Consider the following 110,999-nt stretch of genomic DNA (forward strand, 5'->3'; position numbering starts at 1 on the left):
CCCCAGACCGGCCGTGCTCGGCCGACGGGTTCGAGCCGTGCTCGGCAACGGCTTCGGCTGCTGCCCGCCCCGAAGCGACCGGCGTGGACGCGGCCCGGTCGGGCGTGGCCGACAGGTGTGCGCGCCGCTCGGCGCCGGCCCCGGCGGAGACCCACCCTCCGGTGACCGGCGCGGCCCCAGACCGGCCGTGCTCGGCCGACGGGTTCGAGCCGTGCTCGGCAACGGCTTCGGCTGCTGCCCGCCCCGAAGCGACCGGCGTGGACGCGGCCCAGTCGGGCGTGGCCGTGGCCGGCTCCGTACCGGCCCCGGGCTCGGCCGGTGCCCACTCGGCGGTGAACCGGGCGGTAGCGGAGCGCACGGACGCGGTCCGGTCAGGCTCTCCCGGCCAATGCGAGCCGGGCTCGGCGCCGGCCTCGGCCGCTGCATGCCCTGCCGCGACCGGCGCCGGAACGGCCCGGTCGTGCCCGGCCGGAACGGCCCATCGGGGAGCGGCAGCTGCCGGTGCGGCTCCGTCCGGCACGGCTCCGGCCGAGGCGGCTCCGGCCGAGGCGGCTCCGGCGGGGGCCCGGCCGGCGCCGTCCGGCGCGGACGCGGTCCGCACCGCACCCACCCGGTCGTGCCCGGCCGGAACGGCCCACCGGGGGCCGACCGCTGCCGGCGTGGCAGCGCCGGGACCGCTGCCGGCCGGGGCGGCAACGCCCGGGCCCGCTCCACCCGGAGTGGCGACAGCCCGGGGTGCTCCGGCCGGACCCGCTCCGGCCGGGGCGGCGACGCCCAGATCGGCGCCGCTCGGGGTGGCAACACCCCAGCCGGCTCCGGCCGATCCGGCTCCGATCAGGGTGGCTTCGCCCGGCGCGGCGACGCCCGGATCCGCGCCGCTCGGGGTGGCAACACCCCAGCCGGCTCCGGCCGATCCGGCTCCGGTCTGGGTGGCTTCGCCCGGCGTGGCAACGCCCGGATCCGCGCCGCCCGGGGTGGCAACACCCCAGCCGGCTCCGGCCGATCCGGCTCCGGTCAGGGTGGCTTCGCCCGGCGTGGCGACGCCCGGATCGGCGACGCCCGGGGTGGCGACAGCCTGGGGGAATCCGCCCGGACCCGCTCCGGTCAGGGTGGCTCCGGCCGGGGCCGCCTCGGTCCGGGAGTCCGCGGCCAGGGACTCCGCCGCCCGGGCCTGCTCCGTCGGAGTCGGAGTCGGAGTCGGCGTCGGAGTCGGAGTCGGAGTCTCGCCCGGCGGGGTCGCCGGTCGGGGGGTCGGGTGCGGGGGGATCTGGAAGGTGCCCGTGGTCGATGTCGTGCGCGTGGGGTACATCGTTGCCTCCGTCATGCGAACAGCCGGCGCCAGGTTTCCGGGCCCGGGTAACCGTCGGCCTCGGCGCCGCGCCAGCCCTGGGCGCGCTGGAACGCCTCGACGTTGCGGCGGTCGGCCTCGCCCCAGCGGGGGCCCGGTCCGGACAGGTAGTGCTTGCCGAAGCCCTTCTTCACCAGCTGGCGGCCAAGGGCGGTGACGGCCGGGTGGGTCGCGCCCGGCCGGAAGAAGGACGCCCCGGGGTAGGCGGGCTTGCCCGCCGGGCCCGGTGCGCCGCCCGTGGTCGGCGGGATGTCCTTGCCCTGGTGCAGGGCGAGCAGCCGCCAGGTGTGCGCGCCCGGGATGCCGTCGGCGTCCGCGCCCGTCCAGCCCTGGGCGCGCTGGAAGGCTTCGGTCGCCAGCCGGTCGGCGTCGGTCCACTTGGAGCCGGTGCCCTTCGGGTAGAACCGCAGCCCGCCCCGGTCGGACAGCATCCGGCCGAGCCGGGTGACGTGGGTGTTGTCCGCGCCCGGCCCGAACTTCGAGGCTCCGGGGTAGGTGGCCGAGACCCCGCCCGAGCCGCCCGGCGCGGGCGGCTCGCCCGTGACCGGGGGCTCGGGAACGACTCCGCCGGCCACCCCGTTGAACCGGTACGGGATGTACTTCACGGCGTTGTTCCAGTAGCCGTAGGGCGTGGCCAGCTTCCGCGTCGTGGGCCGTGTCTGCTCGTAGGCGACGTAGTGCGTGCGCGTCTCGTCCACCCACCCGCCGAAGAGCACGACGTGCGAGCCCTTGTTGGGGTCGGCCGGGTTGTGGAAGAGCAGCATGTCTCCCGGGAGCAGCTCGTCCTTCGTGATCCGGGTCGCGAACTTGTCGAGGCTCCCGGTCCACTCGTTCGTGCCGAGGTTCCACGCCATCGAGACGAAGCCGGAGCAGTCCTGCCGGTACCCGTCCGACCAGTACTGCTCCATGCTGTACGGGACCTGCGCGCCCAGCCACAGCTTCGCCCGGTTGATGATCGTCGCCCGGTCGGTCCGCCGCACCGCCGCGGGCGCTCCCGGCAGCCCGGCCGGCTTCGCCGCGGTGCCCTTGCCGCCCTTGCCGCCCTTCGGCCCGTGCAGCGGGGCCCGGCCGCCCTGCGGGGTGCCCGGGCCGGGATCGTCCAGCGCCACCCGGCCGCCGGTGCCCGGCGCGGCGGCCGCGGCCACGGACGCACCGCCTCCGCCGAGGACCACCCCCGCGGCGGTGGCCAGCACCAGTGCCCGGCGGGCTCCGCGCGCGGCGGGGTGTCCGCCGTCGCGCAGCGGTATGGCCCGGGCGCGCGCGAGCGTGCGGCGGCGCTGGGCGCAGCCTTGGCACGGGCAGTCGCCGGTGGGTTCGTACTCCTCGAAGGAGGGCAGCGGCATCGGCGGCATCGCCTCGGCCATCGGCGTCACTTCGTACACATGCGTCGGAGGCTGCATCGTCATGCGGTTCCGTCCACTCCCCTGCTCGTCGCCGGCCGGCCGGGACCGCATCTGGCGGGGCATCAGATCCGGCCTGACCCAGACATATCGTGCACGACAAACCCCCTAAACATGGGTTAATCGGACAGAACGCGCGCGGCTTGTCACGAGCACCCGCAACGGTGGGGTAGAGTTTTCCCTGTCACCAAGCGCCGCTAGCTCAGTTGGTTAGAGCAGCTGACTCTTAATCAGCGGGTCCGGGGTTCGAGTCCCTGGCGGCGCACAGACGCAAAGAAGCCCCTCACAGTGAGAACTGTGAGGGGCTTCTTCGTGTCCGGTGGAACTCCGCCGGAAAATCCGCGGGTCAGGCCGCCGTGCCGGGGCGGACTCCGGCGCCCGTCAGGTACGCCGACACGACCACGTTCGCCGAGTACTCCTTGGCCGCCTTGTCGTAGGTGCCGCCGCAGGTGACCAGCCGCAGTTCGGCCCGGCCGCGGACCCGGGGCCCGTACACCTTGGCGGGATCGAAGTCCGCGCGCTCGTGGACCCGTACGTCCTCGATCGTGAACTCCGCCACCGAGCCGTCGGCCCGCACCACGCGGATCTTTTCGCCCGCCTTGGCCGAGCTCAGGCCGTAGAACACCGCCGGCTTGGACCGCGTGTCCACGTGGCCGACCAGCAGTGCGGCACCGGCCGTACCGGGCTGGGCGCCGCCGCGCCACCAGCCGACCGTGCCCGGGTTCTCGTACGGGGGCGGCTCGATCGCCCCCTTCGCGTCGAGGTCCCGGACGATCACCGGGGCCTGGACGCCGAGGGACGGTACGTCGACCCGCGCGGGCACGGCCGGCTCCAGCGGGGTGTGCGCCGCGGGCATGCCCGGGGCGGCCGGTCCACCGGCCTGCCCGGGCAGGGGTATCGCCACTCCGGTGATCTCCCGGCCCCACAGCCACAGGCCGAGGACCAGCACCGACCAGGCCGCGAAGGTCAGCAGCCGGGAGCCGCCGGAGCTCCTCGGCTCGCCGTTCACCCGATCACCCGGTCACTCGCCGCTGCGGCGGCGGCGCAGGGCCAGCGCACGGCCGGCGACCGCGAGGGTGGCCGCGGCGGCGAGCACGGCGCCGATCACGGTGTGCGGCAGGCCCGGGCCGTCACCCTCGGTGCTCTTCTTCGCCGCCGCGGCGAGCTGCGCGGAGTCGGCGGCCTTGGCGGCCTCGGCCGCGCCCGCCGCCTTCGACTTCGCGGCGATCTCCTCGGACATGCCCCCGCCGCCCGCGTGGACCGGCCAGATGGGAGTGTGGTGGGGGTTGGGGCGGTGCTCGCGGCGGCGCTCGATCTCGATCGTGCCCCACTCGCGTTCGCCGCCGCGGCCGCCGCACTTGATCTTGATGTCGTGGCGGCCGGGCTCGACCCACGAGCGGATCATCGCGTCGCCCCACAGGGTGCGGCGGTCGTCGCGGCCGGTGGAGAGGCGGACCTCGGAGACGAAGACGACGGACGAGGCGACGGCCCAGTCCTCCTCACAGCCGCGGACGCGCAGTTTGACCTGCGCCCCCGGCTCCGCCGGATTGGGGTCGGCCGAGACGCTGCCGCGGCCCCGGTCGCGGTTCCAGTCCTCCTCCGCGAAGGCGAAGGGGGCGGTCACGGCGGACAGGGCCGTCAGGGCGACGGCCACCCCGGTGACACGGAGAGCGATTGAATCACTGCGCATGGTGAACCTCCTCAACAAGGAGATTCACGCGCGGCGCGCCGCTCCGCATCCGGAGCGGCGCCCTCTTGGCCCGTACGTGTCAGCCGTACGACCTAAACCAGATCGACCAGATCGGCGATGGAGTCGTACGTGTGGGTCGGCCGGTAGGGGAACTTCTCGGTGTCCTCGACCGACGTCAGGCCCGTCAGCACGAGGAAGGTCTGCATGCCCGCCTCCAGCCCGGCGAGGATGTCGGTGTCCATCCGGTCGCCGATCATCGCGCTGCTGTGGGAGTGCGCGCCGATGGCGTTCAGGCCGGTGCGCATCATCAGCGGGTTGGGCTTGCCGGCGAAGTACGGCTTCTTGCCGGTCGCCTTGGTGATCAGCGCGGCGACGGCGCCGGTGGCCGGCAGCGGTCCTTCGGCGGAGGGGCCGGTCTCGTCCGGGTTGGTGCAGATGAAGCGGGCGCCCGCGTTGATCAGGCGGACCGCCTTGGTCATGGCCTCGAAGCTGTACGTCCGGGTCTCGCCCAGGACCACGTAGTCCGGCTCGTGGTCCGTCAGGATGTAGCCGATGTCGTGCAGGGCGGTCGTCAGGCCGGCCTCGCCGATGACGTACGCGGTGCCGCCGGGGCGCTGGTCGTCGAGGAACTTCGCGGTGGCCAGGGCCGAGGTCCAGATGTTCTCCACCGGGACCGACAGACCCATGCGGCTCAGGCGGGCCTGGAGGTCGCGCGGGGTGTAGATGGAGTTGTTGGTCAGCACGAGGAAGGGCTTTCCGGACTCGCGCAGCCGGTTGATGAAGGCGTCGGCGCCGGGGATCGGGATGCCCTCGTGGACGAGGACCCCGTCCATGTCGGTGAGCCAGGATTCGATCGGCTTGCGCTCTGCCACTGGACTGTTCTCCGCTCTCGGTGGCGTCTGACGTCTGTGACGTCTGTGACCTCTGGTCTCTACCACCTTATCCGGGCCGGACCGCGGACGCGTGGGGCGTCCACAGCCCGGACCGCACGGCGGAACGGGCTCCCGCGAAGGCCCTTCGAGGGCCCCCGCCGAAGGTCCCGTACCGCCCGGAAGCGACCTCAGCCGAGCTTGACGTTGTCCACGGTCCAGTACCAGTTGTTGCTGCCGGTGTAGCGGAAGCGGACCTGGACGTCGGTGGCGCCGGCCGGGATCTGGAGCGCGATCGACTCGGAGCGGGCGACCGCGTCGGCGGTGTAGCTCTTGACGACCGACGCGGCGGCGCCGTTGTAGGAGACCAGGACCTGGGCGGTCTGGCCGGACTCCTGGCGGTAGTGCGTCTGGAAGGTCAGGTTGCGCGTGGTGCCGCCGGTGACCGCCCACTTGGGGGTGATGAGGGTGGAGTCGTAGGAGCCGGTGTGGCTCTTGTCGTCCCACTCGTCGGAGTCGGCGACGGCGAAGACGTCACGGGAGCGGACGTTCAGCTCGCGCCACTGGTCGCGCTGGGACTGGCTCCAGAACTCGTCGGTCGCGAAGGCCCATCCGGCCCACTCGGTGACACCGCCCGTGCCCATCTTGGAGTTGTCGACCGACCAGCCGGCCGGCGGGGTGTGCGTGAAGCCCTTGGTGCCGGCTGGGATGCCCGTCTCGTCCACGCGCGCCTGGAGGTTGGGGCGCAGGGCGTCGAAGGCGTCGCCGTCGTCCGGGGCGTCCACCGAGATGCCGTCGATCGCGGAGCCGGGGTTGACCCCGACCTGGGCGAGCGCGGTCGCCGCGACGTCGACGAGCTTCACGTCGCCCCGTACCGATCCGGCGGGGATGCCGGGGCCCTTGGCGATGACGAAGGTGCCGCGCTCCTGGATGGTGGAGCCGCCGTGACCGCCGGAGTTGGTGTGGCCGTGGTCGGTGGTGACCAGGACCTTCCAGTTCTCCTGGGCGTAGGTCGGGCGGTTCTGGACGGCCGTCAGGAGCTGGCCGACCAGGACGTCGACGCGGGCGACGGTGTCCAGGTACTGCTGGCTGGCGGCGCCGTAGGAGTGGCCTGCCGCGTCGATCTCGCCGAGGTAGACGAAGGCGGCGTCCGGGTTCTGGGTGCGCAGCTCGGTGGCGGCCGCGGCGGCGATCTTCGGGTCCTCGTTGCGGTAGCCGTCGCGGTCGCCCTTGAGGGAGAGGCGCTTGTCGACCTTGGCCGAGAAGATCGGGCCGTTCTGGTCGGTGGAGGTGATGGGCTCCCAGTCGGCGGCCGCGTAGGTGTTGAGCGCCGGGTTGGCGTTCTCGATGCGGGTCAGGAAGTCCGGGTAGGCCGTGTAGTTCTTGCCGGTGAAGGAGTTGTCCTTCACGCCGTGCTTGTCGGGCCAGACGCCGGTGGCGATGGTGGACCAGCCGGGGCCCGAGGAGGTGGCGCCCATCGGGTTCGCGTACAGGGTGCTCTTGGCGGTCAGGCCCTGGGCCATCAGGCCGTTCAGGTAAGGGGCGTTGGCGACCTTGACACGGTCGAGGACGGCGCCGTCGAGGCCGATGACGAGCACCTTGTTCACGGCGGCGGCAGCGGCGGCTTCGTCGGCGGGCGCGGCCGTCGCGGCGTGGGCGCCGAGGCCGGTGGCGAGCAGGACCGTGGCGGTGGCGGCCACGGCGAGGGTCCGTCCGGACAGGACAGTGGACACGTACTCCTCCGGGAGTAATCGTGGGGAAGGCGCAGGGGACGTACGGGTGGTGCGGGGTCGTACGGCGGTCGTGCGTCAGCGCGAGCGAGCGTACGGCGGGTCCGGACCGAAGGCGAGACTCGGTCCAGACCCGTTATCTGTGTGTCACTATTCCGGTCGCGGGTGACCGGGAGGCGACCAGTCAGCTTCCGGTGGCCGACTTCCACGCGTCGACGTAGCCGGTGAGGTTCTTGTCGATGTCGGCCCAGTCCGGCTCGAAGATCTCGACGCCGCTCATGAGCTTGGTGAGCTCGACGGCGTTGGCGTCGGTGGGCTTGACGTCCGAGCGGGCCGGGAAGCCGCCGCCGACGCCGCTGACCAGCTTCTGGGCGTCCTCGCTGAGCAGGTGGTCGAGGAGCTTCTTGCCGTTCTCGGTGTGCGGGGCCTTGTCGACGAGGCCGGCCGCGTACGGGAGCGAGAAGGTGGTGGGCTTGCCGCCGTCCTTGGCGGGGAACCAGATGGCGATGTTCGGCATGGACTTGGACTGTGCGAAGTTCATCTGAACGTCACCGTTGGCGACGAGCAGCTCGCCCTTGTCGGTCTTCGGCGCGAGCTTGCTGGTGGAGGAGGACGGGCCGACGTTGTTGGCCTGGAGCTTCTTCAGGTACGCGTTCGCCGGCTCCTTGCCACCGAAGTCGTGCATCGCCTTGATGAGCACGGCGGTGCCGTCGCCCGCGACGCCCGGGGTGGAGTACTGGAGCTTGCCCTTGAACTTGGGGTCGAGGAGCTCTTCCCAGGTCTTGGGGGCGGCCGCCAGCTCCTTCTTGTTGTAGATGAAGCCGAAGTAGTTGTTGACGACCGAGGTCCACTTGCCCTCGGAGGACTTGTTCGCTCCGCTGACCTTGTCGGCGCCCTGCGGGGTGTAGGCCTGGAGGAGGCCCTTGCCGTCGGCCTGCTGGATGAACGGCGGCAGCGTGATCAGGACGTCGGCCTGCGTGTTGGTCTTCTCGCGGACGGCGCGCTGCACCATCTCCCCCGAGCCGCCCTCGACGTACTTGACCTCGATGCCGGTCTTCTTCGTGAAGTCGGCGAAGACCTTGTCGTACCAGCCGTCGCCCTTGTCGCCCTTGAGGCCGTCGGCGCTGTAGACGGTGACGACCTTCTCGCCGCCGTCCTTGGAGTCGGTGGCGGAGGAGGAACCACCGCAGGCGGTGAGGCCGGCGGCGAGGACGAGGCTGCCGGTGACGGCGGCGGTCACGCGGAGGTTTCTGTTGCTGGGCATGGAACTTCCTTACGGGGAAAGGGAGTCAGCGGGAGAATCAGCGGGGTCCGGCAGTGGCCGTGCCGGGGGGTCAGCGGTACGTGGCCCTGGTGCGGACGCGGGAGACGGCCAGCAGGACCAGCAGGGTGGTGGCCATGAGGACCACGGCGACGGCGGATCCGCTGAAGAGCGAACCGCGGTCGGTGGCGGTGAAGATCCGGACCGGGAGGGGCATCCAGTCCGGCGGGTAGAGCATCATCGTGGCGCTCAGCTCGCCCATGGACAGGGCGAAGCAGAGCCCGGCCGCCGCGGTGAGCGACGGCAGCAGGAGGGGGAGCTTGACCCGCCACAGCACGTACGCGGGTCGGGCGCCCAGGGAGGCCGCCGCCTGCTCGTAGGCGGGGTCGAGACGCACGATCGCAGCCGAAACCGACTGGTAGGCGAACGCCGTGACAAGAATCGTGTGCGCCAGGATCACGATCGAGCTGGTGCCGTTGAGGAGCAGCGGCGGCTTGCTGAAGGCGACGAGCACGGCGAGGCCGACGACCACGGACGGCACGGCGACCGGCAGCATGAACAGCGCGTCCAGGGAGCTCTTCCCGCGTTTGCGCAGCCCGGCGGCGGCGAGCGCCGCCCAGGTGCCGACGGTGAGCGCGATCAGGCTGGCGGCCAGGGCGGTGAGCAGCGAGGTGGTCAGCGCCTCGAGGGATTCGCCCCGGACGGCCGCGGCGTAGTTCTCGGTGGTGGGGCCGGAGGGGAAGGCCCCGGACCAGTGCGTGGCGAAGGACGCGGCCACCACGACGAGCAGCGGCAGTGCGAAGAGGGGCAGGAAGAGGATGCCGAAGAGGCTCCAGGCGGCCCAGCGGCCGCTCTTGCTATGCACCAGCACGCTTGCTCACCACCCGGTAGAGGCCGAACAGGCCGACGGAGATCACGATGTTGACGACGGCGACCACGCAGGCGGCGGCGTAGTCGGATTCGAGGATCGCCTTGCCGTAGATGAGCATCGGGAGCGTGGTGACGTCCTTGGCCCCGGTGAACAGGACGATCCCGAACTCGTTGAGGCACATGACCAGGACGAGGCTGCCGCCGGCGGCGAGGGCCGGGAGCGCTTCGGGGAGGATCACCCGCCGGATGATGCGGCCGGGCTTCGCGCCGAGCGAGGAGGCCACCTCCAGCTGGGCGGTGTCCAGCTGGGAGAAAGCCGCGAGCAGCGGGCGCATCACGAAGGGCGTGAAGTAGGTGATCTCCGCGAGGAGGACGCCCCAGGGGGTGGTCAGGAAGTGGAAGGGGCCCTCGGTGGCGCCGAATCCTTCGGTCCACAGGCCGTTGGCCATGCCGACGGTGCCGTAGATGAAGAGGAGGGCGAGGGTGATGAGAAAGGAGGGGAAGGAGAGGAAGACGTCGATGAACTTGGCCACGGCGCGGGCCCCGGGGAACGGGACGAAGGCGATGACCAGCGCGAGCGCGAAGCCGAGGACGAGGCAGCCGACGGTGGCGCCGACGGCCAGCCAGACCGTGGTGCCGAGCGCTTCGCGGAAGGAGTGCGAGGCGAAGACGGAGGCGTAGGCGTCGAAGGTGCCGCCCCCGTTCTCGGGGGACAGCGACTGCTGGACGACCAGCGCGAGGGGGTAGAGGAAGACCGCCGCGAGGACGGCGACGGGAGGCACGGTCCACAGCCAGCCGGGAACGCTACGGGGCGCACGTGCGGGCCCCTCCGGGGTGGGACCGGAGGAAGGAGCACGCTCCGCCGAAGGGGAGCCCCCGGGGACCTGCCCGATGTCGTGCGGCCCGCTCCGCGAGGTTCCGCGCGCGGTGGTGCCGGCGGAGTCGGCGGACTCGACGGAGCCGGCGGCGCTCTGGGCCGGGATGGCCCCGGTGCGCGGCACGGCCTCAGGCATCGGACACCCCCGCGGCCAGCAGTACCGCGTCCCGCGGCTCGAAGTGCAGGGTGACGTGGTCGCCCAGCGCCGGGGTCTCGCGCAGTTCGGGCAGGTCCGCCTTGACCCGGTGGCCATCGATGTCCACATAGAGCCGGTGCGTCGAACCGCGCCACTGCACTTCGGTGATGGTCCCGCTCAGCGCGTTGGGGCCGGCGCCGAGGCCGAGCAGGTGCGGGCGGACGCACAGGGTGGCGCTCGCGCCGACGGCCGCGCGGCCGGAATCGAGGGCGAGGGGGTGCCCGGCGAAGAGCGCGCCGCCGTCGGCGACGGTGACGGGCAGCAGGTTGGCGTTGCCGACGAAGGAGGCGGTGAACTCGGTGCGCGGGGCCCGGTACAGCTCCTGCGGGGTGCCGCAGTCCTGGAGGCGTGCCTGGTCCATGACGGCGATCCGGTCGGCCAGGGTCAGCGCCTCGACCTGGTCGTGGGTGACGTAGAGGATGGACACGTCGGGGAGTTCGCGGTGCAGCCGGGCCAGTTCGGCGAGCATCCCGGAGCGCAGCTGCGCGTCGAGCGCGGACAGCGGCTCGTCCAGGAGGAGGACCCCGGGGCGGATGGCGAGGGCGCGGGCGATGGCCACGCGCTGCTGCTGTCCGCCCGAGAGCTCGCGGGGGTAGCGCTTGGCGTAGGCCGCCATCCCGGTCATCTCCAGGGCCTCGGCCACGCGGCCGGGGATCTCCGCCTTGGGCGCCTTCTGCGCCCGCAGGCCGAAGGCGACGTTGTCGGCGACGCGCATGTGCGGGAAGAGCGCGTACTGCTGGACGACCATGCCGATGCCGCGCTTGTGCGGCGGGAGCGCGGTGACGTCCCGGCCGCCGATCAGGATCCGGCCCGAGGCGGGCCGGACGAAGCCGGCCACCGCGCGCAGGGCCGTGGTCTTGCCCGAGCCCGAGGGGCCGAGCAGCGCCATGACCTCGCCGGGCTCGACGGTCAGGTCGAGGGAGTCCAGGACGGTGTTGCCGCCGTAGGCGACCGAGACGGAGTCGAAGCGGATGCCGCTCACGCGCCGGGCTCCCCGGACTCCTCGGACTCCTCGTGATCCTCGTGATCCTCGTGATCCTCGTGATCCTCGTGCGCGAGTCGCTCCAGCCGCGCGAGCAGCGCGGGCAGTTCGGCGATGGAGCCCAGGACGTGGGTGGCGCCGTGCTCGGTCAGGGCCGCGCGGTCATGGGCGCCGGTGAGGACGCCCGCCACGATCCCGGCGCCGGAGCGGACGCCGCTGAGCATGTCGTACGAGGTGTCGCCGGCGACCACGGTGTCGCGTACGTCGGCCACGGCGCCGGTGCGCAGGAAGGCGGCCAGCACCATGTCCGGGTAGGGCCGGCCGCGGCCGCCCGCGTCGGCGGGGCACAGGGTGAGGTCGGCCAGGTCCTGCCAGCCGAGGGCGTCGAGGATGGCGTCCTGGGTGACGCGGGCGAAGCCGGTGGTCAGGACCACGGTGCGGCCGTCGGCGCGGAGCTTTTCGACGGCCTCGCGGGCGCCGGGGACCGGAGCGATGAGGCCGCCGTCCACGAGTTCCCCGTAGGCCTGCTCGAAGGCGGTGTTGGCGCGCTGGGCGAGGTCCTCGGCGCCGAAGAGGTGGCGGAAGACGGAGATCTTCGACTCGCCCATGGTGTCGCGGACGTACTGGAGCTTGGTGGCGTGGTCGGCGCTGCCCGGCTCGACGCCGAGGCGCTCGGCGGCCCGCTCGAAGGCGCGCTCGACGAGGCCGCCGTCGGCGACGGTGGTGCCGGCCATGTCGAGGACGATCAGGCGGCGGGTGTGGAGGGGGGTGCTGGGGGTGTTGGTGTTGGTGTTGGTGTTGGTGTTGGTGTTGGTGTTGGTGTCGGTCATGGTGCTTACCAGCCCAGTTCGTTCGCGGTGGCTTCGGCTATGGCGGGCGAGCAGGTCATGCCCCGGCCGCCGGGTCCGGTCACCAGCCAGACGCCGTCGGCCACCTGCTGGCGGTGGACGACGCGGGTGGTGTCGGTGCACTGCGCGTACACGCCCGCCCAGCGGTGCCTGATCTGCGGCAGCGGGCGGCCCAGGAAGGACTCCACGACCTCGGTGAGGTGCGTGTACGGGTCTTCGAGGGTGTCGAACGCGAAGGGGTGCTCGTACTCGTGGGTGTCGCCGATGGTCAGTCCGCCGTCCTGCCGCTGGACCATCAGGAGCTGCATCTTGTGCGCGGCGGCGATCGGCGCCTGGGCCTGCTCGGCGTTGAGTTCGTCGAGGGCTTCGCTCTTATAGGCGGGGTAGTAGCGGAAGCTGTCGGCGTCGGCGACCGAGGTCGTCAGGGGCTCGCCGAGCGGGGCGGTCTGCATCATCTGCAGGCGGACGCGGCGCACGGGCAGCTCGGGGACCAGCTCGCGGACCAGGCCGGAGAGCCAGGCGCCGGTGGCCAGGATCACGGCGTCGCCCTGGTGGACGTCGCCGTGGTCGTCGCGGACGGCGCCGTTCCCGACGACCTCGCGCACTTCCCGTCCGGGGAGGAAGGTGTAACGGCCGGAGGCCCTGAGGGCTTCGCGCAGGTGGAGCTGGGCGGTGCGCGGCTCGACGGCCGCGTCCCGCTCGCACCACAGGGCGGCCTCGAACGCGCCGCGCAGGGCGGGGTTGATCGCCCTGGCCTCCTCGGCGGTGACCAGCTTGTAGCCGCGGGCGGCGGCGTCGGGGCGGGCCACGGCGGCCTCGGCGACGGCGTACTCGCGGGAGTTGCGTACCGGGGTCAGCGAGCCGATGGCGCGGAAGCCCAGGCCGGGCACCCGGTCACCGATCGCCTCCCAGAGCTCGCGGGCCCGCAGGGCGGTGTCGAGCTCCTCGCCCCCGGCCCGGCCGCTGACCCAAATCTGGCCGAAATTGCGCAAGGACGCGCCGCGGGCCTCCGCTTCTCGCTCGATCTGGACGACCTCGTGGCCGCGTTCCACTGCTTGCCAGGCGTGCATGGTGCCTACCACGCCGCCTCCGACGACTATGACTCTCACGTGCTCCAAGGTGACGGCGGCCCGTGACCCCGGAGGATCCCCCGGGCGACGCTCCGGTGAACAGCCTCCAACGCTTGGACTAGACCCGTTACCGTTCTGTTACTGAACTTCGCCCGTTTTCCTCTCATACGGGGGCTTCGGCCGGGACTATTCGGGCTGCAGGTGGGTCGTGAAGCTGAACCGGTCACCACGGTAGAGAGAACGCACCCGCTCCAGCGGCCTGCCGTCCTGATCCCGGGAGAAGCGGTGGATGAGCAGCATCGGGAGCGCGGGCGGGGTGCCGATCAGCAGGGCTTCGCGGGGGGTCGCGAGGACCGTTTCCAGCTTCTCGTCGGCGTCGCCGAAGGAGATGCCGAGGCTGTCGTGGAGATATCCATAGAAGGAGGAGTCCGGCTGGAAATCGATGTCGAGGCGGGGCGCGCGGGCGACCCGGACGTACGTGCTCTCCAGCCCGACCCGCTCTTCGTCGGCGAGCAGCACCCGCTCCAGGTGCCAGACCGGCTCCCCGGGCTCGGCGCCGATGCCGGGGGCCACGGGGGCCGGGCAGGGGAAACGTTCCAGGCCGATCAGGTGGCGGCCCGGGGTGCGTCCCTGGCGGCGCACGCCCTCGGTGTAACTCGCCAGCGACAGGGGCTGCTCGAGTTTCGGCCCGGCGGCGACGGTGCCGCGGCCCGAGCGGCGCAGCCGGCCCTCCAGCAGCAGCTCACGCAGGGCCTGGCGGACGGTCTCGCGGGAGACCTCGTACTGCTCGGCGAGATCACGCTCGGTGGGGAGGAGTCCCCCCTCGCCGAGCTCGTCGAGCAGCCCGGCGATGCGGGCCTTGACGGCGTAGTACTTGGGGATGCGGCCGTGCTCGGGGATGCCGGAGCGGACGGGCAGGCCGGGCTGGTGGTGGTGCGCGTAGGCGGTCGGTTCTTCCACCCTCGGACTCTACGTGGACCGCCCCTTCGCGGATCGCCCCTACGTGGACCGCCCCTTCGCGGATCGCCCCTTCGCGGACCGCCCCTTCGTGGACCGCGGGCCTTGTCGCACGTCGCGTCGCAACCGGCGGGCCCCGAGCAGGAGTCCGCCGCCGCCGGCCAGGGCGGCCGCGGCGCCGGCCACGTACGTCCAGGCCGCGGGGGTGCGGCCGGTCTCGGCCAGCGCTCCGGCCTCGCCGGTCTCCGCGTCCGCGGCCGCGTCCGGGCCCTGGACCTCGAACCGGTAGCCACCCGCCTCCCCGAGCCAGTCCCCGTCGTCACCCTTGCGCTGCACCAGCGCGGCATCGGCGACGGCTTCGCCGAGCGGGGTGCCGGGGGCGAAGGCGAGCCGGACGGTGACGGTCACGGAACCGCCGGGGGCGATGGCGAAGCCGGAGAACGCCTCGCCGCCGTCGAACACGGCGACGATCTCGTCCCGGTCGGTGCGCTCCAGGCTGACGGGGAGGGCACGGCCGGGGGCGGCCGCGCCGGGGGCGGCGAACTCCATCCGGAAATGGGCGGGTCGCAGGGCGCGCGCTGGGTCGGTGAAGACCACGACGGGGTGGATGGCCGTGCATTCCGCGGTCGTGGTGTTGGCGAGGTCGAGGTACCAGGTCTGCGCCGCACCGCCGGTCCGGTACACGGCCGGCCCACCGCGGATACGGGCACCGATGGGGAACTGCGCGCTCTTCCCGTCACCGCAGCTGGCCTCCACCCGCGAGGGCAACGCGGGGGCGGGGCGAGCGCCGCCGCCGTTGCCGATGTCCGCGGACGCCGTGGTGACGGCGGGGATGGTGGCGGCCACGAAGACGGCTGCGAGGGCGAGGGCTTTGCGCAGTCGCATGGAGAACCCCTACTCGCCGACACCAGAACAGAACGGCCAATCAAACGATTGCCGGACAAGCCGACAATCACCCCGGCCTTGCCCGCACCCTCCCACGCCCACAGAACCCCCTGTCCAGCACCACGCCCAACTTCTTCTTATTTCCCCCCATTCAGCGCACACCAGCCGGCCCCCCACCCCCGACCGACCACCGGACGCTTGAGGCCCGGGGGGCGGGCGCAGCCTTCGGGGCCGGGCCCGGCCTTCGGGGGGCGAGCTCGGCCCGGGAGCCGGGGGCCGGGGGCCCGGGGCCGGAGGGCCAAGGAGCCGGGGAGCCGGGGGCCCGGGGGCCAGAGGGCCAAGGAGCCGGGGAGCCGAGGAGCCGGGGGCCAGAGGGCCAAGGAGCCGGGCCGAGGAGCCGGGACCCGGGGAGCCCGCGACCCGGGGGCCAAGGGGTTACTCCCCTCGCCCGAACAGCGGGCCAAGCACGAGCTCCGCCGCCCCCTCCGCCACACCCCCCTCCGCGAGTTCCACCCTCACCGCACCCCCCACAAAGGCCCGCACCCCCAAAACCCCCCGCACCCCCTCCAGGAACACGCCCGGCGCAGCCGCCACCACCCGCCCCCCGAGCAGCACCCGGTCCACATCCAGCAGCGCGACCAGGTTCGCCGCCGCCTCCCCCACGATCCGTGCCGCTTCCTCCAGCCGGCCGCCGGCCACCGCGTCCAGGCACAGGACCTCCGCGCACCCGCGCCCCCCGCACCGGCAGGCCGGCCCGTCCAGCCGCAGCACCTGGTGTCCGAACTCCCCCGCCGCCGAGCGCCGCCCCCGGTACACCTCGCCGCTGCCGGCCAGCCGGAGTCCCGCCCCCAGTCCGGTGCCGACGTGTACGTACGCCACGGCCTCCCCGAAGGCGGCCTCGCCGAAGCCGGCCCCCGCCGCGACCCCCGCGTTGGTGTCCTTGTCCACCCGCACGGGAACCCCCAACCGCCCCTCCAGCACCTCCCGCAACGGGAACCCCTCCCACTCCGGGTACCCCGTCACCCTCCCCAGCACCCCGGTCCGCCAGTCCAGCGGCCCCGGCGCGGCCACGCCGACGCCGAGGAGCGGCCGGTCACCGCACACCCGCGCGACCGCCCGTACGGCCTCCTCGACCACCACGTCCGGACCGGCCCCGAAGTCCAGCGGGGCATGCCCGTCCGCGACGACGCGACCCGCCAGGTCGACCCGTACCGCCGTGAGCTCGTCGCGGTCCAGGTGCACCCCGACCGCGTGCCGCGCCTCCGGGACCAGCCTCAGCAGCGTGCGCGGTTTGCCTCCCGTGGAGGCCTCGCGTCCGGCGTCGGCCACCAGGCCCTCGCCCCTGAGCCGCGCGGCGATCTTGCTGACCGCCTGGGGGGTGAGCCCCGTACGCGCGGCGAGGTCGCCACGGCCGAGCCCGGCGGGGCCGGCTCCGCGCAGGAGATCCAGCACCAGCGCGTCGTTGTGCCCGCGGAGCACGGGCAGGTTCACACCGCCGCCACCACTCGCGTCGCCCCTGCCGCCCATGCCGCCCCCGCTACCCCTGTCCACCTGGCCATTGTCCACCCTCCTTGCACTTAAGCAACACTGTTGCCAAAGTGGTCACCATGAACGCCACCGCCCCCGCGCCTTCCCCCACACCCTCCCCCGCCCCCCTCCGCGTAGGTCTCGTCGGCTACGGCCTGGCCGGTTCCGTCTTCCACGCCCCGCTCGTCTCCGCGACCGAGGGTCTGGTCCTCGACACCGTCGTCACCTCCGACCCGGGCCGCGCCGCCCAGGCCCGCGAGGCCTACCCGGACGTCCGGATCGCCGCCACCGCCGACGAGCTGCTCGCCCGGAGCCCGGCCCCCGACCTCCTCGTCGTCGCCTCCCCCAACAAGACGCACGTCCCGCTCGCCACGGCCGCCCTCACCGCCGGCATCCCGGTGGTCGTGGACAAGCCGCTCGCCGCCACCGCCGCCGAAGCCCGCGAACTGGCCGCGCTCGCCGAGCGGACCGGCACCTTCCTCTCCGTCTTCCAGAACCGGCGCTGGGACAACGACTTCCTCACCCTGAGCCGCCTCCTCGCCGACGGAGAGCTGGGCGAGGTGCAGCGCTTCGAGTCCCGCTTCGAGCGCTGGCGCCCGCAGCTCAAGGGCGGCTGGCGGGAGTCCGGCGCCCCCGAGGAGATCGGCGGACTGCTGTACGACCTCGGCAGCCACGTGGTGGACCAGGCGCTGGTGCTGTTCGGCCCTGCCGTACGGGTCTACGCGGAGACCGACGTACGCCGCCCGGGCGCCGAGGCGGACGACGACACCTTCATCGCCCTCACCCACGCGAACGGGGTCCGCTCCCACCTCTACGTCAGCGCCACCACGGCCCAGCTGGGTCCGCGCTTTCGCGTACTGGGCTCCCGCGCGGGGTACGTCAAGTACGGCCTGGACCCGCAGGAAGGGGCACTGCGCGAGGGCCTGCGCCCCGGCGACCCCGAGCGGACCTGGGGCGAGGAGCCCGAGCACCTGTGGGGCCGGCTGGGCTCCGGGGAATCACCGCTGACCGGCGGGGGCACACCGGTACGGACGGCCCCGGGCGACTACCCGGCGTACTACGCGGCCGTGGCGGCGGCCCTGCACGACGGCGGCCCGGCCCCCGTCACGGCCCTGGAGGCGGCGCACTGCCTGGACGTGCTGGAGGCGGCCCGCAAGTCGTCGAGGGACGGGTGCGCGGTAGAGGTGGAGGTAGAGGTCGAGGTCAAGGCCAGGTCAAGGTCGTAGAGGTCTGAGCCGTCCGTTCTCCGGCCGCCGGAGAACGCGAAAAGGGGCGGCGCCGTCGACGACGGCACCGCCCCTCCCTGCCGATCCGCGGGGACCGACTACACGTCCTTGAACTCCTGGCGCTGACGGCCGAGCCCGTCGATCTCCAGCTCCACCACGTCACCCGCCCGCAGGAACGGCTTCGGCTCCAGCTGGCCCGCGGCCACGCCGGCCGGGGTGCCGGTGATGATGACGTCGCCCGGGTACAGGGTCATGAACTGGCTCACGTACCGCACGACCTCGCCGACCGCGAAGATCTGGTCGGACGTGTTGCCGTCCTGCTTCAGCTCACCGTTGACCCACAGCTTGACGTCCAGCACCTGCGGGTCCGGGACCTCGTCCGCGGTGACCAGCCAGGGGCCGAGCGGGGTGAAGGTCTCGCAGTTCTTGCCCTTGTCCCAGGTGCCGCCGCGCTCGTTCTGGAAGGCGCGCTCGGTCACATCGTTGACCAGCACGTACCCGCCGACGTGCGCGAGGCCCTCCTCGGGGGAGGCCAGGTAGCGGGCGGTGGCACCGATGACGACGCCGAGCTCGGCCTCCCAGTCGGTCTTGACGCTGGTCCGCGGGATCAGCACGGTGTCGTCGGGGCCGACCACGGTGTCCGGGGCCTTCAGGAAGATGATCGGCTCGGCCGGCGCCTCGGCGCCCACCTCGGCCGCGTGCCCGTGGTAGTTCAGGCCGATGCCCACGACCTTGCCTATGCGGCCGACGGCGGACCCGATCCGCAGACCCTCGGCGTCCAGCACCGGGAGCTCACCGGACTCGGCCGCGTCCCGCACCCGGGACAGCACGGAGTCGTCGGCGAGCAGTGCGCCGTCCACATCCGTGATCAGGCCGGACAGGTCCCGCAGGGTCCCGTCCTGGTCGAGCAGCGCGGGGCGCTCCGACCCGACGGGTCCTACACGCAGCAGCTTCATGGGCATTCTCCCGTGGTCGAGGATGGTCGGCCCATGGGCATGCCCCGGGCCGGACGATGGGTTGCGGCCATCGGAGGATTGGTCGATCCTCCAAGATGACGGCCTCATCCGCAAGACCCTGTTCACATGGCGGAACGCTCAGCTCCGCTGAGCGCCAGCCCGGCACGCTCCGACCGGTCCTTCCGGTGCTGGAGCCAGACACGCTCGGCGACCGACCACGCGGTGGTGGTGACCAGGTACAGCCCGGCCGCCAGCGGCACCAGGGCAGCCGTGATCAGCGTCCCGAAGGACAGCAGGGGCAGTACGCCGCCCAGCTTCCGCGCGAGTTCCTGCTGCTCGGCCGTCAGGCCGGCGACCGCCCCGGCACCCGAGGCCGCCCGGCCCCCGGCGGCCTTGGCCCGGACACCGTTCGCCCCACCGGCACCGGCCCGGGCCGTCTTGGCCGGGGCAGCCTTCGCCCGGGCCGCCTTCGCCGCGCCGCCGGCACCCGCCCCGGCGGCCTTCGCCCGGGCAGCCTTCGTCCCACCGGCACCGGCACCGGCACCGGCACCACTACCGCTACCGCTACCGCTACCAGCACCGCTACCAGCACCAGCGCCGGCCGGCTTCGCCGGCGCCGGGGCGGCCACGGCAGTGGTGATCCCGCCCGTCACCGCGGCCAGCGCAGCCGCCTTGCGCCCGCGCACCGCACTCCACGCGGCCACCACCGCGACGGCCGCGAACAGCCCGAGGAACACGAGCCCCTGCTCGCCGAAGAGGCCGCCCTCCCCGAGCGCCTCACCCCACCGGTCCCCGAGCGGCGCGGCGAACAACCGGTGGCCGAGCAGTTCGTTGGTGGCCCCGCCGATCTCGGACGAGGAGAACGCCCGGTACATCAGGAAGAACACCGGCAGCTGGAGCAGCACCGGCAGGATTCCCGCCACCGGGGTCGCCCCGCGGAAGGCGGCCCGGCTCAGCGGGTGCAGCGCGAGCCGCACGAGCACGGTGAACAGCACGATCGCGGCAGCGGTCGCGGACTCGGCCAGCACCGGCTCCAGGAGCCGGCCCAGCAGAGCAACAAGATCGATGAAAACGGACACGTGGGCCCTCCGAAGGGACTCGTCAAACGTCGAAAGAGATGCGTTTCGGCGTGACGACCCGCGAGGGGCGGCAAGGTGTGGCGATCAGGAGTGATCAGGAGGAAGGAGCTGCGCGCCCCTACGCGGCCGTCGGAAGGGAACGGCCGGGAGCCCTGGGCCGCGACCGGCCCGCGGCGTCGGGATCGCGCTGCGGCAAGAACGCCGTGCGCTGCTCGCGATCACGGATCGCGGTACGTATTCGGTGCGGCGGCACCGCCCGGACCAGCCGGGCGGCCAAGGCCGAGGCACCCACGGCGAGGGTCGCCGCGAGGACCACCACGACCGCGCCGAGCCCGCCCTCCCCGGCGAAGAGCCCGAGGAACCCACCGAGCAGCAGGAGGGAGGTCAGCAGGGCCACGAGACGCGCGGCCGGCGCGAACGGCGCGGTGAACCGCACGGGGCGAAGCCCGCTGTGCTCTGCCATACGAACCGCCCCCTTCCCGCTCCCGCGCGCGAACTCCCGTAAGAGATCGACCACTCGCACCAGTTCTCGCACTCGCACTCGTACTCGTACTCGCGATCGATACTAACCGCCCGCACTGACAACGGACGGGGTCTCGTTTTGATCCCCGGTCCCGGGGAGCGGATCGCGCGACCAGCACTTCCTCGTCCGGCCGACGGTCCGGCCCGCCGTCCCCCGCTCCGTCCCCCGCTCCCTCCCCCGACCCGCTCCCCGCCCGCTCCCGCGGGCCGAGCCAGGTCACCGTCAGTGCGATCGCCAGGTTCACCGCGAGGGCGATCATGCCGGCGTTCACCCCCCACACCGGGTCGTTGCCCGTGAAGACCAGCCCGCACACCACCGCGACCCCCGCGGCCAGCCCGCACACCGCGGCCACCGTCGTGAGCCTGCGCCACACCAGGCCCAGCAGCAGCATCGGCACCAGCTGCGCCATGCCCTCGTAGGACACGAGCGAGAGCCTGACCAGCGTGTTCGGCGCCACGTACGTCATGACCAGCGCGATCGTCCCGGCCACCACCACGACCGCCTGCGAGGCGAGCTTCTGCCGCTCGCCCGAACTCCAGCGCGGCAGGAACGAGAGCACACTGCGCCCCCACATCGTGCCGATGACCAGCATGAACACCGCCATCGGCACGATCGACGACAGCGCCGCCGCCACCCCGATCACCCCCACCGCCCACGCCGGCAGGGAGTCCACGACCAGCTTGAACAACGCCAGGTTGGACTCCGCGCCCGTCAGCCCCGGTACGACGAACAGCGCCGCCATGCCCAGCAGCATCGGTACGAAGAGCAGCACGTTGTACGCGGGCAGCAGGATGGCGTTGCGGCGCAGCGCATCGGCGCTCCGCGCGCCCAGGTACCCCGCCACAGTGGTCGGGAAGATGACGATGGTCAGCGCGTTCAGCACGGTGGTGGAGGCGAACCACCCCACCCCCAGCTCGCCCTGGCCGCCCTCCCCGCTCCCGGCGCCGGGCAGCGTCAGCCACTGCGGGCGTTCGGCCGTGAGCCGGTCGAAGAGCTCCCCGTAGCCGCCGAAGTAGTGCAGGGGGACGTAGACGGCGAGGAACCCGAGGGTGCCGATGACCAGCACGTCCTTCAGCACGGACACCCACGCGCTGCCGCGCAGCCCGCTCACCACGACGAAGCCGGTGGTGACGGCGAAGGCGATGAAGTAGGCCCATTCCAGGGACACCGCCCCGTAGGTGACCGTCGAGACCACCACCCCCATGCCGGTGAGCTGCAGCTGGATGTAGGGGAGCAGGAAGACGGTCGCGAGCACCGCGACCGCGGCGCCGAGCCAGGGACGCCCGTAGCGGTGGCTGACCATGTCGGCGATCCCGACCAGCCCGTGCCGGCGCGCGTAGTCCCACAGCATGGGCCCGACGACGTAACCGACCGCGTAGCCACAGGACATGTACGCGACCACGCACATCACGGGGGCGCCGTAGTTGTAGCCCCAGCCGGCCGCTCCGAGGTAGCTGAAGCTCGTGTACCCCTCGCCCGCCATCAGGACCCAGATGAACACGGTGCCGAGCGAGCGCCCGCCCACCGACCATTCGGCGAGCCCCCCTCCCCGCCCGCCGCGGCCGCGCACCGCGAGCAGTCCGAGCACGACGGTGGCCACCATGAACACGCCGAAGACGGTGGTCGCCACGGCCACCCGGCTCACCGGTGATCACCGCGCCAGGTCAGCCAGACCGCGAGCGGGGTCAGCAGGGTCGCCCCGACGAACCAGAGGAACAGGAACGGTACGCCGCCCAGCGCCGGCTCCACCCTGTTCGCCAACGGCAGCACCCCGACGAACAGAACGAACGGCACGGCGAGCCATACCAACTGCGGACGTTTCACCCAATTCCGACGCACCGCCCCACCCTACGGTCCATCGGCCCGCCCACCCGTCAACGCTTGAGACCCGTCAACGCTTGAGCGTCCCCCACACCACGAGCCGGTACTTGGAGCTGTACTCGGGCGTGCAGGTCGTCAGCGTGATGTACGCGTCGGGCTCGCTGTACCCGGCTCCGGGCCTGACGATGCTGCGCGGGACGGGCGCGATCACCCCGGTGTCGCGCTCGGTCGTCTCCGCAAGCGTCTGCCCGACCAGGTACACGTACCTCTTCCCCCGCACGTCCACGATCAACTCGTCCCCGACCCTGAGCCGGTTGATGTAGCGGAAGGGCTCCCCGTGCGTGTTGCGGTGCCCGGCGACCGCGAAGTTCCCCTCGGCCCCGGGCTGCGCGGTCCCCGCGTAGTGCCCGGCGTACCCCTTGTCGAGCACGGACCGCTTGTCCACGCCCCGCGCGACGGGCACGGCGACGCCGAGACGCGGAATGCGCAGGATCCCGTACGCGGACTCCCGCGGCGGCGGCTTGCCGGTGCGCGGCCCGGGGTTCCCCGCCGCCTCGCCCGAGGACCCGCCCGTCCCGCCGGACGGCCCAACGGAGGCGCCGGCGCCGGAATCCGCCTCCCCCTCCCCCTGCACCTGCCCCTCCCCCTCACCCCCACCCTCCGGCAGGGGGGCCCACCCGCGCTCCTCCAGCTCTCTGACCACCTCGTGCGCGGCGCTCAGCGCCTGCCGGTTGGTCCACCACACCTGGTGAACCACCAGCAACATCACCACCACACCTACGGTGACGGCGAGTTCCCCGACCGCCCACAACGCGCCCGCGATACCGGCCCGGCGCGAGCGCCGGCCCTGCCCCTGCACCACGACCCGCACACGATCTCGCACGGGCGGCACCTTAAGTCCTCCCCCCTCAACTGACCAGCGGCAGTACGCTGCAAACCATGCGCCCCGACACGCCTGCCGAGCACATCGCCGAAGCCGAGCGCCTCATCCGCACGGCGACCCGCTACCCCGAGGACCAGGAGCCGTTGCTCCTCCAGGCCGCGGCCCACCTCGAACTGGCCGACGAACGCGAACGGGCGAGCGCCCTCTACGACCAGCTCCTCTCCAGCGAGGCGGTCGAGGACCCATCCCTCATCAAGGCCCTCCAGGCGGCCAACCTCTGGGAGTACGGCCACGAGCCCGAGGCCCGCGCCCTCATCCAGGGCATCCGGGCGGCGGCCCCCGCGGACCCCGCCCCCTGGGAGGTCATCGCCGAAGCCCTGGAAGCCCACGACGAACTCGAAGCCTCCCACGAGTGCTTCACCGAGGCCGCCACCCTCCTGGCCCCGGACAACACCCCTCTCACCCCGGCCACGACGGCGCTCCTCACGGGCCGCCACCGCGTACGCCGCCTCCTCGGACTCCCCCACGACGACTGGGACATGGTCGCGGACACCCGCCACATCGGCCCGATCCCGCTGGACGAACTCCACGACCCCAAGCGCATCTGGGCCCTGGGCTCCGACGACCCCGCCGAACTCCGCGCCGAGATCGCCCGCCTGCGCGCAGAACTCGGCGACCGGCGCGCAGCGCTCTCCCGCCCCTTCCCGGTGGCCATCCTGCACTGGCCGGCCCGCGAACTGGCGGAGCTCCTCACCTCGTACCCCACCCTCTCGGCGGAGTACCCCTCCCACGACGCCCACCTGGCCCAGGTCGAAGCCTCCCTCCGCACCCTGGCCGCCTCGGGCACCACGAACCTGGGCATCGTCACGGCCAGCGTCCCCTCCTACGAAGCCTTCGCGGCCTCGGAGAAAACCTCCCCGTCCTCCCCGTCCCTCCTGGCGGAATACGCCACCACCCTGGCCGCCCGAGGCAAAGCCACCCCGTGGCCCCCCACCCGAACCACGGCATGCTGGTGCACGTCGGGCAGGCCTTACGGGGAGTGCCACGGGGCGTCTACTCTCTGATCAGTCGACCATTCCCCATGCGGCAGCGGTGGTCGTTCCTTCCCAACCATCGCTGGTCTGCCAGATGGCGGCGATGCTCTGGTCTTCGAGGTAGGACGCGTAGGCGCCGATGTCCTCAGAGAACAGGGCAACGAGGTGAGGGGCCTCCAGCCCCTCCTCTCGATAGAGGAAGTAGCTGTACTCCCTTAGTTGACCGACTGCTTCACGCACAGCAGAAGCAGCGTTCCCGTTCCTCATGACCTTGGCTTCGACGAGCCACTCCTGGGCAGTGACCGCCCCCGCTTCACCCAGGTGGAGAGTCAGGTCCTTGGGGTGGATCTGCAGGTTCCTCGCCTCGTAGTCCCGGCCCTTGATGTACGTGACGAACTCCTCGATCAGCAGCTCGTGCTTACGACCCTTCACTTGCTGGTGGGCCGCAATGTTCGCTACGTAGGCAGCACTGTTTCCCGGCTTGAATCCCACCGCCGGCACCACGCCGGGCTTCCGCTTCCGCTTCCTCTTCAGCTGGGCGGGAGTCTGCTCGCCCTCCCTTGCTGCACGCATCTCCGCATCGGCCTCAGCTGCTATCTGCAGAAATCCCTCGGCCACCCGCAGGTCCTGCTGGAGCTGCTCCTCTGACGGCAGCCCAGCGCTTTCGTACCGGCGAGCCACCACACTTGCCGCTTCGTACGACTCCGGGCGCTTGCTCGGACCGAACGACGGGCGGTGATTCCATTCCTCAGCCAGGGGCGTCGGCAGAGCCGCGTAGAGGTGATCCGCCTGCTGCTCAAGATGCGCGAGGAAAGCATTCTTCCCCTTGATCCTCTTGCTCAGATCCGTGACTCCCTGCTGCAGGGTCAGGGTCACGGATTTCATGTCCATGCTGAAGATGTACGCAAGGTACAAACCGGCCTTTGGATCACGGTTGATCTTCAGGTTGAATACACCGATCCACGGCGCAAAAGCTGCGCCGCCGTTCCCGCCGTACCCAGCGACCTTCCACCCCTCCAGCACACCGAGATCGATACGACTGGACACCGCACGAAGCGCCTTCTGGGCGGGAACGTCAGCTCCCGTTCCCGCGGCCTGGTCATAGGTGTGTGCGACCTCGAAAAGCAAATCCCGCATAGTCATGGCACGACGCTACGCAGAGATCAACTCCAGTCAATCCCTTCCGGTCACATCTCGCTTGCACCTGTCCTACAACTGGCCAGATTCTTCCATCTCCCCCCTCCATCAAGGCCGCTGCCCAAGTCGGTCCAATCCTCAATGAAGCAGGTCACATAGGAGGGCATCAGGCCCTGCGTGGATCAGGAGTCAGGTCGAAACAGAGCCAGCTGCTGGTGGCCGCGGGCCAGGGCCGTGGGTGGGGTGGGGCGGGTGGTGGTCAGGGTGAGGAGGGTGCGGAGGGCTGCGACTACTTCCGCCGGGGTGTCTCTGATCATCGACGGGGTGGCGCTGACCACCAGGATGCCGTGGGACTCCAGGCGGAGGCGGCGGTGGAGGGTGGCGTGCCAGGAGTCGCGGGTGTAGTGGTACTCCGCTGAGTCGATCTCCAGGGCCACGCCCTCGTCGGGCCAGTAGGCATCCGGGCTCGCCAGGAACGTGCCGTCCGGGGTGTGGAGGCGGGCGTTCCACAGGGGTGTCGGGAGGTCCGTGGCCGAGAGGGTGTCGCGGGCCTGGGCCTCGGCGACCGAGCGGACTCCGGCGAGGAGTTCCGCGGCCGCCGCGCGGATCGCGGGGCGGGTCAGGAGGCGGGCGGATCGGAGTTCGGCGTGCAGGTCCTGCGGGTGGCACCAGCCGGACTGGACGACCTGGGCGAGGATCGAGCGGATCCGGTCCGCCGGCTCGTCGGTCCGGGCCGCGAAGTCGGCCGCCGCGCGCACCGGGCGGGTGCTCGGGATGCCGGACACGGTGTTGGTGCGGGGCCAGCGGGTGGTGGGGAACGGCCGTACCTCCGGTGAGCCAGCGAGCTTGCGCGGGGCGCGGATCAGGACGTCGGCCGGGGTGTACGGGGCTTCGCGGATGCCGAGCAGGGCGAGGGCCGCACCGCCGGTGAGGGCGGCGGTGTCGCCGGAGAGCGGGTCGGAGCCTGGCTCGGCGGCGTAGAGGACGGCGGCGAGGGCGCGTTGGCGCTGGTCCGGGGGGCCGGTCTGGAGGAGGTAGACCCTGGGCAGCAGGCGCTGCCAGGGGCCGTCGGGACGGGTGCGGGAGGTGATCGTGCCGGGTGGGATGCCGGCGGTGGTGGTGAGTTGGTGGCGGGTGGCGAGGTTGAGTTGGCGGCGGGCGGTGGTGGCCTCAGAGGCCTGCCTGGGGCGGGTGGCCGACCTGGGCCGCGCCGGGTGGGTGGGGTGGGGGGCCGGCACCGACTGGGCCTGGTTCGTTGCCGGCGCCAGGCGGGTCTGGTTCGTTGCCGGCGCTGAGCGGGCCGGGTTCGTTGCCTGCGCCGGGTGGGCCGGGTGGGCGGCCTGCGCCGATCGGGCCTGGTCCGTGGCCTGCGCCGGGTGGGCCGGGTGGGTGGCCTGGGCCGGGTGGGCCTGGTGGGTGGCCTGCCTGGCGCATGTGGTGCGAGTGGTGCCTGTGGTGGGGTTCATGGGCGCGGTATGCCCTGCCCGAGGGGCGCGGACGCCCCGCTGGGCGATCTTTCGGCGCAGCCCGTGGGCGTTCTCACGGCTGTCCCGCGCCGTCCAGTGACCCTTTGCGTCGCGAGACCCGTCGTTCGGGTGGCGGACGGGCTCGGTCGCGCTGGGGTGAGGAACACGACTGGGGCGCCGGGCCTCCCCGGATCCGGCCGGTGGGCGTGCCGATCGGGCGATCCGTAGGCCTGCCGATGCGACTGCCGGGCAGTCACATCGATGGGCCTGTCGGTAGAGCTGACGGTAGAACCGCTGGCGGTCCCGCCGGTCGGACCGCCAGCGGGACTGTCTGCCCACCTGGGAATCGGGTCTGGGGATCGGGTCTGATCGGGTCTGGCGATCTGTCAGACCATCGACCTGGCGGCCGGTCAGACCGTCTGTCAGGTGTGAGGACGCGCGGGGGTGCTCCGGGAGGGGCGGGGGGGCATCTCTCGGCGGTCGCCGTCCGGTTGCATGACTCCCCGGCAGGCGGCGGGCGGCCCGGCTGCCCCGCCCGGTCCGGGAGGGGCAGGGGCCCGGGCACGGGCAGGGAAGCGACGACGCGCGACGACGCCCGGCTCCATGCCGTGGACGGGCCGGCGGGCGCGGGGCTGTCCACGAGGGGCTCCGGACTGGCGGCCGGGTTACGCCGCCCAGTTCGGGTCGCCCGGGGACAGGAAGGCGACCACGCCCGGATCCAAGCCGTGCACGGGCCGGCAGGGACGGGGCTGTCCGGGAGGGTCTCCAGGCGGACGGCCCCGTTACGCCGCCCGGTTCGGGTGGTCCGGGGACAGGAAGACGATGACGCCCGTCTCCGTGCCGGGGAGGGGGGCGACCTCGTGCCAGCCCAGGCGGCGGTACGTGGCCACCGTGTTCTTGGCCAGGCGGCTGGTCAGCAGCCAGGCGCGGCGGTCCGGGGCGTCGGTGGTGATCTCGGTGAGGAGGTCCCGGGCGGTGCCGCGGCCGCGGGCGTAGGGGCGTACCGCGAGTTCGTCTATCTCCAGCGCCCCGGTGAGGAGTTCCTTCACGCGGGCCGACCCGAGCTGCGCCGCGACCTGGGCGTACGCGCGGTTCTTCGGGAAGGTCGCCGGGGTGAGCCAGCCCGTGGCGAAGCCGTCGATGCCCGTGGCGGACTGGATGAAGGCGGTACGGAAGCCACGGCGCCGGGCGTCGGCCGGGAGGCGGGTGGCGAACTGGCGAATGGTTTCTTCGTCTTCGTTCCACGGCGGGGCGGAGAAGACGTCGGCGTAGGCGTCGACCAGTTCGTCCGCGAGGTCGAGGACGGCCTGTCCGTAGCAGATCACGATGTCCTGGCTCCTGATGTGGGATGAGGGATGAGGGGTGGGAGGGTGGGTGGGGCTGGGTGGGGCGGGTGGGGCCGGGGTGGTTTGCCCCTTTGGGTGGGAGATTGAATTTATGCCCATCGGGTTCCATCAGCAGACATCGCACGGATCCGGCGAGTGTGCGACAAATCCCCTCGGCCCGGCCCGGCGCGGTCCGTGTCGGGCGCCCGGGCGGTCGCGTTGAGCAGCACGTGGACAGACTCCTTCGGGCCGCCGGCGGCTGCGGGCTCGCGTTTCTGCTCGTGCTGGGCGTGGTGGCGGTGCTGCCGCGCGGTGTGCGGGACTCGGTGCCGGATCCGGTGATCGGCGGCGCCGTACTGGTGTTGGGCGCGATGGGGGCCCGGCGGGTGGTCAAGCGGTCGAGTTAACCTCGGGGGCGAATAGGTGTGCGCGTATTGACCGATGAACCCATGAGGTGAGGGAGTTGGACAGCATGGCACGGGTACCGAGCTCCGTGGTGGCGGCCGCCGGTCTGGTCGGGGGTTACGCCGTCGCACGGTGGACCAAGAAGCGGCCGCTCGGCGGTGTCGTCCTCGGCGCCGCGGGCGTCGTGGCCGGGCGGAAGTGGCACAAGCGCGGCGGCGCTCCGGCCGCGGCCGGGCTCGGCGCGCTGTACCTCGCCGGCTTCGCCGGTGCGCACCCGCTGGCGAAGAAGGTCGGCGCCTGGCCGGCGGTCATCGGCGCCGCGGGCGTGGTCGCCGCCGCGTCCTGGGCGGTGGCCGACCGGGGCTGAGCCCCGTGGCGACCGCCGCCGAGGGTCTGGGCAGCCCGGCCGAAGTCCCGCGGGCGCAGCGTACGGGGCCGGGCCCCGGCGTCACCCCGGCGTGGTCCCCGGACCACGTACGGAGCCCAGCCGGGGGGAGACCCGGACGGCTAGGTCAGTACGCGGCCCGGCGTCCGGTCTCGTCCGGTCGCGTCCGGCCCGCCTACCCGCCCGCCAGCCCGCCAGCCCGCCCGCCCGCCGCAGTACGCGGCTCCGTGCGGGCAACCCGTTCGAGCAAGGGGCTCCGGCATGCCTGATCGCGCACTGAGCTTCGGAGCGCGGGCGGAAGCGTACGAGCGGTTCCGCCCCGGGTACCCCCTGGAGCTGTTCGACCTCGTCCGGGAGTACGTCGGCGGTCCGGTCCCGAGTGCCCTCGAAATCGGGGCCGGGACCGGCAAGGCCACCCGGCTGTTCGCCGGACAGGGGGTCGCGGTCACCGCGACCGACCCGGACGGGGCGATGCTCGCCGAGCTGCGCAAGCACGTACGGGACGCAGGCGTCAGCACCGTACGGGCCTCCCTCGAGGACCTACGGCCAGGCCGCCGGCGGTACGGGTTGGTCTACGCGGTGGCGGCGCTGCACTGGACCGAACCGGAGGGCCGGTGGGCGCGGGTGGCCTCCCTGCTGGAACCCGCGGGCGTGTTCCTCTCGGCGGGCGGGCAGGCGCGCAGGTGCGGCCGGCCGACCCGGCCGTGACCGAAGCCGTTCGTGCGGCACGGGCTCCGTTCCCGGAGAGCGACGAGGTCCCCTCCCCGGACGGAACACGACCCGGAACTCCACCCGGAACACCCCCAGGAACCGCACCCGGGGGCGCCATGCAGTGGCCGGGGACGGAGCTCCGGCAGTCCGCCACCGCCTCCGCCCGGTTCACGGATGTTCGGCAGGCCGTGATCAACCGCCGGTTGGCGATGAGCGCCGACGAGTACACCGGCTACCTCTCCACCGTCTCGGCCTACGCCGCACTCCCGGCCGTCGAGCGGGAGCAGGTGTTCCGCCGGATCGCGCGGGTCCTGCCCGCCCGCGTCGAGATCGTCGCCGACCTGGTCGTCCACCTCGCCCGGCGCCGCTGACCGCGCCCGGGGCCCGAGGGGGCAGCGCCCGCCCTGCCCACCATGCCCGCCTGGGCCACGCCGTCACGGCCGGCCGCCGGGCACCACCCCCGCCGGGTCAGCCCACCCCGCCACCGGCGCCCCGCCGCTTCCCGCCCCCCGCCGCCGCCGCCCCCTACGCCCCGAAGGCCCGCGACACCGTGTAGATCAGGAGGCCCGCCAGGGCTCCGACCACCGTGCCGTTGATGCGGATGAACTGGAGGTCGCGGCCGATGTGGGCCTCGATCTTGCGCGAGGTGTGCTCCGCGTCCCAGCCCGCCACCGTGTCCGTGATCAGGGAGGTGATCTCCGTACGGTACGTGGTGACCACGTACACCACCGCGCCCTCGATCCAGCCCTCCACCTTGTCCTGGAGGCGGTTGTCCGTGGCCAGCCTCGCGCCCAGGGACATCAGCGAGGAACGGACCCGCAGGCGCAGCGCGCTGCGTTCGTCCTCCGCCGCCGAGATGATCATCGAGCGGACCGCCGTCCAGGTCGAGGCGATCACGTCCTGGATCTCCTCCCGCTGCAAGATCTCCGACTTCAGGCGCTCCACCCGCGCCCGCGTCTCCGTGTCCGACTGGAGGTCCGCCGCGAAGTCCGCGAGGAAGCGGTCCACCGCCCCGCGCGCCGGGTGCTCCGGCATGTCCCGCATCTCCTGGACGAAGCGGAGCAGTTCCTTGTAGACGCGGTCGCCGATCTTGCGGTCCACGAACCTCGGGGTCCAGCCCGGCGCCCCGCCCTGCACCGCCGCCTCGACCGACTCGGCGTGGGTGACCAGCCAGTCGTACGCCCGCGCGCACACCAGGTCCACGACCCGGCGGTGGCCGCCGTCCGCGACGACCTTCTCCAGCGTCTTGCCGATCCCCGGCGCGATCTCCGCCGTCTCCGCCCGCCGCGTGATCGCCTCGCCCACGACGGCCTGCACATCGGAGTCCCGCAGGACGGTCAGCGCACCGCGCAGGGCCGTGGCCAGCTCCGCCGTGACCCGGTCGGCGTGCGCGGGCTCGGCCAGCCACGCGCCGAGCCGGCCGCCGATACCGAGGGCGTGCAGCCTCGTGCGGACCACGTCGGCGGAGAGGAAGTTCTCCCCGACGAACTCCCCGAGCGAGACGCCGAGCTGGTCCTTCTTCGTCGGGATGATCGCGGTGTGCGGGATGGGCAGGCCGAGCGGCCGCCGGAAGAGCGCGGTGACGGCGAACCAGTCCGCGAGCGCGCCGACCATGCCCGCCTCGGCCCCGGCCGCCACGTACCCGGCCCAGCCGCCCGCGCCCGCGTGCTCCGCCCACTTCGCCGCCACGTAGATCAGCGCGACCAGGACCAGCAGGCCGGTGGCGGTCCGCTTCATCCGGCGGACGCCGCGGCGGCGCTCCTCGTCCGCCTCGCTGAACACGAACCCGCCACGCGCCGTGGCCGCCCCGGTCGGTGACGTCGTCGACGCAGGCGTCGAAGGAGACCCGGTCTCCGCCGTAGTCGTCGTGCTGCCCTGCTCCACGTGCTCCTGCCTTCCCCCGGGCGACGGTTTCGTCCGCAAAGCGTCCGACTCCATAGCATCCGACTCCCGGGGCGCCCGGGGAGTTCCCGGCGCGCCGTACTCGTCCCCCGGCTGTGGACGGCGGGGAACCGCGGGGGGACCGCGCGGGGACCGCCAGAACCCCTACAGGGCGCCGGCCGGCTACAGCTCCTTGCGCGGCTTCCGCTTCGCGACCGCCCGCTGATTCGGCGGCTTCACCTTCACCTCGACCCCGCCCCAGAAGGCGAGGCCCGTCACGACCACCCGCGGCGCCCCCGGCTCGACCGGGCCGGGGCTGTCGCTCTGGTCGAATCCGCCCATCACGCCGATGCCGCGCACGTCGAGCTCGATGCCGGGCGGCACGATGATCTGGATGCCGCCCATGATGGCGACACAGTTGATCACCACTTCCCGCTCCGCGAAGCTCGCCTCGCGCAGGTCGAGCTCGCCGCCGCCCCAGAACGCCACGGCGTGGAAGCGGGCGGGCACGGTCCAGTTGCCCTTGCGCTGGAAGCCCGACATGACCGCCACGGCCATCGCCGGGCCGCCCGCCACCCCTCCGCCGCCCACGATCCGGGCGGGCCAGTCTGCCTGCGACCCCGCCGGCACCGCCTTCGTCAGCCCGACCGGACCCACCGGGGCGGCCGCGATCGGGGCCGTCGCGCCGGGCGCGGGCAGATCCCGGGTCAGCGGTTCGAGCTCCGCGTACGTGCGGGACCGGTAGGCCGCGTCCAGCCGCTCCTCGAACTCGTCCATGTCGAGCCGGCCCTCGGCGACGGCGTCCCGCAGCCGGTCCACCACCCGCTCCCGGTCTGCGTCCGAAGCCCGCAGCTCCGGCAGCGACTCCTCAGACCGCGACTTCTCAGGCACCGGCTTCTCAGGCCGCTCGTCACTCATGAAGACCAGCCTATGCAGTCACCCCGGGGAGCGGTACGGCCCCGAACCCCGCTCCGGCTCAGGGTTGTCCCTGATTTATCCCCGCCCAACGACCCCCACCCGCTACCCCCGCCCCCTACCCCCGCCCCGCGTACATCCGCGCGATCACGTCCTCGATGTCCGGCTCCCGCACCGACAGGTCCAGCAGCGGATACTCCGCCGCCACCGCCGCCACCAGCGGAGCCGCCGAAGCGCGCGCCGGGAACGCCAGCCACTGCCGCGCGCCCTCCACCTTCACCACGCGCGCCCCCGCCACCTCGATCGGCGGGAGCTCCCGCTCCAGGTCCACCACCAGCGTCCGCTCGCTCGCCGCCGCGCCGTCCGCGCCCTCCGCCGTGTGCAGTCCGCCCAGCGAGCCGTCGTACACCAACCGCCCGTGGTCGATCACCATCACCCGTTCGCACAGCTGCTCGATGTCCTGGAGATCGTGCGTGGTCAGCAGCACCGTGGTGCCGAGCTCCTCGTTCAGCTGCCGCAGGAAGCCCCGTACGCTCGCCTTGCTCACCACGTCCAGCCCGATCGTCGGCTCGTCCAGGTACAGCACGTCGGGGTCGTGCAGCAGCGCCGCCGCGATGTCCCCGCGCATCCGCTGGCCCAGCGACAGCTGCCGTACGGGTACGTCGAGCAGCTCGGCGAGGTCGAGCCGGTCCACGCAGCGCTCCATGTTCTGCGCGAACCGCGCCGCCGGGATCCGGTACATCCGCCGCATCAGCGCGTACGAGTCCTTCAGCGGGAGGTCCCACCACAGCGTCGTGCGCTGCCCGAACACCACGCCGATCCGGTGCGCGAGGCGCATCCGCTCCCGGGCCGGGTCGATGCCGGCGACCCGCAGCCGGCCGCCGCTCGGGGTGAGGATGCCGGTCAGCATCTTGATGGTGGTGGACTTGCCGGCGCCGTTGGGCCCGATGTAGCCGACCATCTCGCCCCGGGCCACCTCGAAGCTGATCCCGTCAACGGCCCTGACCTGCCGCTTCTCACGGCGCACCAGGCCCACCCGGCGCCGTACGTCGAAGACCTTCTCGACCTCGTGCAGTGAAATCAGCGCTTCCGGATCCGACATGGCTAGCTCCCCGTGCTGCGGTACGAACGGACCCCCGCGCGCCAGGCCAGCGACGCGGGCAGGAACACCACGAAGGCCACCAGCGGGCTCGCGAACGCCACCCACCCCGGCAGCCCCAGCGGATCGGGCCGGCCCAGCACGTACAGCGCGGGCAGCCAGTTGACGAAGGCGAGCGGCACGATGAAGGTGACCCCGCGCAGCAGGTCCTTCGCGAAGACGGTCGGCGGGTACTGGAGCATGGTGCAGCCCCCGTAGGTGAAGCTGTTCTGCACCTCCGCGGCGTCCCCGGCGACGAACTGGAAGGCCGCCCCGGCCACCATCACCGCACCGAAGATCGCCGCCCCGGCGATGATCATCACCGGCACCATCAGCACCTTCCCGGCCGTCCAGTGCACCTGGTCCAGCTCCGAGACCGCCCACCCCAGCACCGCGAGCCCCTGCCCGATCCGCCCGAGCCGGCGCAGCGCGAAGCGGTCGGCCGCGACCTGGGCGAGCACCGGGACCGGGCGCACCAGCATGGTGTCGAGGGAGCCGTCGCGGATCCGGGTGCCGATCCGGTCGGTATTGCCGAGCAGCAGGTCGGCCAGGCCCAGGGAGGCCGAGCAGGACCCGTACAGCAGGGCGATCTCGGGCAGCGTGAAGCCGCCCAGCTCGTCCACGTGCGAGAACATGATCATGATCGCGACGAAGTCGAGGAGCGTGATGGCCGCGTTGCCGAAGACGGAGAGGAAGAAGGAGGTGCGGTACGTCATCGTCGACCGGATCCACATCGCGGCGATCAGCCCGTAGCCGCGCAGCCCTTCCCGCACCCGGCTGCGCCGCGGGACGAACAGCCCGGCGTCCGCGGCCGTTCCGACCGGCGCGACCGCCCCGGCCCCGTACTCCACCTTCGCCCCGCCCTCCGCCTTCGCCCCACCCTCCACCGCCACCCGCTCAGCCACCCTGGACCACCACCTTCCGCGTCGCCGCCGACTGCACCAGCCGCCCCAGCCCGAGCAGCGCCACCGCCCACGCGGCCTGGAAGCCCAGCGCCCCCGCCGTACCCGAGGCCCCCGCGCCCCCGCCGAGCAGCACGTCCACCGGGACCTGGAGCATCGCCGCCCAGGGCAGGGCGCGGACGAACTCCCCGAGACCGCCCGGGAACACGGTCAGCGGCAGCAGCATCCCGGAGCAGAAGATGGAGACCACGGTGGCCATCATGTTGATCCCGGCCCCGTCCATCAGCCAGAAGGCCGCCAGCCCGAGCAGGTAGCGCAGCGCGAAGCTCACCACCAGCCCGAGGAGCACGGAGACCAGGAAGAGCAGCCAGCGCAGCGGAGCGGTGGGCAGCGCCAACTGGAAGGCGAGCCCCCCGATCACCAGCGGTACTACGCCGCGGCCCAGGAGTTGAAACCCCGCCCGGCCCAGATCACCCGCGAGCCACCACGCCTGGAGATCGGCCGGACGGTACAGGTCGACGGCGATGTCACCCGTACGGACGCGTTCCTGGAACTCCTCCTGGAAGCCGCCGCCGATCAGCGCCCCCGCGGAGAGCAGCGCCTGACTGACCCACATGAACGTCAGGGCCTCGGACTGGTCGTAGCCGCCGAGCCCGGGCCGCTCGTCCCAGAGCGCGATGTACGTGTAGGCGAGGATGAAACCGAACACGGTGTTGGTGAACACCCCGGCCGCGGTGGCCGTCCAGTAGGTGGCGTACCTGCGAAATCCCCCGGCCGCGACCGCCCCGTAGAGCCCGGCTCGTCCCACTACCGGCTGGCGCACCTCGTCCCCTCCGTTTCCCAGGTCCTTGCTGCGTCGTTCCTACGTCGGCCAAAGCGCGCGAGCTTAGTGCGGAGGGGCGATCCACGCGAACGAATTACGCCCGTCCGGAGCGGAACCGGCGGCCATCGGGTAGACAGCATGAGGTACAGATGTGGATATTTCGTACGGCGCCGAGGAGTCCCGGAGATGAGCGACCCGTCACCACCGCCCGGCTGGACGCCTCGCGATCCCGACACCCCCGACACCCCCGACCGGCAGTCGGCCCCGGGCGCCGGCGCGCCCCCGCAACCCGGAGCACCACCCACGGCCAAGGAAGCGAAGAGGGATCGGAAACAGCAGGCCAAGGCCGCCAAGAAGGCCAAGCGCAAGCGCACCGGCTGGCGCCGCCTCCTCCCGACCTGGCGCATGGTCCTGGGCGCGTTCCTGCTGCTCGCCCTGCTCATCGGCGGCGCCCTCGTGGCCGGCTACCTGCTGGTCCACATCCCGCCCGCCAACGCGGCCGCCACGGCGCAGTCCAACGTCTACCTCTACACCGACGGCACCCAGCTCGCCCGCGACGGCGAGGTCAACCGCGTCAACGTACCGCTCTCCCAGATCCCCCTGACCGTCCAGGAAGCCGTACTGGCCGCCGAGGACCGCGACTTCCACTCCGAACGGGCCGTGGATCCCGCGGCGATGCTGCGCGCCGCCTGGAACACCGCGACCGGCAAGGGCACTCAGTCGGGGTCGACCATCACCCAGCAGTACGTCAAGAACTACTACCTGGGCCAGGAACAGACGATCAAGCGGAAGGTGAAGGAGTTCTTCATCGCGATCAAACTCGGTCGCGAGAAGTCGAAGAACTACATCCTTGAGGGGTACCTGAACACCAGCTACTTCGGCCGCAACGCCTACGGCATCCAGGCCGCCTCCCAGGCCTACTACGGCAAGGACGTCGGCAAGCTCACCACCGCCGAGGGCGCCTACCTCGCCACCCTCCTCAACTCCCCCAGCGCCTTCGACGTCGTCGCCCACCCCCAGGGCCGCGGCCGCGCCACCGCCCGCTGGAACTACGTGCTCGACGGCATGGTCAAGAAGGGCTGGATGACGCCCGCCGAACGCGCGGCCACCCAGTTCCCCGAGCCCGGCAAGGTCCGCCCGGCCGCCGGCCTCTCCGGACAGCGCGGCTACCTCGTCGAAGCCATCAAGGAGTACATCGTCGAGAACAAGATCCTCGACGACAAGACCCTCGCCGAGGGCGGCTACCGCATCAACACGACCATCGACAAGACCCGTCAGACCGCCATGGTCGACGCCGTCAACGACAAGATGGTCAGCAAGCTCGACCCCGCCCAGCGCAAGGCGGACCGCGTCGTACGCACCGGAGCCGTCTCCATCGACCCGGCCACCGGCAAGGTCGTCGCCCTGTACGGCGGCATCGACTACACCAAGCAGTTCGTCAACAACGCCACCCGGCACGACTACCAAGTGGCCTCCACTTTCAAGCCGTTCGTCTTCGCCTCCGCCGTGCAGCACGACTCCCGCACCCAGGACGGCCGCACGATCACCCCGTACACGATCTACAACGGCGACAACAAGCGGCGCGTCGTCGGCACCCGCATCCCCTACGCACCGGAGAACGAGGGACAGGTCAGCTACGGCAACATCACCGTCAACGCCGCCACCGACCTCTCCGTCAACGCCGTCTTCGCCCAGATGGTCGTCGACGTCGGCACCGACAAGGTCAAGCAGACCGCCATCGCCCTCGGCATCCCCGAGGACACCCCGAACTTCGACCCGGGACCGGCCATGGCACTGGGCACCATGCAGGCCAGCGTCCTGGACATGACCCAGGCGTACGCGACCCTCGCCGCACACGGCCGCCACACCCCGCACACCTTCGTCGAGAAGATCACCAAGGCGGGGGACACCGTCCCGCTCCCGCCCCGCGACCCGGCCCAGGCCGTCAGCCGCGAAGCCGCCGACACCACCACGTCCATGCTGGTCAGCGTCGTGGACAACGGCACCGGTACGGCCGCCCTGGCCGCCGGCCACCCGGCCGCCGGCAAAACGGGGACCGGCGAACTCGACCGCTCGGCCTGGTTCGCGGCGTACACCCCGAACCTGGTCACGGTCGTCTCGATGATGGGCCAGGACCCGGACACCGGCGCCCTGCAATCCCTCTACGGGGCGCTGGGCGAAGCCCGCATCGGAGGCGGCGGCTACCCGGCCCGGATCTGGGCCCAGTACACGAAGACGGCCCTGGCGGACAGCGACCCCGTGGACTTCGACCTGGAACTCATGCCCGGCGCGAACCGGCCCCCGCCGCCCCCGCCCGTCAACACGGACCCGCCCCCCTCCCAGGAGGAAACCCCGGGCGACCGCCCCTCGGGCCGGCCGGGCCGCCCGACACGGAGCCCGTCGACGGGCGGGCAGACGGACGGAGGCCGCACGGACGGCGGCCAGACCACGGGCGGCCGGACGGACGGAGGCCAGACGGACGGCGGCCAGACCACCGGCGGCCAGACCGACGGGGGCCAGAACACCGGCGGCCAGAACAACGGCGGCACGACGAACGGCGCCACGAACGGCGCCACGAACGGCACGACAACAGGCACCCAGGGCGGCGCCACCGAAGGCCTGCGACCACCGCCGGACCTACTGGAGTAACCCGGTCGGCGGCCCGGTCCCCACTCAGTGACCGGAGGTCGCCTTCAGCCCCACCACGGCGACCAGCAGCAGACAGATGAAGAAGATCCGGGCGGCGGTGACGGGCTCCCCCAGCACCGCCATACCGAGCACCGCCGCACCGGCAGCGCCGATACCGACCCACACGCCGTACGCCGTACCGATCGGCAGGGTCTTCGCGGCGTACGACAGCAGCACCATGCTCGCCACGATGCCGGCGCCCGTGAACACGCTCGGCCACAGCCGCGTGAAGCCATCGGTGAACTTCATACCGATCGACCAGCCGACTTCGAGCAGACCGGCGAGAAGAAGCAGAACCCAGGCCATGACAGGCACCTCCGGAACGAGAGCGGAACGGGGTGCGTCGTCTTGTCATGCAGCCACTGGCCACTGGCCAAGGGCGACCCGGTACGGCGCGTCTCGTCGGGGGTTCCCCACCACCGTAGCAAAACCCGACGAAAAGGGCCGGTGACGATGGTCACCGGCCCTTTTCCTCGCCCTTTTGCGGGGCCTAGAGATAGAGCCCCGTGGAGTCTTCCGACCCCAGCCGCTCGGCGGCCACGGCGTGCAGGTCCCGCTCCCGCATCAGCAGGTACGTGGCTCCGCGCACCTCCACCTCGGCCCGCTCCTCGGGGTCGTACAGCACCCGGTCGCCCGGTTCGACCGTCCGTACGTTCTGCCCGACCGCGACCACCTCGGCCCAGGCCAGCCGCTTGCCCACCGCGGCCGTCGCCGGAATCAGGATGCCGCCGCCGGAGCGGCGCTCACCCTCCGGCGAATCGGATTTCACGAGCACGCGGTCGTGCAGCATGCGGATGGGCAGCTTGTCGTGGGTGGTGGTGTTCTCGCTCACGGAGCGAACCTACCCGCCCACACCCGCCCCGCACCCCGCAGGGTCATCAGCGCTTTCGTCGCGCCGACACCACCAGCAGGCCCACGACACCGATCGCGAGCAGCGCGACCGGCACGATCCGCTCGACGCGCGGGGCGCCGTCGTCGTGGCGCAGCGCGTCACCAGCGTCGGTGACGAGGCGGTTCACCGTCGCCACCGCACGGCCGACGACGTGGTCGACGTTGCTGACCACCTTCGCCTTGGCGTCCCCGACGATCGTCTTGGGGTGGATGCGCACCCCGATCTCGTCGAGCGCCTCGGCGAGCTGCTCGCGGCGGCGGACGATGTCCGCCTCGATCTGTGCGGGGGTCCTGGCTTCCGGCACCGCGCTGCCTCCGTCGTCGTGGTCGGTCCCATGGCGGGCGTAGCCCACCATGAACAGTCAGTCAGCAGCTTAGTCTCGTGACCGTACCAATCCCCTCTTGAGGAGACTGTTGAGAATGAGCGAGCGACTTGAGCCGGGCGACATCGCCCCCGCCTTCACCCTGCCCGACGCGGACGGCAACGAGATCTCGCTCGCCGACCACAAGGGCCGCAAGGTCATCGTCTACTTCTACCCGACCGCACTGACGCCGGGCTGCACGAAGCAGGCCTGCGACTTCACGGACAACCTGGCCGCCCTGGCCACGGCCGGCTACGACGTCATCGGCGTCTCACCCGACAAGCCGGAGAAGCTCGCAAAGTTCCGCGAGCAGGAGCACCTGAAGGTCACCCTGGTCAGCGACCCCTCGAAGGAGGTCCTGACGGCTTACGGGGCGTTCGGCGAGAAGAAGCTGTACGGCAAGACCGTCACCGGGGTCATCCGCTCCACGGTGATCGTCGACGAGGAGGGAAAGGTCGAACGCGCCCTCTACAACGTCAAGGCCACGGGCCACGTAGCCAAGATCATCAAGGACCTGGGCATCTGACCCCGCCCCCTCCTCCCGAAACGGCCCGCACCCACCCGGTGCGGGCCGCTCTACATGTCGGACGAATCAGGCCGTAACTGTCCGACTATCGGTCCGTTACTCCGTACGAGGGTCGCACGCGCGGCCGGGAAATGGAGGGGCGATGCCGATCAGCCCGTACACGAGGGAACGCCTCACGGAGGCAGCGGAGGCGTCTCGAACGTTGTCCGAGGCGCTGGGGAAGCTGGGGGTGGATCCGAAGAGTGCGTCGCGGAGGTACCTGCTCGACCGCATGCGGAAGTTGGGCGTGGACGTCTCACACTTCGAGCGCGAGGGGGTGAAGTGGACGAGGGAGATCCTGACCGAAGTCGTCGCATCCTCGACGACGATGTGCGAAGTGCTACGCCGACTCGGCCTCGATGTTGTCGGCGGCCACCACACTCACATCAGCCGCAAGGTCAAGAGGTTCGGGATAGACACCTCTCACTTCGCACCCCCGCCGAGCACGATAGGCACGCGAGACATCCGTCGCCGTCGTTCCGCCGAGGAAATCCTGCGCGACGACCGGTCTCCGATCGCCACTCGGGTCGACCCCACCAGGCTCAGGCGCGCACTCCTGGAGACCGGCCGGGACGAGCGCTGCGCTCTGTGCGGGATAGAGGCGGTCTGGCAGGGTGAGCCGCTACCCCTGGAGGTCGACCACATCGACGGGGACTGGCGCAACAACCAAGCGACCAACCTGCGACTCCTGTGCCCCAACTGCCACTCCACAACGGACACGTACCGTGGGCGCGGCAAGGGACGGCGATGAGCAGCGGTAATCGTGCGACGTACGTGCGGCGCGGGAAACCGGACGAAAGCGCCCTGCGTGAAGCCGTCGCACGATCACACTCTCTAGCGGAGACCTTGCGCCGCCTGGGCAGGCCCGCGTCAGGCAGTCAGCATGCCGCGCTCAAGCGATGGATCGAGGAAGTCTGCCTCTCAACCGCCCATTTCACGGGGCAGGCACATCAGCGCGGCAAGAGGGGAACCACCGCACGGCCCGCCACCGAAGTCCTCGTTCGGCACGAGGGAGAGCGGCGGACCACGACCAAGACTCTGCGCCGCGCATTGCACGAGATCGGCGTCCCTGACGTGTGCGCCGGCTGCGGGACGGCTCCGGAGTGGCTGGGCCTTCCCATGACGCTGGAGATCGACCACATCAATGGCGATTGGAGCGACGACCGCCGCGAGAACCTGCGGCTGCTGTGCCCCAACTGCCATGCAATTACGACCACCTGGTGTCGAGGAGGTCGCAGCAAGCCCCTTCGTTGATCTTGTTCGACTGGTCGCAGCCGCCTGCCGCTATCATGGCAAGCGGCTAGCGGCGGTGGCGCAACGGCGACGCAGCAGACTTAGGATCTGTGGCCCGTGAAACGGCTTGAGGGTTCGAATCCCTTCCGCCGCACCATAACGGCCTGTGAATCGAAGGATTGATTCACAGGCCGTTCGCATGAGTGGTGTCAGCCCAACAGTTCGCGGACCACCGGGACAAGGGCGCGGAAGGCCTGGCCTCGGTGGGAGATGGCGTTCTTTTCCGCCGGCGTGAGTTCCGCGCAGGTGCGGGACTCGTTCAGGGGCTGGAGGATCGGGTCGTAGCCGAAGCCGCCCGTGCCCGCCGGGGTGTGGCGCAGGGTGCCCAGGAGACGGCCTTCGACCACGCGTTCCGTGCCGTCCGGGAGGGCTAGGGCGGCCGCGCAGAAGAAGTGGGCGCCGCGGTGGGCGTCGTCGATGTCGCCGAGTTGGGACAACAGGAGCGCCAGGTTCGCGGCGTCGTCGCCGTGGGAGCCGGCCCAGCGGGCCGAGAAGATGCCCGGGGCGCCGTTCAGGACGTCCACGCAGAGGCCCGAGTCGTCGGCGACCGCCGGCAGGCCCGTCGCCCGGGCCAGGGCGTGCGCCTTGAGGAGGGCGTTCTCGGCGAAGGTGACCCCGGTCTCCTTGACATCCGGGATCTCCGGGTACGCGTCCGCGCCGACCAGCTCGTGCGGCAGGCCGGCGGCGGACAGGATGGCATGGAGCTCCGTCACCTTGCCCGCGTTGCGCGTGGCGAGGATCAGGCGGCTGGGCGAGCTGGGCGGGGGCGTCGTCATAGCGCCATTATCGCGGGCCGCCGGCGTCCCCCGGCCGGGCTCAGCCCGGGGTGCAGACCTTCGAGATCTCCTTCGCCGCGTCCGCGACCGGGGCGACGTCGGGGGTCGTGGTGCCGCTCTCGATGGAGGTGCGGACGTTCTGGACGGCCGTGTCCATCGAGGAGATGGCCTTGCTCAGGTCGGCGTTGTCCGTCTGGTCGCCGACCTTCTTGAGGTTGGTCTCGATCGAGTTGAGCGCGTTCTGGGCGTCCTGCGGGCTGTTGCCGGCCTGCGAGACCGCCTGCTGGAGGTCGTTGGCGCCGTCCGTGATCGCGACCGCAGTGCTCGCGCAGTCCATCGCGGTCGAGATCGCGTCGCAGGAGGTGATCGCGGGTATGGCGAGCGCTGCCGTCAGGGCGACGGCTGCCAGGCGGTACTTCGGCTTCACTTCGGCCCCCAGGAGGATGGTGCGGATGTAAAAAACATGCGGGTACGCAGGTACGTGGACGGGCGCACGGCTTCGACGCCGTGCACCCGTATGCCAAGAGACGCGCGGACGGGCCGCGCGGTTGCCATCAGCGTCAGAGCGTGAGTTCCAGGGCGCTCAGCTGGAGGGCTTCCAGGTCGGCGCAGCCGCCGGCGGCCAGGTCGAGGAGGGCGTTGAGTTCCTTGCGGTCGAAGGGCTCGCCCTCGGCCGTGCCCTGGACCTCGACGAAGCGGCCGTCGCCGGTGCAGACCACGTTCATGTCGGTCTCGGCGCGCACGTCCTCCTCGTAGCAGAGGTCGAGGAGCGGGACGCCGTCGACGATGCCGACGCTGACGGCGGCGACGGTGCCGGTCAGGGGCTTGCGGCCGGCCTTGATGAGCTTCTTGCCCTGGCCCCAGGCGATGGCGTCGGCCAGGGCCACGTAGGCGCCGGTGATGGCCGCGGTACGGGTGCCGCCGTCGGCCTGGAGGACGTCGCAGTCCAGGACGATGGTGTTCTCGCCGAGGGCCTTGTAGTCGATGACGGCGCGCAGCGAGCGGCCGATCAGGCGGGAGATCTCGTGGGTGCGGCCGCCGATCTTGCCGCGTACGGATTCGCGGTCGCCGCGGGTGTTCGTGGCGCGGGGCAGCATCGAGTACTCGGAGGTGACCCAGCCTTCGCCGCTGCCCTTGCGCCAGCGCGGGACGCCTTCGCTGAAGGAGGCGGTGCAGAAGACCTTGGTGTCCCCGAAGGAGACGAGGACGGAGCCCTCTGCGTGCTTGCTCCATCCGCGTTCGATGGTGACCGGGCGGAGCTGTTCGGGCGTACGGCCGTCGATGCGAGACATGGCACCGAGCCTAGTCGGTGCGGGCCCCGGCCCGTGTCGCTGCGAGAAGACCCCGTCCGGGTGCGTCCGGTCGGGGTCCTGTCGTACGTACGGGTGCGTGTGCGCGTGCGCGTACGTGTGCGCGTACGTGTGCGCGTACGTGTACGCGCGTGAGCCGGTGGGCTCAGCTCACATCATGTCTTCGATGTCGGCGGCGATCGGGTCGGCGTCGGTGCCGATGACGACCTGGATCGCGGTGCCCATCTTGACGACGCCGTGGGCGCCGGCGGCCTTCAGTGCGGCCTCGTCGACCTTGCTCGGGTCGATGACCTCGGTGCGCAGGCGGGTGATGCAGCCCTCGACCTCTTCGATGTTCTCGATGCCGCCGAGCCCGGCGACGATCTTCTCAGCCTTGGTGGCCATGTGTTTCTCCCTGAGTTCTACGAAGAACGAGTCCGACTGACATCCGGCGCCCGGCGTGTGCACGCCTGCCGCCCGACCGACCGACCAACCAGGGCGGTCCGCTTCGTCACGGTAGCCCACGATTGGCCCAGCTTCGCGGGCACATGCCCGGTATCTGCCGAATGATGATGATCAGCACCAACCTGCCCTCAAGGCGGGTGAAATGCGACCGCAACACAAGTGGTCTACACCAGTGTGCCGCAAGTGTCGCGACTGCCAAAAACGGGCCGGTCAGGGAGGACGCGGATGAGCGCGAGCAGCGCCGCAGCAGTGCCACAGCAGAAGTGGTGGAACGGCTTGTTCCAAGGGCTGCAGAAGATGGGCCGGAGCCTCCAGCTGCCGATCGCCGTGCTGCCGGCGGCAGGCATCCTGAACCGGCTGGGCCAGGACGACGTGTTCGGCAAGGACGGCCTGGGCTGGACGAACTTCGCCAAGGTCGTGGCCTCCGCGGGCGGCGCCCTGCTCGACGCCGACCTCGGCCTGCCGCTGCTCTTCTGCATCGGCGTCGCGATCGGACTGGCCAAGAAGGCCGACGGCTCGACCGCCCTCGCGGCGGCGGTCGGCTTCCTCGTCTACCGGGGAGTGCTGCACGCCTTCCCCAAGAGCTGCCCGACGGGGAGCAAGGACATCGGGGGCGCCTGCCTGGGAGAGGGCGACGCCTTCGCCTCGTACACGTACCAGAATCCGGGGGTGTTCGGCGGCATCATCATGGGCCTGCTGGCCGCCTGGTTCTGGCAGCGCTACCACCGCGTGAAGCTGGTCGACTGGCTCGGCTTCTTCAACGGCCGCCGTCTGGTCCCGATCATCATGACCTTCGTCGCGATCGCCTTCGCCGTGCTCTGCCTGTGGATCTGGCCGCCGATCGGCAGCGCGCTGGAGAGCTTCTCGGACTGGCTGGTGGGCCTCGGCTCGGTGGGCGCCGGCATCTTCGGCCTCGCGAACCGCGCGCTGCTGGTGATCGGCCTGCACCAGTTCCTGAACGTGCCGGTGTGGTTCCAGTTCGGCAGCTACACCAAGCCGGACGGGCAGACCGTGCACGGCGACATCCCGATGTTCCTCGCGGGGGACCCCAACGCCGGGCAGTTCCTCACCGGATTCTTCCCCATCATGATGTTCGCCCTTCCCGCGGCGGCGCTGGCGATGACCCACTGCGCGAAGCCGGCCCGGCGCAAGGAGGTCGGCGGGCTGATGCTGTCGGTCGGCCTGACGTCCTTCGTCACCGGCATCACGGAGCCGCTGGAGTACTCGTTCCTCTTCCTGGCGCCGGCCCTGTACGCGGTCCACGCCGTGCTCACGGGCGTGTCGATGGCGGTGACCTGGGCGTTCGGGGTCAAGGACGGCTTCAGCTTCTCGGCGGGCCTGATCGACTACCTCATCAACTGGAGCCTGGCGACGAAGCCCTGGCTGATCATTCCGATCGGCCTCTGCTTCGCGGTCGTCTACTACGGCATCTTCCGCTTCGCGATCACCAAGTGGGACATCAAGACCCCCGGCCGGGAGTCCGACGAGGAGATCGAGGCGATGCAGAGGGAGAACACGAAGGCGTAGGCCCGCAGGGACTGCCGGCCCGTGCGCGCCACGGGGCGGAGGGGGTCCCAAGCGCCCCCGCCCCCCCTGCGAAGGCCCCGCCTGGGCCCGCACGAAGCCCCCTCTCCGGGGTGGCCGAACGCCCTCCCGCGCGAGGCCGTAAGTCCTGCCCAGAACAGACATATGCGAGACGAAGGCCTCCGGACCCACAGGGTCCGGAGGCCTTCGTCGCGTATGTCCCGGTGTGTCTTCCACCACGGAATTGGTGGGTTCCTTACGCGGACCTCACCGTGCTACAACTGGTCTACACCACTGAGTGGTGTAGACCACGTAGGCCTTTCGGCCCGGGGTCCTCCCCTTTCCTGAGACGCCGCCATCCCCCTTTGCCATGTCCCCAGGCAGCGTCTTGTCCACTGGAGGAAGTTGATGAGTACGGCCACCGCCGCTCCCGCCAAGAAGCGGGGCTCCGGCCTGATCCAGGGTCTGCAGAAGGTCGGCCGCAGCCTTCAGCTGCCGATCGCCGTCCTGCCGGCCGCAGGCATCCTGCTGCGCCTCGGCCAGCCCGACGTCTTCGGCAAGGACGGCCTCGGCTGGGGCAAGGTCGCCACGGTGTTCGCCACCGCCGGTGACGCCGTCTTCGCCAACCTGCCGCTGCTCTTCTGCATCGGTGTCGCCATCGGCTTCGCCAAGAAGGCGGACGGCTCCACCGCCCTCGCGGCCCTGGTCGGCTTCCTGGTCTACAAGAACGTCCTCACCGCCTTCCCGGTGACCGAGGCCGTCATCAACACCACCGAGAACAAGGGTGTGGACGTCGCCGCGACGTACAACAACCCCGGTGTCCTCGGCGGCATCATCATGGGTCTGCTCGCCGCGATCCTGTGGCAGCGCTTCCACCGCACCAAGCTGGTGGACTGGCTCGGCTTCTTCAACGGCCGCCGCCTGGTCCCGATCATCATGGCCTTCGTCGGCGTCCTCGTCGGTGTCTTCTTCGGCCTGGCCTGGGAGCCGATCGGTGAGCTCATCACCAACTTCGGCGAGTGGATGACCGGCCTCGGCTCCATCGGTGCGGGCATCTTCGGCCTCATCAACCGCGCGCTGATCCCGATCGGCATGCACCAGTTCGTCAACACCGTCGCCTGGTTCCAGATCGGTGACTTCACCGACGCCGCCGGCGCCGTCGTCCACGGTGACCTGAACCGCTTCTGGGCCGGTGACCCGAGCGCCGGCCAGTTCATGACCGGCTTCTTCCCGATCATGATGTTCGGTCTCCCGGCCGCCGCCCTGGCCATCGCCCACAGCGCCCGTCCGGAGCGCCGCAAGGCGGTCACCGGCATGATGGTCTCGCTCGCCCTCACCTCGTTCGTCACGGGTGTCACCGAGCCGATCGAGTTCTCCTTCATGTTCATCGCGCCGGTCCTGTACGCCATCCACGCGGTCCTGACCGCCGTGTCCATGGCCGTCACCTGGGCGCTCGGGGTCCACGCGGGCTTCACCTTCTCCGCCGGCCTGATCGACCTGGGCCTCGGCTGGAACAAGGCCACGTCCCCCTGGCTGATCCTGCCGATCGGCCTGGTCTTCGCAGCGATCTACTACTTCGGTTTCCGCTTCGCGATCACCAAGTTCAACCTTCCGACGCCGGGCCGCGAGTCCGACGAGGAGATCGCCGAGATGGAGAAGGCCGAGGCCAAGTAGGTCTCCCGCCCCACACCACGGATAAGCCCCCGCTCTCCCGGAAGGGAGGGCGGGGGCTTTCGCGCATCCGTCCGCAGGACCTAGGGTCAGACCTCGTACACCGCGCCCGTGTACGCCAGCTCCACCGGGCCGTCGTAGACCGCGCGGGCGTCCGCCAGGTTGCGTTCGGCGTCCGTCCACGGCGGGATGTGGGTCAGGACGAGCCGGCCGGCGCGGCCGGCGCGGGCGAACTCCCCGGCCTCGCGCCCGTTGAGGTGGAGGTCCGGGATGTCCTCCTTGCCGTGCGTGAAGGAGGCCTCGCACAGGAAGAGGTCGGTGTCCTCGGTGAGCAGGCCCAGCTCGGGGCAGACCCCGGTGTCGCCGGAGTACGTCAGGGAGCGGCCGCCGTGCTCGACGCGGATCCCGTAGGACTCGACCGGGTGGCAGACCTTCTCGGTGCGGACCTGGAACGGGCCGATCTCGAAGGTGCCGGACTTCAGGGTCCGGAAGTCGAAGACCTCGCTCATGGAACGCTCGTCGGGGACGTCCTCGTAGGCGGTGGACAGCCGCTTCTCGGTGCCCTCGGGGCCGTAGACGGGGATGGTGCCGCAGCGGCCGCCCTCGTGGCGGTAGAAGCGGGCGACGAAGTACGCGCACATGTCGATGCAGTGATCGGCGTGCAGGTGGCTGAGGAAGATCGCGTCGAGGTCGTAGAGCCCGATGTGGCGCTGGAGCTCGCCGAGGGAGCCGTTGCCCATGTCGAGGAGCAGCCGGAAGCCGTCGGCCTCGACGAGGTAGCTCGAACAGGCCGATTCCGCGGACGGGAACGACCCCGAACAGCCGACGACGGTGAGCTTCATGGAGCGTGAACCTCCGTGGACGGTCCGTGGACGGAATGCGGGCCGTGCGTGGGTCGAGCGTAAGGCGCGAAACGTCCGGTCGCTCCTCCGCGGCGGGCCGTTGTGGGGCGAATCACCTGAGCTGTCACCCGGGGGAGCGACGGGGTGGACCCGGGTTGCCGTGCGGGCGCCGTGTGGCCGGGGCGCGGGGGCGTGCGCCGTGCCGCTGCCGTGCCGGGGGCGGCGGGCAGGACTACGGTCGGAGTATGGACACGTCCTGGTGGCCGGCGGTCGCCGCCGTGGTGGTCGTGATCCTGCTGGTGCTCCTCCCCCGGCGGGCGCGACCGCTGCGGCGGGCCGCGGATCCGCCGCACGGACCGGGACCGCTGCCGCGGCCGGAGGCCGGTGAGCTGTGGTCCCTGGAGGACGGGCGGCGCGTCCTCGTGCTGGGCGTACGGGGCCACCGGGCGCGGATCGCGCGGATCACCGGGAAGTACGACGACCGGCGCGCCGGGGTGATCTCGCTGCCGCCGGGGGTGGTGGGGGCGCGGGGCGCGTTCCTGGAGGCGGACCGGGCGGTGGAGGTGTCGGTGTGGGAGTTCGCGAGGGCGCGGCCGCTGGGGACGCTGGATCCGGCGGTGTGGGACGAGGTGAAGGGGCTCGGGGGTCCGGAGCGCGGGGGGCCCGGGTGGCCCGGGTCGTCCGGCTGAAGCGGATCTCCTTTTTGACGCGCCGCTCGCGCGGTGCGGCCCGGGCGGGCCGCACCGGCTTCGCGCCGCTGCGCCGGACTCCGTCCGGCGGTGGCCGCTCGGGGCTGCCGCCACCGCCGTCCCGGCGAGGGGCCCGGTGGGCGGGGCGGCGGGGTCGGCCCTGCGGGGCGAGGTCCCCGCTGCGCCCCTTGCCGCTGCGCGGGGCGGAGCTCCCCTACCCGCCCTTCCCCCGTTCCCCGGGCTCTGCCCGGAGCCCGGTCCTCAAACGCCGGACGGGCTGGGAAGGGGTACCGGGCTGCGCCCGGACCCCCTGGGGCTCCGCCCCAGACCCCGGTCCTCAAACGCCGGACGGCTGAAAGGCACTGGGAACCGCGCAGCGGCGCCTCGGGCCGGCCGCCGCCGGGGGGGCTATGCCCAGAGTTGGCCCTGCAGGACTTCGATGGCTTCTTCCGTGGTGGCCGCCGTGTAGACGCCCGTCGACAGGTACTTCCAGCCGCCGTCGGCGACGACGAAGACGATGTCGGCGGACTCGCCCGCCGCCACCGCCTTGCGGCCGACGCCGATCGCCGCGTGCAGGGCCGCGCCCGTGGAGACGCCCGCGAAGATGCCCTCCTGCTGGAGGAGCTCGCGGGTGCGGGTGACCGCGTCCGCCGAGCCCACCGAGAAGCGGGTCGTCAGGACCGAGGCGTCGTACAGCTCGGGGACGAAGCCCTCGTCGAGGTTGCGCAGGCCGTAGACGAGGTCGTCGTAGCGCGGTTCGGCCGCGACGATCTTGATGCCCGGGACGTGTTCGCGCAGGTAGCGGCCCACGCCCATGAGCGTTCCCGTGGTGCCCAGGCCCGCCACGAAGTGGGTGATCGAGGGGAGGTCCGTGAGGATCTCCGGGCCGGTCGTGGCGTAGTGGGCACCCGCGTTGTCCGGGTTGCCGTACTGGTAGAGCATCACCCAGGAGGGGTTCTGCGCCGCCAGTTCCTTCGCGACGCGGACGGCCGTGTTCGAGCCGCCCGCCGCCGGCGACGGGATGATCTCGGCTCCCCACATGGCCAGCAGGTCGCGCCGCTCCTGAGAGGTGTTCTCGGGCATGACGCACACGATCTTGTAGCCCTTGAGCTTCGCGGCCATCGCGAGGGAGATGCCCGTGTTGCCCGAGGTGGGCTCCAGGATCGTGCAGCCGGGGTACAGCCGGCCGTCCTTCTCGGCCTGCTCGACCATGTGGAGCGCGGGGCGGTCCTTGATCGAGCCGGTCGGGTTGCGGTCCTCCAGCTTCGCCCAGATGCGGACGTCGTCCGAGGGCGAGAGCCGGGGCAGGCGTACGAGCGGCGTGTTGCCGACCGCGGCCAGGGGGGAGTCGTAGCGCATTACTTCGATCCGCCGGCTACGGCCGGGAGGATGGTGACGTTGTCGCCGTCCTTGAGGGCGGTGGAGATGCCGTCGAGGAAGCGGACGTCCTCGTCGTTGAGGTAGACGTTGACGAAGCGGCGCAGCTCGCCGCCCTTGGCCTCGTCGATGATGCGCTCCTGGATGCCCTTGTGGCGGGTCTCCAGGTCGGAGAACAACTCGGAGAGCGTCGCACCGGCGCCCGTGACGGCCTTCTCGCCGTTGGTGTAGGTGCGGAGGATGGTGGGGATGCGGACCTCGATGGCCATGGCAGGCTCCAGTCAGGATGGTGAGGGAAGGCGGGCGAAGCGGAGCGGGCGTGAGCGCGCGCGGCCCCGCTAGGGGGCCGCCGGGGGCTCAGGCGGCTGTACAGATGGCGCTGGCGAGGCGGCACAGGTCGACGTGCAGCCGCGCCACAAGCAGCAGCCTGCCGGGCGTCTCGATGCTCACGTCGTGGGAAACCATGCGGTCATGTTAACGATTCCCGGTCCCTGGTTTGGAGTGTGATCCCGCATGGTGGACGGATCTCGCTCACATACTGAGAAGTAGCCCTGCGCCGGTGCCTCAGTAGGCCGCTACGACCTGCACTTCTTCCTCCGTGATCACGCCTTCGACGATCCGGTACGACCGGAACTGGAACTCCCCGAGGCCGTCCTTGTCGGCCGTGGAGACCAGGACGTAGTGCGCTCCGGGCTCGTTCGCGTACGTGACGTCCGTGCGCGAGGGGTAGGCCTCGGTGGCGGTGTGCGAGTGGTAGACGACGACGGGGTCCTCGTCCCGGTCGTCCAGCTCGCGGTAGAGCTTCAGCAGGTCCTTGGAGTCGAACTCGTAGAACGTGGGCGACCGGGCCGCGTTCAGCATCGGCACGAACCGCTCCGGGCGGTCCGTGCCCGCCGGGCCGGCCACCACGCCGCAGGCCTCGTCGGGGTGGTCCTGACGGGCGTGCGCGACGATCTGGTCGTACAGGTCCTGGGTGATGGTCAGCATGAGCGACAGGATAAGCAGACGGGCCCTCCCGTACCGAGGACTGGTACGGGAGGGCCCGAATGGTGGACGCGATCCCTCGCGGACAAGGGATCGCGTCCGAATGCCGCGCGGTTCCCGGCCGTGACAGGCGGCCGGGACCCACGGTTCGAGGAGGCCTTACGAGGCCTTACGAGGCCTTGGTGAAGGCCGCGCCGCGCGGGTCGCGGGACTTCATCACCAGGTAGGAGACGCCGAGCAGCAGGCCCCACAGCGGGGCGCAGTAGAGCGAGACCCGGGCGTCCTTGTCGACGCCCATCATCACGATGACCACGCCGATGAAGGCCAGGGCGAAATAGCTCGTGAACGGGGCGCCGGGGGCGCGGAACGGGGACTTGGGGAGGTCGCCGCGGTCGGATGCGGCGCGGTAGCGGAGCTGGCAGACCAGGATCATGATCCAGGCCCACATGCCGGAGATGGTGGCGAAGGAGACGACGTAGTCGAAGGCCTTGCCCGGGGCGACGTAGTTGATCCAGACGCCCACCAGCATCAGCGCGGCGGAGAAGGTGGTGCCGATCAGCGGGGTGCCGCTCTTGGTGAGCTTGGTGAAGAACTTCGGGCCCTGGCCGTTGAGGGCGAGGTCGCGCAGCATGCGGCCGGTGGAGTACATGCCCGAGTTGCAGGAGGAAAGGGCCGCGGTCAGGACGACGAAGTTGACGATCGCGGCGCCGACGCCGAGGCCCATCTTCTCGAAGGCCGCCACGAAGGGGCTGACGCCGGGCTGGAACTCGTGCCACGGGACGACCGACAGGATCATGATGAGCGCGCCGACGTAGAAGACGGCGATGCGCCACGGCACGGTGTTGATGGCCTTGGGCAGGGTCTTCTCGGGGTCCTTGGACTCGCCGGCGGTGACGCCGACCAGCTCGACGGCGAGGAAGGCGAACATCACGATCTGCAGGGTCATCAGCGTGCCGCCGAGGCCCTTGGGGAAGAAGCCGCCGTCGTTCCACAGGTTGGAGACGGTGGCGGTGTCGGCCGCGTCGGAGAAGCCGATGGTGAGGATGCCGGCGCAAATCAGGATCATGCCGACGATGGCGGTGACCTTGACCATGGAGAACCAGAACTCCAGCTCGCCGAAGAGCTTCACGGAGATCAGGTTGGCGCCGTAGAGGATGACGGTGAAGATCAGCGCGTAGGCCCATTGCGGGAAGCTGTCATGGGTCCAGTACGACATGTACTGCGCCGCGGCGGTGACTTCGGTGATGCCGGTGACCACCCAGAAGAGCCAGTAGGTCCAGCCGGTCACGTACCCCCAGAAGGGGCCGAGGAACTCCCGGGCGTAGTCCGAGAAGGAGCCGGACACCGGGCGGTACATGAGCAGTTCGCCCAGGGCCCGCATGATGAAGAAGATGACCAGGCCCGCGATGGCGTAGGCCAGGATCAGGCTGGGGCCGGCCTTGGAGATGGCCTTGCCGGCGCCCAGGAAGAGGCCGGTGCCGATGGCGCCGCCGATCGCGATCATCTGGATCTGGCGGGCGCCGAGGGCGCGGTGGTAGCCGTCGCCCCCGCCTGTGTCGTGCTGCTGCTCGTCGACCTGTACGGAGGTCATGTCTTGGTGCGCCTTTCTCCACGCCGATCCGCGCCATGACTGGCAGCGGATCGGGTCCTCGATCCCCCCGGATACGGATGGAGTTGCACGCCGGCGGTCAGCCGGTTCAAGCAGGCCGGGGGGCATGGGTGGCGCCCCGTCGGCGGTCGTGAAGATCTATCACGTGCTTATGGGTGCGAGAGGGGAGAAAGTGTGACGCAGGGCATAAAAAAATCAGGACAGAGGTCCTGAAATGGATCAGATCACCACATCGTGGTGATCTGATCGTTATCCGGATTTGAGCGTCCGCTGAGCGAACGGCGGAGGGCGCTTGAGGATCTTCAGAGGGTTCCGGCGAGCGTCTCGATGAGGGTCTCCTGGAGACCGCCGAGCCAGAGGTACGCCATCACCATCGGCTTGCGCGGATCGTCGTCCGGGAGCCGGAACAGCACCGCGCTCTCGTCGTCCTCCGTGATGTCGAGGCGGGCCGCGATGGTGAGCCGCAGGTCGTTCAGGGCGCCCAGCCAGCGCAGCCGCAGCTCCCCGTCGACCTCCAGGACGGCCGCGCCGTCGCCTGCGGGGCTCAGCCCGTCCAGGCTCCGTACGACGGCCAGCGCGTCCTCCCGCTTGCGGGTGCGCAGGTCGTTCTCGGTGAAGCGGCGGAACTCGGCCGAGTGGGCCCGCAGCTCCTCCGCGTCGGCGTTCGCCGGGGTCTCCGGGCCGCCGTAGGCGTCGGGGAAGAGCCGGGCCAGGGCCGGGTCGGAGGGGGGCTCGGTGGGGCCGTCGGAGGCGGCGAAGAGCGCGGCCAGCGGGTCGGCGTCCGGCTCGGGCTCCGGCTCGCCGGGGCCGATGAGCTCCAGCAGCTGCACGGCCAGGGAGCGCAGGATCGAGATCTCGATCTCGTCCAGCGCGATGGCGGCCCCGCCGGCCTTCAGGGGCTCGAACACGCCGCCCATCAGTTGCGGTCCTGGGACATGGTCGCCCAGAGGCCGTAGCCGTGCATGGCCTGCACGTCCCGTTCCATCTCCTCACGGCTGCCGCTGGAGACGACCGCCCGACCCTTGTGGTGGACGTCCATCATCAGCTTGTTCGCCTTGTCCTTGGAGTAGCCGAAGTAGGCCTGGAACACGTACGTCACGTAGCTCATGAGGTTGACCGGGTCGTTGTGCACCAGGGTCACCCACGGGACGTCGGGTTCGGGGACCGCGAAGGTCTCTTCGGCCGATTCGGTGCGTTCGATCTCAATGGGAGCAACACTCACTTGTCCCATGCTGCCACTGACAAGGGCCCGTCGCACAAACGGGCCCCTACATCTCGTCACTCTGACGAGATGTGCGCTAGCATCCGTCACATGAACCCTGCGGACCTGGGCCTGCCGGTGGACGTGCCGTCGACAGCGCTCTTCACGGACCATTACGAGCTCACGATGCTGCAGGCCGCGCTGGCCAGCGGCACGGCCGACCGCCGCTCGGTCTTCGAGGTGTTCACCCGCCGGCTCCCCGAGGGGCGCCGCTACGGAGTGATCGCGGGGACCGGCCGGGTGCTCGACGCGGTGGAGAACTTCCGCTTCGACGGCGCCGTACTGGAGTTCCTGCGCGAGCGCGGCGTCGTCGACGCCCGCACCCTCGACTGGCTCGCCTCGTACCGCTTCTCCGGCGACATCTGGGGCTACCCGGAGGGCGAGGTCTACTTCCCCGGCTCCCCGGTCCTGCGCGTCGAGGGCAGCTTCGCCGAGTGCGTGCTGCTGGAGACCGTGATCCTGTCGATCCTCAACCACGACTCCGCGATCGCCGCGGCCGCTTCCCGGATGTCCTCGGCCGCCGGCGGCCGGCCGCTGATCGAGATGGGCGCCCGGCGCACGCACGAACTGGCGGCCGTCGCCTCGGCGCGCGCCGCGTACGTCGGCGGTTTCACCTCGACCTCGGACCTGGCGGCCGGATTCCGCTACGGGATCCCGACGGTCGGCACCAGCGCGCACGCCTTCACCCTGCTGCACGACAGCGAGCGGGACGCCTTCACCGCCCAGGTCGCCTCGCTGGGCGGCTCCACCACGCTGCTGGTGGACACCTACGACGTGGCGGAGGCGGTCCGCACGGCCGTGGAGGTCGCCGGAACGGGCCTGGGCGCCGTCCGCATCGACTCCGGGGACCTGCTGCTGGTCGCGCACCGGGTGCGGCAGCAGCTCGACGAGCTGGGGGCCACGGAGACGAGGATCGTGGTGACCTCGGACCTGGACGAGTACGCGATCGCCTCGCTGGCGGCCGCTCCGGTGGACGCGTACGGGGTCGGCACGCAGCTGGTGACGGGCAGCGGGCACCCGACGTGCTCGATGGTCTACAAGCTGGTGGCGCGGGCGGCCTCGGCCGACCCGAAGGCGCCGCTGGTGCCGGTGGCGAAGAAGTCCTCGGGCGGCAAGACCTCCGTCGGGGGGCGCAAGTGGGCGGCCCGCCGGACCGACGCCGAGGGGATCGCGGAGGCGGAGGTCCTCGGGACCGGGCCGGTGCCGGCCGCGCTGGCCGACAGGCAACTGCTCGTGGAGCTGGTCAAGGGCGGCGAGGTCGTCGCCCGCGAGTCCCTGGAGACGGTCCGGGACCGCCACCGCGAGGTCCTGGCGGGCCTGCCGCTCTCGGCAACGCAGCTGTCGCGGGGCGAGGCCGTGATCCCGACGGAGTACGCGTAACCCCGGGCGGGGTGGGGGAAGAGCCCCCGCAGGGTCCCCCGCCCACCACACACCAAGCCGAAGGGCAACGGACATGCACCGCGCACTGATCGTCGTCGACGTACAGAACGACTTCTGCGAGGGTGGCAGCCTCGCGGTCACCGGCGGGGCCGACATCGCCGCCGCCATCACCGAGCTCGTCGGCCAGGCCACCGCCGGGTACCGGCACGTCGTCGCCACCCGTGACCACCACGTGGACCCCGGGTCCCACTTCGCGCACCCGCCGGCCCAGCCGGACTACGAGACCTCCTGGCCGGTGCACTGCGTCGCCGGGACCGAGGGCGTGGGCTTCCACCCGAACTTCGCGCCCGCCGTCGCCTCGGGGGCCGTGGCCGCCGTCTTCGACAAGGGGGCGTACGAGGCCGCGTACAGCGGTTTCGAGGGCGCGGACGAGAACGGCCGCGGGCTCGCGGAGTGGCTGCGCGACCGGCAGGTCACCGAGGTCGACGTGGTCGGCATCGCCACCGACCACTGCGTGAAGGCCACCGCCCTGGACGCGGCCCGCGCGGGGTTCCGCACCCACGTGCTGCTGGACCTGACGGCCGGCGTGGCCCCGCACACCACGACCCGCGCGCTGGCCGAGCTCCGGGAAGCCGGGGTGGAGCTGAGCGGGACCCCCGTGGTGGCCGGCTGAGGCGGGTCAGCCCCGCCCGGTCACCCCAGCAGGGCCCTGATCGGGTGCCACAGCTCCGCCGCCCGGTCCGGGGCGGAGCGCCAGAGCAGGCCGTCGGGGTGGTGCAGGACGGCGGTGATCTCGTCCGGGGTGGGCGGCTGCGCGTTCCCGCGCAGGTAGACGGCGCGCAGTCCGAGGTTCCGCAGCCTGGTCAGGGCGCGGGCCCGGTTCACCGCGTGCACCAGCACACGGACGTTCCCGCCTTCGGCGGCGCCTGCGAGGCCGAAGGTGATGCCGCCCTTGACGGCGCCGACGGCGCCTTCCACGGACGGTCTGGGCAGCGTGAGCGCGACGACCACGCTGCCGCCTGGCAATCGGACGAAACCTCCACCGGGCATGTCTTCATCTCCCCCGTCAATAAGAAACTCAGCCCACGCATCTAAACGCGATCGGCCGCCGCCCGCTAGAGGGCGACGGCCGATCATGTTTTGACCTGCGGTTTTACCGAATTACTTAACGGAAGGACCGACCTCGACCGTCATGACGAGACCGTCGTAGGTCTCCTTCACGATCTTGATCTTGGTGTTGGTGTCAGTGGTCTTCACCGAGCCGGTCGGGTTCTCGTCGTAGAAGTACTTGCCCTTGTGGTCGTCGAAGACGAGCTGCGCGGGCTTGGGCTTCAGGAAGAGCTCCTGGCCGTTCTTGTGCAGGGTGATCGCATCCGTCTTGTACGCGCTGAAGGCGGCGTCGTACGGCTGGATCTTGTTGCGCAGCAGGGTGCCGTCCGACCACTTCATCGGCTTGGCGTTGGCGTCGATCGGAAGGATCAGACCGGCGCCGGGGTGCTGGCTGGTGTTGTTGTCCTTCTGGGAGGTGTCCCACTGCCAGATCAGGAGGCCGTCCTGGTAGGCGTAGTGCTCGACCCAGTTCGGCTTCGTGTTGGCGAAGCCGAAGTTGTACGGACCGACCTTGAGGGTCTTGTCGTACGAGACGTAGCGGCGGTTCTCGGCCAGGTAGTACTGGGCGTACTCCTTGGTGAAGCCGGCGCCGATGCGGGAGAAGCCCTTGCCGGTCCAGCCGTTGTCGCCGTTCTCCGCGCCGTCGGTGAACACCGTGGCGCCGTCCGCCGTGATGGCGAGGGCGTCACCCGTGAAGCCCTTGCCGCCCGCGCCGCCGTCCGTCTGGTAGCGGAAGCGGAGGTCGACCTTCTTGCCCGCGTAGGCGTCCAGCGAGTAGGCCAGGTTCTTCCAGCTGCCCGAGACGCCGGTCAGCGACGGGCTGTTGGAAGCGTCGACCGGGATGGCCACGCCGTCGGCGGTGCCGGCGAGCGCGGTCCAGGTCGCGCCACCGTCGGTGGAGACCTCGGTGTACAGGAAGTCGTACTCCGCCTCGATGTCCCACCAGCCCTTGAGCGACAGGGCCGCGGAGGACTTGCCGGTCAGGTCGACGGAGCGGGTGAGGGTGTTCTTGAGGTCGTCACCCATGTTGCTCCACCACTGCGAAGCACCCTCGGCGGGAGCGACGATGTCGGTGGTGACCTTCTTCTTCGGCAGCTCGACGAGGAGCGCCTGCTTGTCCTTGGTGTTGTACTCCGAGACGCCCAGCTTGTGGGTGGACTTCGTCGCGGCCTTGGCCTTGTCGTAGTTCAGCCAGCCCAGCTGGAACTTGTCCCAGGCGGTCATGTCGCCCGGGAGGTCGCCTATGGAGTCCTTGCCCTCGCCGAGCCAGGAGCCGGCCGACATCAGGGACCAGAAGCCGACCGAGTTCTCGCCGCCACCGGAGGTGTCGTAGAGGTCCGGCAGGCCCAGGTCGTGGCCGTACTCGTGCGCGAAGACGCCGAGGCCGCCGTTCTCGGGCTGCATCGTGTAGTCGCCGACCCAGATGCCGGTGTTGCCGATCTGGGTGCCGCCGGCCTTGTTGTTCGCGGGGCCGTTCTTGCCGGCCTCGGTCCCGTAGGCGTACCAGCGGTGGGCCCACAGGGCGTTGGTGCCCTGCACGCCGCCGCCGGCCGACTCGTCCTCGCCCGCGTGGACGATCTGGAAGTGGTCGATGTAGCCGTCGGACTCGTTGAAGTTGCCGTCGCCGTCGAAGTCGTAGCGGTCCCAGAGGTCGTACTGGGCCATCTGCGCCTTGATCTGCGCGTCGGTCTTCCCGGCCTTCTTCTGGGCCTCGGCCCAGGCGGTCACGCCGTCCTTGACCGTGTCCCAGACGTTGGCGCAGTTGGACTGGCCGCAGTAGTTCGAGCCGTAACGGGCCTCGTTGTACGGGACCTTGACCCAGTCGGCGACCTCGCCCTCGACCGAGTAACGGCCCGAGGAGGTCTTCTCGTAGTAGGTCTTCAGCGAGTGCTTGCCCTTGCCGGTACCGAAGTACAGGTCCTGGAAGTACGCGCGGTTGAAGTCCTTGCGCCAGGCCGTGCTGTTGTTGACCGCGCGGTCGGGCTGGGCGATCTGGTTGTGCAGCGGGCCCGGGTTGCCGCCGTACTTGGGCGCCGGCGGCTTGGGACCGGGGCCGTCCGGGTCGAACATGGTGGTGCTGTCCACCTGGTCGCCGAAGTCGACGAGGATCGTGAAGATCTTGTCGGTCTTCTCGCGGCCGAGCTCGACGTACTTCTTGTCGTCGAGCTTGACGACCTTGGAGGCGCCCCGCTGCTCGACGTCCTTCTTGCCGCTCAGCACCTGCTCCAGGGCGGCCTTGCGGGCCTGCTCCTGCTGCTTGCTGAACGGGCCTTCGAGGTTGTGCTTGACCTGCTCCTTCGAGGGAGCGGTCGGGTCCTGGCGCTCCGCGGCGGACACCTTCGCACCCGGGTCTGCCGTGGCCATCGTGAAGGCGGCGCCGGTGGCCGCCGTCGCTGCCAGGGTCACGCCGATTGCGGCGGCGCGCAGCGCTCGTCTTCTGGCCGAGTTGCTGGTCACTTGATGTCGTTCCCCTCCCGCGGCCGCGAAGTGGTGCGGAACTTCTCCGGAGGAGTGGGGGGTTCCGTGCGGCGCGCGTCTCAAGTGACGACATTTGACCGGAGAGACGCGAGAAAAGACAGACCTTGACTTGTTCCTTACAACTGCACTATGCGGTCACCGAGTTCCGCTATTCGGACGTTCGGCGGCCATAAGGGACGAACGGCACTTCTGACCCCCCATCCGACCGGCCCATCCCCTCCGTCCCGTCCGCCCCTCCCCGCCCCCCGGACCCCAGCGGTGCCCCCCGTGCGCCCCCTGTGCTCCGCTGCCTCCCCTCGCGCGAGTGAGGTCGCGCTTACCGACAGTTCCGCTCGGGCATCCACCGTCGTAGGGTCACTCGGCGCCAGACCTGGCCGAGCCGCCTCCCCCTCCCGCTTCGAGGACGGATATCGACATGCCGCGTCCGACTGCCGCACAGCTCGCCTACGGGTCCGCCACCGTCATCGTCTCGACGATCGCCATGCTGCTGCTCTCGCAGACGAGTACGGGACTCGGCATCGCGGTCATCTCCGCGGCCGCCCTCGCCCTCGGGGTCCTCGTCGCCCTCACCGTTCCGCTGCCCCGCCGGCGCGGACGGCACGCGGCGACCCGTACCAGGACCGCCTCACCGGTGCCCGACACGGTCCCGCGGGACGTGCCGGCGGGCGCCCCGGCCGCGGTCGAGCACCCCGTGCACCCCGTGCACCACTGACGGGACACCACCGCTCGCGCGCCACCGCCCCGACACCCCCGCTCCGTCCCCGCGTCCCCGCCGTCGCACAGCGCGGCGCGGGCGGCCTCCCCCGTGGGGAGACCGCCCGCGCACACCGGACCGGGTGCTCCTACGTGGCTTGGACCACCACGGTCTTGGCCACCTTGTCGTGCAGACCCTGCTTGTAGGGCTTGTCGACGAGCATCGAGATGACGAGCGCGATCGGCCACAGGCAGAAGCAGCAGATCAGCGTCGGCAGCCAGAGCACGGCGGCGCGGGAGAGGGCGGCGTTGGACTGCGGGACGCTGCCGTCGTTGAGCATCGCGACGCGCAGGCCCATCCACTTCTTGCCGAGGGTCTGGCCGTTCTTCTTGACGAACCACCAGTCGTAGCCCACGTAGGCGACGATCGAGATCAGCGTCATGACCAGTCCGCTGCCGCTGTAGGACTTGGTGATGACCTCGGTGACGTCCTCGCCCTCGTTCGTCTTCACCGTGTAGCGGTTGCGGTCACCGGCGAACAGCTGGATGACGAACAGCGGGACGGCGATGATCAGCAGGTCGATGACGCGGGCGGCGAGCCGCTTGCCGAAGTCGGCGAGCGGCGGCATCCCGGCGAGCGGGTCGGGCATGCCGTAGCCGCCACCACCACCGCCGTACGGGTCGTTGCCGCCTCCGCCGTACGGGGGCGGCGGGGGCGGGTAGCCGCCTCCCCCGGGCGGGGGCGGCGGAGGGTAGCCGCCACCGCCTCCGGGCGGGGGCGGCGGCGGGAAGGCTCCTCCGGCGCCGGCGGGCGGTGAGCCGTACGGCGAACCACCCGACGGCGGGGGCGTCGGTTCCTGGGGCTTCTTGAGGAACGGGTCGTCCTCGGGCGGCTGGCCCGGCGGCGGCTGGTCGGTGCTCATGGCCCGAGTCGAACCCGGCCCGCGGCGGCCCGCAACGGGGACGCGTCCATTCGGGGGACACGGCGGTCGGAGACGGCCCGCGGGGGCCTCGGGGCCCGTCGTCGAACCCCCGCCCGCCGCGCGGCCGCCCTTCGGGCGACGACGGGGGTTCGACGACGGGGGTCGACGACAGGGGTTCGACGGCAGGCCCTAGCGGGCCACGTACGTGCGTGCGGCGCGGTCGTGGAGGGTCCGGCGGCGCTGACGGTCCGCGAGGGCCCACAGGGCCCCCGGGAGGCCCAGGAGGGCGTACGCGAGCCAGCGGCGCAGCGCAGCACCGAAGCGGGGCGGGCGCAGCGTGGCGGTGGCCAGAACCCGTACGCCGAGCAGCTTCTTGCCCGGGGTGCGGCCCCAACGGGCTGTGGGCAAGGCCTCGTAGAAGACGCCGAAGAGCAGGACGGCGCCCAGCACGAGCCCCAGCGAGCCCCCCGTGGTCCCGTCCAGCAGCCACACGGTGGTGGTCCGGCCGGCCGCGCGGGCCGCGTCCACCTTGGCCTGGAGGTGCGCGGTCGTCCCCGGCACGAGGGGCAGGGCCGCCCCGGTCGCGACGGCGGCGTACACGAGGGAGTCCAGCAGCCGGGCGGTCGCGCGGCGCACGAGCCCGGCGGGGCGCACGGCCCGCTCCGCCATCCGCTCGAACACCGCGCGCCCGGTCCGCTCGGGACGCGGAGCCGGGGGCACCGCGGCCCCGGCCCGCTCCGCACGGTCGGCCTGCTCTACGGATGCCGCGCGCCGCGCGGGCTCCGCCGGGGCGGCCGGGGCCGCGCGCTCCGGGCGCCGTACGCGTTCCACCCGCTCCGGCTCCGGACCGGGGGCGCCGGGCCGCGCGGGGGCGGGGGCATGGGCCGCGACCGGGGAGGGCGCCGACAGGATGCCGAGCCCGCCAGGGGCGGCGGAACCGGACGCCTGCGCGGGCAGGGCGGCCGACACGGGGGCCGGGGCCGAGTGCCGGGCCGGGGCCGGGGACGAAGACCGGGCCGGGGCCGGGGCCTGAGCCGCGCGGTGAGCCGGCGCCGGGGCGTGAGCCGGCGCCGGGATCTGGGACTGCGCCTGCGCCGAGCGGTGTCCCTGCGCCTGCGCCTGCGCCGAGCGGTGTCCCGGTGTCTGGGCTTGTGGCAGCGCCGGGGCCTGGTGCGGGGCCTGGGCCTGGTGCGGGGCCTGGGCCCGGTCCGGGACATGGGCCTGGTGCGGAGCCTGGGCCCGGTCCGGGACATGGGCCTGGTGCGGGGCCTGTGCCCGGGCCGGGGCCGGTGCCTGGTGCGGAGTGGGCGCGGGTACCGGCGTGCGGGCCAGGGAGATCCCGCCGGGGTGGGCGGCGGCGGCCTCCTCCTCGTGCCCCCAGGACACCCTGCGGTCGCGCGGCCCGCCGAAGCCGGACTGGTGGAGCGGGTCGGCCTGCCACTCCGCGGCCGCGGCCGCAGACCCGGACTCGGATCCGGATGCGTACCCCGACTCGTATCCCGGCTCATGGCCCGGCTCGGATCCGGATGCGTACCCCGACTCGTATCCCGGCTCATGGCCCGGCTCGGATCCGGATGCGTACCCCGACTCGTATCCCGGCTCGGATCCGGATCCGGATGCGTCCCCGGCCGCGTCCGCGGCCCCGGCCCCCGCCGCCGGCCAAGCCCCGAAGTCCGACCGCGAAGCGGACTCCGCCCAGGACTCCACCTCCGACCGCGCGGCCGGAGCCGCCACGGAGCCCGCGGGTTCGGGCCAGGACGAGGGGGCCGGCGCCGGGGCAGGAGCCGGGGCGGGCCGGGGCCGCGGTCTGTGTTCGGATCGCTCCGGCTCGCGCAGCGCCTCGCTCATGCCCGTCTGGTCGAGGAACACGGGACCCGTCTCGTCGGCCGGGGCCGCGGGGCGGCTCGTACCGGGAACCCAGTTCAGGCCGTTCCAGAACCTGACGTACCCGGGGATGGACGGGTCGGGGTAGTAGCCCTCGCGGGCCGCGTGCTCGCCGTCACCAGGGGAGGCCGTCAATGTCCCCAACTCCGATCGTGGCTTGAGGCTTCTTGCAGGGGTGGACCATAGCCAAGAACCGCCCCCCGACAGGTCCGGTAACGGGAGAATCCAAGCGTTCGGGCGAACCCTGGCGAACCCCGACGCGCGCGGCCCCGTACGCAAGAATTCGGTCAGCCGATAGATTTCGGCCAATCCTCGATCTGCCCCGCGAAGTCGCGTCATACCCGGGCACTTCGGCGCTCTCTCCGGGTGTGGGCCGCTCCAGAGCCCCGCGCACCACCCGAACACGCACCCCGTACCGAAGTGAGGCCGCCATGCAGCACCCCGTCATCGAGCGCGAGCTGGAACTGAAGCTGGTCCTGTCCCCCGAGCGCAGCGTGCCCGTCCCCGCCCGCCTGCTGTACCTGACGGACGACCCGTACGCCGTGCACATCACCTTCCACACCGGCTCCAGCACCCCGGTCAACTGGACCTTCGCCCGCGAGCTGCTGGTCGAGGGGGTGTTCCGTCCGTGCGGCCACGGAGACGTGCGGATCTGGCCCACGAAGGTCGGCCAACAGGCCGTCCTGTGCATGGCGCTCAGCTCCCCCGACGGCGACGCCCTGCTGGAGGCCCCCGCCGTGTCGGTGTCGGCCTGGCTGGAGCGGACCCTGCGGATCGTGCCGCCCGGCACCGAGGCCGACCGGCTCGGCCTGGACGCGGCGCTGGCCGAGCTCCTCGCCCCGACCCCGGCCGACGAGCTGTGGATGCGCGACCCGTGGCCGTCGGACGAGTCGGCGGACGGGGAGCTGTGACTCGACGGGGAGCTGTGACTCAGAAGAGCTTGCCCGGGTTGAGCAGTCCCTCCGGGTCGAAGGCGTGCTTGACGGCGCGCTGCATCTCCAGGCCGACCGGGCCGAGTTCGCGGGCGAGCCACTCCTTCTTCAGGACGCCGACCCCGTGCTCCCCCGTGATGGTCCCGCCCAGTTCGAGTCCCAGCGCCATGATCTCCTCGAAGGACGCCTTGGCCCGCCGGGCCTCGTCCTCGTCGGCGGGGTCGAAGCAGACGATGGGGTGGGTGTTCCCGTCGCCGGCGTGCGCGCAGACCCCGATGAGCAGGTCGTGCGTACGGGCGATGGCGGCCGTCCCGTCCAGCATCTCGGCGAGCCGGGTCCGCGGTACGCACACGTCGTCGATCATCGTCGCGGGCCGCAGGGCCTCCAGGGCGGGCAGGGCCATCCGGCGTGCCTGGAGCAGCAGTTCGGACTCCGCCGCGTCCTCGGCCGGTACGACGGCGCTCGCCCCGGCGGCGGTGCACAGCGCCCCCACGGCGGCCAGGTCCTCGGGCGCGTGCGGGGTGTCGAAGGCGGCGAGCAGCAGGGCCTCCGTCGTCTCGGGCAGGCCCATCTTGCCGAGCGCGTTGACGGCGCGGACGGTCGTACGGTCCATCAGCTCCAGCAGCGAGGGCGTCAGACCGGCCTCCATGACGGCGCAGACGGCTTCGCAGGCGGCCGCGGCGGAGGGGAACTCGGCGGCGAGGGCGAGCTGGCGGGGCGGGGCCGGGCGCAGGGCGAGGACGGCCCGGACGACGACGCCGAGGCTGCCCTCGGAGCCGACGAACAGGCGGGTGAGGTCGTACCCCGCGACGCCCTTGGCGGTGCGCCGGCCGGTCCGCAGGAGCCTGCCGTCGGCGAGGACCACGTCGAGGCCGAGGACGTACTCGGCGGTGACCCCGTACTTGACGCAGCACAGACCGCCGGCGGCGGTGCCGATGTTCCCGCCGATGGTGCACTGCTCCCAGCTGGAGGGGTCCGGCGGGTAGTGCAGGCCGCGCTCCGCGACGGCGCGCGAGAGGACGGCGTTGACGACGCCCGGTTCGACGACGGCGATCCGGTCGACGGTGTCGATCTCCAGGATCCGGTCCATCTTCACGAGGGACAGCACGACGCAGCCGTCGGAGGCGTTGGCCGCGCCCGACAGGCCCGTACGAGCCCCCTGGGGAACCACGGGAACGCGGAGCGCGTGGGCGGTGCGCATCACGTGCCGGACCTGTTCGACGGTCCGGGGCAGGACCACGGCGGCCGGGGTGCCGGCCGCGCAGAAGCTCGCCATGTCGGTGGCGTAGGAGGCGGTCACCTGGGGGTCCGTCAGCAGGGCCTCGGGCGGCAGGCCTTCCAGGAGCAGCGCGTGGAGTTCGCGCGAGCCGTCATCAACATCGCCGGGCTCTTCGACTGCGTCAGCTGCGTCAACTTCGTCAACCATGGTCCCAGCGTGACAGCCGGGGCCATCGGTGTGAACACGCCCGCGACGCTCTTCGGACACCTCGGCGAGCTCTTCATATTGACGCACAGTGACCCCATGGACCCTATGCGCGACGCATCCGCCTCTCAGGAGAGGCAGCGGCAGGCTGCCCCGCCCGTGACCTTCACCGGCCGCAAGACGCTCGTGGCGGCGGCGGCCCTGGTGGTCCTGATCGCCGGGGCCCTGCTGATCCGGCCGGCCCGCACGGACGACGACGCGCGCCCGCCGGGGCCCAGCGAGCGGGCCCGGGCAGCGGTCGGCATGGGTGCGCCGGCGGCGGCGGTGGACCTGTCGGCGCTGGTCGCCGACAGGGAGAAGTGGGTCGCGGAGCACCCGGACGACGAGGGCTCTTGGGCGGTGCTGGGATCGGCGTACCTGGAGCAGGCCCGGCGGACGGCCGATCCCGCCTGGTACCCGAAGGCGGAGGGCGCCCTGAAGCGCTCGCTGGAGCTGCGCCCGGCCGAGAAGGGCAACTTCGACGCGATGACGGGCATGGGCACGCTGGCCAACGCCCGGCGGGACTTCGGGACCGGGAAGAAGTGGGGCGAACTCGTACGGGCGCAGGCGCCGAAGCGGTGGACGGCGTACCCGGTGCTCGTGGACGCGTACGGCGGTCTCGGGGACTACAAGGCCGCGGAGAAGGCGATGGAACGCCTGGTCGACCTGCGGCCGGGGCTGGCGGCCTTCATGAAGGCCTCACAGGTGTACCGGGACCGGGGCTGGCGCGAGGACGCGGCCATGTCCATGGAGCACGCGGGCGGCGCGGCGCAGGCCCCGGCGGAGAAGGCGTACGTGCTGTTCCGGCTCGGGGAGCTGGCGTGGGAGCGCGGGGACGACGCGGAGGCGCTGAAGCAGTACGAGGCCGCACTGCGCACCGATCCGGGCCAGGCGGCAGCGCTGGGCGGGCGGGCGCGGGTGCTGGCGGCGCTGGGCCGGGACGGTGAGGCCGTCCGGGACTACCGGCTGGCGCTGGGCCGGGCCGCGGTGCCGGCGCTGTCGCTGGAGCTGGGCGAGCTGCTGGAGTCGCTGGGCCGGGGCGAGGAGGCGAAGGCGGTGTACGACGGGCTCGCGGCGCAGGCCGCCCGGAGCGGGGTGAACGAGGAGCTGCTCCTGGGCCGCTTCGAGGCGGACCACGGCGATCCGGCGGCGGCCGTACGGCGCCTCACGGCGGAGTGGGCCCGGCACAAGAGCCTGCCGGTGGCGGACGCGCTGGGCTGGGCGCTGCACAAGACGGGCGACGACATCGCGGCGCTGGAGTACGCGAAGAAGGCCACGGAGCAGGGGCTGCGGCTCGCGGAGTTCTCCTACCACCGGGCGGTGATCGAGCGCGGCCTGGGCGATGTGGCCGGGGCGCGGCGGCACCTGGAGGAGGCGCTGCGGACGAACCCGCGGTTCTCCCCGGTCCGGGCGCCGCTGGCCAAGCAGGCCCTGGCGGCGATCGGCAAGCCCCCGGCGGGCGGCCCGGAGAACATGCAGCCCACCAAGCCGTGGGTGGCCCCGGAACTCCCGAAGGCGGCGAAGCCCGCCGCCAAACCGAAGCCGAAGCCGTAGGGGTGATCCAGCCTCGCCGGCGTCTGAGGCGCGGCGTCTGAGGCGCGGGGCCTGGGGCGCGGGGTCTGGGGCGGAGCCCCAGGCACGGCGCCGCAGGATGGCCGTTCCAGCCCCGCCGGCGTTTGAGGCGCGGGGAGGCCGGGGCGGAGCCCCCGGCGGCGGCGCCGCGCCGCAGGGGCTCCGGTTCCCGCAACCCGCTAGAGGTTGCCCCGCTTCTCCTGCTCCCGCTCGATCGCCTCGAACAGGGCCTTGAAGTTGCCCTTGCCGAAGCCCATCGATCCGTGCCGCTCGATCATCTCGAAGAAGACCGTCGGGCGGTCCTGGACCGGCTTCGTGAAGATCTGCAGCAGGTAGCCGTCCTCGTCGCGGTCGACGAGGATCTTCAGCTCGCGCAGGGTCTCGACGGGGACGCGGGTCTCGCCCGCCCACTCGCCGAGCGTGTCGTAGTAGGAGTCCGGGGTGTTCAGGAACTCCACGCCGGCCGCCCGCATCGCCCGTACGGTGCGGACGATGTCGTTCGTCGCGAGCGCGATGTGCTGGACGCCCGCGCCGCCGTAGAACTCCAGGTACTCGTCGATCTGCGACTTCTTCTTCGCGATCGCCGGCTCGTTGATCGGGAACTTCACCTTCAGGGTGCCGTCCGCGACGACCTTCGACATCAGCGCCGAGTACTCGGTCGCGATGTCGTCGCCCACGAACTCCTTCATGTTCGTGAAGCCCATGACCTTGTTGTAGAAGGCCACCCACTCGTTCATCCGGCCGAGCTCGACGTTGCCCACGCAGTGGTCGATCGCCTGGAAGGTGCGCTTGGCCGGGGGCTCGACCATCGGGGCGACGGAGACGAATCCGGGCAGGTAGGGGCCGGTGTAGTCGCCGCGCTCGACCAGGGTGTGGCGGGTCTGGCCGTAGGTGGCGATCGCCGCCAGGCGGACCGTGCCGTGCTCGTCGGTGAGCTCGTACGGCTCGTCCAGGCCGCGCGCGCCGTGCTCGACGGCGTAGGCGTAGGCCGCCTTCACGTCCGGGACCTCGATCGCCAGGTCGACGACGCCGTCGCCGTGGTCGGCGACGTGCTCGGCGAGGAAGCGGCCGCGGTCGGTGGTGGCCTTGATGACCGAGGTGAGGACGAACCGCGCGGCGCCGTTGGTCAGGACGTAGCTGGCCGTCTCGCGGGTGCCGTTCTCCGGTCCGGAGTAGGCGACGAGCTTCATGCCGAAGGCGGTCGAGTAGAAGTGCGCGGCCTGCTTGGCGTTGCCTACGGCGAAGACGACCGCGTCCATGCCCTTGACCGGGAAGGGATCGGCCTTGGCGGCGGTGGACGGCGCGATGTCGAGCGGCTGGGTCTCAGTCATGACGGCAGAGTCCCGCCGTTCCACAAGCTGCGCAATAGTTTCCATTTCTGCTGTACAGACTGACCAGTATCGGCCCACCATGGCTGGGATATCTGTGCACTATGACCACCGACCGACCGCCCGGGAGGCACCCATGGGAATCGACGAACTCGACGGCCGGCTCATCGTCCTGCTCGCCCGCGAGCCCCGGATCGGGGTCCTGGAGGTCTCGCGGCGGCTCGGCGTGGCGCGCGGTACGGCGCAGGCCCGGCTGGACCGGCTTCAGTCGAACGGAGTCATCCGGGGGTTCGGTCCGCAGGTGGATCCGGCGGCCCTGGGGTACCCGGTGACGGCCTTCGCCACGCTGGAGATCAAACAGGGCCAAGGGGCGGACGTACGGGCCCACTTGGACGGGGTTCCGGAGGTGCTGGAGCTGCACACGACGACCGGGCACGGGGACATGTTGTGCCGGCTCGTGGCCCGGTCGAACGCGGATCTCCAGCGAGTGATCGACCGAGTTGTCGCTTTTGATGGCATCGTGAGGGCTTCGACCGCCATCGTCATGGAGAATCCCGTTCCCTTGCGGATCATCCCCCTGGTCGAACAGGCGGCCGAGGACGACTGAACACTGATCACTGACCACTGACCACTGACGTGCGGCAACTACGGATGGGGTGACGCGCCGTGAGCTTCTGGGCCTACCTGTCCAACCGCCACCAGCAGCTGCTCACCGACGCCTTCCAGCACGCCAGCGCCGTCTTCCAGTGCATGGTGATCGCGACCGCCCTCGGCGTCGCCATCGGCGTCCTCACCTACCGCAGCGGCTGGGCCGGGAACCTGGCGGTCACCTCCACCTCCACGGTGCTGACCATCCCCTCCCTCGCCATGATCGGCCTGCTGATCCCGATCGTCGGCCTCGGCGTCGCGCCGACCGTGATCGCCCTGACCCTGTACGGGCTGCTGCCCATCGTCCGCAACTCCATCGTGGGGCTGCGCGGGGTGGACCCGGCCCTGGTCGACGCCGCCAAGGGCATCGGGATGTCGCGCGGCGCCCAGCTGCTGAAGGTGGAGCTGCCGCTCGCCTGGCCGCCGATCCTGACCGGCATCCGGGTCTCCACGCAGATGCTGATGGGCATCGCGGCCATCGCCGCCTACGCCTCCGGGCCGGGCCTGGGCAACGAGATCTTCCGCGGGATCGCCTCGCTCGGCAGCGCCAACGCCATCAACCAGGTCCTGGCGGGGACGCTCGGCGTCGTCATCCTCGCCCTGCTCTTCGACGCCGCGTACGTCCTGCTCGGCCGTCTCACCATCCCGAGGGGAATCCGTGTCTGAGCCGACGTCCGCGCCGCACGAGGAACCGCGGCCCGCCACGAACCCACAGGCCGCCTCCGGCGCCACCATCCAGCTGGAGAACCTCACCAAGCGCTACCCCGGCAATCCCAACCCCTCCGTCGACGACGTCTCCATGGAGATCAAGGCGGGCGAACTCGTGGTCTTCGTGGGCCCCTCCGGCTGCGGGAAGTCCACCACCCTCAAGATGATCAACCGACTGATCGAGCCCACCTCCGGCCGGATCCGCATCGGCGACGAGGACGTCACCGACATGGACCCGGTCAAACTCCGCCGCAAGATCGGGTACGCGATCCAGTCCTCGGGGCTCTTCCCGCACATGACGGTCGCCGAGAACATCGCCCTGGTCCCGAAGATGACCGGCTGGTCCAAGTCCCGCGTGAAGGACCGGGTGGAGGAGATGCTCGACCTGGTCGGCCTGGATCCGCGCGAGTTCCACGGCCGCTACCCGCGCCAGCTCTCCGGCGGCCAGCAGCAGCGCGTGGGCGTGGCCCGGGCGCTCGCCGCCGATCCGCCCGTCCTGCTGATGGACGAGCCCTTCGGCGCCGTCGACCCGATCACCCGCGACCACCTCCAGGACGAGCTGATCCGGCTCCAGCACGAGCTGCACAAGACGATCGTCTTCGTCACCCACGACTTCGACGAGGCCATCAAGCTGGGCGACCGGATCGCCGTCCTGCGCGAGCGCTCGCACATCGCGCAGTTCGACACCCCCGAGGCGATCCTCACCAACCCCGCCGACGACTTCGTCTCCGGGTTCGTCGGCGCAGGCGCCGCCCTCAAACGGCTCAACCTCACCCGCGTGCGGGACGTGGAGATCGCCGAGTTCCCGACCGTCTCCGTCGACGATCCGCTCCAGAAGATCTTCAACACCCTGCGCGCCGGCCAGGTCAACGAGCTCCTGATGCTGGACCGGCGCGGCCGCCCGTACAAATGGCTGCGCCGCGGGGACCTGATGCGCGCCAAGGGCTCGCTGGCCCGGGCCGGGCAGCTCGTGCACGACACGGTGACCCGGGACGCGACCCTGCACGACGCCCTGGAGGCCGTACTGACCGACAGCGGCGGCCGGGTGGCCGTCACCGGGCGGCGCGGCGAGTACATCGGCGTCGTGGACATGGAGACCCTGATGAACTCCGTGCACGAGATGCTGGAGGCCGACCGGCTGACGGCCGCCGAGCACGCGCACGACCTGGAGGAGCTGCGCCACCACCGCACCGAGCGGGACCTGGAGGGGCTCCGGGACGGTTCGGAGGGCTCATGAGCCCCAGGAACCCGGTCTCCCCCGAACGCCCGCCCGGCGAGCACGAGCTCAAGGGGCACGTCTTCCGGGATCCGGAGGAGCCCGGGCCCGACGAGACGGTCATGGCCTCCACCACGCCGCCCCGCCCGGGAAGCCGGCTCACCTGGGCCCGGCTGGTGACCCTGCCGATCGTGCTGGCGCTGGTCCTGCTGGCCACGTACCTGTGGATCACCAACGCCACCCTGGACACGATCGCCGAGAACTCCCTCAAGGACGGCAACGTCGAGCTCCGGCTGTGGCAGCACGTGCAGCTCACCGCGATCTCCACCTTCTGGGTGCTGGTCATCGCGATCCCGCTCGGCATCGCCCTGACCCGCCGCGGCCTGCGCCGGGCGGCCCCGCTGGTCACGGCCATCGCCAACATCGGCCAGGCCACCCCGGCCATCGGCCTGCTCGCCCTGCTGGTCATCTGGCTCGGCATCGGCCCCTCGACGGCGATCATCGGCATGGTCGCCTACGCCGTCCTGCCCGTGCTGTCCAACACCGTCGCGGGGCTGCGCGGGATCGACCCGCAGCTGGTGGAGGCCTCGCGCGGGATCGGGATGTCCTCCATGGGCACCCTGATGAAGGTGGAACTCCCGCTGGCCGTCCCGCTGATCCTGGCGGGCGTACGGACGGCCCTCGTCCTCAACGTCGGCACCGCGACCCTGGCCACCTTCGGCGGCGGCGGGGGCCTGGGCGACCTGATCACCTCCGGGATCCAGACGCAGCGGATGCCGGTGCTGGTGCTGGGCTCGGTGCTGACGGTGGCGCTGGCGCTGTTCGTGGACTGGCTGGCCTCACTGGCCGAGACGGTCCTGACCCCGCGCGGGCTGGAGGCGTAGATGGGCAAGCTCTCCCTCTCCGTACGGACGGCCACGGCCTGCGCGGCCCTGCTGGCGCTGGGGCTGCCGCTCGCGGGCTGCGGGCTCAAGAGCGGCTCCCCGATGGTGGACGACGTCCTACCGGGCTCGGTGGGCCAGGGGCAGCCCCTCAAGGGCGCCTCGCTGACGGTCACCTCGAAGAACTTCAGCGAGAACATCGTGCTCGGCCAGATGATCGGCCTGATCTTCAAGGCGGCCGGCGCGGAGGTCCTGGACCGCACCAACCTGCCGGGGTCGATCAGCGCCCGCGAGGCGATCATCCAGGGCGACGCGGACGCCATGTACGAGTACACGGGCACGGCGTGGATCACCTACCAGGGCAACGACAAGCCGATCACGGACCCGTACGCGCAGTGGGAGGCGGTGCGGGACGCGGACGTGAAGAACGGCGTGGCCTGGCTGCCGCCTTCCACGCTCAACAACACCTACACGCTGGCCATCAGCAAGAAGAACAACGCCAAGTACGGGCTGAAGACCATGTCGGACGTGGCGGCGCTGTCGCAGCGCGACCCCAAGGCGGTGACGGTCTGCGTGGAGAACGAGTTCGCCTCGCGGGAGGACGGGCTGCCGGGCCTGGAGAAGGCGTACGGGATGAAGATCCCGGCGGGCAACGTCATGAAGATGGACGCCGGGATCATCTACACGCAGGTCTCCAAGTCCGATTCCTGCCTGCTGGGCGAGGCCTTCACCACGGACGGCCGGATCAAGGCCATGGACCTGGACACCCTCGTCGACGACCGGCACTTCTTCCCCAACTACAACGCGGCGCCGGAGCTGCACGCGAAGACCCTGGAGAAGTACCCGGCGATCGCGGGCCTGCTGGACCCGCTGTCGGAGCGGCTGACGACGGAGACGGCGCAGCGGCTCAACGCGCTGGTGGACGTGGAGGGGCAGGATCCGCACGGGGTGGCGAAGGACTGGCTGGTGGCGGAGGGGTTCATCAAGGAGGGGTGACCTTCATCGAGGAGGGGTGACCTGACGTCCTGTCCTCCGAACGGGGGATGCAAAGAAGTAGTTGCAAAGAAACCCTTGCACAGGGTTCTTTGCAACTCTACTGTTGAGGCATGCCCGAGAAGAACGCAGAGCCTCAGAAGCCGGAGCCCCAGCTCCGCAAGCTTGACGCCAACTCCCTGCGCGGCCTGGCCCACCCGCTGCGCATCCGACTGCTGGGCGACCTGCGCCTGCACGGGCCGGCCACCGCCTCACAACTCGCCCAGCGGCTCGGGGAGTCGAGCGGCGCCACCAGCTACCACTTGCGCCAGCTCGCCGCGTACGGGTTCGTCGAGGACGCCCCCGAGCACGGCAAGGGCCGGGAGCGCTGGTGGCGGCCCGCCCAGGACGGCACGATCTTCGACGAGGCGCTGATCTACGACACCGACCCGGCCACGCGCGGCGCCGCGGAGGTCTTCCTGGCGGAGGTCGTGAAGATCCACGAACAGGAACTGTCCGCCTGGCTGGGCGAAGCCCACACCTGGTCGATGGAGTGGCGCCGGAGTTCCGAACTCAGCGACTTCTCACTGCAGCTGACCCCCACGCAGAGCCACGAACTGGTCCTCAAGATCCACGACCTGATCAACAGCTACCGCGATCTGCCGCCCTCCGAAGGCACGGAAACGGTCCGCTTCCACACGCACGCCTTCCCGGTCCACACCAAGTAGCGCCCTCCGCACCCCCTTTCGCAGAAGGAGCCCTGCCGTGCACGCCTTCAGCCATGCCCACATCCACGCCGCCACCCACGCCACCCGCACCGCCGAGGCCGCCGCCTGGCGCCGTGCGCGGGAGGCCGCGCCGCACCTCTGCCGGCACCCCGCCTCCACCCTGCGCAACCGGATCGGCGAGGCCCTGATCGCCACCGGCATCCACCTGATCCAGCCCGCGCACCTGCAGGCACGCATCGCCCTCGACACCCGGATCTCCCGCCCGCACGGCGGCATCGCGTGAACCGTCGCCCCTTCACCGCCGTCCTGCTCGCCAACACCATCTCGATAGCGGGGAGTTCGCTGACCCTCATCGGCGTCCCGTGGTTCGTGCTCCAGACCACCGGCAGCGCCGGCCGGGCCGGGATCGTCGCCTTCTGCGCCACCCTGCCCGTCGCGATCGCCGCCCTGGTCGGGGGCCCGGTCATCGACCGGCTCGGCCGCCGCCGGGTCTCCGCCGGCTCCGACCTGATCTGCGGGCTGTCCGTGGGCGCGATACCGCTGCTGCACCACACGGGGCTGCTGGAGTTCTGGATGCTGTGCGCGCTGATGGCCGTCGGCGGCCTCGTGCACACCCCCGGACTGGCCGCGCGCTACGTCCTGCTCCCCCATCTCGCCGAGCACGCCGGCACCACCGTCGCCCGCGCCGCCAGCCTCTACGACGCCGTCTCGCGCGGAGCCCGGATGATCGGGGCCGCGCTGGCCGGCGTACTGATCGCCACGGTCGGCGTCGAGTCGGTCCTGCTCCTGGACGCCGCCACCTTCTGCGCCTCAGCGCTGCTGGTCAGCGCCTTCGTGCGCGGGATACCGGCCGCCGAGCCGCAGCGCGCCGCCGGGAAGGTGTCGCTCGCCGGGTACCGGGCGGAACTCGCCGAGGGCTGGCGGTTCCTGATCCGCACGCGGCTGCTGCTGGGCCTCACGGTGATGGTGATGATGACCAACGGCCTCGACCAGGGCTGGTCCTCGGTCCTGCTGCCGGTGCACGGCCGCGACGCTCTGGGCGGAGCCACCGCGCTCGGCCTGATGGTCGCCCTCTTCGGCGGGTTCGCGCTGCTGGGCGCCCTGCTCTACGGAGCCTGGGGCGAGCGGTTCTCCCGTAGGACCGTGTTCGCCGCGGCGTTCCTGCTGGGCGGGGCCCCGCGCTACGTGGTCGCCGCCTTCACCGACACCCCGCTGCCGCTCGCGGTGACGATGGCCCTGTCGGGGCTGGGCGCGGGCGTGCTCAACCCGATCCTGACCACGGTCATGCTGGAGAAGGTGCCCGACGAGCTGCGCAGCCGGGTCTCGGGCGTGACCCAGGCGGGCTGCGAGCTGACGATGCCGCTCGGCGGGCTGGCCGCGGGGCTGCTCATCGACGGCTTCGGGGTGACCACGACGCTGCTGGTGTTCGGCGGGCTCTACTTCCTCGCCACGCTCTCCCCGCTGGTGTTCCCGTCCTGGCGGAGCATGGAGGCGGCCCCCCGGCTCAGCAGGACGGAACCGGTGCACCCTTCTGCAGAGCCCGCAGCGCGTCAACCGCATCCGTCAGCGAAGTGACGGGGACCAGCCGGAGCCCCTCGGGGAGTTCGGACTTCGCGTCCGAGCACTCCGCCGCCGGTACGAGGAACACGCTCGCCCCGTCGCGCCGCGCGGCCTGAGTCTTCAGGGCCACCCCGCCGACCGCACCGACCTCGCCGTCCGCGCTGATGGTGCCCGTACCGGCGATGGATTTGCCGCCGGTGAGATCGCCGCCGCTGCCGTTCCCGTCGAGCTTGTCGACGATGCCCAGGGAGAAGAGCAGTCCGGCGCTCGGACCGCCGACGTCGGCGAGGTTCAGCTGGACCTTCACGTCCTTCGGGTCCTTGTGGAGGTAGCCGAGGGCGGCCCGGGAGGCCGTCGACTGCGACTTGGTCATCTCCTCCAGGTTGTGCTCCTCGATCTCCTTGTCGCTTCCGCCCGATCCGTACACCGACTCCCTGGGCATGACCGCCCGGGTGGTGTCGAACCAGTCGCCGACCAGTTCGGGGAGGGTGACGGAGGTGGAGGGACCGGTGGCCTGGATGGTGGTCATCCGCAGCTGGCCCGTGGTCGCGCGGGTGGGGGCCCCGGTGATGCTGATGACCTGCTTGCCGTCGCGGGAGCCGAGCACGTCGGCCGTGAGGCCCGGCTGCGCGATCACGAAGGGCAGCGGTGCCAGGGCCGCGACGGCGAACAGCGCGAGCACGGGCACGGCGCAGACGGCGAGGGCGGCGGGGCGCGGCAGACGTGTGAGGCGAGAGAGCACCGGGCCAATCTAGCGCGGGTACCCCCGGACGGGTCGAGCCGCGCCCCCGGTGGTCGGGGGCGCGGCTCGGTGTCCTGATGTGCCGTGCGTACGGCGCGTACCGCGCGCGCGGCTCCGCGGCTCAGCGCAGGGCGTCGGCCACCTCTCGGGCGGCGTCCACCACGCGCGGGCCGACCCGCTCGGGCACGGCGTCGGCCAGCATGACGACGCCCACGCTGCCCTCCAGCCCCGTGATGCCCACGAGGGGCGCGGCAGCGCCGCTGGCGCCCGCTTCGAGCTCACCGTGGGTGAGCGTGTACCCGGGCTCGATGAGCGTGCCCTGACGGGCGGCCAGGATGGCCCGGCCGGCTGCCCCGCGGTCCAGCGGATGCCGGAAGCCGGGCCGGTAGGCCACGTGGTAGTCGGTCCAGGTCGGCTCGACGACCGCCACGGCGAGCGCTTCGGTTCCGTCCACGAGGGTCAGGTGCGCGGTGGCCCCTATGTCCTCGGCGAGGGAGCGCAGCGCCGGCAGCGCCGCCTCGCGCACGAGGGGGTGCACCTGGCGGCCCAGGCGCAGCACGCCGAGCCCGACGCGGGCGCGGCCGCCGAGGTCGCGGCGGACCAGGGCGTGCTGTTCGAGGGTGGCCAGGAGGCGGTAGACCACGGTGCGGTTCACACCGAGGCGGTTGGAGAGCTCGGTGACGGTCAGACCGTGGTCGGTGTCGGCGAGCAGTTTGAGAACTCGGAGTCCTCGGTCGAGAGTCTGGGAGGTTTCCGCGGTCACGACGCCTCTCCCTCTTTCGGTGGGCGGCGGTGACTCTCTGGGGATAGCGCCGCCGGTCCCTCGGCGACGCACGGAGAGGCCGCCGGTAGCGGCCATGGCACCGGCTGCGCTCCCGCGGCGGCGCTGCCACGGGGCGTTCGATGCGGGGACAGTAGCGAGCGGGTTCGCTCAGCGGAAGGGCTCGTCCAGAATCCGGGCGCCTACTGGCGTTTTGTGCCGGTTGAAAACGCACATCGCCGTCGATTCGTGACCTTCGGCCCCGCGGTCGCGGCTCCTGTGCCCGGGTCGCCCGCGCGGCCCGGCAGGGCCTCCCACCACGGGTGCGGCGCCACCGCTACGACGGCCCGGGCGGGCGGGGACCGTACGAATCTCCCCGCACCGCCCGTGCCGCATTCCGTAGGAAATCACCGCATGCGGGTGGCCCACTCCTGGACCTTCTTGATCCGCTCGCGCAGCTGTCCCGCCGTGGCTTCCGCGCTCGGCGGTCCGCCGCACACGCGGCGCAGTTCGGTGTGGAGCACCCCGTGCGGTTTGCCGCTCTGGTGGACGTAGGCGCCCACCATCGTGTTGAGCGACTTCCGCAGCTCCAGGAGTTCCTTGTGCGAGACCACGGGCCGCCGGTCGGCCGGCAGCTCCAGCAGGTCCGCCTCCGAGTCGGGCTTGCGCTTGCTGTGCGCGATCTGCCGCGACTGCCGCTTCTGGAGCAGCATCTGCACCTGGTCGGGCTCCAGCAGTCCCGGAATGCCGAGGTAGTCCTGCTCCTCTTCACTGCCCGGATGCGCCTGCATGCCGAACTCGGCGCCGTCGTACAGCACCCGGTCGAAGACGGCGTCGGACTCCAGCGCCTCGAAGGACATCTGCTCCTCGTCGCCGGTGTCCTCGTCCTCCTGCTTGTTCGCCTCCTCCATCTCCTTCTCGGAGTCGGCGTACGGGTCTTCCTCGCCCTGCTTCTTCGGCTTGTCGAGGACGTGGTCGCGCTCGACTTCCATCTCGTTCGCGAAGCCCAGCAGGTAGGGGATGGTCGGCAGGAACACCGAGGCCGTCTCGCCGCGCCGGCGCGAGCGCACGAAGCGCCCGACGGCCTGCGCGAAGAACAGCGGGGTCGAGATGGTGGTGGCGTACACGCCGACCGCGAGCCGCGGTACGTCGACGCCCTCGGACACCATGCGGACGGCGACCATCCACCGGTCGTTGCTCGCGGCGAACTCGTCGATCCGCTTCGAGGCGCCGGTGTCGTCCGACAGCACGACGGTGGCCTTGCTCCCCGTGATCTCCCGGATGAGCTTGGCGTAGGCCCGCGCGGAGTCCTGATCGGCGGCGATGACCAGCCCGCCCGCGTCGGGGATGCCCTTCCTGACCTCGGTCAGCCGCTGGTCGGCGGCGCGCAGCACGTTCGGCATCCAGTCGCCGCGCGCGTCGAGCGCCGTGCGCCAGGCCTGCGAGATGGCGTCCTTGGTCATCGGCTCGCCGAGGCGCGCGGCGATCTCGTCACCGGCCTTGGTGCGCCAGCGCATGTTGCCGCTGTAGGAAAGGAAGATGACGGGCCGCACGACCCCGTCGCCGAGCGCGTTCCCGTAGCCGTACGTGTAATCGGCGGAGGACCGCCGAATGCCGTCGTTCCCTTCCTCGTAAGCGACGAAGGGAATGGGATTCGTATCGGACCGGAAGGGCGTACCGGTGAGCGCGAGCCGCCGGGTCGCCGGGTCGAAGGCCTCCAGGCAGGCCTCGCCCCAGGACTTCGAGTCGCCGGCGTGGTGGATCTCGTCGAGGATGACGAGCGTCTTGCGCTGCTCGCACCGGTTGCGGTGCAGCATCGGCCGCACGCCCACACCCGCGTACGTGACGGCGACCCCGTGGTAGTCCTTGCTGAGCGGCCCCGCGGAGTAATCGGGATCCAGCCGGATCCCTATCCGGGCGGCGGCTTCCGCCCACTGCTTCTTCAGGTGCTCGGTGGGCGCGACGACGGTCACCTGCTGCACCACGTGGTGGTGCAGCAGCCAGGACGCGAGGGTCAGCGCGAAGGTGGTCTTGCCGGCCCCGGGGGTGGCGACGGCGAGGAAGTCGCGCGGCTGGGTCTCCAGGTACCGGTCCAGCGCACCCTGCTGCCAAGCTCGCAGGGCGCTGGCGGTACCCCACGGCGCGCGGCCGGGGAAGGCGGGTGAGAGGTGGTGGGAGGCGGTAGTAGTCACGGTCTCCGGTTCGGTCTCTCGGCGGCGTTCCCGTCCCGGACGCGCATTCCGGGCAACTCCGGGCGTGCGGTCCGGGCATCGGTACGGCCGGCGGTACGGGCAGTCGTACGTAGGACAACCGGGCCACCTTACCGGCCCCGGCCCGCCCCTCGCGGAGGGACAGGCCCGTGACCTCGGCGCGTGCGGCGAGCGTCACATTCGCGGGTTCAGCGCGCGAACCTCGGCAGCTGGGCTGCGATCTTGGGGACGTCCAGGGCGCCCTGGCACACGTCCAGCACGAAGTGCTCGGCCTCGTCGACGTCGAAGCCGGCGTCCAGCGGGTGGCGGTTCATGTGGAGGAAGACCCAGGTCGCGTACCAGGCGATGCGCTTGTTGCCGTCCACCAGGCCGTGGTTGCGGGCCAGGGATTCCATCAGGGCCGCGGCCTTCTCCCAGATGTCCGGATAGGCGTCCTGGCCGAACACGCTCGACTGTGGGCGCGCGAGCGCCGAATCGAGCAGTCCGTAGTCGCGCACCTCACTGGTCCCGAGCCGCTCCGCGAGGTTCAGCACCTCGGGCAGGGTCAGGAAGTGGGTCACGCAAGCCTCCGGTTCAGCTCGCCGCTGACCTTCAGGACATGCTCGGCCGCCTCGTTGAACAGCCGGGAATGTTCGTTTACGGCCCTGATCACCGCCTCGTGCGCGAAGGACTGCATGCTGCGGCCCTCCGCCTCGGCGCGCTCGCGCAGGGCGTCCAGCTCTTCTTCGGTGAACCTGACGTTGAGACCAGCCATGGCCCGATGGTACCGCGCGGTACCACCCGGTGTCAGCCCTTTTCCCCGCCCCCGCCGCCACGGGCGGCCGCCCGCATGGCCGCCCCGGCGACACCAGCTGCTTCCCGCCCGCCGCCCTCCGAGGCTCCCCCCGGCCCCACCCGCACGCACAGGGCCGACGCCGACCGCATCCAGCCAGCCCGCCCGCCTGCCCGCCTCCCAGGCAATCCCTGGCCCCACCCGCACGCACAGGGAGCCGGATGCCGGCCCCATACAGCCCGCCGGCGTGGGAGGCGCGGGGGTCCGGGGGCGGAGCCCCGGGCAACGGCGCCGCGCCGGACCACGCGCGGTCAGCCCCGCTGCGGCTCCGCATCGAGCCGGGTGGCGACCCACGCCCCCACCAGGGCCACGCAGGCCATCGGCAGGAACACCACCACGAACGCCATGGGGTGCGAAGCCCCGCCCCCCTCCACCACGGAGTGCGCCGCCCCCACCGCTCCCCCGCCGAGCGCGGCGAACGCCGCGCCCCCGGCAGCGAGCAGCACCACGTTCGCCAGCGCGTCCGAGATCTGCAGCGACGCGGAGTTCGCCCCCGCCTCCTCCGGCGCCGAAAGCTTCAGCAGCAGCACGCTCGTGGAGCCGATGACGAGCCCCATCCCCAGGCACCCCAGCGCCCACACCAGCGCCAGGGTCCACACCGGCACCCACTCCACGAGTACCGCCGGCGCCCCGGCGATCGACGCCGCGACCATGATCATGCCCAGCACGATCAGCCGTTCCCGGTACGGCTCCACCCGCCCCTGCGACTGCACCCACGAGCCGGCCGCCCACGTCACCCCGCCCAGCGCGAGCGAGAACCCGGCCATCGTCGGGCTCAGACCCCGCTGGGTGACCAGCATCAGCGGTACGAAGCTCTCCGCCGCGATGAACGACCCCGCCGCCACGCCCCGCAGCAGCACCACCGACGGCAGCCCGCGCCGCGCCAGGTAGGTCCCGCGCGGCAGCAGCCCCAGCACGGCGGGCACCATCAGCGCGGCCCCCGCGATCCCCGGAACCAACGACAGCCACCTCAGGTCCTGGGCGGCGTACTGCAGCAGCCCCGCACCGGCCGAGATCCCGAGGGCGAGCCGGATCCGCCGCCGGTCGAACGCCACGGGCGGAGCCTCGGGGTCCACCGGCCCGGAGGCGCTGCGCCGTATCGCGGGCAGCGCCACGGCCAGCGGTACGAAGACCAGTGCGGGTATCCCGAGGAAGACCCACCGCCACCCGAGCTGTTCGGTCACGGTGCCCGCGGCCAGCGGTCCCACGATCGAGGGCACGACCCAGCTCGCGGCGAAGGCCGCCATGATCGCGGGCCTCAGCCGCTCCTCGTAGGCCCGGCTCACCACCACGTACAGCGCGACGATGACCAGCCCGCCGCCGAACCCCTGCACGGCCCGCCCGAGCACGAACATCCACATCGCCCCGGCGGTCCCGGAAAGCACCAGCCCGGCGGCGAAGGACCCGATCCCCACGGTCAGCGGCCGCAGCGGCCCCTGCCGGTCGGCCCACTGCCCGGAGAGCACCATCCCGAAGAGGCTGGTCGTGAAGTAGGCGGAGAAGGCGAAGGCGTAGAGCGCGATCCCGTCCAGCTCCCGGGCGGCCACGGGCATGGCGGTCCCGACGGCGGTGGCCTCGAAGGCGATCAGGAAGATGACGGAGATGATCCCGATGCTGAGCGTCCGGTACGCGGGCCCGAAGATCCCGCCCTGTGGGTGGGGCGGGACGGGGGTGGATGCAGCAGCTCGCTGCGGGAGGACGCTCATCGCCCCAGCGTAAGGTGCGTGACCTGGTATCGACCCTGTCATTTCGGCGTATCCCGCCTCGGTCCCAGGTCCTAAGCCCACCGGGCACCTGAGACCTGCCACGTCTCAGCCGACCGGCCTGCGCTAGCTTCACCCTCATGAACTCATTGGCGCAGGTGTACGAGAGAGAGTTCCGCGTGCGCGGCCTGCGCGAGCAGGGGTGGGGCCGGGGACTGATGGCCACGGCGGCCATCATCTGGCTCTGGATGGGCTACCTGCTCCTTTTCCCCTTCAGTGCCGACCAGGGTGAGAACTTCAAGCCCGTCGAGTGCGAGTCCCGCGCCTTCCACCAGGACAGCAGGAACTTCGCGGTGTCGTACCGCGCGGACGAGGGCGAGCGCTGTGACGCCGAGCGCGACTGGGGACCGATACTCGCCGCTCTCCTCCTCTCCCTCCCCCTGGCCTCGATCGGCACCGGCTTGTACGTCTCCGGCACATCGGCGCTCCGCACCGCCGCCTACGCTGCCGAGATCACGCGCCTGAACGCCACCAGGGAGGCCTGAGCAGCGTCGGGACCAAATCGGCAGCAGCGAGCCCGGACCGCAAGGGCCGCGCACGCACCCCGGACTGTGAACGCGGCATGGCAGTCGCATTGCACCGCCCCCGCACCCCTTCCCCCGCCCTCCCGCGCCCTCGTACGGTCGTACCCATCACCACCACCCAGCCGTGTGCCCGAGTGGTTGAGGGACTCGCCTGCAAAGCGAGTTACGCCGGTTCGATTCCGGTCACGGCTTCTACGGCGAAGGCCGGTCAGGGGAGGCGCTCCCCTGACCGGCCTTCGCCGTACCGTCCCTACGAGGGGCCGCGATCAGCCGGCCGGTAGCGCCGAGGCCTGCTCCGGTAGCCCGCCACCGTCGCGGCAGCCCAGCTCCTTGGCCAGCGCGCGTGCGGCAGCGTGAGCGATGACGAGGTAGTCGTTTGCGAGCTTGGTCTCGCCCTCGCTGTCCCACTGGTCCTGGAAGGCAACGGTGAGCCGCACGGAGCCCGCGGCTCCGGCCCGGGCGCTGACGCAGTCGAACGCCACCGCCCTCTCCTTGTCAGCGCGCACCACCCGCACACCGCCCCCTGCGGCACCCTCCACCGACGGCCGTACCTCCGCGACGCGCTTCCCCGACCCGATCCGGCCGGTCACCACACATGACGGCACAGCCCGGGCCTCCTCCACGGCCTTGGCCATGGCCGAGGCTCCCACGGCCCCCTTGGCGTCCGGGACCAGGTACCAGGACTGCAGGACCCGCCCCAGCGCGTCCGCGCCCGCCTCTCCGAGTAGCCCGGAACACGCCTCGGTCGCCGCGACCTCGGGATTCTTCACGGCAGGAGCCTTCACCTCAGCGTCCGAACCCCCGCACCCGGCCACGAACACCAACCCCGCCACAACCCCCGTGACGCGCACCGCCCGCACCCACGCCATCACAGCGTCCCTTCACGTTTCTCACCGGCAGCATCGAATCCGCCGTTCACGACCGACTGGCCGAAGACGCCACCAGATCCCGGCCGACGGAGTGGCCGACTGCCGACTCCTTGGACGCGGCCGTCGCCAGAGTGTCGACATCCGCCGCCGACATACCCGACCCGGCCGCCGCATGATGGACGGCGGCGTCCGCCGCCCTGCTCGACCTCTCTTCGGCAGCGGCGTACATCGTGGCCACCTTCTTCTCCGTCTCGGCCGTCTTGTCCTCGCCCTCCTTCTTCGCATCCTCCACGAAGTGCTCTGTGACGTCCTCCTGGACCCACTCCAGGACGTCACCGGCGAGCGGTACCAACTCGACGTACTTGCCGCCCGCCGCGGTGATACCTCTATTGATCCACTTCGCAGTGTCCTCGACGCCCTTGACGTACTCCTCGTTGCTGTGAGCGGTCTCGGAGTACATATTCTGGGCCCGGGCCTCCGTCAGCATCCCGGTGATCTGCCCACCCGGGAACACGGCGTTCTCAATCGCCGTGTCCAAGTGCCCGTGCTCCACGCGGTGCACGATGACGTCGTTGACGAGAACCCCGGTGAAGGCCTGGTTGGCGTTGACGATCGCCCCGTACGCTTCCGGATCCTGGCCGACCGCCCCCAGGAAGCGGGCCATGTCAGCCTTGTTGAACTCCGCCATCTCGCCGCTCACCTTGATCTGGGCAGAATGGTGGGCGGCGGACGCCTGCAGGTCGGGTACGTACTCGGCGGCCATCTGGCCGAACCGGCCGGACAGCGCGGCCAGCGGGGCCTTCTCGTCCCCACCCGGCTTCGCGGCGACCAACTCCGGGTTGTCGCTGATTTTCGCGACGACCCGTTCCATGACGTCCGTCATCGGGCCGGTGTGCGGAACGGGCTTCGCGTCCTCGTCGCCCGCCGCGCGGCCCGACACCGCCGCTTCCAGGGCGCCGCCCAGCGCCTCTTGCGCCGCGGGCGGGTCGCCGGCCTTCGCCATGTCGAAGCTGTCCGTGTAGGGCTTCTTGTCGAGCATGTAGTCGACCATGCCCTGCTCCTTGCCGTGCTGACCGCCGACCGGCTTGTCGTCCTTGGTGACGATGCCGTCGCCGTTGGAGTCCTCGCGGACCGGCTCGTTGAAGAAGGCCGTCGCCGCGTCCGGGTTGTTGCCGAGCGCCTCCATCAGGCCCGTCAGCGGGTAGAAGCCCCGTCCACCGCCCTCGCCCTGGTTGAGGACCGAGTCGAGGCCGTACGGGGTGTGGGACTCCCAGGCCTTCGGATCCTTGCGGTCCACGGCGACCATGTCGCGGCCGACCGAGGTCAGGAACTCCTTGTCGTACGTGCCCTCACGGATCAGCGCACCGAGCGCCTGATAGCCGTAGATCGTCGTCACACCGCCGGTGACCTGCATCTCCCTGCGGCCGGCCCGCATCAGCTCGGTCGTCCACGCGGCGTCGAGGTGGTTCGGCACGTCCTTGTGCGTGGCCAGGCCGAGCATCGCGCCCATGTCGCTCTGGATGTTCGCGACCATCAGCGCACGGTCCCTGCCGGCCGGACCGAGCCCGGTCGCGTCCAGGGACATGGTGGCGTACATCTCCAGCGTGCCCTCGGCGCCGACCGTCCGGTAGAAGCCCGTCGCGAACTCGGGGTCCTCCCGGTTGTCGTCGAGCAGGTCCTCCAACTCGCGCAGCGCCTCGGGGTTGCGGGCCGTGCCGCCGTCACCCGTGACCTTCTTCATCAGGGCGGCCGCCCGGTCCACTTGTTCGGCGTCCAGGGTGGCGTACTTCGGCGCGGTGAAGTTGTTGTCGTCCGTGACGTTGGCCTGGAGCGCGCGGACGAGGGAGTCGTCCGCGTCCTGGGCGTCCTCGACGGCCCGGTTGACCCGGTCCTGCCACAGGCCCTGGTTCTTGCGGAGCGTGGCCTGGTAGTCCGGATCGTGCTGGGCCGCGTACCGGTCCTGCGCATCGGCGAGCGGTATGGCGGACACCCGCCCGCTCTCGTCTATTCGAAAACCGGCGGCCGGGGCGTCCGCGACCAGCTTCTTGATCTGCTCCTGGACCGCCTTGATGGTGGCGTGGCCGTCGGTGAGCAGGAGGTGGATGCCCTTGGCTTCGCGGGCCGCGTCGTCGAACTCCTTGGCCGTCTTGTCCACGAGCGAGCGGGCGACGCCCGCGGTGACTCCGCTCCACTGGGCCTTGTCCGACTTGGTCTTCATGCCGTCGCGTGCCGACCCCGCCAGCTCGTCCAGCTTCTTGACCATCGCGGCCCAGTCGGTGATCGCGGTCTGGAGGGAGCCCAGGGGCGCGTTCATGACGTTCTCGTACGTCAGCACGTGTCCGACACCTTCGTCTTGTTCACTTGAGCAGCTCGTCGATCTTGGAGGCCGTGAAATCGGCGTGCAGCTGCTGCTCTTCCTTGGCGTGCGAGGAGAGCGAGTGGTTGAGGCCGTTGGAGATGTTCGCGCAGGCGGCGACGAGGGTCCTGAGCTGGCTCTCCCAGCGGGTGTTGACCTTGAGCAGGGCCGCCCCGCTCGCAAAGCCCTCGCGCGTGAGCGCGCCGGCCGCCTCTACGGTGGAGGCGGCGGCGTGCTTGCCGTCGCTGGAGAGTCGGGTGTGGAGCTTGTAGGCCTCGGAGCCGACCTCGCCGATGCGGTCCTGGTCGAGCTCCAGATCGGCACTGCCGCCGCCGGGGCCGGGCGCGGCGGGGACGCTGTTGAGCCGCATGGTGACGTTGGCGGCGGCAGTGCTCCGGGCCGTGGACCATTCCTCGTCGAACGACATGTGGTGGCCTTCCCTTCCGGGTGCGGTGGTTTACGGTTCCATGCCTCGGCGCGAGTCAGCGGCTCCGGCGCCGGAGGGCAACGGCGGTGACGGCTCCCCCGATGAGCACGCAGGCACCAAGCCCGAGCGCGATCCACGGCAAGCTGCCGCTGCCGCCTCCCGTTGCCTTCGCCTCGGCCTGGGGCGCGGGGGCCGCCTGGCCGGAGGGAGCGGTGGAGGAGGGCGCCGACGGGGCCTTCGTGCCCGTCCCGCCGCCGGCTGCGGCCAGGTCGGGGATCGGGTAGACGTCCGCGGGGCCGGGGTCGCCGGGGGTGGGCACGGCGATGCGGGGGCGGACTGCGCCGTAGCCAACGAAGTCGCTGCGCGCGGCGCCGTCGACTGGCTTACCGGCAGTGTTCATCATGACCCGGAGCACCTGGTTGTTGGTCCAGTCCGGGTGTGCGGACCAGATCAGCGCGGCAGAGGCGGAGGCGAGGGCGGTGGCGTCACTTGTTCCGTGGCTTGTGCACAGGCCGGTCTTGCCGCCACAAGCCGTGACAATGTCCGCTCCAGGCGCAGACAGATCTACCTGAGAACCGTGCTGCGACTCCGCCGTCGCCTTGCCGTTCTTGTCGACGGCTCCGACCCCCACCACTCCTGGCGTCGCGGCTGGGTAGAGAACACCATTCGACCCGTCTCCGCGATTACCGACGCCAGCAAAGATCAGCTTCCCCTTAGCCAGGGCGTACTTCACCGCAGCAAGGCGTTCCGGATCCTCATCACCCGAAGCCAGCGAAATACTGATGATTTTCGCTTCTGTGTCAGCTGCATAGCGGATCGCAGCAGTCCAGGCCACGTTTTTTACGTCAACATTCCCGGGAACACGAATCGGGAGAATCTTGGCCCCGGGCGCGAGCCCGAATGCCCCGTCCCCACTCGGGTGGTTCCCTGTAGCAGCAATAAGCGCTGCCATGGTGGTTCCGTGCTTATCCCAGTCCGTTCGCTCGTCACCCTCGTACGACGTCGCGAAGTCCTTTCCAGGGAGAACCTGCCCTTCCAGTTCAGGGATACGGTCTACACCGCTGTCGATCAGCGCGACCGTGACTCCCTTGCCCGTACTGATCTTCCAGATGTCGTCAGCCTTCATCGCCGTGAGATGCCACTGCCGCGACCGGATGGTCTCCGCGTGAGCCGGGGTCGCAGCAACCCCAACCAGCAGCAGACCCACCAGAGCCGCGGTCGCCCGACGCTTTTCCATCCCGTGCAACGCCCGCTCCACTCAGTCGATCACCGGCGGAACGACGTTGCGGTCGCCCTGCCACGTTTCTTCGTCCTCGGCCAGGTAGTCAGGGCGCTCGCCTTGCCGACCGTCGCCACGTCGCCCCGGAGCATGCGCACCCGCGCCGCCGTGCCCCATCGGTCCCCCTGCAGGCCCCGCGCCCGATCCACCACGAATCAGTCCGGAACCTCCCTGGGTAAACGGCTGGCCACCAGAGATTGAGCGACCACCCACGTTCGACTGGCGCCCACCGACGACACCGCCTGGCTCAGTTGCAAGGCGTCGCCCGGCCATGGCTCCGCCGAGACCGCCGTGCGCACCGGCACCGCCCATACCCATGCCGCCGCCCATACCCATGCCGCGCCCGGCTGCTTGGCCTCCCTCGCCACCGATGACCGTCCCCCTGGGAATACTCGCGCCCGGGCCACCGGGCGTCACCGGCCGACCGCCCGAGATCCCACTGTCGCGCGGGGGCAGCCCAGCAACACCGCCTATTCCGCCACCCTTCCCACCAATGCCTCCGGGACTGGGGATACCTCCGGGACCGAAGCCGCCAGGGCCGACTCCACCGATCGGCCTCTGAACACCACCGCCCGGCGGCATAGTCAGGGGAGGAACGAACCCTCCTGGAGGAACACCCAGACCGCTACCCCCTGGTCCGACCGGTCCCGGGCCTCCGGGCACCCCAGAGACAGGGGGAAGGGTCGTACTCGGCGTGGGGCCAACGGTGTCGAGACCGGTGCCAATACTCCGGTCCGGAGGTGCCGGAACGGGGCCCGGTGTCGACCCTGTCGGCGGAAGCCCGCTACCGGCCGGTGACGGCTGCGGGCCGGATACAGAACTGGAGTCATGCGACGAACCGCTGGGACCGATTACTGTCGGGGCAAACGACGAACCGCCTCCCCCAACAGCACCCTGAACACTTCCTCCAGAAGCGCTTCCAGAACGCGACGCATCGGTGTCCATGGAAACTCCCTGCGGAATGAACGGCTCCGGCAGCTTCGGAAATGTCGGAACCTCCGCCATCTCCATCCCAGTAGCCGAAGCCTCGTACCCCTGCGCCAGCTTCGTCATCTGCTGGATCGCCTGCTGTCGGTCGCCACTCAGCTTCGAGTGGGCCTGCTGGCCGATCTGTTGCGCGTCCGGGTCGTTGCGGTACTCGCGGGAGGCCTCCAGGTTGGCGGCGGCCCCCTTGTCGTACGTCGGCATGTTGGCCTTGACCTCGATGACGACCTGGCTCGCCTGCGTGAGGTGCTTGCCGCCCTCGGCGCTGTACTCGCTCAGGCGCAGCGTCGCGTTGCCCGTGCGGCTCACCCAGTCCTGGAACGCCGTGGCCGATTCGCCCTCCCAGCCGGTCACCCGGTGATCCTTGAGGCTTTCGCCGATCTCCTTGATGGTCGCCGCGGCGTCCGTCAGCTGGGCCCCGCGGGTCTTGAGGGTTTCCGCGTTGGCCGAAGCGAGCATGGCCAGCAGCTGCTGGTGCGTGTGGCTCTCGAAGTTCGTCGTCATCAGAGACCCTCCACCTGCGACGTTCCGGTCCCGGATGACTGCGAAGCCGAGCTGTGCGGAGGCGGCGGGGCCAACGGGTCCCGTTCCGGGACGTAGTTCGCGTCGGCCTGCTTGCTGATCGCCAGCATCCGCCGCTTCGTGTCCTCGTCCACGCCCGCGAAACCGCGGCCGCTCGTCTGGATCGCGATGCTGAGCCCCTCGATCTGCTCGGCCAGCCCCTTAGACAGCGCAAGCAACTGCGTGTGCACATTCGAGTAGGCCGTGAACAGTCGCGTGGCCTCCGCGAAGCCCTCGCCGAGGGAGTTCTCCGGGAGGGTGCCGTCCGCCAGTTTCTTGTCGCTCGCCGGGGAGCCGTCCAGCTTCTCCAGCAGACCGTCGACCCGCTTCTTGTAGTCCGTCAGCGATTCGTATTCGACCTGCAGCGCGCCCAGAGCCGCCGGCGAGGCCACGCCCACACCGAAGTCCACTCCGAACACGCCCGGCCCATAGTCCACTGCCACGATGGCCTCCCCGACTCCCCGTCATCCCCGTTCACACCCGCTTCGCACGCATTCGCACACGCACGTCGCCAGTGTCCACAAACACTGTATCGAGAGAGTCCGACAGGCCCAAGTTCCGAGTTGCAGGTGCAATCAGGGTCACAAGGTCACGAGTTGGGCGCCGCCACCGCCGCCGATGGCCGGATCGGGAGCCTGTTGACCGGGCGGCCCGTGGCCGCGCGGACCGCCGAGGCCACCGCCGCCGGGGCCGTGACCACCGGGACGGCGCTCGCCGGCTTGGCGCCGAAGGGGGCCACCACGTCGCGTTCCTCGACGAGTTTGACGATGCGGACCGTCGGGGCGTCCAGGGCGGTGGGCAGGGCGTAGCCCGTCAGGTCCGGGTGGCGGATCAGGCCCGAGGCCGTGCGGAGGTTCTCCGTCAGGGCCGCGCCCACGCCCTGGATGACGCCCGCTTCGATACGGGCTTCCAGCTGGCGGGGGTTGAGGACGCGGCCGACGTCCTGGGCGACCGCGAGCTCCACAACGCGCACCGACCCCAGCTCGATGTCGACGTCGACCACCGCGCGGATCGCGCAGAAGGCGAGGCCGACGAAGGCGTCGCCCTGACCGTCGCCGTCCAGCGGCTCCGTCGGGTGCGGGCGGCACTGGGCCGTGGCCCAGAGTTCCTTGCCCTCCATCGCCTCCGCGACGGTCGTGGAGAACGCGCCGTCGTACGACGTGATCCGGCCATCCGCGATCTGGAGCAGTTCGGTGGACATGCCCAGTTTGTGCGCCATGGGCTGGAGGAGCTGGGTGCGGACCATCTTTGCCGCGCGTTCCACCGCGCCGCCCGAGACCCAGGTGTGGCGGCCGTGCGCGGAGGGGCCCGCCGGCGGCTGGTCGGTGTCGACCGGGGCCGTGACGACCTCGTCGACGCCCAGGATCTCCTGGACGATCTGGCGGGCGAGGGTGGAGAAGCCCTGGCCGGTGTCGACGGCCGCGCAGATGACCGTGGCCGCGCCGCCGACGACCTTCACCGTGGCCGTGGACACCTCGTCGGTGCCCTCGGCGCCGAGCATGTGGACCATGCCGACCCCGTACCCGACCCCGCGCCGCACCGCGCCCGGCTCGCCCGCGCCCTCCAGGCCGCCGGGGAGCAGCCAGTCCTCCTCCGGGGTGTCCTTGGGGAGGGCGGGCAGCTCGTGGTCGCGGACCGCGCGCAGGAGTTCCGCCACGGGGGCGGGGCAGGTGACGGTCTGGCCGGTCGGGAGCAGGTCGCCGGTGGCCAGGACGTTGCGCAGGCGGAGTTCGGCGCCGTCGATGCCGAGGGCGGCCGCCAGCTTGTCCATCTGGCCCTCGTAGGCCGCGCAGACCTGCATGGCGCCTTCGCCGCGCACATGGCCAGACGGGGGGTTGTTCGTACGGACCGCCCAGCCTTCCACGAAGGCGTGCGGGACCACGTACGGGCCGCAGGCGAAGGCCACCGCGGCGGCCAGGGATTCCGAGGAGGCGTCGGCGTAGGCTCCGGCGTCCATCAGGATCTGGGCCTCGACCTTGACCAGCCGGCCCTCCAGGTCCGCGTGGTGGCGGTAGCGCAGCAGCGTGGGGTGCCGGTGGGCGTGGCCGAGGAAGGACTCCTCGCGGGTGGCGGCCAGCTTCACGGGGCAGCCGGTGCGCAGGGCCAGCAGGCCGAGCGGGAGCTGGAACGCTGCGTCCTCGCGGTCGGCCGTCGCGCCCGGGACCCCGGTGACCACGACCCGTACGCGGTCCGGTTCCAGCCCGAAGCAGGCGGCGGCCAGGTCGCGGTCGGTGTGCGGGTCGGTGGAGGCAGTGTAGATCTCCACGCCGCCGTCCGGGCGCGGTACGGCCAGCCCGGCCTCGGCCCCGATGGGGGCGGGGTCCTGGCGGCCGATGCGGTAGAGGCCCTCGACGACGACGTCGCCGGTGGCTTCGGGGTCGCCGTAGCGCAGCGGGATGTGCCGGATCAGGTTGCCGTCGGGGTGCAGGTCGGGGGCGCCGAAGGCCTGTTCGGGGTCGGTGACCGGGTCCAGGAGCTCGTACTCGACGGCGATCGCGGCGGCCGCGAGGCGTGCGGTGTCCGGGTGGTCGGCGGCGACGGCGGCGATGGGCTCGCCGTGGTGGCGGACCACGTCGTGCGCGAAGACGGGCCGGTCGGCGATGCGGCGGCCGTGCGTGGTGGCGCCGGGGACGTCGGCGTGGGTGACGACGGCCCGCACGCCGGGCATCTCGGCGGCGGCGGAGGTGTCGATGGAGAGGATGCGGGCGTGGGCGTGCGGGGAGCGCAGCACGGCGGCCCAGAGGAGGCCCTCGGCCCACAGGTCGGCGGCGTAGGGGAAGGTGCCCTCGGTCTTGGCGCGGGTGTCGGTGGCCGGAACGGACGCGCCGATGCCGCGCGGGACCGCCGACTCCGACGGCTCCGCGCCCTCGGGCAACGGTGTCGTGACCGATACCGGGACCGTCGCCGCGTCGTGGGCGCTCACGCCGTGCCTCCCTCGTGGTTGCCGTGGTTGCCCTGGTTGCCCTGGTTGCCGTGGATTCCGTGGTCGCCCTGGCTGCCCTGGTTGCCTTGGTGTCCCTCGCTGCCCCGGTGGCCCGCGTCGCCCTGCATCCCGTGGAACCCGCCCTCACCCGGCGGGGCCTGGTGCGGGATCCGTGCCTCGGCCGAGGCCGCGGCGGCGGCTTCCGCCGCCGACCCGCGCTCGGCCACGACCTCGCGCACGGCCTCGATGACGCCCGAGTACCCGGAGCAGCGGCAGAGGTTGCCGCACAGCGCCTGGCGGGTCTCCAGCTCGCTGGGGGCGTGGTTGCCTTCCAGCAGGTCGTGGATGGTCATGGCCATGCCGGGCACGCAGAACCCGCACTGCACCGCACCCGACCTGCACAACGCCTCTTGTACGTCCGACAGTTCCCCGTCGGTCGCCAGACCTTCCACGGTCCGGACCTCGCTGCCCGCGGCGGTGGCGGCGGGGACGAGGCAGGAGGCGACGAGCCGGCCGTCGACCTGCACGGCGCAGGCGCCGCATTCGCCCTGGGAGCAGCCGTCCTTGGCGCCGGCGAGGCCGAGGCGCTCGCGCAGCACGTAGAGGAGGGACTCGCCGATCCAGGCGCCGGTGACGGGACGGTCGGCCCCGTTGACGCGCAGGACGTAGGAGGCCGACGGGTGCTCGTGCTGGGCGACCGCCCCGGCGTCCGCTCCGGACGCCCCCTCGGCGGCTTCTTCCTCGTACGTCGCCCCCTCGGCCGGAACCCCTTCGGCCGTCCCCGCCGGAGCCTGCTCGACAGCCAGGTCGGCGTCGTCCGTACCCGGCACGGGCCCGGCCCCGGCTCCGTTCTCGGCCCCGGCTCCGCCCGGGCCCCCGGCTTCGTCCCGGGCCTCGCTCCCGGCTTCGCCCTCGGTCCCCGGATGCTGCCGTTCCCCGGAGTCCGGAACCTGCGCCGGGCCGTGGGCGGCTTCGATGTCGTGCGGGGCCGGGTGGACCGGCTCCCCCTCCAGCGGGGTACCGACCCCCGGGCCGCCCAGCACGCGCGGTCCGCGCCCCAGGGTCTGGCCGAAGGATCCGCCGGCCGGTGCGGAAGCCACGGGAAGCACCCCGGAGCCCAGCGCGTCGGAGCCCAGCGGACCAGAATTCAGCGGACCGGAATTCAGCGCATCGGACTCCAGCGCATCGGAACCCAACGGGCCGGAACCCAGCGGGTCCGGACCCGCCCCGTCCCCGCCCGGCTGCTGCGCCACGTACCCGCGCGCACCCTCGAAGTCCGGCTGCGTCGCCCACGGGGCCGCGGCCCCGCCCGGCAGCGTCGCGGGGGCCCGGCTCCAGTCGGCCGCGGCCGCGAGCTGCCCGAAGCTGCCGGTGTCGCCGGCGCCGCCCGGGGTCCACACGTCGCTCGCCGCCGCCTCGGGGAAGCGCCACTCGGCGGTCGCCCCCGGTTCGTGCGCGCCGGCCCGGCTCCCCGCGAAGGACTCCCCGACGGACTCCCCGGCGGAGTTCCCGAAGGAGTCCCCGTAGGGACCCGCGAAAGGCTCCGCGAAGGGTTCGCCGAACGACTCCCCGTAGGGCTCCGCGACGGGCTCGGCCACCGGCTCCGCCGCCGGATCCGCGAACGCCGCGGCCACCGAGGCCGGGATCGGCACCGACGCCGGGATCGGCGCCCGCGCGGCGGCCCCCGAAGCCCCCGTCGCACCCGCACCCGCACCCGCGTCCGCCGGAGCCGCCGCGCCCGCCTCGGGCCACTGCACCGGGATCGTCCACGTGCCCGTGGCCGCGGGGTCCGTGCTCCCCGTGCCCAGCGGCACGATCATCGGCGGCGGCACGTAGCCGTGCCCGGGGGCCGCGAGGGGCTCCCCGGTGCCGAGCGCGTCCAGCATGTCCTGCGGCAGTTTCACGAAGGCCGTCGCGTCGGAGTCGTACTCGCCGCCGTGCGGCACCGGCTCCCAGCCCCAGTGGGGTCCCGTGGAGCCCGCGGCACCCGTGTTGTCGTTCTCACTCATGAGCTCAGCGCCCTCCCCAGGGCCCTCCGTGCCAGTACGGCCACCGTCCGCCGCAAATGCAGTACTGCGGGAGCCACCGGCTCCCCCTGGTCGGGCACGCACGCCGCCGCGACGTACTCGCCGAAGGCTTCGAGCGCCTCGGGGGCCAGACTGCGGTCCCCGTCCCAGTCGATCAACGAAGCAACCCACTGCTCGGCTTCCAGCGGCCGCAGCGGCATCGGGGCGACCGCGCCGATCGCGCAGCGCACGCCCCGGCGCGCCGGGTCCAGTACGAGCCCTACGGACGCCACCGCGCGCCCCGGTCCCGTACGGCCCGTGGCCTTGAGGAACACCTGCGGCGCGTGCAGCAACGGCACCCGCACGAAGCCGATCAGCTCTCCGGGGCGGAGCATCTCCCGGCCGGCGAGCAGGTGCGAGACCGGGATCTCGCGCCGCGATCCGCCGGGCCCGACGATGATCAGTACGGCCTCCAGCGCGGCCAGCACGGGCAGCGCGTCACCGGTCGGCGCGGCCGTGGCGATGTTGCCGCCGAGCGTGCCGGCGTTGCGGATCTGCGGCGGGCCCGCGGCGCGCGCGGCGGCGGCCAGGGCCGGGATCAGCGCGGCGAAGTCGGGCCGGCCCATGCGCGCGTGCGTGAGTCCGGCGCCGAGCAGCGCGTGGCCGTCCTGGTACTGCCAGCCGCGGATCTCGTTGATCCGGCCGAGGCCCACCAGGGCGGCGGGGCGCAGGAGTCCCGCGTTGACGGCGGCCATGAGGTCGGTGCCGCCCGCGACGGGGACGGCGGCGGGCATGGCCGCGAGCGCCGCCACGGCCTCGTCGAGCGAGGCCGGCAGCGTCACGGACTGCGCCGCGTTCCCCGCCCGCGGGTCGCTGCGGGGCTCCTGGGACGAGTCCCGTGCCTGCGGTGCGTGCGGTGCGTGCGTGGTCAACCCAGCTGCCCCTTCCCGATGTCCCGGTCCCGGCGCTCACGCCTGTCCGCCGTACGGTACGTGCTCACCGCCGGGACGTGGCAACTCTGGCACATCTTCCGGAGCACCGGACGCGAGGGTCCACCGCCCGCGCACCACCGGCGCACCACCCCCTCGAAACCCCGCGCGCGGCCCCCGCACCAGCCGCGGCATTCACCGTGATCCGGCCGCGATCCGACTGCGATCCGGCCGTGATCCGGTGCCGCCGGGGCCTCCGCCCGGAGCTCCGCCGGGGCCTGTCCCGACCCCGATCCGGAGGCCCCGTCTCGGGGCCCCGTCCCCGGGCCCGGTCCCGGGGCCCGTCACACGTTCGGGGGCGCTCCCTCGATCGGGCGTCCGAGCACTCCGGGCCGGCGCTGCCACGGCAACGGGCCGCCCGGCGGCCGGTAGTCGACCCCGAGGGCGTCCAGCCGCCGGTAGTGGGCCGCCATCCGCGCCTCGAAGTCCGCGTAGTCCCGCTCCGCGGGCTCCGGCAGCCGGGACCACACCGCTTCGGCGAAGGCCGCGAGGCGCGGGAACACCTGGTAGTCGACGCGGCTCTGGTCCTCCATCACCTCGGTCCACACGTTGGCCTGCGCGCCCAGCACGTGGGCGGCGGCCTCTTCGGACAACTTCGGCGGTACCGGCTCGAACCGGTACACATCCTCCAATGTCCGCACGTACCCGATGGGCATCGGCTCGTCCTCGCCGCCCGCCTGACGGTGGTCCAGGTACACCTGCTGCTCGGGGCACATCACCACGTCGTGGCCGGCCTCCGCGGCGGCGATGCCTCCCGCGTAGCCGCGCCAGGAGGACACGGCCGCTCCCGGGGCCAGTCCGCCCTCCAGGATCTCGTCCCAGCCGATGAGCCGGCGGCCGCGCTCCGCGAGCCAGCCGTCGAAGTGCCGGATGAACCAGGACTGCAGACCGTCCTCGCCGTCGACCCCCAGCTCCCGGATCCGCTCCTGCGCCGCCGCGGAGGCCTTCCACTGCGCCTTGGGGCACTCGTCGCCGCCCACGTGCACGAAGGGCGAGACCTCCGCCGGGAAGATCTCCAACAGCTCCTCGAAGACCCCCTCGTAGAACCGCAGGACGGCCTCGGTGGGCGCGAGCACGTTCTCGTTGACGCCCCAGTCGTCCCACACCTCCAGCGCCGCCGTGTCCACCACGTCCGTGTTCCCGAGCTCCGGATACGCGGCGATCGCGGCCTGCGAGTGCCCCGGCACGTCGATCTCCGGCACCACCCGCACGTGCCGCTCCGCCGCGTACGCGACGATCTCGCGCAGGTCGTCCTGGGTGTAGAAACCGCCGTGCGGGGTCTCGTTCCACAGCGGCGAGGCCCGGTGGCCCCACCGGCTGCGGGCCCGCCACGCGCCGACCTCGGTGAGCCGCGGGTAGCGCTTGATCTCGACCCGCCAGCCCTGGTCGTCCGTCAGGTGCAGGTGCAGCACGTTGAGCTTGTGGGCGGCGAGCAGGTCGATGTACCGCAGCACCGCGTCCTTGGGCAGGAAGTGCCGGGCCACGTCGAGCATCAGCCCGCGCCAGCCGAAGCGCGGGCCGTCCGCGATCCCGATGTACGGGAGGCTCCAGGTCCGGCCGGGCAGGGGGGCCTTGCGGTGGGCGTCGGAACCCAGGAGCTGACGCAGTGTCTGGGCGCCCCAGAACAGCCCGGCCGGGCTCGCGCCGGTCAGCTCCACGCCGTCGGCGCCGACGGTGATCCCGTACGACTCCGGCCCGAGTTCACCGGCACCTCCGGGGTCGATCCGCAGCCGTACGTCGGCGCGCGCGCCGGCCGCGGCCGGCGGCAGGCTCCAGCCGGTGGCGGACCCCAGCTCCCGGCGCAGCCACCGGGCGACACCCTCGGTGCCCGGCCCTGCCTCCAGAACCGGCTCGGGCCCCAGGATGAGGCGGCGGCCGCCCCCGTCCGGAACCGCGACCTGGGGTACGGGGATCAGGTCCATGCGTCAGCCCTTCACAGCAGCCAGCCTGTTGCACGGTACGCAACGCCCGTTCCGCACCGTGCTCGTCGCGGCCGACCCTAGCCCGCCCCGAGGGCACGGAAAAGGCCCCCGGTGCGCAAAGCCGCGCACCAAGGGCCTTCGTCCCGTTCCAGGAGGGCCGGACGGACTACTTCCCGTCCTTGCCACCCTTGTCCTTGTCCCCGCCGGGGCCCATGGACTCGTAGATCTCCTTGCACATGGGGCAGACCGGGTACTTCTTCGGGTCCCGGCCCGGCACCCAGACCTTGCCGCAGAGCGCGACGACGGGGGTGCCCCCGAGCGCGCTCTCCATGATCTTGTCCTTCTGGACGTAGTGGGCGAAGCGCTCGTGGTCGCCGTCGCCGTGGGACACCTGCGGCGTCGGCTCTACGAGGGTCCCCGTACCAGTCCCGCGATCGGGCTCAAGAGTGCTCATGACGCCAGGGTACCGAGTCCCTCGCGCGCGAGGGATCCGCGGCCACCGCCCCGGGCCCGGCCCGCCCGCGCCCCCGCCCCGGGCTCAGTTCAGCGACGGGTCGTCCGCGTACGTGGCCACCATGGCCAGCTCGCTGCGCTGGCGCCGCAGCACGGCTCGCCACAGCCTTCCCGGATCCGGGAAGGAGATGTCGCCCGGCTCGGAATCGACCACGTACCAGGCGCCCACGCCCAGTTCCTCCTCCAGTTGCCCCGGGCCCCAGCCCGAGTACCCGGCGAAGATGCGCAGGGCCCCCAGGGCCGCCGCGAGGAGTTCGGGCGGGGCCTCCAGGTCCACCAGGCCGATCGCCCCGTGCACCCGGCGCCAGCCGAGCGGACCCTCCTCGCCCGGGATCACCGCCAGCCCCAGCGCCGAGTCCAGCGCCACCGGGCCGCCCTGGAAGACCACTCCGGGGTTCTTGGCCAGCGGAGCCCAGGGCAGCAGGACGTCACCGACGCCCACCGGGGTGGGGCGGTTGAGGACGACACCGAGCGAACCCTGGTCGTCGTGGTCGAGCAGCAGGACGACCGCGCGGTCGAAATTCGGGTCCGCGAGGGCGGGGGTGGCCACGAGCAGCCGCCCTGTGAGGGAGGACACCTCGGTCATGGCCACATGGTCTCGCACATTCGCCCGCGAGGGGGAGTGAGCGGCACATCAAGGCCGTACGCAGCTCAGGGCGCACGGCGGGAGTTCGGGGCGCGCGGGGCACGCCGGCCGGCCCCCGCGCGGAAGGAGACGCTCCGCCACCTGGCGGGCACCCAGGGTGTTGTGCCGAATTCATGACAGTCCTACGGCCCCGTCAGCCTTACGAACAGGGGGGTCATGCCCCTTACCCTTTTCACTGGCCCCCTGCCCACCCCTCTCCGGAACGCGAGATTCATGACCGGCATCAGTGACGATGTACTGCTTGTCCACGGCGGAACCCCGCTCGAGGGCGAGATCCGTGTCCGCGGCGCGAAGAACCTCGTACCCAAGGCGATGGTCGCCGCCCTGCTCGGCAGTGAGCCCAGCCGGCTGCGCAACGTTCCCGACATCCGGGACGTCCGGGTCGTGCGCGGGCTGCTCCAGCTGCACGGGGTGACCGTCAAGCCCGGCGACGAACCGGGCGAGCTGGTGCTCGACCCCACGTACGTCGAGAGCGCGAACGTCGCCGACATCGACGCCCACGCGGGCTCCTCGCGCATCCCGATCCTGTTCTGCGGCCCGCTGCTGCACCGCCTCGGCCACGCCTTCATCCCCGGCCTCGGCGGCTGCGACATCGGCGGCCGTCCGATCGACTTCCACTTCGACGTGCTGCGCCAGTTCGGTGCGACCATCGAGAAGCGCGAGGGCGGTCAGTACCTGGAGGCCCCGCAGCGGCTGCGCGGCTGCAAGATCCGCCTGCCCTACCCGTCGGTCGGCTCGACCGAGCAGGTGCTGCTGACGGCCGTCCTGGCCGAGGGCGTCACCGAGCTCAGCAACGCCGCCGTCGAACCGGAGATCGAAGACCTCATCTGCGTCCTGCAGAAGATGGGCGCGATCATCTCCGTCGACACCGACCGGACCATCCGGATCACCGGCGTGGACCGCCTCGGCGGCTACAACCACAAGGCGCTCCCGGACCGGCTGGAAGCCGCCTCCTGGGCGTCCGCGGCCCTCGCCACCGGCGGCAACATCTACGTGCGCGGCGCGCAGCAGCGTTCGATGATGACCTTCCTGAACACCTTCCGCCGGGTCGGCGGGGCGTTCGAGATCGACGACGACGGCATCCGCTTCTGGCACCCGGGCGGTCCGCTCAACGCGATCGCGCTGGAGACGGACGTCCACCCCGGCTTCCAGACCGACTGGCAGCAGCCGCTGGTCGTGGCGCTGACCCAGGCCACCGGCCTCTCGATCGTCCACGAGACGGTCTACGAGTCCCGCCTGGGCTTCACCTCCGCGCTCAACCAGATGGGTGCGCACATCCAGCTCTACCGGGAGTGCCTGGGCGGCAGCGCCTGCCGTTTCGGCCAGCGCAACTTCCTGCACTCGGCCGTCGTCTCGGGGCCCACCAAGCTCCAGGGCGCCGACCTGGTCATCCCCGACCTGCGCGGCGGGTTCTCGTACCTGATCGCGGCGCTCGCCGCCGAGGGCACCTCGCGGGTCCACGGCATCGACCTGATCAACCGGGGCTACGAGAACTTCATGGAGAAGCTCGTGGAACTGGGCGCCAAGGTCGAGCTCCCGGGCGGGGATCTCGTCTAGATCCGCCCAGATAGATCCACTAGATCCACCCAGACCATCCCAGAACGCCCCCACGGGCCCGTACAGGGCCCGTGGGGGCGTTCTGGCTCCCGGAGGCCACTCGGGCGCCGGGAGCGCCAGAGGCGGCCACCCGGTGCCGGGTGGCCGCCTCTGGCGTACCGCTTGTCGCGTACTACGTACTACTGCCGTCCCGGGGGCCGGTGCGGCCCTCGGCACAAGGGCGGACTACTTGCCCTTGGCGGCTTCCTTGAGCTTGGAGCCCGCGGAGACCTTCACGCTGTAGCCGGCCGGGATCTGGATGGGGTCGCCGGTCTGCGGGTTGCGCGCGGTGCGAGCGGCACGGTGGGTGCGCTCGAAGGTCAGGAAGCCGGGGATGGTGACCTTCTCGTCGCCCTTGGCGACAATCTCGCCGACGGTCTCGGCGAGCGCGGCCAGAACGGCGTCGGCGTCCTTGCGGGTCACCTCGGCGCGCTCGGACAGAGCGGCCACCAGCTCACTGCGGTTCATGTTGTACTCCCGTGTTCAACGTGCCTTAGAGGCGTGAGATCGAAGCCGATGCTGCCAGGGCCCTAGGACAGTCCCCGGACCCGGGTCTGACGTCAGACCCTCTCGCCCGGTTACGCATCCTGCCCCCACCACCGGCGGGAAAGCCAATCCGGCACCCGCCGGGGTCACACGAAAAGCGCCACAGTCACGCCGCGGTGACGCTCCGTCCGCGCCAGAAGGCGTCCGGACGGGTGTCCGGAGACGCGGACCGCGGGCCACGCGGGCATCCCCGCAACCCTATGGGCGGCCCGGGGGGCCCGCATCCCGCGACGCGCCGGGGATCAGACGGAGGTGGGCGCCGTCACAGCCGCGGAGGCGGCCTTGCGGACGGCTCCGGCGACCGCGCCGGCCACCTTGTCGTTGAAGACCGACGGGATGATGTAGTTCGCGTTCAGCTCGTCCTCGCCGACCACGTCGGCCAGGGCGCTCGCGGCGGCCAGCATCATGTCGGTGTTCACGGTGCGGGACTGGGCGTCCAGCAGACCGCGGAAGACGCCCGGGAAGACCAGCACGTTGTTGATCTGGTTCGGGAAGTCGGAACGGCCGGTGGCCACGACGGCCGCGGTCTGGCGGGCGATCGCCGGGTCCACCTCGGGGTCCGGGTTCGCGAGCGCGAACACGATCGCGCCTTCCGCCATGGCGGCCACGTCCTCGCCGGACAGGACGTTGGGGGCCGAGACACCGATGAACACGTCGGCGCCGACCACGGCCTCCTTCAGCGTGCCCGTGTAGCCCTCGGGGTTGGTGTTGTCGGCGATCCAGCGCAGCGGGGAGTCCGCGGCCGCGTCGACGAGGTCGGGGCGGTCCGCGTGCACCACACCGTGGATGTCCGCGCTGACGGCGTTCTTGACGCCCGCGGCGAGGAGCAGCTTGAGGATGGCGGTACCGGCGGCGCCGGCGCCCGACATGACCACCTTGACGTCGCCAACGGCCTTGCCCACCACGCGCAGTGCGTTGGTGAGGGCGGCGAGGACCACGATGGCGGTGCCGTGCTGGTCGTCGTGGAAGACGGGGATGTCGAGGGCCTCGCGCAGCCGGGCCTCGATCTCGAAGCAGCGCGGCGCGGAGATGTCCTCCAGGTTGATGCCCGCGAAGCCCGGGGCGATCGCCTTCACGACGGCGACGATCTCGTCCGGGTCCTGGGTGTCCAGGCAGATCGGCCAGGCGTCGATGCCGGCGAAGCGCTTGAAGAGGGCCGCCTTGCCCTCCATCACGGGCAGCGCGGCCATCGGGCCGATGTTGCCGAGGCCCAGCACGGCGCTGCCGTCCGTCACGACTGCGACGGAGTTGCGCTTGATGGTCAGACGGCGGGCGTCCTCGGGGTTCTCGGCGATCGCCATGCACACGCGGGCCACGCCCGGGGTGTAGATCATCGAGAGGTCGTCGCGGTTGCGGATGGGGTGCTTCGACTGCATCTCGATCTTGCCGCCGAGGTGCATCAGGAAGGTGCGGTCGGAGACCTTGCCGAGGCTGACGCCCTCGATCCCGCGGAGCTTCTCGACGATCTCGTCGGCGTGCGCCGTGGACGTCGCCGCGATGGTGACGTCGATGCGGAGCTTTTCGTGGCCGGATGCGGTCACGTCGAGGCCGGTGACCGAGCCACCGGAGGACTCCACGGCGGTGGTGAGCTGGGAGACCGCGGTTCCGCTCGCGGGCACTTCCAGGCGGACCGTCATCGAGTACGAGACGCTGGGCGCCGTTGCCATGGCCGTGTTCCTCTTCTGTCCCTGGTTCTTCTGTACACAGGGCCCAGCACTGCTCCGGCCGAAACGTGGCAGGTGCGGCAGGACCTGTTGTCCGATCGTCCCACCTACCAGCCGGTACAAGGTAACCAGCTACAAATTTCGGAAGAACTCTTCCACCATACGAGATAACTGGGGTCCGGGGAATGGGTGGCCCATACAAAAAAGTCCGCGTCCTCCACTGGGTGGAGGACGCGGACCTGGTGCTTCCTACGTCTATGACACCGACCCGCCATGCTCGCCTCGCGGCAAGTGGTCGCTCTAGGCGACGAAGGTTGGGCCCGGGGGCTTGGATCGAGTCGGTGCCGTAACCCAGGCTAACAAAGGTTCGCCCGAAGTGATCCCCCTACCGGCGACCGGTTGTCGGGACCACGCCCTTGGCCGCCGACCAACCGGCCCTACGCCGGTCCCCGCACTGTCCCCGCGCTGTCCCCGCGCCGGTCCGGTGCCGGACCCCGCGCCGGCCCTACGGCTTGAGCAGCGCCGCGACGCCCTCCGCGTCCGGCTCGTCCTGCCCGGTGGAGATCACCGTCAGCTGCTGGGTCGCACGGGTCAGGGCCACGTACAGCACCCGCAGACCCGCCGGGGACTCGTTCGCGATCTCCGCCGGGGAGACCACGACCGTGGCGTCGTACTCCAGCCCCTTCGCCTCCAGGCTGCCCAGGGCGACCGCCCGCTCCCCCAGGTCCGCGAGCCAGCCCGCGGCCTCCGCGCGCCGGTCCATGGCCACGACCACGCCGACCGTGCCGTCCACCTGCTCCAGCAGGCGCCGGGTCTCCTCCACGACGGTGGAGCGCAGGTCCCCTTCCTTGGGGGGCACCGCCGTGAAGCGCGGCCGCAGGCCCGTGGAACGCACGGCCGTCGGCGGCTCCGTGCCCGGCGCCGCCAGCTTCAGCACCCGCGAGGCGACCTCGGCGACCTCGGCCGGGTTGCGGTAGTTCACCGTCAGGGTGAACTTGCGCCTCGGCCGCGTGCCCAGCGCCTCGTCGCGCGCGGCGGCCGCCTCCTCGGGATCGGTCCACGAGGACTGCGCCGGGTCACCGACCACCGTCCACGTGCCGCCCCGGCCGCGGCGGCCGACCATCCGCCACTGCATCGGCGTCAGGTCCTGCGCCTCGTCGACGATGACGTGCGCGTACTCGGTGCGCTCCGCCGCGAGCCGCTCGGCCCGCTCCCACTGGGTCTCCTCGCGGGTCGGCATCAGCTCCTCCAGCCCGCTCAGCTGGTCCAGCGGGCCGTGCTCCCGCTTCCGCTTGGGCCGCGCGGGCGCGCCCAGCAGTTGCTGGAGCTCGTCCAGCAGCGCCACGTCGTGCACCGACAGGGCGCCCTTGCCGTCCGGGCCGACCCGGCGCAGGGAACGTGCCACCTGCCGGGTCTCGCGCGGGTTCAGGTCCCGGCGCGACCAGCGCGACAGGCGCCGCTCGTCCGCCATGGAGGCCAGCACCCCGCGCGGGGTCAGCTCCGGCCACCAGGCGTTCAGGAAGTCGATGAACGCGTCCTCCGTGGAGATGTCCTCGTCGAAGGCGGAGCGCAGCTCGGCGGCGAGCTCCGGGTCGCTGTGCCGGCCGGCCCCGCCGGACTTGGAGTACAGCGCGTCCAGCAGGAGCTTGCGGGCGCGCGGGCGCAGCAGGTTGACCGGGGCGGTGCCGGACAGGACGTTCTGCCGGATCCGGTCGAGGTCGTGGGCCTCCAGCTCCTGGCGGCGCCCGAAGGCCACCACGCGCAGCCGGTCGGGGGCGGGGGCCCCGCCGGGACCGCCGAACTCCAGGGCGCCCCGTACGGCCTTGCGCAGCACCTTCAGCATCCGGGACGAGCCCTTGATCCGTGCGGTGGACGGATCGTCGTACGTGGTCGCCTCGGCGCCGTCGACGAGCGAGCCGAGCGCCCGGATGGCGACCTGGCCCTCCTCGCCGAGGGAGGGCAGGACGCCCTCGGTGTAGGCGACCAGGAGCGGGGTCGGGGAGACGATCAGGATGCCGCCGGAATAGCGCCGCCGGTCCTGGTAGAGCAGGTAGGCGGCGCGGTGCAGGGCGACGGCGGTCTTGCCGGTGCCCGGTCCGCCCGCGACCTCGGCGACCGAGGCGGCGGGCGCCCGGATGACGAGGTCCTGCTCGGCCTGGATGGAGGAGACGATGTCGCGCATCGAGTGGGTACGGGCCCGCCCGAGGGCGGCCATCAGGGCGCCGTCGCCGATGACGGGCAGCTCGTTCCCGTCGAGGAAGGCGGTCACCTCGGGGCGCATCAGGTCGTCCTCGACACCGAGCACCTTGCGGCCCTTGGAGCGGATGACCCGGCGGCGCACGACGCGGCCGGGCTCCTTGGGCGTGGAGCGGTAGAACGGCGCGGCCGCGGGGGCCCGCCAGTCGATGACGAGCGGCGCGTAGTCGGAGTCGAGGACTCCTATGCGGCCGATGTGGAGCGTCTCGGCGATATCGGCCGTGAGGTCGGTGCGGATCGCGTCGTCGGCGGGCTCGACGGAGGTGAAGGCGCCGTCGGGGCCCCGCTCCCCGTCCTTGCCGAGGACCAGGTCGATGCGGCCGAACAGGAAGTCCTCGAACTCGTTGTTGAGACGGTTGAGGTGGATCCCGGCGCGGAACACCTGCGCGTCCCGCTCCGCGAGGGCGCCCGGCGTGCCGACCTGGCCACGCTTGGCGGCATCGTTCATCAGGAACTCCGCCTCGTGGATCTTCTCCTCAAGGCGTCGGTACACGTGATCGAGATGCGTCTGCTCGACCGCGGTCTCCCGATCGCGGACGGAATCCGCCGTGCTGTCGACAGCGGCATTCTGCGCGGCCACCAAGGCCCCTTTCTGACGTGCATGGGCAGCCGTCAACCGTACGCCAAGGGGCCCGCCCGCGCACGCCCCTTCCGGGACGGCTCGCGGATCAGGACGAAGATCACGCCCCCCGGCCGCCGCGCGGCCGCCCCGGGCCGGCCCCGGGACCCGCTCCGCGACGGGTCAGCCCGGGCGGGATTCGAGGACGCGGCGCCGGTGCCGGGCCACGCGCTCGCGGTTGCCGCAGAGCTCGCTGGAGCACCAGCGGCGGCGGTGTCCGCGCGAGGTGTCGAGGTAGACCCGGGCGCAGCCGTCGCCCTCGCAGGCCCGCAGCAGGTCCCGTTCGCCGGGGTCGGTGAGCAGTTCGACGGCGTCCCGGGCCACGGCGGCGAGCAGCCCGGCGCATTCGACTCCGCCGCACAACTCCCGTACGAGGTGACCTTCTTGGTCCTGCACTGCACACAGTCCCGGGGGTGGACCGGCGGCCGCCGCGTTGACCCGGGCCAGCGGGTCCGGCGGCGGCGCGGCTCCGGCCAGCTCGGCCCGTACGAGGCTCTCGACGTCGGCGCGCAGCACCCGGAAGGCGTGCACCCAGTCGTCCCCGACCCGGACGAGCGGGGTCCGGTCGGGCACCAGCCCGGCTCCGGTGAGCCACAGCCGCAGCCCGTCACCGTCCCGGATGCCCTCGGTGTGCGCGAGGGGAGAAAAAGTAGCCACCAGGTCCAGGCAGACCCGCCCGGAGTCGAACCACATGCCCGTCACCGCCTCCCTCTCGGGGCGTGCCCCCAGAGTGCCCGTCTCCGGGGCACTCGGCTAGAGGGCGGGCGGCTCGTCGTTCAGGAGGAGCTGGAAGAGGCGGTGGTCCTGCCAGTCCCCGCCGACGTGCAGGTAGCGGGGCGCGAGCCCGTACTGCTCGAAGCCCGCCTTCGCGAGCACCCGCTGCGAGGCCAGGTTCTCGACGCGGGTCCCCGCCTCGACCCGGTGCAGCCCCTCCTCGTCACGGGCGATCCGGATGACCTCGTGGAGCGCGGCGGTGGCCAGCCCCTTGCCGGCCCAGGCCTCGGCGATCCAGTAGCCGATGGCGCCGCTGTGCAGCGCCCCGCGCACGATGTTCTGGAGGTTGATCGCTCCGACCACCCCGCCGTCGGCCACCAGCACGAAGGGCCGCGCCCGCCGGTCCGCCCGGGCCCTGAGCAGCTCCTCGATCCGTACCCGCTGCCCGGCCTCGGTGTAGAACTCCCCGGCCCGGCGGGGCTCGTAGGGGGCCATGTACGGCCGGTTGCGGTCCAGCACCTCGGCGACCCCGGCGGCGTCGGCCGCCCGGATCTCCCGCATCTCCACCCCGTCAACGATCATCCGGGCACGCTAACGGACGGCACCGGCACGCTGCCAGCGGCAAGGCCCTCATGGCGCATGTATGAGACGTCCACTACCTTTGTATGAAGTAGATACTCCATCGCTCAGGAGGCCCTCGTGTCAGCCACCCAGATCGATCTCGACGACGAAGCCCTCGCCGAGGCCATGCAGTTGTCGGGCGCACGGACGAAGAAGGAGACGGTCAACCTCGCGCTGCGCGAGTACGTCGAGCGCCGCCGCCGCACCGAGGCCCGGCTCCGCCACTTCCAGGCTGCCCAGGAATGGGACGACGAGAGCTTCTGGCGTCAGCACGCCGCGGAGAGGGGCGTCGCCTGAGGTGCTCCGCTACCTGATCGATTCGACCGCGGTCTGGCGCCTGCAGCGGGACCGGACTCTCAACGAGGCCTGGGCCCACGAGATCGACGAGGGCAACATCGGCTCCTGTCGTCCCCAGCGCACGGAGTTCCGGAGGTCGGCGTGCAGTCTCGACGAGTACGAAGCGATGACGGACATGCTCGCCGACCTCTACCCAGAGGTGCCGGTACCCAAAAACGCCTGGCAGTGGATCGAGACCGCGCAGTACCGCCTGGCCCAGCGCGGCCGCCACCAGAGCCTGTCCGTCGTCGACTGGCTCGTCTGCGCCACCGCGGCCCACCACGGGCTGATCGTCCTCCACGACGACAAGGACTTCGCCGCCGCGGCGGGCCTGCTCCAGGACGTCCAGGAGCACAACGTGCACCAGGTGCCCCGGTGACGGAACCCCTCAGCCGTCCCCGTACTTCGTGTCGGCGGCCATGTCCAGCGACAGCCGGTAGCCGCGCTTGACGACGGTCTGGATGAGGTTCGGCGCGCCCAGGGCCACGCGCAGGCGGGCCATCGCCGTTTCCACCGCGTGCTCGTCGCGGCCCGCGCCCGGCAGGACGCGCAGGAGTTCGGAGCGGGCCACGACCCAGCCCGGGCGCCGGGACAGGGCCCTGAGCAGGGCCATGCCGGCCGGCGGGACGGGGCGCAGCTCGCTGTCGAGGAGGACGGCGTGGCCGCGCAGCTCCAGCCGGTGTCCGGCCACCGGGAGCACCCGGGCCCGGCCGGGGAGTTCCTGGCACAGGAGCTGCACGAGGGGTCCGAGCCGGAAGCGCTCGGGCTGCACCGTGGGCACGCCCTCCGCCTGCAGCGGCAGGGCCGTCACCGGCCCCACGCAGGCGGAGAGCACCGACCCGCCGGTCAGCGCCGCGAGCACCTGGTCCCGTACGCCCCGCTCCGCGGCCCGGGTCAGCAGCGAGGCCGCCGCCGGGGCGGAGGTGAAGCTCACCGCGTCCACGCCGCCCGCGGCCACCGCGTCGAGCAGCCGGTCCAGCGGGCCGAGGTCCTCCGGCGCCATCCACCGGTAGACGGGTACGCCGACCACCTCGGCCCCGCCGGCCCGCAGGGCCTCGATGAACCCGGGCAGCGGCTCCCCGTGCAGCTGGAGGGCGATGCGCCGGCCGGCCACCCCGGCCGTGAGCAGCCGGTCCAGTACCTCGGCCAGTGATTCCGAACGCGGGGACCAGGTCTCCACGAGCCCGGCGGCCCGGATCGCGCCCTTGACCTTCGGGCCGCGCGCCAGCAGTTCGGTCTCCCGCAGCCGCCCGAGCAGTTCCTCGCCGAGCCCCCACCCGTCGGCGGCCTCGATCCAGCCGCGGAAGCCGATCGCGGTGGTCGCCACCACCACGTCGGGCGCGCAGCCGATCAGTTCCTTGGTGGCGGACAGCAGTTCGGCGTCGTCGGCGAGCGGCACGATCCGCAGCGCGGGCGCGTGCAGCACGGTGGCCCCGCGGCGGCGCAGCAGGGCGATGAGCTCGTCGGCCCGCCGGGCGGCGGTGACCCCGACGGTGAATCCGGCGAGCGGACCGGCCGGAGGACCGGTGGGCGGACCGGCCGGAGGAACGGCGGGCGGACCGGCCGGAGGAACGGCGGGCGGGCCGGTGGGGGTGTCCTGGTCGTGCATGGTGACCTGCCTCGCGCAGTGGTCGGGTCCGGTGTCGGGGTCCGATATCGGGGTCCGGTGTCGCGGTCACACGCAGTCGTGACGCTCGCGTGAACCGAGCCTGCCCCGGTGGCGTATCAGGCTCGGTTCACGCGTATTTCGGTGCCGTTAACCGGCGTGTGCCCGCCGTTACACGGAGGTGAGCTGCGGCTTCGCCTCCGCCCCGGCCGTGGGGATCATCACCTGGGCGGGCCGGCGAAGGTATACCGCCCAGGTGACGGCGCAGCACACCGCGTAGAAGCCGAGGAAGGTCACGAAGGCCGCCGTGCCCGAGCCGGAGCTCAGGAACGCCTCGCGGAAGACCAGGTTGATGGCGAGTCCGCCGAGCGCGCCGACCGCTCCGATGAGTCCCATCGAGGCGCCGGACAGCCGCCGCCCGTACGCGGCCGCGTCCTCGCCGCTCATCCCGCGGGCCAGCGCCTTCGCCTGGAAGATGCCGGGGATCATCTTGTAGGTGGAGCCGTTGCCGAGCCCGCTGAGGACGAACAGCCCCACGAAGCCGACCAGGAACACCGGCAGGGATTCCCGTACGGACGCCAGGATCACCACTCCGGTCGCCGCCGCCATCGACACGAAGGTGCCCAGGGTGATCCACGCGCCGCCGAAGCGGTCCGCGAGGGCCCCGCCGACCGGCCGGATCAGCGAGCCGAGGAGCGGTCCGATGAAGGTGAGCGAGGCCGCCTGCAGCGGGGTGCGGCCGAACTGCGTCTGGAGCACCAGGCCGAAGGCGAAGCTGTAGCCGATGAAGGAGCCGAAGGTGCCGATGTACAGGAAGGCCATGATCCAGGTGTGCGCGTCGCGGGCCGCGTCCCGTACGGCTCCGGTGTCGTTGCGGACGGGCGCCAGGTTGTCCATGCGCAGCGCGGCGAGCGCCGCCGCGATCACGATGAGCGGGATGTAGGCGCCGAGCAGCAGCCTCGGGTGGCCGGCGCCGGCCGTACCGATGACCAGCAGGGCGGCGAGCTGGACGACGGGGACGCCGATGTTGCCGCCGCCCGCGTTGAGGCCGAGCGCCCAGCCCTTCTTGCGCAGCGGGAAGAAGGCGTTGATGTTCGTCATCGAGGAGGCGAAGTTGCCGCCGCCGACCCCGGTCAGCGCGGCGACCAGCAGGAAGGTGTTGTACGAGGTCCCGGGCTCCATCACGATCCAGGCGGCGACCGTCGGCGCGAGCAGCAGCAGGGCGCTGACCACCGTCCAGTTGCGGCCGCCGAAGCGGGCCACGGCGAAGGTGTACGGGACGCGGACCAGGGCGCCCACGCAGGTGGCGGTGGCGATGAGGAAGAACTTCCCGGCGGGGTCGATCCCGTACTGGGGGCCCATGAAGAGCACCATCACGGACCACAGGGACCAGATCGAGAACCCGATGTGCTCGGAGAGCACGGAGTAGACCAGGTTCCGGCGGGCCGTCTTCTCGCCCGTCTCCCGCCAGAAGGTCTCGTCCTCGGGGTCCCACCGCTCGATCCAGCGGCCACCCTTGCGCGGTGCGGTCGTACTGGTCATCACACGCCTCCACAGCTGCTGCGATCACGTCGCGCTCGTCGGCCGTCCCGAGCCTTGCCGGGCCTTGCCGGGTCGTGCCGGGCTCGTCGCGTCCCGTCCGTGGTGATGACCGTAGGAAGGGCTCGTTTCGGCCCCGGTCCCCGCCGGATGACCGGCGGGAAACCTTGCACTCACCCAGCGCCCACGCCCGGTGTGAGCGCGCCCGGTGTGAGCGCGGTCGGTGTGAGCGCGGTCGGTGTGAGCGCGGGCAGCCAGCTGTCCGGGGGCACCTCCAGCCAGCCGCGCCCGGCCCCGAGCTCCGCGGCGGCGCGGCGCAGCGCGTCGAGCCCGGGGTGGCTCATTCCCTTCCGCCACACCATGGAGAGCGGCGACAGCGGTACCGGGGCGGTCAGCGGCCGCTTGACGCAGCCGGGCATGTCCACGAAGTCCACGGTGGCCAGGACCGGACGGCCCGTCTTGACCATGACCCGGCGGAACTCCTCCTTGCCCACCGCCACCGGCGCGGGCGGCGCGGGTTCGATGCCCCGGCCGGCGAACAGCTCGCGCGCCAGCCCGGTCCACTCCGCCGTCCGCGGGTTCCCGGCCCCGGTGTACACCGACTCGCCGCGCAGCGCGGCCAGCGGTACGGCGTCCAGCGCGGCCAGCGCGTGCCCCTCGGGCAGCAGCACGGCGAGCGGCTCGTACCGTACGGGCGTCCGCGCGAGGCGGGCCCTCAGCGCCGGGTCGAGGCCGTCGGCGTACCCGAAGGAGACGTCGAGGCGGCCCGCGGCGATCTCGGCGGCGGCGTGGGTGAGCCCGGACTCGAAGCGGGCCATCAGCTCGCAGTCGGGGGCGAGTTCGCGGGCCCGGTCCAGGACGCTGCGGGCGGTGCCGGGGCCGTCGGTGTTGAGGTCCACGAGCAGCGGCCGGGGCCCCGAGAACGCCCCGGCCAGCTCCTCGTGCGCCCGCAGCACGCCCCGGGCCAGGGGCAGCAGCCGCTCCCCGTCCGGGGTCAGCTCCACGGCGCGGGTGGTGCGCACGAACAGGGGCGCGCCCAGGATCTGTTCGAGCCGGCGGACGTCCCGGCTGAGGGCCTGCTGGGCCACGTAGAGCCGGGCGGCGGCACGGGTGAAGTGCAGCTCCTCGGCCACGGCGAGGAAGGCGCGCAGCAGGCGGGGTTCCACGTCTCGGGGCGTCACCTGCGGAGACTAGACAACGGCGGGCGGACTGACAACGCAGAGCGGTGAATCGCTCCCGAACAGGTGTTGGACCGCCGGCAGCCCCCGGCCCGAGCCTTGATCCATGCCCACCTCCCCGCCGTCCGCCTCCCCGTCGTCCACCTCCCCGTCGTCCGCCGCCCCGTTCATGGCCGTCTCCGGCAGCACACTGGTGCTCGCCGCCGCCCCGGCGCGGCAGGAGCACCCGGCCCGCGCGGTGCGGCCGACCCGCGCCCCGGGCCCGTACCGGCGGCTCTTCGCGCTCCCCGGCACCCGCGGGTTCACCACCGGGAACCTCATCGCCCGGCTCCCCATGGGCATGTTCGGCGTCAGCGCCGTCATGATGATCGCCGGGCAGCGCGGCTCGTACGCCCTCGCCGGCGCCGTCGTGGCGGCCGGCCTGGCCGCCACCGCCCTCGTGGCGCCGTGGACGGCCCGGCTGGTGGACCGGTACGGGCAGGCCCGGGTCGCCGTGCCCGCCACCCTGATCGCGGTCCTCGGCTCGCTCTCCCTGATCGCGTGCGTACGCGCCGAGGCCCCCGCGTGGACCCTCTTCGCCTCCTACGCCGCCACCGCGACCACCCCCAACATCGGCGGCATGTCCCGCGCCCGCTGGACCCACCTGCTGCGGGACGATCCGGCCTCCCGGCACACCGCGATGTCCTTCGAGCAGGCCGCGGACGAACTGGCGTACATGCTCGGACCGGTGGCCGCCGCCTTCCTGTGCACCGCCGCGTTCCCGGAGGCGGGCACACTGGCCGGAGCCGTCCTGCTCCTCACCGGGATGCTGGTCTTCACCGCTCACCGCGCCACCGAGCCGCCGCCCGCGCCCGCCGTCCGGGGACCGTCCCCGCTCCGCGCCCTGGGAGGACTGCTGCCGCTCTTCCTCGCCCTCGGCGCGATGTTCGGCTCCATGGAGATCACCTCCATCGCCCACCTGGGCGCCCACGGCCTCGGCGGGCTCTCCGGCCCGGTCCTCGCCCTCCAGGCAGCCGGATCCTGCGCGGCCGGCCTGCTCTACGGCACCCTGCGCCCGCGCACGCTCCTCGTCTGCCTCGGCGTCCTGGCCCTGGCCATGACCCTGCCGCTGGCGGCGGCGGTCACCGGCTCCCTGCTCCCGCTGGCCCTGGCCCTGCTGCTGGCCGGCATGGCCACGGCCCCGGTCATGGTCACCGCGATGTCCCGGATCCACGCCCTGACCCCGCCGGGCCGCCTGAACGAGGGCATGACCCTCGCCGTCACCGCCCTCTTCGCGGGCATCGCGGCGGGCTCCGCGGCGGCCGGCTCCGCGATCGACCACTGGGGCACGACGACCCCGTACGCCCTCCCGGCGGGGGCGGCGGTGCTCGCCCTGGGGCTCGCGCGGACGGGAGGCTCGGTGGCGAAGCACCCGGCCGCGGGGTGAACACGGGTACCGCACCCGCCCGGGATCCGGCATCAGGGAGTGGCGCCGCCGGGCTCCGGCGGATGCCACCGGGCCCGCAAGGCCGGCCGGTATGAGCAGCGCCGCGCCCCCACGGCCGCCGCTCGGGCGGTCGTGGGGGCGCGGTGTGCGAGGTGTTCGCGCGGGCTCCGTCAGCGGGTGGGCTGGCAGATCGTGTAGACGCGGACGCCCGTGTCACCCGCGCCGGCCGGGTTCTTCAGCCACACCTGCCACCGGTTGGCGTCGGTGTTCGGGTGCGAGGTGAGCAGGTTCGCGTCCGAGGGGGTGGCGGTCTGGTAGAAGCCGCCGCCGATGACCTTGGTACCGGCCGGGCAGACGGGACCGTTGTAGTTGCCGGAGGTGCCCTTCGCGACGGCCTGGACCTCCCCGACGAGGGCGATCGGGTCCCGCGTGGGCCCGGCCGGCCCGCGCTCGCCCTGGTCACCCTTGAGCCCCTGCGGCCCCTGGGCACCGGCGTCACCCTTGAGCCCCTGCGGACCCTGGGCTCTGGCGTCACCCTTGAGCCCCTGCGATCCCTGCGGGCCCTGGGCACCGGCGTCACCCTGCGGCCCCTGGACTCCGGCGTCGCCCTTCGGGCCCTGGGCACCGGCGGCGCCTGCCGCACCTGCGGAACCCGTGTCGCCGCGGTCTCCCTTGTCACCCTGCGGGCCCTGCACGCCCTGCACGCCCTGC

105 protein-coding genes, 3 tRNA genes and 3 pseudogenes (1 of these 111 only partly in view) are annotated in these 110,999 nt (G+C 71.8%); 34 read left to right on the top strand and 77 right to left on the bottom strand.

Annotation, left to right across the window (positions count from 1 at the left end):
* Window positions 1–1,309: pseudogene (locus ACIQV3_RS24410) on the bottom strand (hypothetical protein); the annotation flags it as partial.
* 11 nt (window positions 1,310–1,320) lie between these two features.
* The gene (locus ACIQV3_RS24415) at window positions 1,321–2,691 is read right to left on the bottom strand and encodes a peptidoglycan-binding protein (RefSeq protein WP_403715338.1); all 1,371 of its coding nucleotides are present in this window, start codon (window positions 2,689–2,691) and stop codon (window positions 1,321–1,323) included.
* 248 nt (window positions 2,692–2,939) lie between these two features.
* On the opposite strand from ACIQV3_RS24415, the gene ACIQV3_RS24420 reads away from it, so the two are divergent.
* Window positions 2,940–3,013, top strand: a tRNA-Lys gene (locus tag ACIQV3_RS24420).
* 81 nt (window positions 3,014–3,094) lie between these two features.
* Here the strand turns inward: ACIQV3_RS24420 and ACIQV3_RS24425 are convergent.
* The 13 genes from ACIQV3_RS24425 to ACIQV3_RS24485 form a co-directional block, all read right to left on the bottom strand.
* A complete protein-coding gene (locus tag ACIQV3_RS24425) occupies window positions 3,095–3,757 on the bottom strand; it encodes a class F sortase (protein WP_403715085.1) in 663 nt (220 codons plus the stop codon).
* 12 nt (window positions 3,758–3,769) lie between these two features.
* A complete protein-coding gene (locus ACIQV3_RS24430; protein WP_403715087.1) occupies window positions 3,770–4,438 on the bottom strand; it encodes a hypothetical protein in 669 nt (222 codons plus the stop codon).
* A gap of 92 nt (window positions 4,439–4,530) precedes the next feature.
* Complete coding sequence (locus ACIQV3_RS24435; protein ID WP_403715089.1) at window positions 4,531–5,310, bottom strand: HAD-IIA family hydrolase; 780 nt, start codon at window positions 5,308–5,310, stop codon at window positions 4,531–4,533.
* A 188-nt stretch (window positions 5,311–5,498) separates the two neighbouring features.
* On the bottom strand, window positions 5,499–7,040 hold the full coding sequence (locus ACIQV3_RS24440) for an alkaline phosphatase family protein (protein WP_403715091.1): 1,542 nt from the start codon (window positions 7,038–7,040) through the stop codon (window positions 5,499–5,501).
* A gap of 181 nt (window positions 7,041–7,221) precedes the next feature.
* Window positions 7,222–8,301 (bottom strand): 2-aminoethylphosphonate ABC transporter substrate-binding protein, encoded by a 1,080-nt coding sequence (locus ACIQV3_RS24445; RefSeq protein WP_403715093.1) that lies wholly within the window; start codon window positions 8,299–8,301, stop codon window positions 7,222–7,224.
* Window positions 8,302–8,371: 70 nt separating this feature from the next.
* Window positions 8,372–9,169 carry an ABC transporter permease gene (locus ACIQV3_RS24450; RefSeq protein ID WP_403715095.1) on the bottom strand — a complete coding sequence of 266 codons (798 nt, stop codon included), beginning with the start codon at window positions 9,167–9,169 and terminating at the stop codon, window positions 8,372–8,374.
* Window positions 9,156–10,181, bottom strand: a complete 1,026-nt coding sequence (locus ACIQV3_RS24455) for a 2-aminoethylphosphonate ABC transporter permease subunit (RefSeq protein ID WP_403715097.1) — start codon at window positions 10,179–10,181, stop codon at window positions 9,156–9,158. Before ACIQV3_RS24455 ends, ACIQV3_RS24450 begins: the two co-directional genes overlap by 14 nt.
* Window positions 10,174–11,223 (bottom strand): ABC transporter ATP-binding protein, encoded by a 1,050-nt coding sequence (locus ACIQV3_RS24460; protein ID WP_403715099.1) that lies wholly within the window; start codon window positions 11,221–11,223, stop codon window positions 10,174–10,176. Before ACIQV3_RS24460 ends, ACIQV3_RS24455 begins: the two co-directional genes overlap by 8 nt.
* Window positions 11,220–11,957, bottom strand: coding sequence for an HAD family hydrolase (locus ACIQV3_RS24465; RefSeq protein ID WP_403715340.1), 738 nt, complete (start codon window positions 11,955–11,957; stop codon window positions 11,220–11,222). The genes ACIQV3_RS24460 and ACIQV3_RS24465 overlap by 4 nt, the downstream gene beginning before the upstream one ends.
* Before the next feature lie 101 nt (window positions 11,958–12,058).
* Entirely contained in the window at window positions 12,059–13,180 is a 1,122-nt protein-coding gene (locus ACIQV3_RS24470; protein WP_403715101.1) for a TIGR03364 family FAD-dependent oxidoreductase, read from the bottom strand.
* 147 nt (window positions 13,181–13,327) lie between these two features.
* A complete protein-coding gene (locus ACIQV3_RS24475; protein ID WP_274552871.1) occupies window positions 13,328–14,101 on the bottom strand; it encodes a GntR family transcriptional regulator in 774 nt (257 codons plus the stop codon).
* A gap of 39 nt (window positions 14,102–14,140) precedes the next feature.
* A complete protein-coding gene (locus tag ACIQV3_RS24480; RefSeq protein WP_403715104.1) occupies window positions 14,141–14,983 on the bottom strand; it encodes a hypothetical protein in 843 nt (280 codons plus the stop codon).
* A gap of 435 nt (window positions 14,984–15,418) precedes the next feature.
* Complete coding sequence (locus ACIQV3_RS24485; RefSeq protein ID WP_403715342.1) at window positions 15,419–16,510, bottom strand: ROK family protein; 1,092 nt, start codon at window positions 16,508–16,510, stop codon at window positions 15,419–15,421.
* An 80-nt stretch (window positions 16,511–16,590) separates the two neighbouring features.
* Between ACIQV3_RS24485 and ACIQV3_RS24490 the strand changes: the two genes are divergently transcribed.
* Entirely contained in the window at window positions 16,591–17,736 is a 1,146-nt protein-coding gene (locus ACIQV3_RS24490; protein ID WP_403715106.1) for a Gfo/Idh/MocA family oxidoreductase, read from the top strand.
* A 98-nt stretch (window positions 17,737–17,834) separates the two neighbouring features.
* On the opposite strand, the gene ACIQV3_RS24495 is transcribed toward ACIQV3_RS24490, so the two are convergent.
* The 6 genes and pseudogenes from ACIQV3_RS24495 to ACIQV3_RS24520 all read right to left on the bottom strand — a co-directional run bounded on the left by ACIQV3_RS24495 (window position 17,835) and on the right by ACIQV3_RS24520 (window position 22,998).
* Window positions 17,835–18,692 carry a fumarylacetoacetate hydrolase family protein gene (locus tag ACIQV3_RS24495; RefSeq protein ID WP_403715109.1) on the bottom strand — a complete coding sequence of 286 codons (858 nt, stop codon included), beginning with the start codon at window positions 18,690–18,692 and terminating at the stop codon, window positions 17,835–17,837.
* Between the two features lie 697 nt (window positions 18,693–19,389).
* Window positions 19,390–19,771: pseudogene (locus ACIQV3_RS24500) on the bottom strand (hypothetical protein); the annotation flags it as partial.
* A gap of 118 nt (window positions 19,772–19,889) precedes the next feature.
* Complete coding sequence (locus ACIQV3_RS24505; RefSeq protein ID WP_403715111.1) at window positions 19,890–20,234, bottom strand: DUF6412 domain-containing protein; 345 nt, start codon at window positions 20,232–20,234, stop codon at window positions 19,890–19,892.
* Window positions 20,235–20,406: 172 nt separating this feature from the next.
* Window positions 20,407–21,897: pseudogene (locus ACIQV3_RS24510) on the bottom strand (sodium:solute symporter); the annotation flags it as partial.
* A 38-nt stretch (window positions 21,898–21,935) separates the two neighbouring features.
* Window positions 21,936–22,088 (bottom strand): DUF3311 domain-containing protein, encoded by a 153-nt coding sequence (locus ACIQV3_RS24515; protein WP_403715113.1) that lies wholly within the window; start codon window positions 22,086–22,088, stop codon window positions 21,936–21,938.
* A gap of 97 nt (window positions 22,089–22,185) precedes the next feature.
* Window positions 22,186–22,998, bottom strand: a complete 813-nt coding sequence (locus ACIQV3_RS24520; protein ID WP_403715115.1) for a class E sortase — start codon at window positions 22,996–22,998, stop codon at window positions 22,186–22,188.
* Between the two features lie 56 nt (window positions 22,999–23,054).
* Between ACIQV3_RS24520 and ACIQV3_RS24525 the strand changes: the two genes are divergently transcribed.
* Window positions 23,055–24,062 (top strand): SEC-C domain-containing protein, encoded by a 1,008-nt coding sequence (locus tag ACIQV3_RS24525; RefSeq protein ID WP_403715117.1) that lies wholly within the window; start codon window positions 23,055–23,057, stop codon window positions 24,060–24,062.
* Here ACIQV3_RS24525 and ACIQV3_RS24530 read toward each other — a convergent pair whose 3' ends face one another.
* From ACIQV3_RS24530 to ACIQV3_RS24540, 3 genes are all read right to left on the bottom strand, one after another.
* Window positions 24,063–25,175 (bottom strand): MrcB family domain-containing protein, encoded by a 1,113-nt coding sequence (locus tag ACIQV3_RS24530; protein WP_403715119.1) that lies wholly within the window; start codon window positions 25,173–25,175, stop codon window positions 24,063–24,065.
* Between the two features lie 176 nt (window positions 25,176–25,351).
* On the bottom strand, window positions 25,352–26,635 hold the full coding sequence (locus ACIQV3_RS24535) for a hypothetical protein (RefSeq protein WP_403715121.1): 1,284 nt from the start codon (window positions 26,633–26,635) through the stop codon (window positions 25,352–25,354).
* A 782-nt stretch (window positions 26,636–27,417) separates the two neighbouring features.
* Window positions 27,418–27,960: a GNAT family N-acetyltransferase gene (locus ACIQV3_RS24540; RefSeq protein ID WP_403715124.1), complete on the bottom strand. Its 543-nt coding sequence runs from the start codon at window positions 27,958–27,960 to the stop codon at window positions 27,418–27,420.
* Between the two features lie 230 nt (window positions 27,961–28,190).
* Here ACIQV3_RS24540 and ACIQV3_RS24545 point away from each other — a divergent pair, with 230 nt between their 5' ends.
* The 4 genes from ACIQV3_RS24545 to ACIQV3_RS24560 all read left to right on the top strand — a co-directional run bounded on the left by ACIQV3_RS24545 (window position 28,191) and on the right by ACIQV3_RS24560 (window position 29,832).
* Window positions 28,191–28,367 carry a hypothetical protein gene (locus ACIQV3_RS24545; RefSeq protein WP_403715126.1) on the top strand — a complete coding sequence of 59 codons (177 nt, stop codon included), beginning with the start codon at window positions 28,191–28,193 and terminating at the stop codon, window positions 28,365–28,367.
* A 65-nt stretch (window positions 28,368–28,432) separates the two neighbouring features.
* Window positions 28,433–28,732, top strand: a complete 300-nt coding sequence (locus ACIQV3_RS24550) for a hypothetical protein (RefSeq protein ID WP_403715128.1) — start codon at window positions 28,433–28,435, stop codon at window positions 28,730–28,732.
* Window positions 28,733–29,011: 279 nt separating this feature from the next.
* Window positions 29,012–29,458: a class I SAM-dependent methyltransferase gene (locus ACIQV3_RS24555; RefSeq protein WP_403715130.1), complete on the top strand. Its 447-nt coding sequence runs from the start codon at window positions 29,012–29,014 to the stop codon at window positions 29,456–29,458.
* Window positions 29,459–29,577: 119 nt separating this feature from the next.
* Window positions 29,578–29,832, top strand: a complete 255-nt coding sequence (locus ACIQV3_RS24560) for a hypothetical protein (RefSeq protein WP_403715131.1) — start codon at window positions 29,578–29,580, stop codon at window positions 29,830–29,832.
* Window positions 29,833–29,986: 154 nt separating this feature from the next.
* On the opposite strand, the gene ACIQV3_RS24565 is transcribed toward ACIQV3_RS24560, so the two are convergent.
* From ACIQV3_RS24565 to ACIQV3_RS24585, 5 genes are all read right to left on the bottom strand, one after another.
* Window positions 29,987–31,399: a DUF445 domain-containing protein gene (locus tag ACIQV3_RS24565; protein ID WP_403715133.1), complete on the bottom strand. Its 1,413-nt coding sequence runs from the start codon at window positions 31,397–31,399 to the stop codon at window positions 29,987–29,989.
* Window positions 31,400–31,525: 126 nt separating this feature from the next.
* A complete protein-coding gene (locus ACIQV3_RS24570; protein ID WP_403715135.1) occupies window positions 31,526–32,260 on the bottom strand; it encodes a DUF1707 domain-containing protein in 735 nt (244 codons plus the stop codon).
* Between the two features lie 115 nt (window positions 32,261–32,375).
* A complete protein-coding gene (locus ACIQV3_RS24575) occupies window positions 32,376–33,359 on the bottom strand; it encodes an ATP-binding cassette domain-containing protein (protein WP_403715137.1) in 984 nt (327 codons plus the stop codon).
* Window positions 33,360–33,361: 2 nt separating this feature from the next.
* The gene (locus ACIQV3_RS24580) at window positions 33,362–34,300 is read right to left on the bottom strand and encodes an ABC transporter permease (RefSeq protein WP_403715139.1); all 939 of its coding nucleotides are present in this window, start codon (window positions 34,298–34,300) and stop codon (window positions 33,362–33,364) included.
* Window positions 34,293–35,120 (bottom strand): ABC transporter permease, encoded by an 828-nt coding sequence (locus ACIQV3_RS24585; protein WP_403715141.1) that lies wholly within the window; start codon window positions 35,118–35,120, stop codon window positions 34,293–34,295. The genes ACIQV3_RS24580 and ACIQV3_RS24585 overlap by 8 nt, the downstream gene beginning before the upstream one ends.
* 186 nt (window positions 35,121–35,306) lie before the next feature.
* Here ACIQV3_RS24585 and ACIQV3_RS24590 point away from each other — a divergent pair, with 186 nt between their 5' ends.
* Entirely contained in the window at window positions 35,307–37,769 is a 2,463-nt protein-coding gene (locus tag ACIQV3_RS24590) for a transglycosylase domain-containing protein (protein ID WP_403715143.1), read from the top strand.
* 24 nt (window positions 37,770–37,793) lie between these two features.
* On the opposite strand, the gene ACIQV3_RS24595 is transcribed toward ACIQV3_RS24590, so the two are convergent.
* From ACIQV3_RS24595 to ACIQV3_RS24605, 3 genes are all read right to left on the bottom strand, one after another.
* On the bottom strand, window positions 37,794–38,114 hold the full coding sequence (locus tag ACIQV3_RS24595; RefSeq protein ID WP_030760324.1) for a multidrug efflux SMR transporter: 321 nt from the start codon (window positions 38,112–38,114) through the stop codon (window positions 37,794–37,796).
* Between the two features lie 184 nt (window positions 38,115–38,298).
* Window positions 38,299–38,640: a co-chaperone GroES gene (locus ACIQV3_RS24600; RefSeq protein ID WP_250741151.1), complete on the bottom strand. Its 342-nt coding sequence runs from the start codon at window positions 38,638–38,640 to the stop codon at window positions 38,299–38,301.
* A gap of 46 nt (window positions 38,641–38,686) precedes the next feature.
* Window positions 38,687–39,055, bottom strand: coding sequence for a DUF3618 domain-containing protein (locus ACIQV3_RS24605; protein ID WP_403715146.1), 369 nt, complete (start codon window positions 39,053–39,055; stop codon window positions 38,687–38,689).
* A 64-nt stretch (window positions 39,056–39,119) separates the two neighbouring features.
* On the opposite strand from ACIQV3_RS24605, the gene bcp reads away from it, so the two are divergent.
* The 4 genes from bcp (at window position 39,120) to ACIQV3_RS24625 (ending at window position 41,016) form a co-directional block, all read left to right on the top strand.
* Window positions 39,120–39,587, top strand: a complete 468-nt coding sequence (bcp, locus tag ACIQV3_RS24610) for a thioredoxin-dependent thiol peroxidase (protein ID WP_403715149.1) — start codon at window positions 39,120–39,122, stop codon at window positions 39,585–39,587.
* A 142-nt stretch (window positions 39,588–39,729) separates the two neighbouring features.
* On the top strand, window positions 39,730–40,377 hold the full coding sequence (locus ACIQV3_RS24615; protein WP_403715151.1) for an HNH endonuclease signature motif containing protein: 648 nt from the start codon (window positions 39,730–39,732) through the stop codon (window positions 40,375–40,377).
* Complete coding sequence (locus ACIQV3_RS24620) at window positions 40,374–40,880, top strand: HNH endonuclease (RefSeq protein WP_403715153.1); 507 nt, start codon at window positions 40,374–40,376, stop codon at window positions 40,878–40,880. The genes ACIQV3_RS24615 and ACIQV3_RS24620 overlap by 4 nt, the downstream gene beginning before the upstream one ends.
* Before the next feature lie 49 nt (window positions 40,881–40,929).
* Window positions 40,930–41,016: transfer RNA gene (locus ACIQV3_RS24625), tRNA-Leu, on the top strand.
* Window positions 41,017–41,068: 52 nt separating this feature from the next.
* Here the strand turns inward: ACIQV3_RS24625 and rdgB are convergent.
* From rdgB to ACIQV3_RS24645, 4 genes are all read right to left on the bottom strand, one after another.
* Window positions 41,069–41,695 (bottom strand): RdgB/HAM1 family non-canonical purine NTP pyrophosphatase, encoded by a 627-nt coding sequence (rdgB, locus tag ACIQV3_RS24630; RefSeq protein ID WP_403715155.1) that lies wholly within the window; start codon window positions 41,693–41,695, stop codon window positions 41,069–41,071.
* Window positions 41,696–41,735: 40 nt separating this feature from the next.
* Window positions 41,736–42,122 carry a hypothetical protein gene (locus tag ACIQV3_RS24635; RefSeq protein ID WP_403715156.1) on the bottom strand — a complete coding sequence of 129 codons (387 nt, stop codon included), beginning with the start codon at window positions 42,120–42,122 and terminating at the stop codon, window positions 41,736–41,738.
* A 133-nt stretch (window positions 42,123–42,255) separates the two neighbouring features.
* Window positions 42,256–42,987: a ribonuclease PH gene (gene rph, locus ACIQV3_RS24640; RefSeq protein WP_266877871.1), complete on the bottom strand. Its 732-nt coding sequence runs from the start codon at window positions 42,985–42,987 to the stop codon at window positions 42,256–42,258.
* Window positions 42,988–43,155: 168 nt separating this feature from the next.
* Window positions 43,156–43,509 carry a glucose PTS transporter subunit EIIB gene (locus tag ACIQV3_RS24645; protein WP_403715158.1) on the bottom strand — a complete coding sequence of 118 codons (354 nt, stop codon included), beginning with the start codon at window positions 43,507–43,509 and terminating at the stop codon, window positions 43,156–43,158.
* Window positions 43,510–43,674: 165 nt separating this feature from the next.
* Here ACIQV3_RS24645 and ACIQV3_RS24650 point away from each other — a divergent pair, with 165 nt between their 5' ends.
* Together ACIQV3_RS24650 and ACIQV3_RS24655 are read left to right on the top strand one after the other, a co-directional pair.
* Window positions 43,675–44,976 (top strand): PTS transporter subunit EIIC, encoded by a 1,302-nt coding sequence (locus ACIQV3_RS24650; RefSeq protein ID WP_403715160.1) that lies wholly within the window; start codon window positions 43,675–43,677, stop codon window positions 44,974–44,976.
* 405 nt (window positions 44,977–45,381) lie between these two features.
* On the top strand, window positions 45,382–46,647 hold the full coding sequence (locus ACIQV3_RS24655; protein ID WP_403715162.1) for a PTS transporter subunit EIIC: 1,266 nt from the start codon (window positions 45,382–45,384) through the stop codon (window positions 46,645–46,647).
* Window positions 46,648–46,733: 86 nt separating this feature from the next.
* Here the strand turns inward: ACIQV3_RS24655 and ACIQV3_RS24660 are convergent, their stop codons facing one another.
* A complete protein-coding gene (locus tag ACIQV3_RS24660; RefSeq protein WP_266908447.1) occupies window positions 46,734–47,486 on the bottom strand; it encodes an MBL fold metallo-hydrolase in 753 nt (250 codons plus the stop codon).
* Between the two features lie 245 nt (window positions 47,487–47,731).
* Here ACIQV3_RS24660 and ACIQV3_RS24665 point away from each other — a divergent pair, with 245 nt between their 5' ends.
* Window positions 47,732–48,175: a hypothetical protein gene (locus ACIQV3_RS24665; protein ID WP_403715165.1), complete on the top strand. Its 444-nt coding sequence runs from the start codon at window positions 47,732–47,734 to the stop codon at window positions 48,173–48,175.
* Between the two features lie 408 nt (window positions 48,176–48,583).
* Here the strand turns inward: ACIQV3_RS24665 and ACIQV3_RS24670 are convergent, their stop codons facing one another.
* From ACIQV3_RS24670 to clpS, 7 genes are all read right to left on the bottom strand, one after another.
* Window positions 48,584–49,534: a PLP-dependent cysteine synthase family protein gene (locus ACIQV3_RS24670; protein WP_403715167.1), complete on the bottom strand. Its 951-nt coding sequence runs from the start codon at window positions 49,532–49,534 to the stop codon at window positions 48,584–48,586.
* Window positions 49,534–49,821, bottom strand: coding sequence for a MoaD/ThiS family protein (locus tag ACIQV3_RS24675; protein ID WP_254383264.1), 288 nt, complete (start codon window positions 49,819–49,821; stop codon window positions 49,534–49,536). Before ACIQV3_RS24675 ends, ACIQV3_RS24670 begins: the two co-directional genes overlap by 1 nt.
* 88 nt (window positions 49,822–49,909) lie before the next feature.
* Entirely contained in the window at window positions 49,910–50,017 is a 108-nt protein-coding gene (locus ACIQV3_RS24680) for a putative leader peptide (RefSeq protein WP_323182362.1), read from the bottom strand.
* Window positions 50,018–50,116: 99 nt separating this feature from the next.
* Window positions 50,117–50,539 carry a Mov34/MPN/PAD-1 family protein gene (locus tag ACIQV3_RS24685; RefSeq protein ID WP_403715170.1) on the bottom strand — a complete coding sequence of 141 codons (423 nt, stop codon included), beginning with the start codon at window positions 50,537–50,539 and terminating at the stop codon, window positions 50,117–50,119.
* A 166-nt stretch (window positions 50,540–50,705) separates the two neighbouring features.
* Window positions 50,706–52,127 carry an amino acid permease gene (locus tag ACIQV3_RS24690; protein ID WP_403715172.1) on the bottom strand — a complete coding sequence of 474 codons (1,422 nt, stop codon included), beginning with the start codon at window positions 52,125–52,127 and terminating at the stop codon, window positions 50,706–50,708.
* A 320-nt stretch (window positions 52,128–52,447) separates the two neighbouring features.
* Window positions 52,448–53,062, bottom strand: a complete 615-nt coding sequence (locus ACIQV3_RS24695; protein ID WP_403715174.1) for a DUF2017 domain-containing protein — start codon at window positions 53,060–53,062, stop codon at window positions 52,448–52,450.
* Window positions 53,062–53,376, bottom strand: coding sequence for an ATP-dependent Clp protease adapter ClpS (clpS, locus tag ACIQV3_RS24700; RefSeq protein ID WP_243337276.1), 315 nt, complete (start codon window positions 53,374–53,376; stop codon window positions 53,062–53,064). The genes ACIQV3_RS24695 and clpS overlap by 1 nt, the downstream gene beginning before the upstream one ends.
* 81 nt (window positions 53,377–53,457) lie before the next feature.
* On the opposite strand from clpS, the gene ACIQV3_RS24705 reads away from it, so the two are divergent.
* Both ACIQV3_RS24705 and ACIQV3_RS24710 read left to right on the top strand, forming a co-directional pair.
* Window positions 53,458–54,786: a nicotinate phosphoribosyltransferase gene (locus ACIQV3_RS24705; protein ID WP_403715176.1), complete on the top strand. Its 1,329-nt coding sequence runs from the start codon at window positions 53,458–53,460 to the stop codon at window positions 54,784–54,786.
* Window positions 54,787–54,859: 73 nt separating this feature from the next.
* Complete coding sequence (locus ACIQV3_RS24710; RefSeq protein WP_403715178.1) at window positions 54,860–55,459, top strand: nicotinamidase; 600 nt, start codon at window positions 54,860–54,862, stop codon at window positions 55,457–55,459.
* A 20-nt stretch (window positions 55,460–55,479) separates the two neighbouring features.
* Here the strand turns inward: ACIQV3_RS24710 and ACIQV3_RS24715 are convergent, their stop codons facing one another.
* Together ACIQV3_RS24715 and ACIQV3_RS24720 are read right to left on the bottom strand one after the other, a co-directional pair.
* Window positions 55,480–55,836: a hypothetical protein gene (locus ACIQV3_RS24715; RefSeq protein WP_403715180.1), complete on the bottom strand. Its 357-nt coding sequence runs from the start codon at window positions 55,834–55,836 to the stop codon at window positions 55,480–55,482.
* Between the two features lie 111 nt (window positions 55,837–55,947).
* Entirely contained in the window at window positions 55,948–58,353 is a 2,406-nt protein-coding gene (locus tag ACIQV3_RS24720) for an immune inhibitor A domain-containing protein (protein WP_403715182.1), read from the bottom strand.
* A gap of 436 nt (window positions 58,354–58,789) precedes the next feature.
* On the opposite strand from ACIQV3_RS24720, the gene ACIQV3_RS24725 reads away from it, so the two are divergent.
* The gene (locus ACIQV3_RS24725; protein WP_403715184.1) at window positions 58,790–59,086 is read left to right on the top strand and encodes a hypothetical protein; all 297 of its coding nucleotides are present in this window, start codon (window positions 58,790–58,792) and stop codon (window positions 59,084–59,086) included.
* A gap of 130 nt (window positions 59,087–59,216) precedes the next feature.
* Here the strand turns inward: ACIQV3_RS24725 and ACIQV3_RS24730 are convergent, their stop codons facing one another.
* Both ACIQV3_RS24730 and ACIQV3_RS24735 read right to left on the bottom strand, forming a co-directional pair.
* Window positions 59,217–59,990 (bottom strand): RDD family protein, encoded by a 774-nt coding sequence (locus tag ACIQV3_RS24730; RefSeq protein ID WP_403715186.1) that lies wholly within the window; start codon window positions 59,988–59,990, stop codon window positions 59,217–59,219.
* A gap of 189 nt (window positions 59,991–60,179) precedes the next feature.
* Window positions 60,180–62,018: an RDD family protein gene (locus ACIQV3_RS24735; protein ID WP_403715188.1), complete on the bottom strand. Its 1,839-nt coding sequence runs from the start codon at window positions 62,016–62,018 to the stop codon at window positions 60,180–60,182.
* 287 nt (window positions 62,019–62,305) lie between these two features.
* Here ACIQV3_RS24735 and ACIQV3_RS24740 point away from each other — a divergent pair, with 287 nt between their 5' ends.
* On the top strand, window positions 62,306–62,785 hold the full coding sequence (locus ACIQV3_RS24740; protein WP_403715190.1) for an SsgA family sporulation/cell division regulator: 480 nt from the start codon (window positions 62,306–62,308) through the stop codon (window positions 62,783–62,785).
* A 19-nt stretch (window positions 62,786–62,804) separates the two neighbouring features.
* Here ACIQV3_RS24740 and ACIQV3_RS24745 read toward each other — a convergent pair whose 3' ends face one another.
* On the bottom strand, window positions 62,805–64,232 hold the full coding sequence (locus ACIQV3_RS24745; protein WP_403715192.1) for an FAD-binding oxidoreductase: 1,428 nt from the start codon (window positions 64,230–64,232) through the stop codon (window positions 62,805–62,807).
* Between the two features lie 96 nt (window positions 64,233–64,328).
* Here ACIQV3_RS24745 and ACIQV3_RS24750 point away from each other — a divergent pair, with 96 nt between their 5' ends.
* Window positions 64,329–65,822 (top strand): tetratricopeptide repeat protein, encoded by a 1,494-nt coding sequence (locus ACIQV3_RS24750; protein WP_403715196.1) that lies wholly within the window; start codon window positions 64,329–64,331, stop codon window positions 65,820–65,822.
* Window positions 65,823–66,019: 197 nt separating this feature from the next.
* Here the strand turns inward: ACIQV3_RS24750 and hppD are convergent, their stop codons facing one another.
* Window positions 66,020–67,171 carry a 4-hydroxyphenylpyruvate dioxygenase gene (gene hppD / locus ACIQV3_RS24755; RefSeq protein WP_403715198.1) on the bottom strand — a complete coding sequence of 384 codons (1,152 nt, stop codon included), beginning with the start codon at window positions 67,169–67,171 and terminating at the stop codon, window positions 66,020–66,022.
* Window positions 67,172–67,304: 133 nt separating this feature from the next.
* Here hppD and ACIQV3_RS24760 point away from each other — a divergent pair, with 133 nt between their 5' ends.
* The 8 genes from ACIQV3_RS24760 (at window position 67,305) to ACIQV3_RS24795 (ending at window position 73,896) form a co-directional block, all read left to right on the top strand.
* Complete coding sequence (locus ACIQV3_RS24760) at window positions 67,305–67,775, top strand: Lrp/AsnC family transcriptional regulator (protein ID WP_112448141.1); 471 nt, start codon at window positions 67,305–67,307, stop codon at window positions 67,773–67,775.
* Between the two features lie 59 nt (window positions 67,776–67,834).
* Window positions 67,835–68,482 (top strand): ABC transporter permease, encoded by a 648-nt coding sequence (locus ACIQV3_RS24765; RefSeq protein WP_274552927.1) that lies wholly within the window; start codon window positions 67,835–67,837, stop codon window positions 68,480–68,482.
* Window positions 68,475–69,761, top strand: coding sequence for a betaine/proline/choline family ABC transporter ATP-binding protein (locus ACIQV3_RS24770; protein WP_403715202.1), 1,287 nt, complete (start codon window positions 68,475–68,477; stop codon window positions 69,759–69,761). The genes ACIQV3_RS24765 and ACIQV3_RS24770 overlap by 8 nt, the downstream gene beginning before the upstream one ends.
* A complete protein-coding gene (locus ACIQV3_RS24775) occupies window positions 69,758–70,624 on the top strand; it encodes an ABC transporter permease (protein ID WP_403715204.1) in 867 nt (288 codons plus the stop codon). The genes ACIQV3_RS24770 and ACIQV3_RS24775 overlap by 4 nt, the downstream gene beginning before the upstream one ends.
* The gene (locus ACIQV3_RS24780) at window positions 70,625–71,617 is read left to right on the top strand and encodes a glycine betaine ABC transporter substrate-binding protein (protein ID WP_403715206.1); all 993 of its coding nucleotides are present in this window, start codon (window positions 70,625–70,627) and stop codon (window positions 71,615–71,617) included.
* A 110-nt stretch (window positions 71,618–71,727) separates the two neighbouring features.
* Entirely contained in the window at window positions 71,728–72,321 is a 594-nt protein-coding gene (locus ACIQV3_RS24785; RefSeq protein WP_403715208.1) for an ArsR/SmtB family transcription factor, read from the top strand.
* Window positions 72,322–72,358: 37 nt separating this feature from the next.
* The gene (locus tag ACIQV3_RS24790; RefSeq protein ID WP_403715210.1) at window positions 72,359–72,604 is read left to right on the top strand and encodes a hypothetical protein; all 246 of its coding nucleotides are present in this window, start codon (window positions 72,359–72,361) and stop codon (window positions 72,602–72,604) included.
* Window positions 72,601–73,896: an MFS transporter gene (locus ACIQV3_RS24795; RefSeq protein WP_403715212.1), complete on the top strand. Its 1,296-nt coding sequence runs from the start codon at window positions 72,601–72,603 to the stop codon at window positions 73,894–73,896. The genes ACIQV3_RS24790 and ACIQV3_RS24795 overlap by 4 nt, the downstream gene beginning before the upstream one ends.
* On the opposite strand, the gene ACIQV3_RS24800 is transcribed toward ACIQV3_RS24795, so the two are convergent.
* The 6 genes from ACIQV3_RS24800 to ACIQV3_RS24825 all read right to left on the bottom strand — a co-directional run bounded on the left by ACIQV3_RS24800 (window position 73,826) and on the right by ACIQV3_RS24825 (window position 80,131).
* A complete protein-coding gene (locus tag ACIQV3_RS24800; protein ID WP_403715214.1) occupies window positions 73,826–74,623 on the bottom strand; it encodes a S16 family serine protease in 798 nt (265 codons plus the stop codon). The two genes, ACIQV3_RS24795 and ACIQV3_RS24800, sit on opposite strands and share 71 nt — an antisense overlap.
* A 121-nt stretch (window positions 74,624–74,744) precedes the next feature.
* On the bottom strand, window positions 74,745–75,386 hold the full coding sequence (locus ACIQV3_RS24805; RefSeq protein WP_054222485.1) for an IclR family transcriptional regulator: 642 nt from the start codon (window positions 75,384–75,386) through the stop codon (window positions 74,745–74,747).
* 404 nt (window positions 75,387–75,790) lie between these two features.
* Window positions 75,791–77,575 (bottom strand): DEAD/DEAH box helicase, encoded by a 1,785-nt coding sequence (locus tag ACIQV3_RS24810; protein WP_266877913.1) that lies wholly within the window; start codon window positions 77,573–77,575, stop codon window positions 75,791–75,793.
* A 206-nt stretch (window positions 77,576–77,781) separates the two neighbouring features.
* Window positions 77,782–78,153, bottom strand: coding sequence for a type II toxin-antitoxin system death-on-curing family toxin (locus ACIQV3_RS24815; protein WP_403715218.1), 372 nt, complete (start codon window positions 78,151–78,153; stop codon window positions 77,782–77,784).
* Window positions 78,150–78,347, bottom strand: coding sequence for a plasmid mobilization protein (locus ACIQV3_RS24820; protein WP_030769667.1), 198 nt, complete (start codon window positions 78,345–78,347; stop codon window positions 78,150–78,152). Before ACIQV3_RS24820 ends, ACIQV3_RS24815 begins: the two co-directional genes overlap by 4 nt.
* A gap of 329 nt (window positions 78,348–78,676) precedes the next feature.
* Window positions 78,677–80,131, bottom strand: a complete 1,455-nt coding sequence (locus tag ACIQV3_RS24825; protein ID WP_403715220.1) for an MFS transporter — start codon at window positions 80,129–80,131, stop codon at window positions 78,677–78,679.
* Window positions 80,132–80,268: 137 nt separating this feature from the next.
* Here ACIQV3_RS24825 and ACIQV3_RS24830 point away from each other — a divergent pair, with 137 nt between their 5' ends.
* Both ACIQV3_RS24830 and ACIQV3_RS24835 read left to right on the top strand, forming a co-directional pair.
* Window positions 80,269–80,673, top strand: a complete 405-nt coding sequence (locus ACIQV3_RS24830) for a hypothetical protein (protein ID WP_403715222.1) — start codon at window positions 80,269–80,271, stop codon at window positions 80,671–80,673.
* Window positions 80,674–80,832: 159 nt separating this feature from the next.
* A tRNA-Cys gene (locus ACIQV3_RS24835) sits at window positions 80,833–80,904 on the top strand.
* A 74-nt stretch (window positions 80,905–80,978) separates the two neighbouring features.
* On the opposite strand, the gene ACIQV3_RS24840 is transcribed toward ACIQV3_RS24835, so the two are convergent.
* From ACIQV3_RS24840 to ACIQV3_RS24895, 12 genes are all read right to left on the bottom strand, one after another.
* Window positions 80,979–81,482 carry a hypothetical protein gene (locus ACIQV3_RS24840; RefSeq protein WP_403715224.1) on the bottom strand — a complete coding sequence of 168 codons (504 nt, stop codon included), beginning with the start codon at window positions 81,480–81,482 and terminating at the stop codon, window positions 80,979–80,981.
* Between the two features lie 145 nt (window positions 81,483–81,627).
* Entirely contained in the window at window positions 81,628–83,916 is a 2,289-nt protein-coding gene (locus tag ACIQV3_RS24845; RefSeq protein ID WP_403715228.1) for a hypothetical protein, read from the bottom strand.
* Between the two features lie 22 nt (window positions 83,917–83,938).
* Window positions 83,939–84,364 carry a hypothetical protein gene (locus ACIQV3_RS24850; protein WP_403715230.1) on the bottom strand — a complete coding sequence of 142 codons (426 nt, stop codon included), beginning with the start codon at window positions 84,362–84,364 and terminating at the stop codon, window positions 83,939–83,941.
* A 55-nt stretch (window positions 84,365–84,419) separates the two neighbouring features.
* Complete coding sequence (mycP, locus tag ACIQV3_RS24855; RefSeq protein ID WP_403715232.1) at window positions 84,420–85,490, bottom strand: type VII secretion-associated serine protease mycosin; 1,071 nt, start codon at window positions 85,488–85,490, stop codon at window positions 84,420–84,422.
* Window positions 85,491–85,622: 132 nt separating this feature from the next.
* Window positions 85,623–87,131 (bottom strand): WXG100 family type VII secretion target, encoded by a 1,509-nt coding sequence (locus tag ACIQV3_RS24860; RefSeq protein ID WP_403715234.1) that lies wholly within the window; start codon window positions 87,129–87,131, stop codon window positions 85,623–85,625.
* Window positions 87,131–87,631, bottom strand: a complete 501-nt coding sequence (locus ACIQV3_RS24865; protein ID WP_403715236.1) for a hypothetical protein — start codon at window positions 87,629–87,631, stop codon at window positions 87,131–87,133. Before ACIQV3_RS24865 ends, ACIQV3_RS24860 begins: the two co-directional genes overlap by 1 nt.
* 146 nt (window positions 87,632–87,777) lie before the next feature.
* On the bottom strand, window positions 87,778–90,063 hold the full coding sequence (locus tag ACIQV3_RS24870) for a xanthine dehydrogenase family protein molybdopterin-binding subunit (protein WP_403715344.1): 2,286 nt from the start codon (window positions 90,061–90,063) through the stop codon (window positions 87,778–87,780).
* A 44-nt stretch (window positions 90,064–90,107) separates the two neighbouring features.
* Window positions 90,108–92,120 (bottom strand): 2Fe-2S iron-sulfur cluster-binding protein, encoded by a 2,013-nt coding sequence (locus ACIQV3_RS24875; RefSeq protein ID WP_403715239.1) that lies wholly within the window; start codon window positions 92,118–92,120, stop codon window positions 90,108–90,110.
* A complete protein-coding gene (locus ACIQV3_RS24880; RefSeq protein ID WP_403715241.1) occupies window positions 92,117–93,049 on the bottom strand; it encodes an FAD binding domain-containing protein in 933 nt (310 codons plus the stop codon). Before ACIQV3_RS24880 ends, ACIQV3_RS24875 begins: the two co-directional genes overlap by 4 nt.
* Window positions 93,050–93,390: 341 nt before the next feature.
* Window positions 93,391–95,028, bottom strand: a complete 1,638-nt coding sequence (locus ACIQV3_RS24885) for a beta-N-acetylhexosaminidase (protein ID WP_403715243.1) — start codon at window positions 95,026–95,028, stop codon at window positions 93,391–93,393.
* A 166-nt stretch (window positions 95,029–95,194) separates the two neighbouring features.
* Window positions 95,195–95,482: a DUF3039 domain-containing protein gene (locus tag ACIQV3_RS24890; RefSeq protein WP_243337322.1), complete on the bottom strand. Its 288-nt coding sequence runs from the start codon at window positions 95,480–95,482 to the stop codon at window positions 95,195–95,197.
* 84 nt (window positions 95,483–95,566) lie between these two features.
* Window positions 95,567–96,127: a YqgE/AlgH family protein gene (locus ACIQV3_RS24895; RefSeq protein ID WP_403715245.1), complete on the bottom strand. Its 561-nt coding sequence runs from the start codon at window positions 96,125–96,127 to the stop codon at window positions 95,567–95,569.
* A 273-nt stretch (window positions 96,128–96,400) separates the two neighbouring features.
* Between ACIQV3_RS24895 and murA the strand changes: the two genes are divergently transcribed.
* On the top strand, window positions 96,401–97,744 hold the full coding sequence (gene murA, locus ACIQV3_RS24900) for a UDP-N-acetylglucosamine 1-carboxyvinyltransferase (RefSeq protein ID WP_403715247.1): 1,344 nt from the start codon (window positions 96,401–96,403) through the stop codon (window positions 97,742–97,744).
* A 225-nt stretch (window positions 97,745–97,969) separates the two neighbouring features.
* Here the strand turns inward: murA and ACIQV3_RS24905 are convergent, their stop codons facing one another.
* The 5 genes from ACIQV3_RS24905 to ACIQV3_RS24925 all read right to left on the bottom strand — a co-directional run bounded on the left by ACIQV3_RS24905 (window position 97,970) and on the right by ACIQV3_RS24925 (window position 104,164).
* Window positions 97,970–98,251 (bottom strand): HU family DNA-binding protein, encoded by a 282-nt coding sequence (locus tag ACIQV3_RS24905; RefSeq protein WP_007264399.1) that lies wholly within the window; start codon window positions 98,249–98,251, stop codon window positions 97,970–97,972.
* Between the two features lie 320 nt (window positions 98,252–98,571).
* Window positions 98,572–99,996 (bottom strand): NAD-dependent malic enzyme, encoded by a 1,425-nt coding sequence (locus ACIQV3_RS24910; protein WP_403715249.1) that lies wholly within the window; start codon window positions 99,994–99,996, stop codon window positions 98,572–98,574.
* A 502-nt stretch (window positions 99,997–100,498) separates the two neighbouring features.
* Entirely contained in the window at window positions 100,499–102,829 is a 2,331-nt protein-coding gene (locus tag ACIQV3_RS24915; RefSeq protein ID WP_403715251.1) for a HelD family protein, read from the bottom strand.
* Window positions 102,830–102,991: 162 nt separating this feature from the next.
* Window positions 102,992–103,561 (bottom strand): CGNR zinc finger domain-containing protein, encoded by a 570-nt coding sequence (locus ACIQV3_RS24920; RefSeq protein ID WP_403715345.1) that lies wholly within the window; start codon window positions 103,559–103,561, stop codon window positions 102,992–102,994.
* A 60-nt stretch (window positions 103,562–103,621) separates the two neighbouring features.
* Window positions 103,622–104,164 carry a GNAT family N-acetyltransferase gene (locus tag ACIQV3_RS24925; RefSeq protein ID WP_403715254.1) on the bottom strand — a complete coding sequence of 181 codons (543 nt, stop codon included), beginning with the start codon at window positions 104,162–104,164 and terminating at the stop codon, window positions 103,622–103,624.
* A gap of 117 nt (window positions 104,165–104,281) precedes the next feature.
* Here ACIQV3_RS24925 and ACIQV3_RS24930 point away from each other — a divergent pair, with 117 nt between their 5' ends.
* On the top strand, window positions 104,282–104,500 hold the full coding sequence (locus ACIQV3_RS24930) for a type II toxin-antitoxin system VapB family antitoxin (RefSeq protein ID WP_403715256.1): 219 nt from the start codon (window positions 104,282–104,284) through the stop codon (window positions 104,498–104,500).
* Window position 104,501: 1 nt separating this feature from the next.
* Complete coding sequence (locus tag ACIQV3_RS24935; protein WP_403715258.1) at window positions 104,502–104,918, top strand: PIN domain-containing protein; 417 nt, start codon at window positions 104,502–104,504, stop codon at window positions 104,916–104,918.
* Window positions 104,919–104,927: 9 nt separating this feature from the next.
* On the opposite strand, the gene ACIQV3_RS24940 is transcribed toward ACIQV3_RS24935, so the two are convergent.
* The 3 genes from ACIQV3_RS24940 to ACIQV3_RS24950 form a co-directional block, all read right to left on the bottom strand.
* Entirely contained in the window at window positions 104,928–106,148 is a 1,221-nt protein-coding gene (locus tag ACIQV3_RS24940; RefSeq protein ID WP_403715260.1) for a uroporphyrinogen-III synthase, read from the bottom strand.
* A 168-nt stretch (window positions 106,149–106,316) separates the two neighbouring features.
* A complete protein-coding gene (locus ACIQV3_RS24945; protein WP_403715262.1) occupies window positions 106,317–107,687 on the bottom strand; it encodes a nitrate/nitrite transporter in 1,371 nt (456 codons plus the stop codon).
* 170 nt (window positions 107,688–107,857) lie between these two features.
* Window positions 107,858–108,865 (bottom strand): LysR family transcriptional regulator, encoded by a 1,008-nt coding sequence (locus ACIQV3_RS24950; protein ID WP_403715264.1) that lies wholly within the window; start codon window positions 108,863–108,865, stop codon window positions 107,858–107,860.
* Between the two features lie 103 nt (window positions 108,866–108,968).
* Here ACIQV3_RS24950 and ACIQV3_RS24955 point away from each other — a divergent pair, with 103 nt between their 5' ends.
* A complete protein-coding gene (locus ACIQV3_RS24955; RefSeq protein WP_403715266.1) occupies window positions 108,969–110,288 on the top strand; it encodes an MFS transporter in 1,320 nt (439 codons plus the stop codon).
* A 170-nt stretch (window positions 110,289–110,458) separates the two neighbouring features.
* Here ACIQV3_RS24955 and ACIQV3_RS24960 read toward each other — a convergent pair whose 3' ends face one another.
* Window positions 110,459–110,999: the 3' portion of a hypothetical protein gene (locus ACIQV3_RS24960; RefSeq protein WP_403715268.1), read on the bottom strand. The gene runs 107 nt beyond the window's last position; 541 of the gene's 648 nt are visible here — the last part of the coding sequence; its start codon lies off the right edge, out of view — the gene reads right to left on this strand; the stop codon is at window positions 110,459–110,461.

Origin of the sequence: Streptomyces sp. NPDC099050 (genome assembly GCF_044759865.1) — a bacterium.
GTDB lineage: Bacteria > Actinomycetota > Actinomycetes > Streptomycetales > Streptomycetaceae > Streptomyces.

Excerpts from the sequence above, each read along its gene's own strand:
- ACIQV3_RS24670 (WP_403715167.1), bottom strand. The coding sequence starts at position 49,534 with ATGCGCTACGACTCCCCCCTGGCCGCGGTCGGCAACACGCCGCTCGTA.
- ACIQV3_RS24570 (WP_403715135.1), bottom strand. The coding sequence starts at position 32,260 with ATGAGTGACGAGCGGCCTGAGAAGCCGGTGCCTGAGAAGTCGCGGTCT.
- ACIQV3_RS24940 (WP_403715260.1), bottom strand. The coding sequence starts at position 106,148 with ATGCACGACCAGGACACCCCCACCGGCCCGCCCGCCGTTCCTCCGGCC.
- ACIQV3_RS24825 (WP_403715220.1), bottom strand. The coding sequence starts at position 80,131 with ATGAGCGTCCTCCCGCAGCGAGCTGCTGCATCCACCCCCGTCCCGCCC.
- ACIQV3_RS24780 (WP_403715206.1), top strand. The coding sequence starts at position 70,625 with ATGGGCAAGCTCTCCCTCTCCGTACGGACGGCCACGGCCTGCGCGGCC.
- ACIQV3_RS24710 (WP_403715178.1), top strand. The coding sequence starts at position 54,860 with ATGCACCGCGCACTGATCGTCGTCGACGTACAGAACGACTTCTGCGAG.
- mycP (WP_403715232.1), bottom strand. The coding sequence starts at position 85,490 with ATGAAGGCTGACGACATCTGGAAGATCAGTACGGGCAAGGGAGTCACG.
- ACIQV3_RS24725 (WP_403715184.1), top strand. The coding sequence starts at position 58,790 with ATGCCGCGTCCGACTGCCGCACAGCTCGCCTACGGGTCCGCCACCGTC.
- ACIQV3_RS24620 (WP_403715153.1), top strand. The coding sequence starts at position 40,374 with ATGAGCAGCGGTAATCGTGCGACGTACGTGCGGCGCGGGAAACCGGAC.
- ACIQV3_RS24740 (WP_403715190.1), top strand. The coding sequence starts at position 62,306 with ATGCAGCACCCCGTCATCGAGCGCGAGCTGGAACTGAAGCTGGTCCTG.
- ACIQV3_RS24675 (WP_254383264.1), bottom strand. The coding sequence starts at position 49,821 with ATGGCCATCGAGGTCCGCATCCCCACCATCCTCCGCACCTACACCAAC.
- ACIQV3_RS24745 (WP_403715192.1), bottom strand. The coding sequence starts at position 64,232 with ATGGTTGACGAAGTTGACGCAGCTGACGCAGTCGAAGAGCCCGGCGAT.
- ACIQV3_RS24535 (WP_403715121.1), bottom strand. The coding sequence starts at position 26,635 with ATGAACCCCACCACAGGCACCACTCGCACCACATGCGCCAGGCAGGCC.
- ACIQV3_RS24945 (WP_403715262.1), bottom strand. The coding sequence starts at position 107,687 with ATGACCAGTACGACCGCACCGCGCAAGGGTGGCCGCTGGATCGAGCGG.
- ACIQV3_RS24495 (WP_403715109.1), bottom strand. The coding sequence starts at position 18,692 with ATGAAGCTGCTGCGTGTAGGACCCGTCGGGTCGGAGCGCCCCGCGCTG.
- ACIQV3_RS24415 (WP_403715338.1), bottom strand. The coding sequence starts at position 2,691 with ATGCCGCTGCCCTCCTTCGAGGAGTACGAACCCACCGGCGACTGCCCG.
- rdgB (WP_403715155.1), bottom strand. The coding sequence starts at position 41,695 with ATGACGACGCCCCCGCCCAGCTCGCCCAGCCGCCTGATCCTCGCCACG.
- ACIQV3_RS24665 (WP_403715165.1), top strand. The coding sequence starts at position 47,732 with ATGGACACGTCCTGGTGGCCGGCGGTCGCCGCCGTGGTGGTCGTGATC.
- ACIQV3_RS24775 (WP_403715204.1), top strand. The coding sequence starts at position 69,758 with ATGAGCCCCAGGAACCCGGTCTCCCCCGAACGCCCGCCCGGCGAGCAC.
- ACIQV3_RS24890 (WP_243337322.1), bottom strand. The coding sequence starts at position 95,482 with ATGAGCACTCTTGAGCCCGATCGCGGGACTGGTACGGGGACCCTCGTA.
- ACIQV3_RS24590 (WP_403715143.1), top strand. The coding sequence starts at position 35,307 with ATGAGCGACCCGTCACCACCGCCCGGCTGGACGCCTCGCGATCCCGAC.
- ACIQV3_RS24830 (WP_403715222.1), top strand. The coding sequence starts at position 80,269 with ATGAACTCATTGGCGCAGGTGTACGAGAGAGAGTTCCGCGTGCGCGGC.
- ACIQV3_RS24650 (WP_403715160.1), top strand. The coding sequence starts at position 43,675 with ATGAGCGCGAGCAGCGCCGCAGCAGTGCCACAGCAGAAGTGGTGGAAC.
- ACIQV3_RS24905 (WP_007264399.1), bottom strand. The coding sequence starts at position 98,251 with ATGAACCGCAGTGAGCTGGTGGCCGCTCTGTCCGAGCGCGCCGAGGTG.
- ACIQV3_RS24525 (WP_403715117.1), top strand. The coding sequence starts at position 23,055 with ATGCGCCCCGACACGCCTGCCGAGCACATCGCCGAAGCCGAGCGCCTC.
- ACIQV3_RS24955 (WP_403715266.1), top strand. The coding sequence starts at position 108,969 with ATGCCCACCTCCCCGCCGTCCGCCTCCCCGTCGTCCACCTCCCCGTCG.
- ACIQV3_RS24705 (WP_403715176.1), top strand. The coding sequence starts at position 53,458 with ATGAACCCTGCGGACCTGGGCCTGCCGGTGGACGTGCCGTCGACAGCG.
- ACIQV3_RS24885 (WP_403715243.1), bottom strand. The coding sequence starts at position 95,028 with ATGGACCTGATCCCCGTACCCCAGGTCGCGGTTCCGGACGGGGGCGGC.
- murA (WP_403715247.1), top strand. The coding sequence starts at position 96,401 with ATGACCGGCATCAGTGACGATGTACTGCTTGTCCACGGCGGAACCCCG.
- ACIQV3_RS24820 (WP_030769667.1), bottom strand. The coding sequence starts at position 78,347 with ATGGCTGGTCTCAACGTCAGGTTCACCGAAGAAGAGCTGGACGCCCTG.
- ACIQV3_RS24685 (WP_403715170.1), bottom strand. The coding sequence starts at position 50,539 with ATGCTGACCATCACCCAGGACCTGTACGACCAGATCGTCGCGCACGCC.
- ACIQV3_RS24575 (WP_403715137.1), bottom strand. The coding sequence starts at position 33,359 with ATGTCGGATCCGGAAGCGCTGATTTCACTGCACGAGGTCGAGAAGGTC.
- ACIQV3_RS24680 (WP_323182362.1), bottom strand. The coding sequence starts at position 50,017 with ATGGTTTCCCACGACGTGAGCATCGAGACGCCCGGCAGGCTGCTGCTT.
- ACIQV3_RS24925 (WP_403715254.1), bottom strand. The coding sequence starts at position 104,164 with ATGATCGTTGACGGGGTGGAGATGCGGGAGATCCGGGCGGCCGACGCC.
- ACIQV3_RS24605 (WP_403715146.1), bottom strand. The coding sequence starts at position 39,055 with ATGGTGGGCTACGCCCGCCATGGGACCGACCACGACGACGGAGGCAGC.
- ACIQV3_RS24550 (WP_403715128.1), top strand. The coding sequence starts at position 28,433 with ATGGCACGGGTACCGAGCTCCGTGGTGGCGGCCGCCGGTCTGGTCGGG.
- ACIQV3_RS24480 (WP_403715104.1), bottom strand. The coding sequence starts at position 14,983 with ATGCGACTGCGCAAAGCCCTCGCCCTCGCAGCCGTCTTCGTGGCCGCC.
- ACIQV3_RS24505 (WP_403715111.1), bottom strand. The coding sequence starts at position 20,234 with ATGGCAGAGCACAGCGGGCTTCGCCCCGTGCGGTTCACCGCGCCGTTC.
- hppD (WP_403715198.1), bottom strand. The coding sequence starts at position 67,171 with ATGACTGAGACCCAGCCGCTCGACATCGCGCCGTCCACCGCCGCCAAG.
- ACIQV3_RS24910 (WP_403715249.1), bottom strand. The coding sequence starts at position 99,996 with ATGGCAACGGCGCCCAGCGTCTCGTACTCGATGACGGTCCGCCTGGAA.
- ACIQV3_RS24760 (WP_112448141.1), top strand. The coding sequence starts at position 67,305 with ATGGGAATCGACGAACTCGACGGCCGGCTCATCGTCCTGCTCGCCCGC.
- ACIQV3_RS24750 (WP_403715196.1), top strand. The coding sequence starts at position 64,329 with ATGGACCCTATGCGCGACGCATCCGCCTCTCAGGAGAGGCAGCGGCAG.
- ACIQV3_RS24430 (WP_403715087.1), bottom strand. The coding sequence starts at position 4,438 with ATGCGCAGTGATTCAATCGCTCTCCGTGTCACCGGGGTGGCCGTCGCC.
- ACIQV3_RS24615 (WP_403715151.1), top strand. The coding sequence starts at position 39,730 with ATGCCGATCAGCCCGTACACGAGGGAACGCCTCACGGAGGCAGCGGAG.
- ACIQV3_RS24555 (WP_403715130.1), top strand. The coding sequence starts at position 29,012 with ATGCCTGATCGCGCACTGAGCTTCGGAGCGCGGGCGGAAGCGTACGAG.
- ACIQV3_RS24565 (WP_403715133.1), bottom strand. The coding sequence starts at position 31,399 with ATGGAGTCGGACGCTTTGCGGACGAAACCGTCGCCCGGGGGAAGGCAG.
- ACIQV3_RS24695 (WP_403715174.1), bottom strand. The coding sequence starts at position 53,062 with ATGGGCGGCGTGTTCGAGCCCCTGAAGGCCGGCGGGGCCGCCATCGCG.
- ACIQV3_RS24730 (WP_403715186.1), bottom strand. The coding sequence starts at position 59,990 with ATGAGCACCGACCAGCCGCCGCCGGGCCAGCCGCCCGAGGACGACCCG.
- ACIQV3_RS24690 (WP_403715172.1), bottom strand. The coding sequence starts at position 52,127 with ATGACCTCCGTACAGGTCGACGAGCAGCAGCACGACACAGGCGGGGGC.
- ACIQV3_RS24465 (WP_403715340.1), bottom strand. The coding sequence starts at position 11,957 with ATGGCCGGCACCACCGTCGCCGACGGCGGCCTCGTCGAGCGCGCCTTC.
- ACIQV3_RS24490 (WP_403715106.1), top strand. The coding sequence starts at position 16,591 with ATGAACGCCACCGCCCCCGCGCCTTCCCCCACACCCTCCCCCGCCCCC.
- ACIQV3_RS24530 (WP_403715119.1), bottom strand. The coding sequence starts at position 25,175 with ATGACTATGCGGGATTTGCTTTTCGAGGTCGCACACACCTATGACCAG.
- ACIQV3_RS24660 (WP_266908447.1), bottom strand. The coding sequence starts at position 47,486 with ATGAAGCTCACCGTCGTCGGCTGTTCGGGGTCGTTCCCGTCCGCGGAA.
- bcp (WP_403715149.1), top strand. The coding sequence starts at position 39,120 with ATGAGCGAGCGACTTGAGCCGGGCGACATCGCCCCCGCCTTCACCCTG.
- ACIQV3_RS24595 (WP_030760324.1), bottom strand. The coding sequence starts at position 38,114 with ATGGCCTGGGTTCTGCTTCTTCTCGCCGGTCTGCTCGAAGTCGGCTGG.
- ACIQV3_RS24860 (WP_403715234.1), bottom strand. The coding sequence starts at position 87,131 with ATGACGACGAACTTCGAGAGCCACACGCACCAGCAGCTGCTGGCCATG.
- ACIQV3_RS24445 (WP_403715093.1), bottom strand. The coding sequence starts at position 8,301 with ATGCCCAGCAACAGAAACCTCCGCGTGACCGCCGCCGTCACCGGCAGC.
- ACIQV3_RS24875 (WP_403715239.1), bottom strand. The coding sequence starts at position 92,120 with ATGAGTGAGAACGACAACACGGGTGCCGCGGGCTCCACGGGACCCCAC.
- ACIQV3_RS24455 (WP_403715097.1), bottom strand. The coding sequence starts at position 10,181 with ATGCCTGAGGCCGTGCCGCGCACCGGGGCCATCCCGGCCCAGAGCGCC.
- ACIQV3_RS24850 (WP_403715230.1), bottom strand. The coding sequence starts at position 84,364 with ATGTCGTTCGACGAGGAATGGTCCACGGCCCGGAGCACTGCCGCCGCC.
- ACIQV3_RS24715 (WP_403715180.1), bottom strand. The coding sequence starts at position 55,836 with ATGCCCGGTGGAGGTTTCGTCCGATTGCCAGGCGGCAGCGTGGTCGTC.
- ACIQV3_RS24655 (WP_403715162.1), top strand. The coding sequence starts at position 45,382 with ATGAGTACGGCCACCGCCGCTCCCGCCAAGAAGCGGGGCTCCGGCCTG.
- ACIQV3_RS24895 (WP_403715245.1), bottom strand. The coding sequence starts at position 96,127 with ATGACCGAGGTGTCCTCCCTCACAGGGCGGCTGCTCGTGGCCACCCCC.
- ACIQV3_RS24785 (WP_403715208.1), top strand. The coding sequence starts at position 71,728 with ATGCCCGAGAAGAACGCAGAGCCTCAGAAGCCGGAGCCCCAGCTCCGC.
- ACIQV3_RS24560 (WP_403715131.1), top strand. The coding sequence starts at position 29,578 with ATGCAGTGGCCGGGGACGGAGCTCCGGCAGTCCGCCACCGCCTCCGCC.
- clpS (WP_243337276.1), bottom strand. The coding sequence starts at position 53,376 with ATGGGACAAGTGAGTGTTGCTCCCATTGAGATCGAACGCACCGAATCG.
- ACIQV3_RS24485 (WP_403715342.1), bottom strand. The coding sequence starts at position 16,510 with ATGGGCGGCAGGGGCGACGCGAGTGGTGGCGGCGGTGTGAACCTGCCC.
- rph (WP_266877871.1), bottom strand. The coding sequence starts at position 42,987 with ATGTCTCGCATCGACGGCCGTACGCCCGAACAGCTCCGCCCGGTCACC.
- ACIQV3_RS24920 (WP_403715345.1), bottom strand. The coding sequence starts at position 103,561 with ATGTGGTTCGACTCCGGGCGGGTCTGCCTGGACCTGGTGGCTACTTTT.